Origin of the sequence: Pseudomonas sp. PKS (assembly GCF_051913525.1) — a bacterium.
Lineage (GTDB): Bacteria > Pseudomonadota > Gammaproteobacteria > Pseudomonadales > Pseudomonadaceae > Aquipseudomonas > Aquipseudomonas guariconensis_D.
This window is the reverse complement of sequence record NZ_JBEGDO010000015.1, coordinates 1-112,555: the sequence shown is the minus strand read 5'-3', so window position 1 is coordinate 112,555 and position 112,555 is coordinate 1. Positions and strand designations below refer to the sequence as shown.

General features: G+C 63.2%; 104 protein-coding genes, 1 tRNA gene and 2 pseudogenes (1 of these 107 cut by a window edge). 68 read left to right on the top strand and 39 right to left on the bottom strand.

Annotation, left to right across the window (positions count from 1 at the left end; translation table 11 throughout):
- Positions 1-234: the 5' portion of a LysR family transcriptional regulator gene (locus ABOA88_RS16440; protein WP_196168867.1), read on the bottom strand. Its footprint begins 657 nt before the window's first position; 234 of the gene's 891 nt are visible here — the first part of the coding sequence; the start codon lies at positions 232-234; the stop codon falls past the left edge of the window.
- A 175-nt stretch (positions 235-409) separates the two neighbouring features.
- Here ABOA88_RS16440 and moaB point away from each other — a divergent pair, with 175 nt between their 5' ends.
- Entirely contained in the window at positions 410-949 is a 540-nt protein-coding gene (gene moaB / locus ABOA88_RS16435; protein ID WP_196168868.1) for a molybdenum cofactor biosynthesis protein B, read from the top strand.
- 109 nt (positions 950-1,058) lie between these two features.
- On the opposite strand, the gene ABOA88_RS16430 is transcribed toward moaB, so the two are convergent.
- Both ABOA88_RS16430 and moaA read right to left on the bottom strand, forming a co-directional pair.
- Positions 1,059-1,958, bottom strand: a complete 900-nt coding sequence (locus ABOA88_RS16430; RefSeq protein WP_196168869.1) for a bestrophin family protein — start codon at positions 1,956-1,958, stop codon at positions 1,059-1,061.
- Between the two features lie 20 nt (positions 1,959-1,978).
- Positions 1,979-2,983 (bottom strand): GTP 3',8-cyclase MoaA, encoded by a 1,005-nt coding sequence (moaA, locus tag ABOA88_RS16425; protein WP_196168870.1) that lies wholly within the window; start codon positions 2,981-2,983, stop codon positions 1,979-1,981.
- A gap of 275 nt (positions 2,984-3,258) precedes the next feature.
- Between moaA and ABOA88_RS16420 the strand changes: the two genes are divergently transcribed.
- Positions 3,259-5,589, top strand: coding sequence for an FdhF/YdeP family oxidoreductase (locus ABOA88_RS16420; RefSeq protein ID WP_367851791.1), 2,331 nt, complete (start codon positions 3,259-3,261; stop codon positions 5,587-5,589).
- Positions 5,590-5,755: 166 nt separating this feature from the next.
- Here ABOA88_RS16420 and ABOA88_RS16415 read toward each other — a convergent pair whose 3' ends face one another.
- The gene (locus tag ABOA88_RS16415; protein WP_043215826.1) at positions 5,756-6,214 is read right to left on the bottom strand and encodes an Lrp/AsnC family transcriptional regulator; all 459 of its coding nucleotides are present in this window, start codon (positions 6,212-6,214) and stop codon (positions 5,756-5,758) included.
- Positions 6,215-6,370: 156 nt separating this feature from the next.
- On the opposite strand from ABOA88_RS16415, the gene ABOA88_RS16410 reads away from it, so the two are divergent.
- Positions 6,371-7,555, top strand: coding sequence for a trans-sulfuration enzyme family protein (locus ABOA88_RS16410; protein WP_196168872.1), 1,185 nt, complete (start codon positions 6,371-6,373; stop codon positions 7,553-7,555).
- A 114-nt stretch (positions 7,556-7,669) separates the two neighbouring features.
- On the opposite strand, the gene ABOA88_RS16405 is transcribed toward ABOA88_RS16410, so the two are convergent.
- Positions 7,670-7,903, bottom strand: a complete 234-nt coding sequence (locus ABOA88_RS16405; RefSeq protein WP_043215824.1) for a YdcH family protein — start codon at positions 7,901-7,903, stop codon at positions 7,670-7,672.
- A gap of 118 nt (positions 7,904-8,021) precedes the next feature.
- Here ABOA88_RS16405 and ABOA88_RS16400 point away from each other — a divergent pair, with 118 nt between their 5' ends.
- The 5 genes from ABOA88_RS16400 to ABOA88_RS16380 all read left to right on the top strand — a co-directional run bounded on the left by ABOA88_RS16400 (position 8,022) and on the right by ABOA88_RS16380 (position 12,699).
- Complete coding sequence (locus ABOA88_RS16400) at positions 8,022-8,396, top strand: 5-carboxymethyl-2-hydroxymuconate Delta-isomerase (protein WP_367851792.1); 375 nt, start codon at positions 8,022-8,024, stop codon at positions 8,394-8,396.
- Between the two features lie 148 nt (positions 8,397-8,544).
- Positions 8,545-10,185 carry a phosphoethanolamine transferase gene (locus ABOA88_RS16395; RefSeq protein ID WP_196169146.1) on the top strand — a complete coding sequence of 547 codons (1,641 nt, stop codon included), beginning with the start codon at positions 8,545-8,547 and terminating at the stop codon, positions 10,183-10,185.
- 79 nt (positions 10,186-10,264) lie between these two features.
- A complete protein-coding gene (rnd, locus tag ABOA88_RS16390) occupies positions 10,265-11,395 on the top strand; it encodes a ribonuclease D (protein ID WP_196168874.1) in 1,131 nt (376 codons plus the stop codon).
- Positions 11,395-11,688 carry a YcgL domain-containing protein gene (locus tag ABOA88_RS16385; protein WP_196168875.1) on the top strand — a complete coding sequence of 98 codons (294 nt, stop codon included), beginning with the start codon at positions 11,395-11,397 and terminating at the stop codon, positions 11,686-11,688. The genes rnd and ABOA88_RS16385 overlap by 1 nt, the downstream gene beginning before the upstream one ends.
- Before the next feature lie 78 nt (positions 11,689-11,766).
- Positions 11,767-12,699 carry a D-2-hydroxyacid dehydrogenase gene (locus ABOA88_RS16380; RefSeq protein WP_367851793.1) on the top strand — a complete coding sequence of 311 codons (933 nt, stop codon included), beginning with the start codon at positions 11,767-11,769 and terminating at the stop codon, positions 12,697-12,699.
- Positions 12,700-12,792: 93 nt separating this feature from the next.
- Here ABOA88_RS16380 and ABOA88_RS16375 read toward each other — a convergent pair whose 3' ends face one another.
- The gene (locus tag ABOA88_RS16375) at positions 12,793-13,386 is read right to left on the bottom strand and encodes a nitroreductase family protein (RefSeq protein WP_196168877.1); all 594 of its coding nucleotides are present in this window, start codon (positions 13,384-13,386) and stop codon (positions 12,793-12,795) included.
- Positions 13,387-13,605: 219 nt separating this feature from the next.
- On the opposite strand from ABOA88_RS16375, the gene ABOA88_RS16370 reads away from it, so the two are divergent.
- A complete protein-coding gene (locus ABOA88_RS16370) occupies positions 13,606-14,055 on the top strand; it encodes a YcgN family cysteine cluster protein (RefSeq protein WP_043215470.1) in 450 nt (149 codons plus the stop codon).
- Between the two features lie 50 nt (positions 14,056-14,105).
- Entirely contained in the window at positions 14,106-15,314 is a 1,209-nt protein-coding gene (locus ABOA88_RS16365) for a hypothetical protein (RefSeq protein ID WP_196168879.1), read from the top strand.
- Positions 15,315-15,411: 97 nt separating this feature from the next.
- Here ABOA88_RS16365 and ABOA88_RS16360 read toward each other — a convergent pair whose 3' ends face one another.
- The 3 genes from ABOA88_RS16360 to ABOA88_RS16350 form a co-directional block, all read right to left on the bottom strand.
- Positions 15,412-15,693: a YgaP family membrane protein gene (locus ABOA88_RS16360; RefSeq protein WP_043215502.1), complete on the bottom strand. Its 282-nt coding sequence runs from the start codon at positions 15,691-15,693 to the stop codon at positions 15,412-15,414.
- Between the two features lie 129 nt (positions 15,694-15,822).
- Positions 15,823-16,293 (bottom strand): RNA methyltransferase, encoded by a 471-nt coding sequence (locus ABOA88_RS16355; protein ID WP_043215476.1) that lies wholly within the window; start codon positions 16,291-16,293, stop codon positions 15,823-15,825.
- 69 nt (positions 16,294-16,362) lie between these two features.
- A complete protein-coding gene (locus ABOA88_RS16350; protein WP_043215477.1) occupies positions 16,363-16,734 on the bottom strand; it encodes a YajD family HNH nuclease in 372 nt (123 codons plus the stop codon).
- 133 nt (positions 16,735-16,867) lie between these two features.
- Between ABOA88_RS16350 and ABOA88_RS16345 the strand changes: the two genes are divergently transcribed.
- Positions 16,868-17,146: a hypothetical protein gene (locus tag ABOA88_RS16345; RefSeq protein WP_367851794.1), complete on the top strand. Its 279-nt coding sequence runs from the start codon at positions 16,868-16,870 to the stop codon at positions 17,144-17,146.
- Positions 17,147-17,165: 19 nt separating this feature from the next.
- On the opposite strand, the gene ABOA88_RS16340 is transcribed toward ABOA88_RS16345, so the two are convergent.
- Positions 17,166-19,208: a S9 family peptidase gene (locus tag ABOA88_RS16340; protein WP_367851795.1), complete on the bottom strand. Its 2,043-nt coding sequence runs from the start codon at positions 19,206-19,208 to the stop codon at positions 17,166-17,168.
- Between the two features lie 173 nt (positions 19,209-19,381).
- Here ABOA88_RS16340 and ABOA88_RS16335 point away from each other — a divergent pair, with 173 nt between their 5' ends.
- Genes ABOA88_RS16335 through ABOA88_RS16325 form a run of 3 tightly spaced genes read left to right on the top strand, consistent with a single transcriptional unit; the run spans position 19,382 to position 21,209 of the window.
- Positions 19,382-19,885: an MFS transporter gene (locus tag ABOA88_RS16335; protein WP_196168882.1), complete on the top strand. Its 504-nt coding sequence runs from the start codon at positions 19,382-19,384 to the stop codon at positions 19,883-19,885.
- 16 nt (positions 19,886-19,901) lie between these two features.
- A complete protein-coding gene (locus ABOA88_RS16330; protein ID WP_196168883.1) occupies positions 19,902-20,675 on the top strand; it encodes a class II glutamine amidotransferase in 774 nt (257 codons plus the stop codon).
- A 12-nt stretch (positions 20,676-20,687) separates the two neighbouring features.
- A complete protein-coding gene (locus ABOA88_RS16325) occupies positions 20,688-21,209 on the top strand; it encodes a DUF2937 family protein (protein ID WP_196168884.1) in 522 nt (173 codons plus the stop codon).
- 117 nt (positions 21,210-21,326) lie between these two features.
- Here ABOA88_RS16325 and ABOA88_RS16320 read toward each other — a convergent pair whose 3' ends face one another.
- The gene (locus tag ABOA88_RS16320) at positions 21,327-22,238 is read right to left on the bottom strand and encodes a LysR family transcriptional regulator (protein WP_367851796.1); all 912 of its coding nucleotides are present in this window, start codon (positions 22,236-22,238) and stop codon (positions 21,327-21,329) included.
- A 130-nt stretch (positions 22,239-22,368) separates the two neighbouring features.
- Here ABOA88_RS16320 and ABOA88_RS16315 point away from each other — a divergent pair, with 130 nt between their 5' ends.
- Genes ABOA88_RS16315 through ABOA88_RS16300 form a run of 4 tightly spaced genes read left to right on the top strand, consistent with a single transcriptional unit; the run spans position 22,369 to position 26,047 of the window.
- The gene (locus ABOA88_RS16315; protein ID WP_367851797.1) at positions 22,369-23,652 is read left to right on the top strand and encodes an MFS transporter; all 1,284 of its coding nucleotides are present in this window, start codon (positions 22,369-22,371) and stop codon (positions 23,650-23,652) included.
- Between the two features lie 9 nt (positions 23,653-23,661).
- Complete coding sequence (locus tag ABOA88_RS16310; protein WP_367851798.1) at positions 23,662-24,441, top strand: 5-oxoprolinase subunit PxpA; 780 nt, start codon at positions 23,662-23,664, stop codon at positions 24,439-24,441.
- Entirely contained in the window at positions 24,438-25,133 is a 696-nt protein-coding gene (pxpB, locus tag ABOA88_RS16305; protein WP_196168888.1) for a 5-oxoprolinase subunit PxpB, read from the top strand. Before ABOA88_RS16310 ends, pxpB begins: the two co-directional genes overlap by 4 nt.
- Positions 25,130-26,047 carry a biotin-dependent carboxyltransferase family protein gene (locus ABOA88_RS16300; RefSeq protein ID WP_196168889.1) on the top strand — a complete coding sequence of 306 codons (918 nt, stop codon included), beginning with the start codon at positions 25,130-25,132 and terminating at the stop codon, positions 26,045-26,047. The genes pxpB and ABOA88_RS16300 overlap by 4 nt, the downstream gene beginning before the upstream one ends.
- A gap of 190 nt (positions 26,048-26,237) precedes the next feature.
- On the opposite strand, the gene ABOA88_RS16295 is transcribed toward ABOA88_RS16300, so the two are convergent.
- The 3 genes from ABOA88_RS16295 to ABOA88_RS16285 all read right to left on the bottom strand — a co-directional run bounded on the left by ABOA88_RS16295 (position 26,238) and on the right by ABOA88_RS16285 (position 29,555).
- Positions 26,238-27,416, bottom strand: a complete 1,179-nt coding sequence (locus ABOA88_RS16295) for a vWA domain-containing protein (protein ID WP_367851799.1) — start codon at positions 27,414-27,416, stop codon at positions 26,238-26,240.
- Positions 27,417-27,428: 12 nt separating this feature from the next.
- The gene (locus ABOA88_RS16290; RefSeq protein WP_070093267.1) at positions 27,429-28,274 is read right to left on the bottom strand and encodes an AAA family ATPase; all 846 of its coding nucleotides are present in this window, start codon (positions 28,272-28,274) and stop codon (positions 27,429-27,431) included.
- Positions 28,275-28,481: 207 nt separating this feature from the next.
- On the bottom strand, positions 28,482-29,555 hold the full coding sequence (locus ABOA88_RS16285; protein ID WP_196168891.1) for a DUF748 domain-containing protein: 1,074 nt from the start codon (positions 29,553-29,555) through the stop codon (positions 28,482-28,484).
- A 133-nt stretch (positions 29,556-29,688) separates the two neighbouring features.
- Between ABOA88_RS16285 and cysK the strand changes: the two genes are divergently transcribed.
- From cysK to ABOA88_RS16270, 3 genes are all read left to right on the top strand, one after another.
- Positions 29,689-30,663 carry a cysteine synthase A gene (cysK, locus tag ABOA88_RS16280; RefSeq protein WP_043209279.1) on the top strand — a complete coding sequence of 325 codons (975 nt, stop codon included), beginning with the start codon at positions 29,689-29,691 and terminating at the stop codon, positions 30,661-30,663.
- A gap of 214 nt (positions 30,664-30,877) precedes the next feature.
- Positions 30,878-31,813, top strand: a complete 936-nt coding sequence (locus ABOA88_RS16275; protein ID WP_043209281.1) for an aspartyl/asparaginyl beta-hydroxylase domain-containing protein — start codon at positions 30,878-30,880, stop codon at positions 31,811-31,813.
- 490 nt (positions 31,814-32,303) lie between these two features.
- Positions 32,304-33,185 (top strand): DMT family transporter, encoded by an 882-nt coding sequence (locus ABOA88_RS16270; protein WP_196168892.1) that lies wholly within the window; start codon positions 32,304-32,306, stop codon positions 33,183-33,185.
- A gap of 90 nt (positions 33,186-33,275) precedes the next feature.
- Here ABOA88_RS16270 and ABOA88_RS16265 read toward each other — a convergent pair whose 3' ends face one another.
- Positions 33,276-34,151 carry a DMT family transporter gene (locus ABOA88_RS16265; RefSeq protein ID WP_196168893.1) on the bottom strand — a complete coding sequence of 292 codons (876 nt, stop codon included), beginning with the start codon at positions 34,149-34,151 and terminating at the stop codon, positions 33,276-33,278.
- Positions 34,152-34,368: 217 nt separating this feature from the next.
- On the opposite strand from ABOA88_RS16265, the gene aceK reads away from it, so the two are divergent.
- Positions 34,369-36,084, top strand: coding sequence for a bifunctional isocitrate dehydrogenase kinase/phosphatase (gene aceK / locus ABOA88_RS16260; protein ID WP_367851800.1), 1,716 nt, complete (start codon positions 34,369-34,371; stop codon positions 36,082-36,084).
- An 82-nt stretch (positions 36,085-36,166) separates the two neighbouring features.
- On the opposite strand, the gene ABOA88_RS16255 is transcribed toward aceK, so the two are convergent.
- Positions 36,167-37,027, bottom strand: a complete 861-nt coding sequence (locus ABOA88_RS16255) for a DUF6279 family lipoprotein (protein ID WP_196168895.1) — start codon at positions 37,025-37,027, stop codon at positions 36,167-36,169.
- Between the two features lie 130 nt (positions 37,028-37,157).
- On the opposite strand from ABOA88_RS16255, the gene ABOA88_RS16250 reads away from it, so the two are divergent.
- Positions 37,158-37,994 carry a CvfB family protein gene (locus ABOA88_RS16250; protein ID WP_196168896.1) on the top strand — a complete coding sequence of 279 codons (837 nt, stop codon included), beginning with the start codon at positions 37,158-37,160 and terminating at the stop codon, positions 37,992-37,994.
- Here the strand turns inward: ABOA88_RS16250 and ABOA88_RS16245 are convergent, their stop codons facing one another.
- Entirely contained in the window at positions 37,995-38,375 is a 381-nt protein-coding gene (locus ABOA88_RS16245; protein ID WP_043209291.1) for a hypothetical protein, read from the bottom strand.
- Between the two features lie 286 nt (positions 38,376-38,661).
- On the opposite strand from ABOA88_RS16245, the gene ABOA88_RS16240 reads away from it, so the two are divergent.
- Both ABOA88_RS16240 and def read left to right on the top strand, forming a co-directional pair.
- Positions 38,662-39,615 (top strand): YihY/virulence factor BrkB family protein, encoded by a 954-nt coding sequence (locus tag ABOA88_RS16240; protein WP_196168897.1) that lies wholly within the window; start codon positions 38,662-38,664, stop codon positions 39,613-39,615.
- Complete coding sequence (gene def / locus ABOA88_RS16235; protein WP_367851801.1) at positions 39,612-40,148, top strand: peptide deformylase; 537 nt, start codon at positions 39,612-39,614, stop codon at positions 40,146-40,148. Before ABOA88_RS16240 ends, def begins: the two co-directional genes overlap by 4 nt.
- Here def and ABOA88_RS16230 read toward each other — a convergent pair.
- Complete coding sequence (locus ABOA88_RS16230; protein WP_196169147.1) at positions 40,103-40,552, bottom strand: GNAT family N-acetyltransferase; 450 nt, start codon at positions 40,550-40,552, stop codon at positions 40,103-40,105. The two genes, def and ABOA88_RS16230, sit on opposite strands and share 46 nt — an antisense overlap.
- 239 nt (positions 40,553-40,791) lie before the next feature.
- Here ABOA88_RS16230 and ABOA88_RS16225 point away from each other — a divergent pair, with 239 nt between their 5' ends.
- The 7 genes from ABOA88_RS16225 (at position 40,792) to ABOA88_RS16195 (ending at position 45,506) form a co-directional block, all read left to right on the top strand.
- Positions 40,792-41,049: a DUF2790 domain-containing protein gene (locus tag ABOA88_RS16225; RefSeq protein WP_196164748.1), complete on the top strand. Its 258-nt coding sequence runs from the start codon at positions 40,792-40,794 to the stop codon at positions 41,047-41,049.
- Positions 41,050-41,131: 82 nt separating this feature from the next.
- Positions 41,132-42,088 carry a threonine dehydratase gene (locus ABOA88_RS16220; protein WP_043209302.1) on the top strand — a complete coding sequence of 319 codons (957 nt, stop codon included), beginning with the start codon at positions 41,132-41,134 and terminating at the stop codon, positions 42,086-42,088.
- 98 nt (positions 42,089-42,186) lie between these two features.
- Entirely contained in the window at positions 42,187-42,831 is a 645-nt protein-coding gene (locus tag ABOA88_RS16215; RefSeq protein ID WP_196168899.1) for a LysE family translocator, read from the top strand.
- Between the two features lie 103 nt (positions 42,832-42,934).
- Positions 42,935-43,357, top strand: coding sequence for a YybH family protein (locus tag ABOA88_RS16210; protein WP_196168900.1), 423 nt, complete (start codon positions 42,935-42,937; stop codon positions 43,355-43,357).
- 53 nt (positions 43,358-43,410) lie between these two features.
- On the top strand, positions 43,411-43,755 hold the full coding sequence (locus ABOA88_RS16205; protein WP_367851802.1) for a YciI family protein: 345 nt from the start codon (positions 43,411-43,413) through the stop codon (positions 43,753-43,755).
- Positions 43,756-43,773: 18 nt separating this feature from the next.
- Complete coding sequence (locus ABOA88_RS16200) at positions 43,774-44,265, top strand: SRPBCC family protein (RefSeq protein WP_043209310.1); 492 nt, start codon at positions 43,774-43,776, stop codon at positions 44,263-44,265.
- On the top strand, positions 44,265-45,506 hold the full coding sequence (locus ABOA88_RS16195; RefSeq protein ID WP_196168901.1) for an RNA polymerase sigma factor: 1,242 nt from the start codon (positions 44,265-44,267) through the stop codon (positions 45,504-45,506). The genes ABOA88_RS16200 and ABOA88_RS16195 overlap by 1 nt, the downstream gene beginning before the upstream one ends.
- A 109-nt stretch (positions 45,507-45,615) precedes the next feature.
- Here ABOA88_RS16195 and ABOA88_RS16190 read toward each other — a convergent pair whose 3' ends face one another.
- Both ABOA88_RS16190 and ABOA88_RS16185 read right to left on the bottom strand, forming a co-directional pair.
- Complete coding sequence (locus tag ABOA88_RS16190) at positions 45,616-46,086, bottom strand: MaoC family dehydratase (RefSeq protein ID WP_367851803.1); 471 nt, start codon at positions 46,084-46,086, stop codon at positions 45,616-45,618.
- Positions 46,087-46,122: 36 nt separating this feature from the next.
- Complete coding sequence (locus ABOA88_RS16185) at positions 46,123-47,067, bottom strand: alpha/beta hydrolase (protein WP_196168903.1); 945 nt, start codon at positions 47,065-47,067, stop codon at positions 46,123-46,125.
- 212 nt (positions 47,068-47,279) lie between these two features.
- Here ABOA88_RS16185 and fadD2 point away from each other — a divergent pair, with 212 nt between their 5' ends.
- A complete protein-coding gene (gene fadD2 / locus ABOA88_RS16180; protein ID WP_367851804.1) occupies positions 47,280-48,968 on the top strand; it encodes a long-chain-fatty-acid--CoA ligase FadD2 in 1,689 nt (562 codons plus the stop codon).
- Positions 48,969-49,259: 291 nt separating this feature from the next.
- Positions 49,260-50,957, top strand: coding sequence for a long-chain-fatty-acid--CoA ligase FadD1 (gene fadD1 / locus ABOA88_RS16175; protein ID WP_196168905.1), 1,698 nt, complete (start codon positions 49,260-49,262; stop codon positions 50,955-50,957).
- 78 nt (positions 50,958-51,035) lie between these two features.
- Here the strand turns inward: fadD1 and ABOA88_RS16170 are convergent, their stop codons facing one another.
- Positions 51,036-52,343, bottom strand: a complete 1,308-nt coding sequence (locus ABOA88_RS16170) for an NAD(P)/FAD-dependent oxidoreductase (RefSeq protein WP_196168906.1) — start codon at positions 52,341-52,343, stop codon at positions 51,036-51,038.
- A gap of 26 nt (positions 52,344-52,369) precedes the next feature.
- A complete protein-coding gene (locus ABOA88_RS16165) occupies positions 52,370-53,734 on the bottom strand; it encodes a glutamine synthetase family protein (protein ID WP_367851805.1) in 1,365 nt (454 codons plus the stop codon).
- A 518-nt stretch (positions 53,735-54,252) separates the two neighbouring features.
- On the opposite strand from ABOA88_RS16165, the gene hrpA reads away from it, so the two are divergent.
- Positions 54,253-58,158, top strand: coding sequence for an ATP-dependent RNA helicase HrpA (gene hrpA / locus ABOA88_RS16160; protein ID WP_367851806.1), 3,906 nt, complete (start codon positions 54,253-54,255; stop codon positions 58,156-58,158).
- Between the two features lie 207 nt (positions 58,159-58,365).
- The gene (locus ABOA88_RS16155) at positions 58,366-59,487 is read left to right on the top strand and encodes a beta-ketoacyl-ACP synthase III (RefSeq protein WP_367851807.1); all 1,122 of its coding nucleotides are present in this window, start codon (positions 58,366-58,368) and stop codon (positions 59,485-59,487) included.
- 173 nt (positions 59,488-59,660) lie between these two features.
- Here the strand turns inward: ABOA88_RS16155 and ABOA88_RS16150 are convergent, their stop codons facing one another.
- Entirely contained in the window at positions 59,661-60,905 is a 1,245-nt protein-coding gene (locus ABOA88_RS16150; protein ID WP_196168910.1) for a putative porin, read from the bottom strand.
- Positions 60,906-61,158: 253 nt separating this feature from the next.
- Between ABOA88_RS16150 and ABOA88_RS16145 the strand changes: the two genes are divergently transcribed.
- On the top strand, positions 61,159-62,286 hold the full coding sequence (locus ABOA88_RS16145; RefSeq protein WP_367851808.1) for a GNAT family N-acetyltransferase: 1,128 nt from the start codon (positions 61,159-61,161) through the stop codon (positions 62,284-62,286).
- 59 nt (positions 62,287-62,345) lie between these two features.
- On the opposite strand, the gene ABOA88_RS16140 is transcribed toward ABOA88_RS16145, so the two are convergent.
- The 4 genes from ABOA88_RS16140 to ABOA88_RS16125 form a co-directional block, all read right to left on the bottom strand.
- Entirely contained in the window at positions 62,346-64,178 is a 1,833-nt protein-coding gene (locus ABOA88_RS16140) for an ABC transporter ATP-binding protein (RefSeq protein ID WP_367851809.1), read from the bottom strand.
- Between the two features lie 62 nt (positions 64,179-64,240).
- Complete coding sequence (locus ABOA88_RS16135; RefSeq protein ID WP_196164762.1) at positions 64,241-64,798, bottom strand: peptidylprolyl isomerase; 558 nt, start codon at positions 64,796-64,798, stop codon at positions 64,241-64,243.
- Entirely contained in the window at positions 64,792-65,604 is an 813-nt protein-coding gene (locus ABOA88_RS16130) for an alpha/beta fold hydrolase (RefSeq protein ID WP_196168913.1), read from the bottom strand. The genes ABOA88_RS16135 and ABOA88_RS16130 overlap by 7 nt, the downstream gene beginning before the upstream one ends.
- Before the next feature lie 13 nt (positions 65,605-65,617).
- Positions 65,618-66,541 carry a LysR family transcriptional regulator gene (locus ABOA88_RS16125; RefSeq protein ID WP_043209339.1) on the bottom strand — a complete coding sequence of 308 codons (924 nt, stop codon included), beginning with the start codon at positions 66,539-66,541 and terminating at the stop codon, positions 65,618-65,620.
- A 48-nt stretch (positions 66,542-66,589) separates the two neighbouring features.
- On the opposite strand from ABOA88_RS16125, the gene ABOA88_RS16120 reads away from it, so the two are divergent.
- The 3 genes from ABOA88_RS16120 (at position 66,590) to ABOA88_RS16110 (ending at position 68,684) form a co-directional block, all read left to right on the top strand.
- The gene (locus ABOA88_RS16120) at positions 66,590-66,907 is read left to right on the top strand and encodes a 3-phosphoglycerate kinase (protein WP_196168914.1); all 318 of its coding nucleotides are present in this window, start codon (positions 66,590-66,592) and stop codon (positions 66,905-66,907) included.
- Between the two features lie 110 nt (positions 66,908-67,017).
- Complete coding sequence (locus tag ABOA88_RS16115) at positions 67,018-67,617, top strand: FMN-dependent NADH-azoreductase (RefSeq protein WP_196168915.1); 600 nt, start codon at positions 67,018-67,020, stop codon at positions 67,615-67,617.
- Between the two features lie 197 nt (positions 67,618-67,814).
- A complete protein-coding gene (locus ABOA88_RS16110) occupies positions 67,815-68,684 on the top strand; it encodes a carboxylate/amino acid/amine transporter (RefSeq protein WP_196168916.1) in 870 nt (289 codons plus the stop codon).
- Between the two features lie 48 nt (positions 68,685-68,732).
- On the opposite strand, the gene ABOA88_RS16105 is transcribed toward ABOA88_RS16110, so the two are convergent.
- Positions 68,733-70,025, bottom strand: a complete 1,293-nt coding sequence (locus ABOA88_RS16105; protein WP_196168917.1) for a mechanosensitive ion channel family protein — start codon at positions 70,023-70,025, stop codon at positions 68,733-68,735.
- A gap of 144 nt (positions 70,026-70,169) precedes the next feature.
- Between ABOA88_RS16105 and ABOA88_RS16100 the strand changes: the two genes are divergently transcribed.
- Positions 70,170-71,495, top strand: coding sequence for a DEAD/DEAH box helicase (locus ABOA88_RS16100; protein WP_367851810.1), 1,326 nt, complete (start codon positions 70,170-70,172; stop codon positions 71,493-71,495).
- A gap of 115 nt (positions 71,496-71,610) precedes the next feature.
- On the opposite strand, the gene ABOA88_RS16095 is transcribed toward ABOA88_RS16100, so the two are convergent.
- On the bottom strand, positions 71,611-71,883 hold the full coding sequence (locus ABOA88_RS16095; protein ID WP_196168919.1) for a hypothetical protein: 273 nt from the start codon (positions 71,881-71,883) through the stop codon (positions 71,611-71,613).
- Positions 71,884-72,082: 199 nt separating this feature from the next.
- On the opposite strand from ABOA88_RS16095, the gene ABOA88_RS16090 reads away from it, so the two are divergent.
- Together ABOA88_RS16090 and ABOA88_RS16085 are read left to right on the top strand one after the other, a co-directional pair.
- Positions 72,083-72,475 (top strand): transcriptional regulator, encoded by a 393-nt coding sequence (locus ABOA88_RS16090; RefSeq protein WP_196168920.1) that lies wholly within the window; start codon positions 72,083-72,085, stop codon positions 72,473-72,475.
- A 106-nt stretch (positions 72,476-72,581) separates the two neighbouring features.
- Positions 72,582-73,508: a DMT family transporter gene (locus ABOA88_RS16085; protein WP_196168921.1), complete on the top strand. Its 927-nt coding sequence runs from the start codon at positions 72,582-72,584 to the stop codon at positions 73,506-73,508.
- Between the two features lie 21 nt (positions 73,509-73,529).
- Here the strand turns inward: ABOA88_RS16085 and ABOA88_RS16080 are convergent, their stop codons facing one another.
- Positions 73,530-74,702, bottom strand: a complete 1,173-nt coding sequence (locus tag ABOA88_RS16080; RefSeq protein ID WP_367851811.1) for a YbfB/YjiJ family MFS transporter — start codon at positions 74,700-74,702, stop codon at positions 73,530-73,532.
- 105 nt (positions 74,703-74,807) lie between these two features.
- On the opposite strand from ABOA88_RS16080, the gene ptrR reads away from it, so the two are divergent.
- The gene (gene ptrR, locus ABOA88_RS16075) at positions 74,808-75,701 is read left to right on the top strand and encodes a putrescine utilization regulator PtrR (protein ID WP_367851812.1); all 894 of its coding nucleotides are present in this window, start codon (positions 74,808-74,810) and stop codon (positions 75,699-75,701) included.
- A 125-nt stretch (positions 75,702-75,826) separates the two neighbouring features.
- Positions 75,827-75,955: a PA1414 family protein gene (locus tag ABOA88_RS16070; RefSeq protein ID WP_256543834.1), complete on the top strand. Its 129-nt coding sequence runs from the start codon at positions 75,827-75,829 to the stop codon at positions 75,953-75,955.
- Positions 75,956-76,042: 87 nt separating this feature from the next.
- Here the strand turns inward: ABOA88_RS16070 and ABOA88_RS16065 are convergent, their stop codons facing one another.
- Together ABOA88_RS16065 and speB are read right to left on the bottom strand one after the other, a co-directional pair.
- A complete protein-coding gene (locus tag ABOA88_RS16065; RefSeq protein WP_367851813.1) occupies positions 76,043-77,419 on the bottom strand; it encodes a sodium:solute symporter in 1,377 nt (458 codons plus the stop codon).
- 247 nt (positions 77,420-77,666) lie between these two features.
- Positions 77,667-78,617, bottom strand: coding sequence for an agmatinase (gene speB, locus ABOA88_RS16060; protein ID WP_367851814.1), 951 nt, complete (start codon positions 78,615-78,617; stop codon positions 77,667-77,669).
- Between the two features lie 225 nt (positions 78,618-78,842).
- On the opposite strand from speB, the gene ABOA88_RS16055 reads away from it, so the two are divergent.
- From ABOA88_RS16055 to ABOA88_RS16040, 4 genes and pseudogenes are all read left to right on the top strand, one after another.
- Positions 78,843-79,736 carry a LysR family transcriptional regulator gene (locus ABOA88_RS16055; protein ID WP_196168923.1) on the top strand — a complete coding sequence of 298 codons (894 nt, stop codon included), beginning with the start codon at positions 78,843-78,845 and terminating at the stop codon, positions 79,734-79,736.
- 97 nt (positions 79,737-79,833) lie between these two features.
- Positions 79,834-80,154: pseudogene (locus ABOA88_RS16050) on the top strand (PAS domain-containing protein); the annotation flags it as partial.
- A gap of 303 nt (positions 80,155-80,457) precedes the next feature.
- Positions 80,458-81,438: pseudogene (locus ABOA88_RS16045) on the top strand (methyl-accepting chemotaxis protein); the annotation flags it as partial.
- Between the two features lie 76 nt (positions 81,439-81,514).
- On the top strand, positions 81,515-82,108 hold the full coding sequence (locus tag ABOA88_RS16040; RefSeq protein WP_196168925.1) for a tRNA-uridine aminocarboxypropyltransferase: 594 nt from the start codon (positions 81,515-81,517) through the stop codon (positions 82,106-82,108).
- A 6-nt stretch (positions 82,109-82,114) separates the two neighbouring features.
- Here the strand turns inward: ABOA88_RS16040 and ABOA88_RS16035 are convergent, their stop codons facing one another.
- The gene (locus ABOA88_RS16035) at positions 82,115-82,999 is read right to left on the bottom strand and encodes a LysR substrate-binding domain-containing protein (protein ID WP_367851815.1); all 885 of its coding nucleotides are present in this window, start codon (positions 82,997-82,999) and stop codon (positions 82,115-82,117) included.
- Positions 83,000-83,150: 151 nt separating this feature from the next.
- Between ABOA88_RS16035 and ydiJ the strand changes: the two genes are divergently transcribed.
- Complete coding sequence (gene ydiJ, locus ABOA88_RS16030) at positions 83,151-86,171, top strand: D-2-hydroxyglutarate dehydrogenase YdiJ (protein WP_367851816.1); 3,021 nt, start codon at positions 83,151-83,153, stop codon at positions 86,169-86,171.
- Positions 86,172-86,276: 105 nt separating this feature from the next.
- Here the strand turns inward: ydiJ and ABOA88_RS16025 are convergent, their stop codons facing one another.
- The 5 genes from ABOA88_RS16025 to phhA all read right to left on the bottom strand — a co-directional run bounded on the left by ABOA88_RS16025 (position 86,277) and on the right by phhA (position 90,315).
- On the bottom strand, positions 86,277-87,476 hold the full coding sequence (locus tag ABOA88_RS16025) for an MFS transporter (RefSeq protein WP_196168928.1): 1,200 nt from the start codon (positions 87,474-87,476) through the stop codon (positions 86,277-86,279).
- Between the two features lie 102 nt (positions 87,477-87,578).
- The gene (locus ABOA88_RS16020) at positions 87,579-87,707 is read right to left on the bottom strand and encodes a hypothetical protein (protein ID WP_268866950.1); all 129 of its coding nucleotides are present in this window, start codon (positions 87,705-87,707) and stop codon (positions 87,579-87,581) included.
- A gap of 230 nt (positions 87,708-87,937) precedes the next feature.
- Positions 87,938-89,134 (bottom strand): amino acid aminotransferase, encoded by a 1,197-nt coding sequence (locus tag ABOA88_RS16015; protein WP_367851817.1) that lies wholly within the window; start codon positions 89,132-89,134, stop codon positions 87,938-87,940.
- Positions 89,131-89,487, bottom strand: a complete 357-nt coding sequence (locus ABOA88_RS16010) for a 4a-hydroxytetrahydrobiopterin dehydratase (protein ID WP_028691075.1) — start codon at positions 89,485-89,487, stop codon at positions 89,131-89,133. Before ABOA88_RS16010 ends, ABOA88_RS16015 begins: the two co-directional genes overlap by 4 nt.
- 39 nt (positions 89,488-89,526) lie before the next feature.
- Complete coding sequence (gene phhA / locus ABOA88_RS16005) at positions 89,527-90,315, bottom strand: phenylalanine 4-monooxygenase (protein WP_196168930.1); 789 nt, start codon at positions 90,313-90,315, stop codon at positions 89,527-89,529.
- Between the two features lie 257 nt (positions 90,316-90,572).
- On the opposite strand from phhA, the gene ABOA88_RS16000 reads away from it, so the two are divergent.
- Positions 90,573-92,132: a sigma-54-dependent transcriptional regulator gene (locus ABOA88_RS16000; protein ID WP_070093217.1), complete on the top strand. Its 1,560-nt coding sequence runs from the start codon at positions 90,573-90,575 to the stop codon at positions 92,130-92,132.
- Positions 92,133-92,228: 96 nt separating this feature from the next.
- Here ABOA88_RS16000 and ABOA88_RS15995 read toward each other — a convergent pair whose 3' ends face one another.
- Complete coding sequence (locus tag ABOA88_RS15995) at positions 92,229-92,486, bottom strand: DUF2790 domain-containing protein (RefSeq protein ID WP_043209383.1); 258 nt, start codon at positions 92,484-92,486, stop codon at positions 92,229-92,231.
- Positions 92,487-92,902: 416 nt separating this feature from the next.
- On the opposite strand from ABOA88_RS15995, the gene acs reads away from it, so the two are divergent.
- The 17 genes from acs (at position 92,903) to ABOA88_RS15910 (ending at position 112,395) form a co-directional block, all read left to right on the top strand.
- Positions 92,903-94,864, top strand: coding sequence for an acetate--CoA ligase (gene acs, locus ABOA88_RS15990; RefSeq protein WP_367851818.1), 1,962 nt, complete (start codon positions 92,903-92,905; stop codon positions 94,862-94,864).
- 524 nt (positions 94,865-95,388) lie between these two features.
- Entirely contained in the window at positions 95,389-96,174 is a 786-nt protein-coding gene (locus ABOA88_RS15985; RefSeq protein ID WP_043209388.1) for an ABC transporter substrate-binding protein, read from the top strand.
- Between the two features lie 90 nt (positions 96,175-96,264).
- The gene (locus ABOA88_RS15980; RefSeq protein ID WP_043209390.1) at positions 96,265-96,954 is read left to right on the top strand and encodes an ABC transporter permease; all 690 of its coding nucleotides are present in this window, start codon (positions 96,265-96,267) and stop codon (positions 96,952-96,954) included.
- Positions 96,951-97,649 carry an ABC transporter permease gene (locus tag ABOA88_RS15975; protein ID WP_043209392.1) on the top strand — a complete coding sequence of 233 codons (699 nt, stop codon included), beginning with the start codon at positions 96,951-96,953 and terminating at the stop codon, positions 97,647-97,649. Before ABOA88_RS15980 ends, ABOA88_RS15975 begins: the two co-directional genes overlap by 4 nt.
- Before the next feature lie 22 nt (positions 97,650-97,671).
- On the top strand, positions 97,672-98,436 hold the full coding sequence (locus ABOA88_RS15970; protein ID WP_043209394.1) for an ABC transporter ATP-binding protein: 765 nt from the start codon (positions 97,672-97,674) through the stop codon (positions 98,434-98,436).
- Positions 98,437-98,535: 99 nt separating this feature from the next.
- On the top strand, positions 98,536-99,516 hold the full coding sequence (gene argR, locus ABOA88_RS15965) for a transcriptional regulator ArgR (RefSeq protein WP_196168932.1): 981 nt from the start codon (positions 98,536-98,538) through the stop codon (positions 99,514-99,516).
- Positions 99,517-99,843: 327 nt separating this feature from the next.
- Complete coding sequence (locus tag ABOA88_RS15960; RefSeq protein WP_196168933.1) at positions 99,844-101,064, top strand: aspartate aminotransferase family protein; 1,221 nt, start codon at positions 99,844-99,846, stop codon at positions 101,062-101,064.
- Positions 101,065-101,212: 148 nt separating this feature from the next.
- The gene (gene aruF, locus ABOA88_RS15955) at positions 101,213-102,232 is read left to right on the top strand and encodes an arginine/ornithine succinyltransferase subunit alpha (RefSeq protein ID WP_043209401.1); all 1,020 of its coding nucleotides are present in this window, start codon (positions 101,213-101,215) and stop codon (positions 102,230-102,232) included.
- Between the two features lie 81 nt (positions 102,233-102,313).
- Positions 102,314-103,339 (top strand): arginine N-succinyltransferase, encoded by a 1,026-nt coding sequence (gene astA / locus ABOA88_RS15950; RefSeq protein ID WP_043209403.1) that lies wholly within the window; start codon positions 102,314-102,316, stop codon positions 103,337-103,339.
- Positions 103,340-104,803, top strand: a complete 1,464-nt coding sequence (gene astD / locus ABOA88_RS15945; protein WP_196168935.1) for a succinylglutamate-semialdehyde dehydrogenase — start codon at positions 103,340-103,342, stop codon at positions 104,801-104,803.
- A 23-nt stretch (positions 104,804-104,826) separates the two neighbouring features.
- Positions 104,827-106,176: an N-succinylarginine dihydrolase gene (gene astB / locus ABOA88_RS15940; RefSeq protein WP_196168936.1), complete on the top strand. Its 1,350-nt coding sequence runs from the start codon at positions 104,827-104,829 to the stop codon at positions 106,174-106,176.
- A 13-nt stretch (positions 106,177-106,189) separates the two neighbouring features.
- A complete protein-coding gene (locus tag ABOA88_RS15935) occupies positions 106,190-106,477 on the top strand; it encodes a topoisomerase II (protein ID WP_070092494.1) in 288 nt (95 codons plus the stop codon).
- Between the two features lie 11 nt (positions 106,478-106,488).
- The gene (astE, locus tag ABOA88_RS15930) at positions 106,489-107,496 is read left to right on the top strand and encodes a succinylglutamate desuccinylase (RefSeq protein WP_196168937.1); all 1,008 of its coding nucleotides are present in this window, start codon (positions 106,489-106,491) and stop codon (positions 107,494-107,496) included.
- Positions 107,497-107,928: 432 nt separating this feature from the next.
- Positions 107,929-110,553: an alanine--tRNA ligase gene (gene alaS, locus ABOA88_RS15925; RefSeq protein WP_196168938.1), complete on the top strand. Its 2,625-nt coding sequence runs from the start codon at positions 107,929-107,931 to the stop codon at positions 110,551-110,553.
- An 86-nt stretch (positions 110,554-110,639) separates the two neighbouring features.
- Entirely contained in the window at positions 110,640-111,875 is a 1,236-nt protein-coding gene (locus tag ABOA88_RS15920) for an aspartate kinase (RefSeq protein ID WP_043209416.1), read from the top strand.
- 168 nt (positions 111,876-112,043) lie between these two features.
- Positions 112,044-112,232: a carbon storage regulator CsrA gene (gene csrA / locus ABOA88_RS15915; protein WP_043209419.1), complete on the top strand. Its 189-nt coding sequence runs from the start codon at positions 112,044-112,046 to the stop codon at positions 112,230-112,232.
- Between the two features lie 72 nt (positions 112,233-112,304).
- Positions 112,305-112,395: transfer RNA gene (locus tag ABOA88_RS15910), tRNA-Ser, on the top strand.
- The last annotated feature ends 160 nt before the right edge of the window (positions 112,396-112,555 follow it).

Below are 112,555 nucleotides of genomic sequence, written 5' to 3'. Positions count from 1 at the left end.
CAGGCCGTCGTGAGCGGCGAGCAGGGTGCGGGCCCAGGCCAGGATGCGCTCGCCGGCTTCAGTGAAGCCCTCGAAGCGCTGGCCACGCTTGACCAGCACCAGGTCCAGTTCGTCCTCTAGATTGCGCAGGCGCATGGACAAGGTCGGCTGGGTGATGTGGCACAACGCGGCGGCCTGACCGAAGTGTCGGGTCTGGTCGAGGGCGATGAGGAATTTGAGCTGTTTGATGTCCATGGCGCGGCCTGGCGGGCAAAGAGTCGATTGCGCGACCTTAACCAAGTCTGCCGTGGCTGGCCATTGTTTCGTGATGATAGAGCCGGTTGATGGTTTGGTTCGTCATATCGATTGGACGCCGTCCAAGGGTTGGCCCTAGCGTGGTGTGACCATGCCCCATGCAGAGGAACCCAAGGTGAGTGTGAAACCGGATGCGGTGTTCGTACCGCTCAATGTCGCCGTGCTGACTGTCAGCGATACCCGCACCTTCGATAACGACACCTCGGGCGAGCTGCTCGCCACCCGAGCGGTGGAAGTCGGTCATCGCCTGGCGGCGCGTGCGCTGCTCAAGGACGACCTTTACAAGATCCGCGCCCAGGTCGCCCAATGGATCGCCGATGAACAGGTGCAGGTGGTGATGATCACCGGCGGCACGGGGTTCACCGGTCGTGACAGCACACCCGAGGCAGTGGAGTGTCTGCTCGACAAGCGTATCGATGGCTTCGGCGAGCTGTTCCGGGCGCTGTCGATCCTCGATATCGGCACCTCGACCGTACAGAGCCGGGCCCTGGCCGGGCTGGCCAACGGCACCTTGGTCTGCTGCTTGCCGGGCTCGACCGGCGCCTGTCGCACGGCCTGGGAAGGCATTCTGGTGGAGCAACTGGATGCGCGGCATCGGCCATGCAATTTCGTCCCGCACCTCAAGGCGGTGGGGGCCTGCGAAAGCCGCGGCTAGACAAGCGGTTGGCAGGCACCTGTGGGAGCGGATTTACCCGCGAATGCGCTAGTAAGCCCACTGATGTGTTCGCGGATAAACCCGCACCGACAGGCCGCGCGGCGCTTGTTCAGCTCAGCACATGATCGACCGGCATCAACGCCGGCGGCAGTGGCTCGTGTCCCAGGGCGCAGAGCACGTCGCGCTCGACGGTGCGTACCAGGGCGTCGGTCGGCAGGTCGTTTTCGTCGCGCCCGAACGGGTCTTCCAGCTCGTTGCCGATGGCGTCAAGGCCGAAGAAGGTGTAGCTGATGATGGTGGTGAACGCCGGGGCCAGCCAGCCCAGGGGTTCGGCCAGGGCGAAGGGCAGCAGCAGGCAGAAGATGTAGCTGGTGCGGTGCAACAGCAAGGTGTAGGGAAAGGGCATTGGCGTGCTCTTGATCCGCTCGCAAGTCGCCTGCACCTGCGACATCCCCACCAGGCGCTGTTCCAGCAGGGTGTAACGCCATTCGCTGATCTGCTTGTCTTCGGCCAGGCGCGAGCATTGCTCGCCGATCTCGCGCAGGATGGCGTCGCAAGGGTTGCACGAGCCTGCGCGGGGGGCCTCGGCCAGCCAGGGGCCAGCAGCCTGCAGTTCATCTTCGTTGCGCAAGCGCGCATTCAGGGCGTGGGCAAAACCACACAGCCCGCGAAGCAGCCGCGCGCGCAGGTGCGCGTCGTTGATCACCTGGCTTTCGCGGATGAACGAGCGCGCTTCGATGATCAGTTGCCCCCAGGCTTTGCGGCCCTCCCACCAACGGTCATAACAGACGTTGTTGCGAAAGCTCATGAAGATCGACAGCGACAACCCCAACAGCGTGAACGGCGTGGCGCTGACGGGGTAGAAGAATGCAGGGAAGTGGTGTTCGATCATCACGATCAGTGCAGCCAGCACGGTCACCATCAGGCAGCGCAGGGCGATGCGCTTGACGATCGATCCCTTGAGGGTGAACAGCACACGCAGTAGATCGGGGCGGGGATGGACGATCATGGAGTTCCAGAGGCGGCCGGTCAGCCGCCGGTCATGTTCATGAAGCGCAGGATCTGCACCTCGCCGCCGACTTCGAAGTGATGGCGGTAGGGCTTGAGCTGCATGGCGTCGCGAATGGCCCGTTCCAGGCGCTCGGCGTCGCCTGGGTGGGCGCGCAGGATCTGCTTGAGGTCCATCGAGTGCTCGTTGCCCAGGCACAGCAGCAGGCGGCCCTCGACGGTGAGGCGCACGCGGTTGCAGGTGGCGCAGAAGTTGTGACTGTGGGGCGAGATGAAGCCGACCCGGGTCTGCGGCGCTTCGGCCAGACGCCAGTAACGGGCCGGGCCCTGGGACGATTCGGCCGACTCGACCAGGGTGAAATGCTCGGCGATGCGTGCGCGCACATCATCGCTGGAGCAGTAGGACTCGCCGCGCTCATGCTCATTGATCACACCCAGGGGCATTTCCTCAATGAAGGAGATGTCCAGTTCCCGATCGACGGCAAAGCGCACCAAGTCGACGATTTCATGGTCATTGCGGCCTTTGAGCACCACGCAATTGAGCTTGGTGCGCTGGAAACCGGCGCTGCGCGCGGCGTCGATGCCGGCGATCACCTGGTTCAAGTCGCCCGTGCGGGTCAGGCTGCGGAAACGCTCGGCATCGAGGCTGTCGAGGCTGATGTTCAGGCGTGATACACCGGCATCGAACAGCGGCTGGGCCAGGCGGCCCAATTGCGAGCCGTTGCTGGTCAGGCACAGCTCGCGCAGACCAGGCAGCGCGGCGATACGTGCGCACAGCTCGACGATGCCCTGGCGTACCAGGGGCTCGCCACCGGTCAGACGGATCTTGCGGGTCCCCAGGGCGACGAAACGTTCGGCCACCTGGTACAGCTCCTCAAGGCTGAGGATCTGCTGGCGTGGCAGGAACTGCATGTCTTCGGCCATGCAGTAGACGCAACGGAAGTCGCAGCGGTCGGTCACCGACATCCGCAGATAGTCGATGCGCCGATTGAATCCGTCGATCAGTGCCCGGGTGTTTTCTTCCACGATCGTGCTCTGCAGGTTAGGTGAAGCGGCGGGTCGCCGCAGACACGTTTCAAGCTATAACCTGTACGCACCTCCGTCAAATTGCTTTGCCCGACTAATCGATCAGTCTCCTCTATCATGGCTGCAGGCCACGAAATACGCGGCCTGTGGGCCTTGATCGAAACCGTTTATCACGCTGTCAGGCATATCGATTGGACGCGTTGGGGTCGCTCTTCATAGGCTGAAAAAAAGCCGGAGATTTACTGCCGGTGCATTTTCAAGCGCCCGAGGACCCCATGAGCGAAGACAACCACATCAGGGATTACAACGGCCCCGCCGCCGGCTGGGGTGCGCTCAAGAGTGTGACCAAGGCCTGGCTGGGCAGCGAGAACGCCTTCAAGAACCTGCGCATGATGCTCAAGACCAACCAGAACGGCGGCTTCGACTGCCCCGGTTGTGCCTGGGGCGAGTCGCCGGAAAGCGACATGGTCAAGTTCTGTGAGAACGGCGCCAAGGCGGTCAACTGGGAGGCCACCGGGCGTTCGGTGGATCCGGCGTTCTTCGCCAAGTACAGCGTCAGCGCCCTGGCCGAGCAGAGCGACTATTGGCTTGAGTACCAGGGCCGACTGACCCACCCCATGCGCTACGACGCGGCCACTGACCATTATGTGGAAACCTCCTGGGAGGAGGCTTTCGCCTTGGTTGCCCGGCACCTCAACGCTTTGGAGTCGCCCGACCAGGCCGAGTTCTACACCTCGGGCCGGGCCAGCAACGAGGCGGCATTTCTGTACCAACTGTTCGTGCGCGCCTTTGGCACCAACAACTTCCCGGATTGCTCGAACATGTGCCACGAAGCCAGTGGCGTGGGCATGTCCAGCACCTTGGGGGTAGGCAAGGGCACCGTGGTGTTCCATGACCTGGAGGACGCCGACGCGATCTTCGTCATCGGCCAGAACCCCGGCACCAACCACCCGCGCATGCTCGAACCGCTGCGCGAAGCGGTCAAGCGCGGTGCCCAGGTGGTGTGCTTCAACCCGCTCAAGGAGCGTGGCCTGGAGCGTTTCCAGCATCCGCAGCACCCCTTCGAGATGCTCAGCAACGGCTCGGAGCCGACCAACACCGCGTACTTCCGCCCGGCATTGGGCGGCGACATGGCGGTGATGCGCGGCATTGCCAAGTTCCTGCTGCTGTGGGAACGCGAGGCCCAGGCCAAGGGCGAGCCGGCCGTCTTCGACCACGCCTTCATCGCCGAGCATACCGATGGCCTGGAGGCCTATCTGGCAGCGGTGGACGCGACCTCCTGGGAGCACATCGTCGAACAGTCCGGCCTGAGCCTGGTCGAGATCGAGCTGGCCGCGCGTATGTACCGCAAGGCCGAGCGGGTGATCATGTGCTGGGCCATGGGCGTGACCCAGCACCGCCACTCGGTGCCGACTGTGCAGGAGATCGTCAACCTGCAACTGCTGCGCGGTAATGTCGGCAAGCCCGGCGCGGGCCTGTCGCCGGTACGCGGCCACAGCAACGTGCAGGGTGACCGCACCATGGGCATCGACGAGAAGCCCCCGGCCCGCTTGCTCGATGCCCTGGAAAAACGCTTCCAGTTCAAGGTCCCCCGCGAGCATGGCGATAACGCCGTGCTGGCGATCAAGGCCATGGAAGAGGGGCGCGCCAAGGTGTTCATCGGCTTGGGTGGCAACTTCGCCCAGGCCACGCCCGATACACCGCGCACCCATGCGGCGATGCGCAACTGCGAACTGACGGTGCACATCTCCACCAAGCTCAACCGCTCGCACCTGGTGACTGGCCGTGATGCGTTGATCCTGCCGTGCCTGGGCCGCACCGAGATCGACCTGCAGGCCGAAGGCCCGCAAGGCGTCACCGTGGAGGACACCTTCAGCATGGTGCATATCTCCCACGGCCAGCTCAAACCCCGCTCGCCGCACCTGCGTTCGGAGCCGGCAATCGTTGCCGGCATGGCCAAGGCGACCCTGGGCAATCATCCGATCGATTGGGAATGGGTGATCGGCGACTATGGGCGCATCCGCGAACTGATTGCCGATGTGATCCCAGGCTTTACCGATTTCAACGCGCGTCTGGCGCAGCCGGGTGGTTTCCACCTGGGCAACGCGGCCGCCGATCGTACGTGGAACACGGCGACCGGCAAGGCCCAGTTCACCCCCAGTGAATTGCCTGAACAACTGGTCAACGCCAAGGTTCTGGCCCGCGGCGACAAGCCGGACCTGATCCTGCAGACCCTGCGCTCGCACGATCAGTACAACACGACACTGTATGGTCTGGACGACCGCTACCGGGGCGTGTTCGGCCTGCGCGAGGTGGTGTTCGCCAACGAGGCTGACATCCGCCGCCTGGGCTTCGAGCCCGACGAGCAGGTGGACATGGTGTCGCTGTGGGAAGATGGTCGTGAGCGGCGCGTATCGGGCTTTCGTCTGGTGGCCTACGACCTGCCCGAGGGCCAGGCGGCGGCCTACTACCCGGAGACCAATCCGCTGGTGCCGCTGGACAGCTACGGCGAGGGGACCTACACCCCGACGTCGAAGTTCGTGGCGATCAAGCTGGAAAAGGCACGTCCCGGGAATCGGATCGAGGCGTCTCTGGTCAAGGTTTAAATCTCTTGTATTGCAGCGTTGACTGCTCCGACGCTTTCGCGGGTAAACCCGCACCCACAGGCTCACCGCAAGCCGTGGACTGCTTCCCGGGAGTTGGACGTCAATCCAACCCTTGGGGCAGTCCACCTTGTGGGAGCGGGTTTTCCTGCGAAAGGGCCACCACGCTCTAGCGGTGCACCGGATACGCCGTGGTGTACTTCATCTGCTCCATGGCAAAGCTCGAGGTGATGTTCGAAAGGCCATCGGTGCTGGTGATCAGCTTCTTGTAGAAGCGGTCATACGCGGCGATATCGCCCACCACTACCCGCAGCATGTAGTCCCAGTCGCCGGACATGCGATACACCTCCATCACTTCCTCGAACCCGGTCACGACCCTGGCGAATTGCTCGAGCCAGGCGCTGTCGTGACGCTGGGTCTTGAGCTGGACGAACACGGTCAGTCCCAGGCCCAGCTTTTCGGGGTCGAGCAGGGCGACGCGGCCGCGGATGAAACCCTCGTCCTCCAGGCGCTTGACCCGCTTCCAGCAGGGCGTTGTCGAGAGATTGACGGCTTCGGCCAGGTCCTTGAGGGAGATGGAAGCATCGCGCTGGAGCAAGGTGAGGATGTGTTGATCGAAACTGTCCATACCGTTATTGGGCGCACGTTGAGAAAAAGTTTCTCGAGATTAGCGCGCTTGAAGAATCACGAGAATAGCCAGATAGCCCAGGCAGCAGATTCATCCCTCGCTCGGCGACGGGCAGCGGATATGCCATAGTGGCGCCTTCCTCCTTCATCATCGTCAATGGACCCGACCATGTCCGACAACAAGCCGCGCAATTTCGCCACCCGCACCATTCACGCCGGCGAGCAGACCAGCGTCGCCGACAACGCCATCTTCCCGGCCATCGTCACCACCAGCTCGTTCATCAAGCGCGGCCTGGATGACCACCCCGAATACGCCTACAGCCGGGTCAGCAACCCGACCCGCCATGCCTATGAAACCTGCGTCGCCGCCCTGGAAGAGGGCGTGGGCGCGGTCGCCACCGCTTCGGGTGTCGGCGCCACGGCCACCGTGCTGGAGCTGCTGTCCAAGGACGCCCATGTCGTGGTGATGAACGGCGTGTACGGCGGTACCTTCCGCCTGCTGGAGGACTATCGCAGCCGCACCTCGGGCCTGACCACCACCTATGTCGATCTCAACGACTTGGACGCCGTCGCCGCCGCCATCCGCCCCGAGACCCAACTGATCTGGATCGAGTCGCCAACCAACCCCTTGCTGCACCTGGTGGACATCCAGGCAGTGTGCACGCTGGCCCGCGAGCGCGGCATCCTCACCTGCATCGACAATACCTTCTGCTCGCCCTGGAACCAGCGACCGATCACCCTGGGGGTCGATCTGGTGATGCACTCGGCGAGCAAGTACATCGGCGGTCACTCCGACCTGATCGGCGGTGTGGTGGTGGCGGCCAACGATGAGCTGCTCAAGCGCCTGCGCCGGATCAGCATGGCCGTGGGCGCGATCCAGGGGCCGTTCGACTGCTACCTGGCCTTGCGTGGGCTCAAGACCCTCGACGTGCGCATGGAGCGCCAGTGCGCCAACGCCCTGCGCGTGGCCCAGTTCCTGGAAGGGCATCCGCAGGTCGAGCAGGTGTATTACCCGCAGCTCGAAAGCCATCCGCAGCATGAGCTGTGCAAGCGCCAGATGCGCGGCGGCGGCGCGGTGGTGGCGATGAAGATCAAGGGCGACCGCGCCGCGGTCAATCGCCTGGTAGAAGCGCTGTCGATCTTCGTGCTGGCCGATTCGCTGGGGGGCGTGGAGAGCATGATCAACCACTCCTGGACCATGTCGCACAACTCCCTGAGCCCTGAGCAGAAGGGGCAGATGGGGATCAGCGAGAACCTGCTGCGCCTGTCGGTGGGTATCGAAGACTACCGCGACCTGATCGAGGATCTGGAGACCGGTCTCAAGGCGTCGGCCGGGGCGTAACGGCAGCCGCTTGCGTCGCATGTCTGGGCGCTTTCGCGGGTGAACCCGCTCCCACTGGCTTTTGCTGAGCCTGTGGGAGCGGGTTCACCCGCGAATGGTTTTGAAGGGGGAATGTTATCTGGCGGGATGAACGATCCGTTCGATCTTGTCCTTGATCAACAGCCGCTCCTTGCGCAAGCGATTGACCGCGTCGTCAGCGGTACCGTTGCCTTCGGCGGCCACCACTTCCTTGTCCTTGGCGTTGTACTCCTTGTGCAGTTGATGGAGCGTCTGGTCCTTGTCGATCAGCGCCTGGAAATCGTCAGCGGAAATGTGCAGGTCAGCGAGCAGATCATGCGGGACTGGCATTTCTTCACCTCGGGTCAGGGGTTGGCAAAAAGTCCTGAACCTTGAGGATAGTCGCCTTTGCCCTGTTGCGGGACTGGAGTAGGCTGTGGCACTCCCGCCCTGACCTGGAACCCGCGCCATGCCTCACCTGAACCTGGAATACAGCGACAACCTGGCCGATCTGAACGTCGATCTGCTGCTGATGCGCCTGAACCACACCCTGGTGGGCAGCGGCCAGTTCGCCGACGAGTTGGACATCAAGAGTCGCGCCCAGGCTTTTTCCGACTACCGGGTAGGCACCGCGCCAGTCGAGCGCGCCTTTGCCCACGTGCGCCTGGCGATCCTCAGCGGGCGTTCGCCTGAGGTGAAAAAGCAGTTGTCCGCCAGTCTGCTGGCGGTGCTGCAGGAGGCGATTGCCGCCAGGGAAGGGCTGGATATCCAGCTGTGCGTGGAGGTGCTGGACATCGACCGCGAGTCGTATGCCAAGCGCCGCCTGTGCGCCCAGGAAACATGAAATTCTTTTAATCTTGTAACGATGCCAACCAACCCTTTGTTGGCGTCTTTTTCACGAAATGTTGATGGCGCGCTTTCTAAAGTTCGGACCACCTTCCCGGTGCCCTGCCAGGTGCATGGGCCGATCTTAATTCTCGACTGCGAACATCATCTTGAACGTAAAAACACTGCGGGCCGAATGGGTCACGTTGCTGGCCAGTCTTTACCTGTTGATCGGGTTCAATACCGCGCTCTGGGAGCACCTGGAAACCGTCGTGCCGCCCGGCATGGTGGGGATGTGGCTGTTATTGGCCTTCGCCGTGATGATGTTTTTCGCGTTCAACCTGCTGCTGACCCTGGTGGCGTTCCGGTATGTGCTCAAGCCCCTGTTGATCGTGTTGTTCATGAGTGGCGCGGGCGTTGCCTATTTCATGAACCAGTACGGAGTGCTGATCGATACGGGCATGTTCCGCAATATGGCCGAGACCAACGTGGCCGAAGTTCGTGACTTGCTGTCGATCAAGTTCGCCCTTTACATAGGCCTGCTCGGCGTCCTGCCGTCGGTGCTGCTGTGGAAAGCCAGGATTGCCTATCGGCCCTGGTATCGCGAGCTGCTGGGCAAGCTGGTGGTCAGCGGTGCCTGCGTGGCGGCCCTGGGCTCGGTGGCGCTGCTCAACTATCAGGGGCTGTCTTCGCTGTTTCGCAACCACCATGAAATCCGCTTGATGCTCACTCCGAGCAACATCGTCGGGGCCTCGTTCGGCTATGTGAGCGAGCGCCTGGGCAGTGCTGCGCGGCCGTTCCAGCACTACGGCGAGGACGCCAAGCGCGACACCAGTGCCTGGCAGCGCCACGAACGCAAGTCGCTGACCGTGCTGGTGGTGGGGGAGAGCGCCCGGGCCGAGAACTTCGGGGTGCTGGGTTATGGGCGCGACACCACGCCACGCCTGAGCCAGGAGCAAGGCTTGCTGGCCTTCAGCGATGTGCATTCGTGCGGCACCGAAACCGCCGTGTCGGTGCCGTGCATGTTCTCCGGCATGCCGCGCAAGGACTACGACGCTCGCGTGGCCAAGAACCGCGAAGGGCTCCTGGACATCCTCCAGCGCGCCGGCCTTAGCGTGCAGTGGCGCGACAACCAGTCCGGGTGCAAGGGCACCTGCGACCGGGTGCAGGTCGTCGATGTCAGCAACCTCAAGGACCCCAAGCTCTGCGCCGACGGTGAGTGCCATGACGAGATCCTCCTGCAGGGCCTCGGCGATCTGCTGGACAATCTGAGCCAGGACACTGTGCTGGTGCTGCACCAGATGGGCAGCCATGGCCCGGACTACTACAAGCGCTACCCGGCCAGCGCCGAGCGTTTCACCCCGGTGTGCCAGAGCAACGCCCTCAACCAGTGCGACCAGCAAGCCATCGTCAACAGCTATGACAACACCCTGGCTTACACTGATCAGGTGCTGGGCTCGCTGATCGATCTTCTGCGCAGCCGTCAGGACAAGGTCGACACCGCGATGATCTACCTGTCCGACCATGGCGAGTCGCTGGGCGAATACAACCTTTACCTGCACGGCACGCCCTACATGTTGGCGCCTGAGCAACAGCGCCATGTGCCGCTGTTGGTGTGGTTCTCCGACAGCTACCGCCAGGACTTCGCCCTCGACACCGACTGCCTGGGCCGTCTGCGCGACGCACCGCTGAGCCAGGACAATCTGTTCCATTCGATGCTCGGCCTGTTGCAGGTGCGCACCGAGGTCTACCAGCAATCGATGGATATGTTCGCCAGCTGCCGGCCGTGGATGACCGCCGACCGTTGATCAAACCAAGGATGGCGCAGGTTTCACCCCCAATGCCCGCGCCGTATATACTGCGCGCCATTATTTGTGGGAGAGCCTCGTGGGCATCGAAATACACTGGATACGAGATGACCAGACCCTGGCCGAACACTGCCGGGCCTGGCGCGAGCTGCCCTTCGTGGCGCTCGACACCGAGTTCATGCGGGTCGACACGTTCTATCCCAAGGCCGGCCTGATCCAGGTCGGTGAAGGCAACCGGGCCTTTCTGATCGACCCCTTGCTGATCCGCGACTGGCAACCGCTGGCCGAGCTGCTCGAGGACAACGGCGTGGTCAAGGTGCTGCACGCCTGCAGCGAAGACCTGGAAGTGCTCCTGCGCCTGACCGGCAAGCTGCCGCAACCGCTGTTCGATACCCAACTGGCCGCCGGCTACCTGAACATCGGCTTCTCCATGGGTTACTCGCGCCTGGTGCAAGAGGTCCTGGGCATCGAGCTGCCCAAGGGCGAAACCCGTTCGGACTGGCTGCAGCGGCCATTGTCCGAAACCCAGGTCAGCTACGCTGCCGAAGACGCCGTGCACTTGGCCGAGCTGTTCAGTGCCCTGCGTCCGCGCTTGTCTGACGACAAGTACGCCTGGGTACTGGAAGACGGCGCCGAGCTGGTCGCCCAGTTGCGCCGCGAAGTCGAGCCAGAATCGCTTTACCGCGATGTGAAGCTCGCCTGGAAACTGGCCCCGCAGCAACTGGCGGTGCTGCGCGAGCTGTGTGCCTGGCGCGAGCGTGAGGCCCGCAGCCGCGACTTGCCGCGCAACCGTGTGCTGCGTGAGCACTCGCTGTGGCCGATGGCCAAGAGCCAGCCGGACAACCTGTCGGCACTGGCCCGAATCGACGACATGCACCCACGCACCATCCGCCAAGACGGCGAGTTCCTGCTGGGCCTGATCAAGCGTGCGGCGAGCCTACCGGCCGAACAATGGCCGCAAGCCCTGCCCGAGCCGCTGCCGATCGAGGCCTCCGGCATCCTCAAGCGCCTGCGCGCGGTCGGCCAGGCCGAAGGCGAGCGTCTGGGCATCGCCCCGGAGCTGATGCTGCGCAAGAAAACCCTCGAAGCCTTGCTCAAGAGCGGCTTCCCCAACGGCCCCTATCAACTGCCCGATTCGCTGCGCGGCTGGCGCCGCGAGCGCATGGGCCAGGCCCTGCTGGACAGCCTGGCAGGCGCCGGAGAATCCTGATGAAACGTATCTGTTCGATCTACAAGAGCCCCCGCAAGAACGAAATGTACCTCTATGTGCTCAAGGCCGAGGGTCTGGAGCGAGTGCCCGAGGCCCTGCTGCCCTTCTTCGGCACCCCGGTGCATGCCTTCGACCTGGTGTTGACCCCCGAGCGCAAGCTGGCGCGTGAGGACATCACCAAGGTCCTGGAGAACCTCGACAACCAGGGTTACCACCTGCAGATGCCGCCGCCCGAGGACGACTACATCGAGCACCTGCCCGAAGAGCTGCTGCGCCGCAACGACCCTGCCTGATCCCGGCCCGGTCCCCATCGTTCGTCAAGCGGCCCGCCTGCCGGGTCGCTTTCGCTGTTTGCCAAGGTTGTCTTCTACATGCGCGTTCTGATCGCTGAACAGGATCATGCCAACTATGCCCGCCTGCTGGGCGAGGCGGCGCCAGAGCTGGATATCGTGACCAGCGGCGATTCCGCCGAATTATCGCGTCTGGCGCCTGACTGCCCGGTATGGCTGGGCCAGCCCGACCTGCTCGCCAGCCTGCTGCGCCAAGGGCATGGGCCCCGGTGGATACAGTCCACGTGGGCCGGCATCACGCCGCTGCTGGCCAAAGGGCTGCCGCGTGATTATCGCCTGACCCGTGCGGTCGGTATCTTCGGCCAGGTGATGGCCGAATACATGCTCACCTACATGCTGATTCATGAACGCGACGTGCTGGCGCGTCTGGTCAGCCAGGTCGAGCGCCGTTGGGATGATCGCCCGGGGCGCTCCCTGGAAGGGCGTCGGGTGCTCGTGGTGGGCACAGGCGATATCGGCCAGCGGGTCGCCGAGTTTCTCGTGCCGTTCGGCGTGACCTTGTATGGCATTGCCAGCAGCGCCCGCGAGCAGGCGCCCTTCGTCGAGGTGGCCGGGCTCGAGGACTTGCCGCGCATGGTGGCGCAGGCCGACTACGTGCTCAATCTGCTGCCGGACACGCCGGCGACGCAGGATCTCTACGATGCAGCGCTGTTCAGGTGCTTCAAGCCCAGCGCTCTGTTCATCAATGCCGGACGCGGCGTGGCAGTGGTCGATGCCGACCTGGTGGAGGCCTTGAAGCAGGGCCACTTGGCTGGGGCAGTGATCGATGTCTGCCGGCAGGAGCCGTTGCCTCAGCGGCATCCATTCTGGACGGCCTGGGGCCTGCTGTTGACCGGGCACAGCTCGGCGCCCACCTCGCCAGTGGCGATGGTGCGGTTGTTTGTCGAGAACATGCAGGCGTACCAGGCGGGGCAGGCGTTGCGCGGAGAAGTGGATTTCCAGCGCGGGTACTGAGTCGGTCGCAGTTTGCGGGTGAACCCGCTCTTGCAGAGACTGCACGGTCTCTTGCAGGAGCGGGTTCATCCGCGCATCAGGGCCGGGACAGCCTCAGAGGCTGAAGTCACCCTCGGCCGCCAGCTCGCTCAGCGGACGGCGTGGGCTTGGTTCTTCACGCGCTTGCAGGGCTTCGGCCAGGCTGGCCTTGTCGCCGAGCTTGCCGATCGCCACCATCGCGTGCAGGGCATAGCCTTCGGGGATCTTCAGTTCCTTGCGAGCCAGCTCTTGGTCGAAACCGGCCATGCCATGGGTGTGCCAGCCGCTGATGCTGGCTTGCAGCGCCAGGTGGCCCCAGGCGGAACCGGTGTCGAAGGTGTGCCACAGGGCCGGTTTTTCCTCGCTGGAGCCAGGGGCGGCGAAGGTGGTCTTGGACATCACCAGCACCAGCGCCGAGGCCTGTTGCGCCCAGCTGCGGTTGAACTCGTTGAGGATGCCCAGGTAGCGCTCCCAATTCGCCGTGTCGCGGCGGGCATACAGGAAGCGCCAAGGTTGGGAATTGTAGGCCGAAGGCGCCCAGCGCGCGGCCTCCAGGAAACTCAGCAGGGTCTGCTCGCTGATCGGCTCGGCGGTGAACGCCCGTGGCGACCAGCGGTTGATGAACTGCTCATTGATGGCATAGTCGGCGATGCGTGGGTTGGCGCTCATGCGTGCTCCTGCAAATGGACGGGAAAGCGCGCACGCTACTGCGTCTGATCGGCACTGACAAGCGGTCTGGCTTTGGTTCGGGACAGGCTCTAGACTGGCGCCGCCATGGCGGCAGCTGCGCGTTTCAAGCTGCAAGCCACAAGAAAAGCCGTTTACGCCCGCTCTTGCTTGAAGCGTGTTGCTTGAAGCATGCCGCTGGCCCAAGCAGGAACACGTGTGATGATCGCCGATACCGCGCCCTTCTGGCGGCGCAAGACCCTTGAGCAACTCGACCCGCAAGAATGGGAGTCGCTGTGCGATGGCTGCGGCCTGTGCTGCCTGCAGAAGCTCGAGGACGAGGACGACAACAGCGTCTACTACACGCGCATCGCCTGCAAACTGCTGGACCTCACCACCTGTCAGTGCAGCGACTACCCGAACCGCTTCGCCCAGGTGCCTGACTGCATCCAGCTCACCCCGGGCAAGGCCGATCAGTTCAAGTGGTTGCCCACCACCTGCGGCTATCGCCTGGTCAGCGAAGGCAAGGACTTGCCTGCCTGGCATCACCTGGTCTGCGGGGATCGCAACCAAGTGCATGAACAGCGTATTTCCCAGTCTGGGCGCATGCTCAGCGAGCACGACGTCGACGAGGACGACTGGGAAGACCACCTCATCTTTCGCGCCGGTTGATCACGTCGCGCCTTTTTTGTCTTTCGCTTTTGGGAACAAGGAGTTTCTGCATGCGCTGCCATTTGTTGTGGGTTCTGGGCCTTTTGGCCTGCACGCCGGCCTGGGCCAAGAAGGTCGACCTGGATTACCAGGTGCGTCTGCTGCCGGCGAGCGGGCAGGCCGAGGTACACCTGACCCTTGCCGATGGCAGTGTGGTGCGCAGCCTGGACTTCGCCCTGGGCAAGCACAGCGCGTACAGCGATTTTCACGCCGATGGCCAGTGGCAGGTGCAGGGCGAGCGGGGGATCTGGCGCCCAGCCTCGGGCAAGACCCAGCTCAGCTACCGCGTGCAGCTCAACCAGAAACCACGGGGCGGCGCCTATGAAAGCCGCATCACGCCGCACTGGGCGTTGTTCCGCGGGGACCAGCTGGTGCCACCGGCACGCCTGGACCAGCAGGACGGCACCGAGCTGGTGGCCCGCTTGGTGTTCGAGTTGCCGACAGGCTGGAAGAGCGTAGAAACCGCCTGGCCCCGCATCGGCAAGCAGACGTTTCGCATCGACGATGTCTCGCGCCTGTTCGACCGCCCGACCGGCTGGATGCTCGCTGGCAACCTCGGCAGTCGCCGGGCGCGGTTGGGCGAGACGGAGGTCACCGTGGCCGCGCCGCAAGGCCAGGGTTTACGCCGGATGGACACACTGACGTTGTTGACTTTCGTCTGGCCGCAGGTGCAGGCCGTGTTCCCGCGCAATCCGCCCAAACTGCTGTTGGTGGGGGCGCGGGATGAGATGTGGCGCGGGGCGCTGGCCGGGCGCAATTCCATCTATCTGCACAGCAACCGACCATTGATCGGTGAGAGCGGCGCCAGCCCTTTGATGCGTGAGTTGGTTCAGGTATTCGCCCAGATCAACGACCGCGAGGGCAGCGACTGGCTCGGCGAAAGCCTGGCGGACTACTACGCCACCGAGCTGTTGCGCCGGGCTGGGGGGCTCAGTGATAACCGTTACGAGGCCTGGCAGGCGCGCCTGCACAAGCAGGCGGCCAAGGTCACCCGCCTGAGAGGGGAAAAGGCCGATACCGCCCAGGTCGCCCGCGGTGTCCTGCTGCTCCAGGCCCTGGACCGGGAGATTCGCCTACACACCCAGAACAAACGCTCGCTGGACGATGTCACCCGCGCGTTGATGCGCCTGTCCAGTGTCAGCACGGCAGAGTTCATCCAGCTCAGCGAGAGCGTGCTCGGACGATCTTCCGAAGTGCTGGACAGCAAGGTTCTGCGCTGAAGTTCCGAGGGTTTGTCCGCGGGTAAGCCCGCTCCACAGATGTTTCGATGTTCCCACTGTGAGGCGACTTTACCCGCGAATGCGCCGCGCACGCGGCTCAGCCTTTGGCCTTGAGCGCCTTCAACTGCTCCGCACTGCGTTCGATATCATCGCGCAGGCGCAGATACTCCGCCCTGTGACGCTGCCACCACGCCTTGGTCGAGCAGTGTCCGCTGATGCCGCGGGCCAAGGCCATGCCGCCCACCACGATCTGCAGCAGCCCGAGCGCACCGCCGTGGCGCAGCCCCTTGCCGATCATCAGCGCGCCGCCCGCCAGGGAGCTGGCACGCTCCCAGCCGTGGACATTGTGGGTATGCACAAGCAAAGGGGTATCACGCATGGCTTGGTCTCCGTGTGGGGTGTATGCAACTGACCCGCTACGGCTGCTGGCCGTTCAGTCCGATTGCCACGCGGAACCTGTTCGAAAGGGTTTAACTGCGAGCAGACATTGCTTCTGCAAGGGCGGCGTTCATTTGAACTTGGGCCCCGAGCGGGTATTGAGCCCCTTGGCCATCCGGTCGTACAGCACCACGTTCACCGTTGCCGCCAGGTTCATGCAGCCCTCGGTGGGGATGTAGATGGTTTCCTCGCACCAGGCCCGTACATCGGCGCTCAGGCTGCCGTCTTCGGGGCCGAAGATGTAGAGGGCGCGGTCGGGATGGGTGTATTCGGGCAGGGGGCGGGCGCCTTCGACCAGTTCCACGGCCACCGGTGTGCAGCCCAGGGGGATGATGCGCTGCAGATCGTCGATACCGATCAGCGGGATGTCGTAGTGCACGCGTTTGGTGTCGGTGACGAAGTCGCGGGCGCGCTCATAGCGTTTGCCGGTGTAGAACACCGAATTGACGCCGTAGCAACCTGCTGCGCGCATCACCGAACCTACGTTCTCTGCCGACTTGGGATTGAACAGGCCGATGCAGCTGTACCGTTTGTTTGCCACGTGCCGGGGTCCTTCGCAAAAAAGCGCGATTATACGGGCTCGCCGGCGGCAGCGGAGGCGATTCGACGATCAGTCTTTCTTGAGCAGGCTCGCAAGGCCGGCGAAGGGGTTGTGGGTCGCCTTGGCGATGCTCGGGGTGCTGGTGGAGCCTTCGCTGAAATACTGCTGGTCGGTGTAGCGCGAGTGCTCGTTGTCGTGGCAGTACAGGCACAGCAGCTCCCAGTTCGAACCATCCTGGGGGTTATTGTCGTGGTTGTGGTCGCGGTGGTGCACGGTCAGCTCGCTCAGGCGCTTGCCGGAGAACTCGCGGGCGCAGCGGCCGCAGACGTGCGGGTACATCTTCAGGGCCTTGTCGCGGTAGCCCATTTCCTTGTCGCGCTTGGCGTCGGCGAGGATGCGGTCGAGGCGGGCAGTGGCGGCGGAAGTAGAGGCCGAGCTCATGGGTATTACCTTTCTTGTATTCAGGCGGATGACGGTTATACCGTTGAGTCTAGCGCGCCTGCGCTGTCCTCGGACAGGCGAAAACGCAGGAATGGGCATAGCCTGTAGGTAGGTTCCAGACAGGAGGTTGCTGATGTTTCCTGCGATCCTCGCCGTATTGATCCTTGCTCTTGCGCCGTCGGCTGAGGCTGCGGGCCAGTCCACGCCGCGGATCATCACGCCCGTGCCGGGGGCGCCGGGCACGCCGACGCCGACGCCTTACCCGCAGATCACCCCCAGCACGCCCCCCAAGGCTGGCGACAACCAGCCTGGTGCGCCGCTGCTGCCGCCGATGCCGCTGCCCGGGCCGCGCAAGGACCAGCCTGTGCCAGGGCTACAGCCGGAGCCGCCCAAGGCGCCGATCAAGAATTAGCGGCTGCATGAAATGTGGTTTACACCACCCTCAGCTCGTTGAGCACGAAGGCGTACTCCAGCGCCACATCGCGCAGCCCTTGGTAACGGCCGCTCATGCCGCCGTGGCCGGCGCCCATTTCGGTCTTGAGCAGCAGCAGGTTGTCGTCGGTCTTGCAGGTGCGCAGGCGTGCCACCCACTTGGCCGCCTCCCAGTACTGCACGCGGCTGTCGTTGTAGCCGGCGACCACCAGCATGGCCGGGTAGGCCTGGGCCTTGAGGTTCTCGTAGGGGGCGTAGGCCTTGATCCGCTGGTACACGTCCGGCTCTTGCGGATTGCCCCATTCGTCGTACTCGGTGACGGTCAGCGGCAGCTCTGGGTCGAGCATGGTGTTGAGCACATCGACGAACGGCACCTCGGCAATGGCGCAACGGAACAGCTCCGGGCGCTGGTTGAGCACCGCACCTATCAGCAGGCCACCGGCGCTGCCGCCGCTGATGGCCAGGTGCGCGCGGTCGGTCACGCCTTCGGCGATCAGGTGTTCGGCGCAGGCGATGAAGTCATCGAAGCTGTTTTGCTTGTGTTCCTGCTTGCCAGCCCGGTACCAGGCCTCGCCCAGCTCGCCGCCCCCACGCACATGGGCGATGGCGAAGGCCACACCCCGTTGCAACAGGCTCAGACGGGCATGGGAGAACCAAGGGTCGAGGCTTTCGCCATAGGCACCATAGCCGTAGAGGTAGAGCGGCACGCATTTGCCCAGATCGTCACGGCGGCGCACCAGGCTGATCGGTACCCGGGTACCGTCCTTGGCCACCGCCCACAGGCGCTGGCTGACGTAGTCGTCGGCGTCGAACTCACCCAGTACCGGCGTCTGCTTGAGCACGGCCTGGGCGCCGCTGGCCAAGTCCAGCTGGCGCACTTGGGCCGGCCGGTTGAGCGCTTCGTAGCGCAGGCGTACGCGGGGGCTGACGAACTCCAGGCTGTCTTGCAAGTACAGGCTATAGGCGGCATCCGGCAGCTCGACGCGGTAGGGCGGCAGGTCGCGCGGGTGCACTTCGATGATTGGCAGGCCGCCTTCGCGCAGGCTCAAAGTCAGCGCGCTGGCATTGAGGCTCAGGCCTTCGAGCATGATGTCGTCACGGTGCGGGACCAGCACTTGCCACTGGTCGCGGGTTGGCACCTGCTCGGCCGGGGCATGGTATAGGGCGAAGTTGATACCGTCCTGGTTGCTACGGATGAACCAGCGCCACTGGCCGTCGAGTTGGCCGTGGTCGGGGTAGTACTCGTGATCCTCGACCCGTGGCGCCAGGCAGGTAAATGCGGCCTGTGGGGTCGCAGCATCCAGTACCCAGGCTTCACTGGTGGTCTTGCTGTTGAGCAGCAGCACCAACTTGCGCTCGGAGCTGGTGCGGTAGCAATGCAGGAAGAACCGCCCATCGGCTTCCTCGAACACGCTCTGGGCGGTGTCTTCACCGAGGGTGTGACGGCGCAGGCGCCACGGGCGATGGGTGTCGTCCAGCTCGGCGAAGAACAGCGTGCGGCTGTCGTTGGCCCAGGTCATGCTGCCGTCGCAGTCCTCGAAGGGCAGGGTGGTGACCGCGCCGCTGGTCAGGTCCTTGACGTACAGGGTGTAGATTTCGTCGCCGCTGGTATCCAGGCTGTAGGCCAGCAGGCGATGGTCGGGGCTGACGTTGAAGGAGCCCAGTGCGAGGAAGCCGCCAGCGGCCAGCACATTGGGGTCGAGCAGCAGTTCTTCGCGGCTTTCATCGACGGTATTGCTGTCGTCCGTTGGGCGCGGGCAGCGGTAGTGGCGCGGGTATTCATCGCCTGCGGTGGTGCGGGTGTAGTAGAGGTACGGGCCCCAGGGGGAGGGCAGCGACAGGTCGGTTTCCAGGATACGGCCCTTGATCTCCTCGAACAGCTGATCGCGCAAAGGAGCCTGGTCGGCCAGGCAGGCCTGCTGGTAGGCATTCTCCGCGTTCAGGTAGGCCAACACTTGGGGGGTGTCGCGCTGTTGCAGCCAAGCGTAGGGGTCGGGGGCGTTGTCGGCGTGTGCAATGGGCGGCTGGGGCATGTTGGGCATTGGCAGTCTCATGGCAAGGGGCGGGCTGCATGGGCCTGTTCGCGGGTAAACCTGCTCCCTACTGGTCAGCCGCATGCCTACGGACTTGTGGAAGCGGGATTGCCCGCGAAGAGGGCGGCGCGGTCCAAAAGTGTTTATCATAGGCGTCTCTTTACCTGGCTTGCACGAACACCATGACCGAGAACGACTATACGCTCGCCTGGGGCCTGTACGCCCTTGCCGCCCTGGGCTGCCTGTGGGTGGGTTTCAAGCTCACTGGCTGGATGTGGCGCTGGCTGCGCGAACCGTTGCGGGTGGTCCTGGCGGTGCTGCTGCTGACGCCCACCATCGTTGACCCGGTCAAGGAAAGCTTCGCGCCGGCCATCGCCATCACTGTGCTGGACGTGGCCTTCAAGGTCGGCAACAACGCCTGGCGCGCCGCCTCGGATCTGGCCATGTACGGCTTGATCGCGTTCATCCTGTACGGGGTGTTCGTGGTGGTGCGCTGGCCGCTGGAAAAACGCGCCCGCGAACGCCGAGCCAAGGCCGATGCCGCCGCCAAACGTCAGGCCGCCGAGGATGAGCAGGTGATGGTCGAGGCGCCGGTCGCCGCCGACCGTCGCGACCGCTACCGCGACGACCCGGTGCCGGCAGCACCTGTCGGCACCGGCCGTGGCCGGGTCGAACCACGTCTGTAGGCAGGGGGCATCGAACATGTGCGAACTGCTGGGCATGAGTGCCAATGTCCCCACCGACATCGTCTTCAGTTTCACCGGCCTGATGCAGCGCGGTGGGCGTACCGGCCCGCACCGCGATGGCTGGGGTATCGGTTTCTACGAGGGGCGTGGCCTGCGGGTGTTCCAGGACCCGGCCGCGAGCAGCGAGTCGGAAGTGGCCAATCTGGTGCAGCGTTATCCGATCAAGAGTGAAGTGGTCATCGGCCATATCCGACAGGCCAACGTCGGCAAGGTATGCCTGTCCAATACCCACCCGTTCGTGCGTGAGCTCTGGGGCCGCAACTGGTGCTTCGCGCACAACGGCCAGTTGGGCGATTTCCGTGGCCAGACCACGTTCTATCGCCCAGTGGGGGACACCGACAGTGAAGCGGCTTTCTGCGACTTGCTCAATCGCGTGCGTGAAGCCTTCCCGGAGCCGGTGGAAATCGAAGAGCTGTTGCCGGTGCTGGTCGAAGCCTGTGCCGGCTATCGCGGCCAAGGCGTGTTCAATTGCCTGCTGAGCGACGGCGATTGGTTGTTCTGCTTCTGCTCGACCAAGCTTGTGCACATCACTCGGCGTGCGCCGTTCGGACCGGCGCGGCTCAAGGACTTCGACCTGAATGTCGACTTCCAGGCCGAAACCACCCCCAATGACGTGGTCACGGTGATCGCCACCGAGGCCCTGACCGAAAACGAGACCTGGCACCGTTACGAGCCGGGTCAATGGGCCTTGTGGCGGCATGGCGAGTGCATTGCCCACGGGCAGAGCTAGGGAAGCCATTGCATGTTCAGAGGTTACCTGCGGTTGCTGTTGTTCACTTTCGGCTTGTTGGCCGGTCTCCAGGTTCCGGGGCTGATCAAGGACTACAGCCAGCGCGTCGAGGCGCACCTGTTCGAGTCGCGCGAGGCGCTCTCGGGGTTCGAGGAAACCGCCCAGCGCTTCTTCAAGGGTGACCTGCAAGCCCTCATACGCCATTACCGCAGCAGCGATGACCCGGTGTTCAACAGCGATGCCAACAGCATCGAAAGCCTGCTGATCCGCAACCAGTTGCTGGAGAATGAATGGCAGGCGCTGCAAGGCCCATGGCTGAGCCGAACCTGGCATGTGCTGTTGCAGGCCGATCCGCAACTGCGTGAAGAAACGCTCAACGGCTACAGCTACCAGATCCTGCTGGTGCCCGAGGCGATTGGCTGGGGCTTGGGCGCCGGGTTCGTGCTGGCGCTGGTGGTCGAAAGCTTCTTGCTGGGGCTTGGTTGGGCGGTGCTTGGCGGGCGGCGCAAGGCGGTCAAAGAGAGCTGGCGCTAGGGTCCACTGGGGCTGCTTGGCGGCCTATCGCAGGCTTCGCCGGGCTTGCGTCGCTCTTAAGACTTACGCGGTCCTTGTGGGAGTGGGTTTACCCGCGAAGAAATCACCGCAGTCGGCTCAGACCAGCACGATCCGCTGCTCCCCCGCGTCCTGAGCATAGCGCTCCAGTACCTGCCGGCACAGGCTCACCACTTCTTCCACCAGCTCCACCCCGGTCTGCCAGGCCACCACCAGCTCAAGGCTCGGCGGTGGTTGCAAACCACCCAGCAGCACCAGCTCGCCCCGGGCAAGTTCGGTATCGACCAGCGCCGGAGGCAGGGCGCCGATGCCGAAGCCATCGCGCAGCAGGCGGGTGATGGCCGCCACCGAATTCACGCAGTTCAAACGAGGTGTCTGGGCGCCGGCCGCCTGCAGCAGGCTGAGCACCTCCTGGTGCGGGCGTGAGTTCTTCGAGAAGGTGATGATCCGCTCGCGGGCAAGCTCGGCCAGCGAGGCATAGTCACGCTGCTGGGACGAGCCCGCGGCGACGATCCAGCCCATGGGGTAGCGTGCCAGGTCCAGGCTGCGGATCGACTCCTGGCGCAGCAGGTCGGTCTGTAGGATCACGTCGAGAAAGCCCTTCTGCAGCTGCTCGCGCAGGTTCAGCGCGGTGTCGGCCACCAGCTCGATCTCCACCTGCGGGTAGTGCTCGGTCAGTTCGGCCACCAGGGCACTCATCCAGGTGTGGATCACCGTGTCCATCACGCCGATGCGGATCCGCCCGACCTTGGCCCGGTCAGTGTCCAGCGACTGTTTCATGGCCTTGGCGGTGTCGAGCATGCGCTCGGCATATTCGAGCACCTTGCTGCCCTCCGGTGTCAGGCTGACCCCGCGCGAATCGCGCAGCAACAGCTTCACGCCCAAATCCGCCTCCAGCGCGGCGATGCGGCTGGACACCGAGGCCTGGGTGGTGAAGAGCTTCTCGGCGGTGAGGCGAAAGCTCTTGAGCCGGGCAACCCAGACGAAGGTTTCGAGGAAGCGAAGGTTCATGATCAGTTTTTCTTGTTCCAGACCGGCGGTTTTTATCGTTGGACGCCCGGCGCACGGCCTCTGAACAATGACGCCCAGGCCGCGACGCAACACGTCGCCCATAGAACAATACCAACAAGCCGAGGCAATCATGAACCCAACCGGCGTGCAGCAGGCAGCCCCCCGGCCGTCCAACGGCCCCTTCGCCTGGTACCGCGACATCGACCGTCAGCAACGACGTACCTTCTGGAGCTGCAAGATCGGCTACGGCCTTGATGGCATGGATACCCAGATGCTGAGCTTTGTCATCCCCACGTTGATCCTGATGTGGGGCATCACCACCGCCGAGGCCGGGCTGATCCATACCAGCACCCTGATCGCCTCGGCCCTGGGCGGCTGGATCGCCGGCATTCTCTCCGACCGCATCGGCCGGGTGCGCACCCTGCAACTGACCGTGCTGTGGTTCGCCTTCTTCACCTTCCTGTGCGGCTTCGCCCAGAGCTATGAGCAGTTGCTGATCGCCCGGACCCTGATGGGCTTTGGCTTTGGCGGCGAGTGGACGGCCGGCGCGGTGCTGATCGGTGAGGTCATCCGCGCCCAGGACCGAGGCAAGGCCGTGGGCATGGTGCAGTCCGGCTGGGCCATCGGCTGGGGACTGACGGCGATCCTCTATGCGCTGCTGTTCTCCTTCCTGCCGCCGGAGCAGGCTTGGCGGGCGCTGTTCCTGCTGGGCATCGTGCCCGCAGTGTTCGTGATCTTCGTCCGTCGCCTGGTCAAGGACCCAGAGGTATACCGCCAAGCCAAGGCAGTGGAAAAGTCCCAGGCGCCGTCGCATTTTTATGAAATCTTCGCCCCGGGCATGCTCTGGACCACCCTGCGTGCCTCGCTGCTGACGACCGGCGCCTTGGGCGGTTACTACGCGATCACCTCCTGGCTGCCGACCTTCCTCAAGAACGAGCGTGGCCTGAGCGTGCTGGGCACCGGCGGCTACCTGGCCATGGTCATCGTCGGCTCCTACGTGGGTTATGTGATCAGCGCGTACCTGACTGATCTGCTGGGCCGCAAGAAGAACTTCATCCTGTTCGCCGTCGGCTCGTTCGTCATCGTGCTGCTCTACACCCAGATCCCGGTCAGTGACGGCGTCATGCTGTGGCTGGGCTTTCCGCTGGGGTTCTTCGCCTCGGGCATCTTCAGTGGCATGGGGGCCTTCCTGACCGAGCTGTTCCCCACCCGCATTCGCGGTTCGGGGCAGGGCTTCTGCTACAACGTGGGGCGCGCCATCGCAGCGTTCTTCCCGCTGCTGATCGGGATACTCAGCCAGAAAGTGCCCTTGGGCCTGGGCATTGGTGGTTTTGCCGCGGTGTCCTACGGTGTGGTGATCCTCGCGGCCCTGAGCCTGCCTGAAACACGCGGCAAAGAACTCCAGGCACGGTAAGGTAGGCACATGAACAACCACAAGAGAGTTCGACCGGTGAAACGCCTGCTACTCAATTGCGACATGGGCGAGAGTTTCGGCAGTTGGCGCATGGGCCTGGATGCCGAGGTGATGCCTTACATCGATTGCGCCAACATCGCTTGCGGCTACCACGCAGGCGACCCAGGCACCATGCGCCGCACCGTGGCCCTGGCACTGGAGCACGGCGTGACCATCGGCGCGCACCCGGCCTACCCGGACCTGGTCGGTTTCGGCCGCCGCTCCATGGCGTGCAGCAACGAGGAAATCCGAGACATGCTGCACTACCAGATCGGCGCGCTGGAGGGGATCTGCAAAGTGCTGGGCAGCCGCGTGGCCTACGTCAAACCCCATGGCGCGCTGTACAACGACATGATGGCCGACCCGCTCAAGCTGCGCGCAGTGCTCGAGGCCGTGGCCGCCTATGATGCGGGCCTGCCGGTGATGCTCATGGCCACCGCCGACGACAGCGCCGCACGCGCCCTGGGCGAGGCCATCGGTGTGCCGTTGTGGTTCGAGGCCTTTGCCGACCGGGCCTATACCGCCAGCGGTCACCTGGTGTCCCGGCGCCTGCCCGGCGCGGTGCATCACGACCCGGCCCTGGTGATCGAGCAGGCCTTGCGCCTGGCCCGTGGTGAGGCGCTGGTGGCCGATGACGGCAGCGCCGTGCGTCTGGATGCCGGTACCCTCTGCGTGCATGGCGACAACGACAGCTCCGTGGCGGCCGTGCGGCAGATCCGCCAGGCCCTCGACGCCCTGGTGCAGCCATGAACCCACGCATCGAGGTGGTGGCCATCGACAGCTTGATGGTGCGCCTGTTCGACGTCATCGATGAGGCCAACATGCCGTGGATCCTGGCTGCCAGCCAGCGACTGCGCACGGCCTTCGGGGCGGGGCTGGTGGATCTGGTCCCGTCCTATACCACCGTGATGGTGCAGTTCGAGCAGGCACCGAGGCAGGCACGGGCGCTGATCGACCGGGCACTGGCGGATTTGCAGCCGGATGCGGGCAACGCCGGGCGTCGCCATGAGATCCCGGTCTGGTACCACGCCAGCGTCGGGCCGGAGCTGCCGGTGCTGGCTGCCCGCAGCGGCCTGAGCGAGGCCGAGGTGATCCGCCTTCACAGCGAGCGGGAGTATCCGGTGTTTGCCCTGGGCTTCGCGCCGGGGTTCGGTTTCATGGGCCTGGTGGACGAACGCCTGGCCAGCCCGCGTCTGAGTACCCCGCGCAAGCGCGTGGCAGCGGGTAGCGTGGGCATTGCCGAGCGCCAGACCGCCGCCTACCCGGCGGTCTCGCCAGGCGGCTGGAACCTGATCGGCCGCACCCCGGTGCGCTTGTTCGACCACGCACGTGAGGGCTACAGCCTGCTGCAACCGGGGGATCGGGTGCGTTTCGTGGCGGTGTCTCACAAGCAGTTCATGGCATTGGGTGGCGACGACAGCCCGTTGGAGGCCCAGGCATGACGCGATTGACGATCGAGGCCAGCACCGCGCTGTGTCAGTTGCAGGATGCTGGGCGCTTCGGCGTACGCCACCTGGGCGTGACCCAGGGCGGGGCGCTGGATTGGGTGGCGATGTACTGGGCCAACTGGCTACTGGGCAATGCACTGGGTGCGCCGGTGGTGGAGGTCACGCTGGGGGGCTTCACGCTGGTCGCCGAGGACGATTGTACCTTGGCCCTGGCCGGTGGAGACCTGGATGCGCGTATCGACGATCAGCCCGTCCAGCCCTGGCGCAGCTTGCGTTTGGGCAAGGGCCAGCGCCTGACTCTTCGCCAGCCTCGGCAAGGTGCGCGGGCCTACGTGGCGGCGCCTGGCGGGTTCCAGGCCGAGGCGGTATTGGGCAGTTGCGCGACCGTTGCGCGTGAGGCGCTCGGCGGCCTTGATGGGCGAGGGGGAGCCCTGGCCAAAGGGCAGGTGTTGTCCTTCGCCGAGGGGACGCCGGCCCTGCGTGAGGTGGCGCAGCATTTGCGTCCGACCTACCCGCAAAAGCCCGAACTGGACCTGGTGATGGGCGCCCAGATCGGCGCATTCAGTGGCACCAGCCTGTTCGAGGCGTTCAACCGCGAGTGGACCCTGGACAGCCGCGCCGACCGCATGGGCATGCGCCTGCTCGGGCCGCAGTTGGTCTACCAAGGCGCGCCGATGATCTCGGAGGGTATCCCCCTGGGCGCCGTACAGGTGCCGCCGGACGGGCAGCCCATCGTGCTGCTCAATGACCGGCAGACCATTGGTGGGTATCCGCGGCTTGGAGCGCTGACGCCACTGGCGCTGGCGCAGCTGGCGCAGTGCCTGCCCGGGGCGGTGGTGCGCTTCAGGGCGGTGGTGCAGGATCTGGCCTGGCAGGAGCAGCAGGCTTATCTGCAACGTTGGCGGTGAGGCTGCTGGCCCTATTGCGGGTCAATCGGAGCACCGAACCGCCGCTCCCACAAGGTATGCGTTTAAGCCTGTAGGTGCGGGTTGACCTGCGACGGGTCTAGGCATGGCAGTTGCTCACAGGTGCAGCACAGTCCTCAATGGGTGTGCTGTACCTGTGGGAGCGGGTTCACCCGCGAAAGGGGCGACGCCATTACTTGGACAGGTAACGCATCCCGTCTTCCAACCCCTGCAAGGTCAGCGGGTACATCTTGTCTTCGATCAGTTCGCGCACCAGATGGGTCGAGGCGGTGTAGTCCCAGGCCTGTTTGGGGTACGGATTGATCCAGATGACCTTCCTGAACTTCTCCATGAAACGCTGCATCCACACGTATCCGGCTTCTTCGTTCCAATGCTCCACGCTGCCGCCCGGCTGGGTGATCTCGTAAGGTGCCATGGCCGCATCGCCGACGAATACCACCTTGTAGTCGTCGCCATACTTGTGCAGCAGGTCGAAGGTGGAGAAGCGCTCCGACGTACGGCGCAGGTTGTTCTTCCACACCGATTCGTAGACGAAGTTGTGGAAGTAGTAGTACTCCATGTGCTTGAACTCGGTCTTGCACGCGGAGAACAGTTCCTCGCAGACCTTGACGTGGGCGTCCATGGAGCCGCCGATGTCGAACAGCAACAGCAGCTTGACCGTGTTGCGCCGCTCCGGGCGCATCTGGATGTTCAGCAGCCCCGCATCCCGTGCGGTGTGGTCGATGGTGCCATCGATGTCCAGTTCCTCGGCAGCGCCTTCGCGGGCGAACTTGCGCAGGCGACGCAGGGCCAGCTTGATGTTGCGTGTGCCCAGTTCGACCTGATCGTCGAGGTTCTTGTATTCGCGCTGGTCCCACACCTTGACCGCCTTGCCCTGGCGCTTGCCGGCCTCTCCCACGCGGATGCCTTCGGGGTTGTAGCCGCCGGAGCCGAATGGGCTGGTACCGCCGGTGCCGATCCATTTGTTGCCGCCAGCGTGACGTTCCTTCTGTTCTTCAAGGCGTTTCTTGAATTCCTCGATCAGCTTGTCCAGCCCGCCCAAGGACTGGATTTGCGCACGTTCCTCGTCGCTGAGTGAGCGCTCGAACTCCTTGCGCAGCCAATCATCAGGGATCAGCGCTTCCAGGTGCCGGTCGAGGTTCTCCAGGCCCTTGAAGTAGGCGGAGAAGGCCCGGTCGAACTTGTCGAAATGCCGCTCGTCCTTCACCAGTATGGCTCGCGCCAGGTAATAGAACTCGTCCATGTCGGCGAACACCACCCGCTGCTGCAAGGCATTGAGCAGGTCGAGCAGTTCGCGCACCGACACCGGCACCTTGGCCGCGCGCATTTCGTTGAACAGGTTGAGCAGCATGACCGGCTCCTGTCAGCGGTTGCCGCGCCGGCTCATGAAGGCCAGGCGCTCGAGCAGTTGCACGTCCTGCTCGTTCTTCACCAGGGCGCCGGCCAGCGGCGGAATGGCCTTGGTCGGGTCGCGCTCGCGCAGTACGGCTTCGCCGATGTTGTCGGCCATCAACAGTTTGAGCCAGTCGACCAGCTCGGAGGTAGAAGGCTTTTTCTTGAGGCCCGGCACCTTGCGCACGTCGAAGAATACATCCAGCGCTTCACTGACCAGCGACTGCTTGATGTTGGGGAAGTGCACATCGACGATGCGCTGCAGGGTGTCGCGGTCGGGGAAGGCGATGTAGTGGAAGAAGCAGCGGCGCAGGAAGGCGTCGGGCAGTTCCTTCTCGTTGTTGGAGGTGATGATGATGATCGGACGCTGCTTGGCCTTGATCGTCTCGTCGATCTCGTAGACGTAGAATTCCATCTTGTCGAGTTCCTGCAACAGGTCGTTGGGGAACTCGATGTCGGCCTTGTCGATCTCGTCGATCAGCAGGATCACACGCTCGTCGGCCTCGAAGGCCTCCCAGAGCTTGCCCTTCTTCAGGTAGTTGCGCACGTCGTGGACCTTGTCCACGCCCAGTTGCGAATCGCGCAGGCGGCTGACCGCGTCGTATTCGTAGAGACCCTGGTGGGCCTTGGTGGTGGATTTGATGTGCCAGGTGATCAGGCGGGCGCCGAAGGAGGCGGCGAGCTGTTCGGCGAGCATGGTCTTGCCGGTGCCCGGTTCACCCTTGACCAGCAGCGGGCGCTCCAGGGTGATGGCTGCGTTGACCGCCAGCTTCAGGTCGTCTGTGGCGACGTAGTCGCGGGTGCCTTCGAACTTCATGAACCGATCCTCTGCGGGGTGTCATTCAAGACCCTTTCGCGAGTAAACCCACTCCCACAGGAAGCGCTAACGCCGGCCCTGTGGCAGCGGGTTCACCCGCGAAAGAGGCGATACGTGTTTGTCATTGCCAGCGACTATAACGCGGGCCCAGGCGGGTGAAAACGCAGACCGGTCATTCAGTCTCTGAATGGTGCGTCGCGCCCCGGTTCAGTCGGAATCGGGCGGCGGTTGTTCATAGCGTGCATTGAATGCCTGGATAAAGCCGTTGCGCAGGATCTGCAGGAACGCCTCGAAGGCGCTGATGTTGCGCTGGTGCACGCTGCCGCTCAGCTCTACGCGGGTGGCGAACTGGTTCTTGGGCTGGTTCTTGAGCACGGTTTCGCTGGCGCCGACCAGCGCCTCCCAGATCGAACGGAAGAAGCCTTTGTCCTTGTCTTCCACGTCCTGCTGCCAGTTGAACACATCCACATCCCGCAGCAGAGGCTTGATGTACCCGTGCAGGCGGCCTTTCTCGGCCTGGGCTTCGATCACCAGATCGCCATGGCCTGCATTGAAGTCGAACTTGCCGTAGGCACTGGCAAAATCATTGAGCCGACGCAGCTGGATACCGGTCGCGCGTAGGCGAAACTCGAAATCGTCGAAATCGCTGAACGGGTCGAAGGTGGCACGGCTTTCCACCCGGGCATCGCCCAGCAGGCGCGCTGTGCCGTCGAAGTGGGCATCGCGGCGGCCTTTTTCGTCGCGTACGTTGGTCAGGTTGCGGATGCTCGCGTCCAACTGGGTGGCCTTAAGATCGACAGGCGGTTTGGAGTTGAAGTTGCGAAAGGTCAGGGTGGCGTTTTCGATGCGCACCTCATTGAGGGTGATGGGCAGCAGTTTCTCTAGCTGCTGGCGCCAGTCGGTGCCCTGGCCGGTCTGGGAGTTCTGCTTGTTGCCACCGTCGACGAAATTGAGCTCTGGGTGCACGAAGACGACTTCAGCGACCACAGCATGGTCGTACCACAGCGAACGCCAGCTCACCGAGAGGTCGATCAGCGGTGCCTCGAGAAACGGCACCGGCACCTTGCCGGTGGTCTTGACGATCTTCAACTCGTTGATCTGGTAGGCCCCGCGCCACCAGGCCAGGTCCACATCAGTGATGTGACCGCGGTAGTCGCCCATGTCCGCGAGCCGATCGTTGAGGTAGTCGCGGACCAGGTAGGGCAGGGCCAGGTGCAGGGCCAGCAACAGCGCGACCAGGCTGGCCAGGCCTATCAGCGGCCAACGATAGCGAGCTTTCATCGAGGGCTCTCCGGGGCGGGTTGTCCGGTTGACCGCCTTGGCCCCGGGGGAGTTCGAACGGGCTTTACTGCCCCCCGGGGCAGGCTTACCCTTGAAGCTTTCCCTGCTCCTACAAAGTTCAAGGACTCCTGCCATGAGCCGTATCTACGCAGACAACGCCCACTCCATCGGCAACACGCCGCTGGTGCAGATCAACCGCATCGCCCCGCGTGGTGTGACCATCCTGGCCAAGATCGAAGGGCGCAACCCGGGCTATTCGGTCAAATGCCGGATCGGCGCGAGCATGGTCTGGGACGCCGAGAGCAGTGGCAAGCTCAAGCCGGGCATGACCATCGTCGAGCCCACCTCGGGCAACACCGGCATTGGGCTGGCCTTCGTCGCCGCTGCCCGTGGCTACAAGCTGGTGCTGACGATGCCTGCATCCATGAGCCTGGAGCGGCGCAAGGTCCTCAAGGCGCTGGGGGCCGAGCTGGTGCTGACCGATCCGGCCAAGGGCATGAAGGGCGCGATCGAGAAAGCCAACGAAATCGTCGCCTCCGACCCGGCCAACTACTTCCTGCCGGGCCAGTTCGACAACCCAGCCAACCCGGCGATTCACGAAAAGACCACCGGCCCGGAAATCTGGAACGACACCGATGGCGCGGTAGACGTCCTGGTGGCGGGCGTCGGCACCGGCGGTACCATCACTGGGGTTTCGCGTTACATCAAGCACACCCAAGGCAAGTCGATCCTGTCGGTGGCAGTGGAGCCGGTGGCCTCGCCGCTGATCAGCCAGACCCTGGCGGGTGAAGAGCTCAAGCCAAGCCCGCACAAGATCCAGGGCATCGGCGCCGGTTTCGTGCCGAAGAACCTTGACCTGTCCATCGTCGACCAGGTCGAGACGGTCACCGACGACGAGGCCAAGGCCATGGCCCTGCGTCTGATGCAGGAGGAGGGCATTCTCTGCGGCATCTCCTGTGGCGCGGCGATGGCCGCTGCCGTGCGCCTGGCCGAGAAGCCCGAGATGCAGGGCAAGACCCTGGTGGTGATCCTGCCGGACTCGGGCGAGCGTTACCTGTCGAGCATGCTGTTCAGTGACTTGTTCACCGAGCAGGAGAACCAGCAGTAAAACGCGGCCCTGGCGATACCGGGGCCGTGTGGCGGCCCCGGTTTTCTGCTGCACCGCTGATCCGGAGCAATGCCTGGCAGCACTCTTTGTTGCAAGATCCTGAAAACTGCACTGCGTCCCTGGAGGTTTTTACCGGGGGCAGATGGGTTTATGATGGCCGGATGATTTTGAATGGAGCAGGCCTCAGCCTGGTTTCTTCTCCAAGGAGTGTTGCATGACCTTTTCCTTCGCCGCCAAGGCAGGTGTCCTGCTGGTGTTTTTCTCCAGCGTGCTGTTCGTGCACCTGCGCGGCAAGGCACGTCTTCCCGTGCTGCGCCAGTTCGTCAACCATTCGGCGCTGTTCGCACCTTATAACAGCCTGATGTATCTGTTTTCCGGCGTGCCGTCCAAGCCGTACCTGGATCGTCAACGGTTTCCCGAGCTCGATGTGCTCAAGGACAACTGGGAAGTGATCCGCGAAGAGGCCATGCGTCTGTTCGACGAGGGCTACATCCGCGCCGCGGAAAAGGACAACGACGCAGGCTTCGGCTCGTTCTTCAAGAAGGGCTGGAAGCGCTTCTACCTGAAGTGGTACGACAAGCCGCTGCCCTCGGCCGAAATGCTCTGCCCCAAGACCGTCGAGCTGGTCAGCCGCATCCCCAACGTCAAGGGCGCCATGTTCGCCTTGCTGCCCGGCGGCAGCCATCTGAACCCGCACCGCGACCCGTTTGCCGGCTCCCTGCGTTATCACTTGGGCCTGTCTACTCCGAATTCGGACAACTGCCGCATCTACGTCGATGGCCAGCCCTACGCCTGGCGCGACGGTGAGGACGTGATGTTCGACGAGACCTATGTGCACTGGGTGAAGAACGAGACCGACGTGACCCGCGTGATTCTGTTCTGCGACATCGAGCGCCCGCTCAGCAGCCCATTGATGACCCGCATCAACCGCAAGGTCAGCGCCTTCCTGGGCCGGGCCACTGCGCCGCAGAACACCGATGACGAGCGCGTGGGCGGGATCAACCAGGCCTATGCCTGGAGCAAGCGCTTCAGCAACAAGATCAGCACCCGCGTCAAGCAGTTCAAGCGCGCCAACCCCAAGGCCTACCGCATCCTGCGGCCAGTGCTGGCGGTGGTGGTGGCGTATCTGTTGTACCGTTGGCTGTTCTGATTCACCTGTCATCGCATTCGCCGCTAAACCCGCTCTCACAGGCTCAGCGCAAACCATGAGAGCGGGTTTTTCACTCCCACCGGCTCAACCTGAAACGTGTGGGAGCGGGGTTACCCGCGAAAGGGCCTGATCTGCCAATCCAAATGACAGCTATTGCCCGACCTTGGATTCGCCGTTATATTCCGAAACATTCTCTTCTCCGAAGACCCGATCATGCCTGCCATACCTTCCATCACAGCTGTCGTCCTCGCGCCTGTCGCGGGCGTGGTTGTGCGTGGCAGCCAGCAGCCGGCCATGATCAGTCATTACCCACCACCTGTCAGTGGCGTGGTAGGCGGCGTAGCTCCGCCTCCTTGCGCAGTGGTGCTGGGCTGATCGGCCTCTGGCCGCTTCCCATCACACTCGCAACCTACTGAACACGGTCGGCTACCTCCCTCGCTAACGCGACAGCCTGCCGTTCGGCTCATTTGCCCTATACAGGTGGCAATACATGTCTGTCTTTTCCAAAGCATCCGTGGCCTCGGCGGCCACGACCAGCCTGTTCGTCCTGCTGTGGAGCAGCGGGGCGATCGTCTCCAAGCTCGGGCTGGCCCAGGCCAGCCCCTTTGCCTTCCTCCTGCTACGCTCGGCCCTGGCGCTTGCCGGCCTGCTGCTGGTCAGCCCGCTGCTGGGGTTGCGCTGGCCGCGTGGTCGTGGTGCCGTGCTGCGCGCCCTGGGTACCGGTTGCGTGTTGTTGGGCGCTTACCAGATCTTCTATCTGCTGGCGCTCAACACCCACGTCACCCCTGGCATCATGGCCACGGTCATGGGCGTTCAACCGATCCTCACTGTGGTGCTGATGGAGCGCCAGCGTTCCTGGAGCCGGCTGTTCGGGCTCGGTTTGGGGCTTGGAGGGTTGGTGATGGTGGTCTACCAGGGCCTTAACCTGGGCGGGGTATCCCTGGCTGGGATGCTGTTCGCCCTGCTGGCACTGGCCAGCATGACCTTGGGCTCGATCCTGCAAAAGCGCATCACCGACAACCCCATGGGTACCTTGCCGTTGCAGTACCTGGCCGGCTTTGCCTTGTGCGCAGTGTTCGCGCCATTTCAGCCGCTCCAGGTGCAGTGGAGCGCAAGCTTCATCGGTGCGCTGGCATGGATGGGGCTGGTGGTCTCGCTGTTGGCGACCTTGTTGCTGTATCGCCTGATCGCCCGTGGCAACCTGGTCAATGTCACCAGCCTGTTCTACCTGGTGCCTGCGGTGACTGCCGTGATGGATTATCTGATCTTCGGTAATCGTCTGGCGCCACTCAGCCTGCTGGGGATGGGGTTGATCGTCGTCGGCCTGCTGTTCGTGTTCCGCAAGCCGGCATTGCGTGCGGCTGAAGCCTGATGCACCGAGGGCCGCTTTGCGGCCCTCTTCGCGAACGGGTGTACGCCATTTCCAAGACGCAGGGCCTTGTCCCGCGATAGGGCCATGGCCCTATTTTTTGGCCGGACGTAGCACTAACCACAAGGCCACGCCGATCAGCACTCCGCCATACAGGTGCGCCATCGACAGCGGCTCGTCCAGCAGCCAGGCGCCCCACAGGACGCCGAATACCGGAATCAGGAAGGTCACGGTACTGGCCTTGACCGGTCCGATCTCAGCCAGCAGGCGGAAGTACAGGATGTAGGCGAACGCCGTGCACAGCAGGCCCAGGCCCAGCAACGACAGCCACACAGGCCAACCGCCCCAGCTGGCCGGTGGCTGGGTGAGGGCACTCCAGGCGAACACCGGCGTCAGCAGCAAGGTCGCGCCGAGCATGCTGCCCAAGGCCGACAACCGGCTATCCAGGTCGCTCACCCAACGTCGCGCAAGGAACCCGGCAAAGCCATAGCAGGTGGTCGCAGCCAGACAGGCCATGGCGCCTTGCAACAAGGCAAGATCCAACGCCACCGGGCCCGCACCGCTGAGGATGCCGACGCCGAACAGCCCCAGGAAGATGCCGCACAGCTTGGCCAGGGTCATGGGTTCGCGGAAAAACAGCACGCCGATCAACACACCCATCAGCGGTGTGGTGGCGTTGAAAATGGCTGAGTAGCCGGCGGGTAGTACCTGCGCGGCCACCGAATAGAAGGTGGCCGGGATCCCGGAGTTGATCATCCCCAGTACCAGGCAGGCGCCAAGCTTGCCGTTGAAGTCCCAGCGCACCCGCGCTGCGGCAAGAATGGCGATCAGCCCCAGACACGCGATCGAGACGCGAAAGAACGCTGTCGGTACGGTGCCGAGTTCCGGCGCGATGATGCGCATGAACAGGAAGCTCGCCCCCCAGACAGCGGCAAGGGTCAGCAGGCGGGCAAGGGCGATGGGGCTCACAGCGGTCTCCAGCTATCGGCAAGGGCGCGAGTGTACGCCATCGAATGAGCGCGGTTCTTGTCCTTTCTTGCTGTGTGAATTTGTCCGCGGCCTTTCGTGGGAACCCGCTCCACAGGGTTGTGAGAATCCTGCGGGAGCAGGTTTGCCTGTGAAAAGGGCACGACGAAAGCAGGTGCAACTAAGCTTGCGTGTTGAACCCCCGCATGGAGTCCCTTGCATGTCCCAGTCATGGCCGGCGGCCGAGATCGCCCGGATGATCCTCGATGGTTTCGACGACTACCGCGAACACTTCCGGCGCATCACCCTGGGCGCGCGCGCGCGTTTCGAACAGGCGCTGTGGCAGCAGATCCAGCAGGCTGCGGCGGCACGTATCAATCTCTATGAAGAAAAGGTCGTCGAGGTCAATGGCTGGCTGCGCGATGGCTTTGCCGAGGCGGTACTGTTGGATGTCGAGCAATGGCCGCTGGTGAAGAACGCCTACATCCGTCTGATCGACCCGCGCCTGGACGATGAATTGGCCGAGACCTGGTACAACTCGATCTTCTGCAGCCTGTTCAGCCACGACCTGATCAGCGATGGCTGCATGTTCATCCACACCACCCGGCCGTCGATGCGCGGGCATGAGCGGGCCGCGCAGACCCGTATCTACCAGCCTGACGGCAGCGTTCGGAGCCTGTTGCGCTCGATCTTTGCCGATTACCCGTTCAGTGTGCCCTATGGCGATCTGGACGGGGATGTAGCACGTCTTGAGCAGCAACTGCGCGAATGCTTGCCCGACTGGGTCTGCAAGGATCCCTCCCTGGCCGTCGAGCTGTTCTCGCCGGTGCTCTACCGCAACAAGGGCGCCTACCTGGTGGGGCGACTGTACACGCCGGATGAGCAGTGGCCGCTGGTGATCCCGTTGCTGCACCGCGAGGGCCATGGCATCGAGGCGGATGCGGTGATCACCGACGAGGCCGAGGTGTCGATCATCTTCTCCTTCACCCGCTCGTATTTCATGGTCGATGTGCCGGTGCCGGCGGAGTTCGTCAATTTCCTCAAGCGCATCCTGCCGGGCAAGCACATCGCGGAGCTGTACACCTCGATCGGCTTCTACAAGCACGGCAAGTCGGAGTTCTACCGTGCGTTGATCAACCACTTGGCCAGTACCGAGGATCGCTTCGTCATGGCGCCTGGGGTGCGGGGCATGGTGATGAGCGTGTTCACCCTGACCGGCTTCAACACGGTGTTCAAGATCATCAAGGACCGCTTCTCGCCGTCCAAGACCGTGGACAGGGCCACGGTGATCGACAAGTACCGTCTGGTCAAAAGCGTCGACCGGGTCGGGCGCATGGCCGATACCCAGGAGTTCGCCGATTTCCGCTTCCCCAAGGCCAAGTTCGAAGCACAGTGCCTGGCCGAGCTGCTGGAGGTGGCACCGTCGACTGTCAAGCTTGAAGGCGACACGGTGCTGATCCGTCACTGTTGGACCGAACGGCGCATGACGCCGCTCAATCTTTACCTGGAACAGGCCAGCGAAGCCCAGGTGCTGGAAGCGCTGGAGGACTACGGCCTGGCGATCAAGCAACTGGCGGCGGCGAACATCTTTCCTGGTGACATGCTGCTCAAGAACTTCGGCGTCACCCGTCATGGCCGGGTGGTGTTCTATGACTATGACGAGATCAGCTTCCTGACCGAGGTGAACTTCCGGCATATCCCGCCGCCGCGTTATCCGGAGGACGAGATGTCCGGCGAGCCGTGGTATTCGATCGGGCCCCACGATGTGTTTCCGGAGGAGTTTCCGCCGTTCCTGTTCGCCGACATCGGCCAGCGACGTCTGTTCAGTCGGTTGCATGGCGAGCTGTATGACGCCGATTACTGGAAAGGGCTGCAGGCGACGATTCGTGACGGGAAGGTCATCGACGTGTTTCCGTATCGGCGCAAGGCGCGGTGAGCGTTTGAGGCTGCCTTACAGCCCATCGCAGGCTGTCGCCAGCGCTTACGACTTTATATGGCGGCTGGCGACAGCGAAGGTGCTACCCCTTCATGCACTTGAGTTCGGTGAAGTCGTTGCGCACCTTGCTCAGCCGTTCCTGGAGGTACTGCCGTTGTACCGGGGTGCTCTGCTTCATCAGGTCCACCAGCAGGCTGCGGGCCTGTTGTTCGGAATGCTGGAAGGCAATGCGGTATTCCGGGCTCCACAGGCTTTCCTTGCGTTGCAGCAACTGCGCGATGCGGGGTTCGAAGGCGGGCGTGTCGCGCTGAGCCATGACCAGCACCAGTTGCTGCTGCCAGTGGGCGCGGTTGGCGATCCACTGACGATTCTGGTCACCGAGGGCCTGGGACCAAGTCAGCACGCGCAGGCGTTGAGGCGCGTTGAGTTCGCCCAGCCAGGGTTCGAGGCGCTTTTCCATGCGTTTGGCGCGGTCGCTGATCTGCTTGGGCAGGGGCGTCTCGACATAGTTGGCCTGGCGCTCGCGGATGTCATCAAGAAAGGCCTGGCGCATCTGCGCGACCTGATCGTCGCTCATGCCACGCAATAGCTGGGTGGCGGAGGGGGTGATCGCCTCGGCGACCCGGCCGATGGCCTGGCGCGCCTCGGTGGTGCGCTGCAGTAGTGCCTGGTCGGTGACTTGGTCGGTGGTGACCATCTGGCGGATCTGGTCGAGCCACTCCAGGTAGCCGGGCAGTTGCGTCTTGCAATGCCAGGCCAGGTGCTGCTTGAGACGCTCGTCGAGCCAGGTTTTCTGCTGGCGGTTCATGTTCAGGTAGTCATTCAGGGACCAGGGCACCAGCACGTCGAGGTTGCGGTAGGCCAGGTCGATGCGGCTGCAGGCCGCCACGGCCAGGGTCAGGCACAGGGCGATGAAGAACACGGGGCGTAGGGTGACGGGCATGGGCGAATCCTTGCTGGAGCTTGCAGGCAGTGGACGCAAGGGAGGCTCCGTCGGTTCCTGGGCACGGACGGCCAGGCGGCGAAGGCTGTTCAGGTGTAGAATAGCCGCCTTGTCTTGAGGATCTTCGTAAATGGCTTTGCTTGGGCGTTACAACAGTTTGCAAATCGTGAAATACACGGACTTCGGCCTGTACCTGGATGGCGGTGCGGACGGCGAGATCCTGCTGCCCAAGCGCTACATCCCCAAGGACGTCGACGCCGAGATCGACGACTGGCTCAATGTGTTCATCTACCTCGACAGCGAAGACCAGCTGATCGCCACCACCGAAAAGCCCAAGGTACAGGTCGGTGAGTTCGCCAGCCTCAAGGTCAAGGACATCAACGGCGCGGGCATCTTCCTCGACTGGGGGCTGTCCAAGGACCTGTTGATGCCCTATTCGGAGGAGTCGCGTCCGCTGAAGATCGGCGACTACTGCGTGGTGCACGTCTACCTGGACAAACGTACCCGTCGCATCACCGCCACCGCGCGCCTGGACCGCTACCTCGATCGCACCCCGGTCGACTACCAGGCCGGCCAGCCGGTGGAACTGCTGGTGGCCGGGCAGACGCCCATGGGCTTCAAGGCGATCATCAACAACCGCCACTGGGGCTTGATCCACAAGAACGAGGTGTTCAAGTTCCTGCGTTCGGGCATGCACGAGAAGGGCTACATCAAGGAAGTGCGCCACGACGGCAAGATCGCCCTGAGCCTGCAGCCGGTGGGCAAGGTCCTGGTCGACAGCCTGCCCGAGCAGATCATGGCGCGCCTGGAAGCGGCTGGCGGGATGCTCGAGGTGTGCGACAAGAGCGACCCTGAAGTGATCAGCCGACTGTTCAATGTCAGCAAGGGCAACTTCAAGAAAGCGATCGGCGCCCTCTACAAGCAAGGCCGCATCGTCATCCTTGACGATCGCATCGAACGGGCCTGATCAACCCTGCAGGAAGGGCGTGAAGTCCAGCTGCTCGCCACCGGGGCGGGTGTCACGCAGCAGCGAGTCACGGTCGGCGCTCAGGGCCAGGCTGATGGTCGAGCGCCGCTTGCCCGGATGACGGACTTCCATCTGCTCCTGGTGAGCGCGCAGGAAGTTGGTCGGCACCTTCAGGTGCTGCAGTTCATCGGTCTCGGGGGTGTGCAGCAGCAGGTTGACCCAGTCGGGCTGGCCTTTGCGCAGCAGCGCCGTCGGCACATCGAACCACCACAGGTTGCGTTTGCGGTCCAGGATCGCGAGCAGGGTGTTGTCGCGGTTGAGCACCGGCCGCTCCAGCGCTTGGTTACGGCGGGCGATGGCGGTGGGTTTGTCGAGTTTCATGCAGGTTCCTGCGGGTTGACGCGAGATAAGGCCTGGTATTGTGCGGGGCCGGGTGCAGGCAAACAAGTCTGGTATCAGCGGCCCGGCCTAACAAGAAGGTGCTGACACGTCAGCCCTGATCGCTGGACAAGCCCGCCCCTACAGGCATTTGTAGCTGTTTTCTTTTGTTGGCCTGGCGTTGAGCTGCAACGTGTCTGATGTGGTCTATTAGACTTGCATCATTGAAACGTGCCTGCCCGATTGGCTGGCCTTCACCTGACACGATCCTGCAGCGAAAGGAGACGCTATGTTTTTCCCCAACCTGCGCGGTTTGCCCCTGCACCGCGTGCTGGTGCGCACCGTCCGCGAGTTTCTCGATGACGAGATGTCCACTTATGCGTCGGCGCTGGCCTACCAAATGCTGTTTTCGTTGTTTCCCTTCCTGTTGTTCCTTATTGCCCTGATCGGTTTCCTGCACCTGCCGGACTTCTTCTCCTGGCTGCGCCTGCAGTCGGAGCTGGTGCTGCCGCCCCAGGCCCTGGAGCAGGTCAACCCGGTGATCGACCAGTTGCAGCAGTCCAAGGGGGGGTTGCTCTCGGTGGGTATCGTCATCGCCCTGTGGACGGCCTCGGCCGGTGTGCGCTTGATGATGAGCGCGATGAACGCCGCCTACGACGTACCCGAAGGCCGGCCGGTCTGGAAGCGCATCCCACTGTCGGTGATCTACACCATCGGCATCGCGGGCATGCTCCTGGCTACGGCGGCGCTGATGGTGCTGGGGCCGCAGGTGATGGAGTGGATCGCCGCCCAGGTGGGCATGCAGGAGGTGATCGTCACGGTCTGGACCATCCTGCGCTGGCCGGCGATCATCATCCTGATGATGGTGGCGGTGGCGCTGATCTACTACGTCATGCCCGACGTGAAGCAGGAGTTTCGCTTCATCACCCCAGGCTCGGTATTGGCGGTGGTCGTGTGGATCATTGCTTCGCTGGCATTCGGTTACTATGTGAAGACCTTCGCCGACTACAACGCCATGTACGGCAGCATCGGGGCAATCATCGTCCTGCTGCTGTACTTCTACATTTCTGCCGCCGTACTGCTGCTCGGTGCCGAGATGAACGCGGTGATCGAGCACATGTCGGCCGAAGGCAAGAACCCTGGCGAGAAGGAAGCCGCAGGTCATACCTCCAAGGAGACATTGACCGTGCTCGGCCATGAACATCCTGTCGAGCCCCAGCCGAGTGAGCCGAACCCCCGATGATCCGTGACATCCTCAAGATGGGCGACGAACGCTTGTTGCGCATCGCCCCGCCCGTACCGGCGGACCTGATCGGCAGCGAGCAGTTGCAGGCGCTGATCGACGATATGTTCCAGACCATGCGCCATGTGGGCGGCGTTGGCCTGGCCGCGCCGCAGATCGGCGTCGACCTGCAACTGGTGATCTTCGGCTTCGAGCGCAGCGAGCGCTATCCGGATGCCGAACCCGTCCCCCAGACCATCCTGCTCAACCCGGTGATCACGCCCCTTTCCCCGGAAGTCGAGGATGGCTGGGAGGGCTGTCTGTCGGTCCCGGGGCTGCGCGGTGTGGTGCCGCGCTTCAAGCACATCCGCTACGAGGGCATCGACCCCCAGGGCAATCCAATCAACCGCTTTGCCGACGGTTTCCATGCCCGTGTCGTGCAGCATGAGTGCGATCACTTGATTGGCCGGCTGTACCCGTCGCGCATTCAGGACTTCAGCAAGTTCGGCTATACCGAGGTGCTGTTCCCTGGGCTAGATGCGCGCGAAGATTGATCTCGCACCATCGCCACCAGGCGCTTACTGCGCTGGTAGCGCGCCAGCCGTGAGGCCAGTGCCTCGGGCAGCGTATCTGTCAGGGTGAAGGCCTGGCGCTGGTAGAAGGCCTCCAACTCAGGATGGCAGAACAACCAGGTCGGGCCGCAGGTGGCCTGCAGTGCCGCTTCGATCAACTGCGAGGCGACCTGCTGGCCACGCCACGCTGGCGCAACGAAGAGGCCCGTGAGCCAATGCCCTTGGGCCACGGGGCTCAGGCTCATGCCCGCGACGATACCTCCCGCCCGTGCCACCCACCCTTGGCCATCGCCCGCGGCGCGCATGCGAGAGTCGTGCTGGCGGTAGAAGTGATCGAGCAGCTTGCGTTCAAGGGGCCCCAATGGGCTGCAATGGAGCGGATTCATGGTCATGGGCAACGGTTTTCGTGGAGGCGCTTTTTCGCAGATTGTTGCAGGGTTCGCAAGAGTGATTGTCCTAGTTCGGGGTTCAACTATTTCAGGTGGGGAGTAGACTTTCAGACATCCCCCGGCAGTACGAAGCGGGATCGGTACTTCGTGTCATCTTCGTAGTTGATGACAACTTCTCCGCGCCATTCACGGCATATGAAGTCAATCGAGTTGATTGCTTTTAAGGCCAACCTCTCATGAAAGCTTTACTGATTCTCGCACTGGTCGGTATGTCCTCGTTCGCCTTCGCCGATGAGGTCAAGACCGCCACCACCCAACCTGCAGTCGAGCAGTACGACTATTCCACCAACCTGGATATCAAGCGGGTGATCAGCCTGTCGACCATCCCCAACGTCTGCGAGGTGGTGCCTGCCACCATGACCTACGAAGACCACCAGGGCCAGGTACACACCATCCAGTATCGCGCCATGGGTGAGGGCTGCAGCCAGGGCTGAGACTGTCGATGGACAGATAAGGTTTACCTGGGCATCGGGTCGGGCTTAGGATCGATCTCCCGTTGATGAAGGAATATCGCCCATGTTCGACCTGCCCGCCCTGCGTGAAGCCGCCGATTTCGTCCACCAGCACGTTCCCGCCACGCCGCAGCATGCCTGGCCGCTTTTGGCCGACCGTTTGGGTTGCAAGGTCTGGGTCAAGCACGAAAACCACGCGCCGACCGGTGCCTTCAAGGTTCGTGGCGGGCTGGTCTATGTCCGTTCGCTGTTGGCCAATGGCAAACCACCACGAGGGCTGGTCACCGCCACCCGTGGCAACCATGGCCAGAGCATGGCGCTGGCGGCGCGTCAGGCTGGGGTGCCGCTGGTGATCGTAGTGCCGGAAGGCAACTCGCGAGAAAAGAACGCCGCCATGCGTGCCCTAGGCGCTGAACTGGTGGAGCACGGGGTCGATTTCGACGTGGCCCGGGAAGAGGCCGCCAGGCTTGCCGAGTCGCTGGGCTACGCCATGGTGCCTTCCTTCCATCCGGAGTTGGTGCGCGGCGTGGCCACCTATGCGCTGGAGCTGTTCGACGCTGTAGCAGACCTGGATTGCGTCTATGTGCCGATCGGCATGGGTTCGGGTATTTGTGGTCTGATCCAGGCGCGCAACCTGCTGGGGTTGAAGACCCAGATCGTCGGCGTGGTCTCCAGTGCCGCCGATGCCTATGCCCAGAGCTTCGAGCAGGGGCGCATCGTCACCACCGAGACCGCCGACACCTTCGCCGACGGCATGGCCTGCCGGGTTCCCCACCCCGATGCCTTCGCGCTGGTTCATGAACACGCCGCACGCATCGTGCGCGTCACCGACGATGAAGTCGCCCAGGCCATGCGCCTTTACCACGAAGCCACCCACAACACCGCCGAAGGTGCCGGCGCGGCGGCCCTGGCGGCCTTGATGCAGGAGCGCGCGCGTCAGGCCGGCAAGCGTGTGGCGGTGGTGCTCAGCGGGGCGAACATTGATCGTGAGCGCTATGCGCGGGTGCTGCTCGGTGCTTGAGGATATTCAAGCGAGGTTGCGGGCACGAAAGATCTGAACACGCCATGACGCGCTCAGGCACAATCGCCTTTCCTTGAACCTGCATGACCGAGTCTCCCATGCCCTTTTCGAATGGATTCCTCCTCAGCCTGTCCCTGTGCCTGGACATCGGTGTCGCCAACATCGCCATGATCACCCTGGCCATGCAACGCGGTTTCATGCAAGGCGTGTGGCTGGGGCTAGGGACGTGCGTGGGAGATCTGATCTATGCCGTTGCCGCGCTGGCGGGCATGACCGTGCTGCTGCAGTTCGAAGCGGTGCGCTGGACGTTGTGGCTGGGCGGCTCGGCCCTGCTGGTGTGGTTCGCGCTGAAGATGTTGCTGGCGGCCTGGCGCGGTGGGCATCTGGAGGCCAGTGGGCAGGCAGTGGTGGAGCCGGCCTGGCGCGAATTCTTGCGGGGGATGTTCCTGGCCATGTCTTCGCCCAGTGCCATCCTGTGGTTCGCGGCGGTGGGCGGGGTGCTGATTTCCCGCTCCGGTGCCGGTGGGCCGCTGGAGGCCGGACTGTTCCTGGGAGGCTTCTTTGCGGCCGGAGTGGTGTGGTGCCTGGGCCTGTGCGCTATCGCCAGTCACGGCGGGCGTTTGCTGGGAGATCGTCTGCTGACGTGGTCGTACCTGCTGTCGGCGGCGATCTTCTGTTACTTTGCCGGGTACGTGGTTCTTTCGGGGTACCGTGAGTTCATCCTTGCAAGCCCTGCGCTTTGATTTTTTTCCGTCCTTGTCGATTTCCCCAATCACCATTCGACCAGTCATGAGGGCGCCGAAACTTGAGGCGCCACCCGCTCATGACCGATTGGAGGAATCACCGATGAACACCGCCGAAACCCAACTCAGCCAATTGATTGAACGCTGGATGCAGGCCGTGCGCGAGCGCGATCTGGACGCCATCTGCGCGCCGTACGCTGACGACATCGTCGCCTTCGATGCCATCAACGCATTGCAATTCAAGGGTAAGGCCGCCTACCGGGCGCATTGGGAAATGTGCATGAGCTTCTGCACCGGGCCCATGGTGTTCGAACTGGCGCAACTGACCGTGCATGCCGACGGTGACCTGGGCTTTGCCCATTGGCTCAACCGCTGCGGCCCTTCGGATGACGAGAGCCAATGCGGCTTCATGCGGGCCACCGTAGGCTATCGTCGTAGTGGCGGACAATGGCAGGTCATTCATGAACACTGGTCGGCACCGTTCGACATGCAAACCCAGAAAGCCCTGTTCAACCTCAAGCCTTGAACGACCCTGCCGCTCATCGGCAATCGCACCTTTGCGCAGCATTGGAGACGACCATGAAATACCTGTGCCTGGTCTATTGTGACGAAGGGCTGCTGCACAGCCTGCCCGACAGCCCTGAAGATGCCGAATGCATGGCTTACGCCGAGTCGCTGCAGGGGGTTGGGCGAATGCTCGCGGCCGAGGCGCTCAAACCTGTGCAGACCGCCACCACGGTTCGCGTACGGGGTGGGCGGATGAGCCTGACCGACGGTCCGTTTGCCGAGACCAAGGAGCAATTGGCGGGTTTCTACCTGGTCGATGCGCGCGACCTGAACGAGGCACTGAACATCGCCAAAGGCATTCCGGCGGCGCGAGTCGGTAGCGTCGAAGTACGACCGGTACGTGAGTTGCAACCCTGATAACGGAGAACGACCAGCATGAGCCTTGCACAGCCCGGCCCGCAACAGTCGCCACATGAGTTGTCCATCACACGCTTGATCGACGCCCCTGCGGCCAAGGTGTTTCGCGCCTGGACCGAGCCACAGTGGCTGACGCAGTGGTGGGGACCCCATGGCATGACCACCCCCGAGTGCGAGTTGCAACTCTGGGTGGGCGGGCTGTTCCGGACCTTGATGCGAGCCCCCGATGGTGCCGAGTATCCCAACCAGGGGGTGTTCCTGGAGATCGTCGCGCCACGGCGGTTGGTGTTTACCGATGCCTTCGGGCCGGGCTGGGTGCCTTCGGACAAAGCGTTCATGACGGCCGTGATCACCTTCGATGAGGAACAGGGCAAGACCCGCTACACCGCGCGCGCCTTGCACTGGAACGCCGCCGACTGCCGCGCTCATGAGGAGATGGGGTTCTACCAGGGCTGGGGCGAAAGCCTGGATCGGCTGGTCGAGGTGGTGACCCAGCGGATGCCGGACTGATGCTTGATGCTCAGCAGGTGCGGCGGGAGGTCGAGGCGGTCTATCGGCGGGACTCCCGGCGTATCCTGGCGACCCTGATCCGTCTGCTGGGCGACTTCGATCTCGCCGAAGAGGCCCTGCACGATGCCTTTTTCATTGCCGTCGAGCGTTGGCAACGCGATGGCATCCCGGACAATCCGCGTGCCTGGCTGGTGTCTGCGGGCCGCTTCAAGGCCATCGACGCCTTGCGCAGGCGCGCCCGCTTCGACCGGTCCCAGGCGGATCTGGTCATGTTGCTCGAGGACCAACGGCATGGCCCCGGCGAGGAGGAGGACCTGGTGGATGATCGCCTGCGGCTGATCTTCACCTGTTGCCACCCGGCGCTTTCAGCCGATGCCCAGGTGCCGCTCACCCTGCGTGAAGTCTGCGACCTGACCACCGAGCAGATCGCCCGAGCCTTCCTGCAGAGCCCGGCGACCATCGCCCAGCGCATCGTGCGCGCCAAGGCCAAGATCCGCGATGCGCGCATTCCCTACCAAGTACCGGCACTGGCCGAACTGCCGGAGCGCCTGGAAAGCGTGCTGCGAGTGGTTTACCTGGTCTTCAATGAAGGTTACTCGGCCTCCACGGGTGATGACCTGATACAGCGCGAGTTGTGTGACGAAGCGATCCGGCTTGGACGGCTGCTTGCCCAGTTGCTGCCGGATGCCGAGGTGCTCGGGCTGTTGGCGTTGATGCTGCTGCAGGCCTCGCGATTGCAGGCACGTAGCGATGCGGCGGGGGAGTTGGTGGTGCTGGACCGACAGGACCGCAGCCAGTGGGATCGTGCCCAGATCGCCGAAGGTTGCCAATTGGTGCAGCAGGCACTGCGCAGCCGGCAGTTCGGAGCCTATAGCGTGCAGGCGGCCATTGCCGCGGTACATGCCGAAGCCTCAAGTCCCGAGCAGACCGACTGGCAGGAAATCGTTGGGTTGTACGATGTATTGCAACGGCACTGGCCGTCACCGGTGGTCGAGCTTAACCGGGCGGCGGCATTGGCCAGGCGGGACGGGCCAAGGGCGGGGCTTGTGGCGATCGAGGCGATTCTGCAGCGTGGCGAGCTGCGTGACTATCATCTGGCCCATGCTGCCCGGGCGGAGCTGCACCGTCAGTTGGGGCAGGACGAGCAGGCTCGCACAGCCTGGCAGCAGGCGCTGGCGCTTACCCGGCAGGGGCCGGAGAGGCGGCACATCGAGCGGTGTCTGCGGGAGCTGGATCGCTAGGCGGCGCGGGTGAATCTTTCGCAGGTGAACCCGCGCCCACGGTTTTCAGGGCAGCGCTGGCCTTGTAGGAGCGGGTTCACCCATGAAGGCGTTCTGTCGACGGGCTCGATCAGCTGGCAACGAAGTTCGGCGGGCTGACCAATTCGACGGTCTGCTGCTTGCGTGGAGCCAGGATCTCGGCGACGCCTTCGACCACCAACTCGTCGTTCTGGTTGTACACATTGGTTGCGATGCGCACCTTGAACTTGGGCAGCTTCTCGAGAATCTCCAGGCGCACGGTCAGGGTGTCGCCGATCTTGACCGGCTTCTGGAAGGTCATCTGCTGACCCAGGTAGATGGTGCCTGGGCCTGGCAGGGTGCAGGCAACCGCGGCACTGATCAGCGCACCGCTGAACATGCCATGGGCGATACGCTCGCGGAACATGCTCTTGGCGGCGAATTCGGCATCCAGGTGTACCGGGTTGTGGTCACCGGACATCGCGGCGAACAGCTGGATGTCGCGCTCTTCCACGGACTTTTCATAGCTGGCTTTCTGCCCGACTTTGAGGGCTTCGTAGGGCGTGTTGGTGACCTGGGACATCGGGGCTTCCTTAAGGGGCGGACGAGCAAGTGTACATCATTCACTGCGGGCAGGGCGGCCAAGGGCCAGCGCCTGCTCCAGCCAGCCGAGGATATCGGCGGTGACCTCGTCGCGGTTGGTTTCGTTTAGCACTTCGTGCCGCGCTGCAGGGTACAGGCGCAACTGCACATGGCGGTTGCCGGTCGCGCGCAAGGCGTCGGCCAGATCCTTCAGACGCTTGCCGGCACTGACCGGATCACATTCGCCGCCAAGGACCAGGATCGGCAGGTTCGGGTCGATCTGTGCGAGGTTCTTCGGCTGGCTGATCTGCGCCAGGCCCTGGAGCAGGTCGATCCATAGCTGGTTGCAGCAGCGAAAGCCGCACAGGGGGTCGGCGATGTACTTGTCGACCTCCTCGGCATCGCGGCTGAGCCAGTCGAAGGGCGTGCGGTTGGGCTTGAAGGCTTTGTTGAACGAACCGAAGGACAACCATTCGATCAGTGCGCTCTTGCCCAGGTAGCCCTGGCGCCAGGCTTCCAGGCGTGCGATCAACGCGGCGGTGCGGTAGAGCAGCGGCGGCTGGAAGTTCGAGCCGCTGAGCACTGCGCCTTGAAGGCTGGCGCTGTGGTGCATGAGGTAGGCCTGGGCGATATAGCTGCCCATGCTGTGGCCGAACAAAAACAGCGGCGTGCCGGGAAACTGCTGGCCGATGTGCTGGGCCAGCAAGCCCAGGTCGTTGACCACGGTGTTCCAGCCATGATGGCGGGCGAACAGGCCAAGATTGCCGAGCTCCGCAGTGCGGCCATGGCCGCGCAGGTCGGGGGCGAACAGGGCGAAACCTGCCTCGGTCAGGGCATGCCCCAGGCGCTGGTAGCGACCGGCGTGCTCGGCCATGCCGTGGGCCAGCAGCACCACGGCCTTGACCGGTGTTGTCGGCAGCCACTGATGGACATACAGGCTGCAATGCTCGCTGGCGGGCAGCCAGAAGGCGTCATGGGGCATGGCGAGTCCTTGGCTCATGGGTTGCAGACAGTGTATGCCCAATGGGCCTGATTGCAGGAAGGGCACAAATAAGATTCACAATGTTAATGGCGGCACTTGGCGTATATGCCGTCTCCTGCTTACCTGCTAACGTCGATCCAACGCCTTCTTGCCCGTTCGCGAGCTTGGGCAGGCAGGTCAGGGACAGCGCATGGCAGAGGAACAACAACAAGATGCAAGCCGACTTCTGGAATGACAAACGCCCGGCGGGCGTGCCTTCCACCCTCGAGATCACTGCTTATCAATCGGTCGTCGATGTGTTCGAGCGTTCCTGCAAGCGCTTTGCCGACCGGCCGGCTTTCAGCAACCTGGGCGTGACCCTCAGCTACAGCGACCTCGAGCGCTACAGCGCTGCCTTCACCGCCTGGTTGCAGCAGCACACCGACCTCGTTCCGGGTGATCGCATCGCAGTGCAGATGCCCAACGTCCTGCAATACCCCATTGCCGTGTTCGGCGCGATGCGTGCCGGGCTGATCGTGGTCAACACCAACCCGCTCTACACCGAGCGAGAAATGCGCCACCAATTCAAGGATTCCGGTGCCCGCGCCCTGGTCTACCTGAACATGTTCGGCAAGCGGGTGCAGGAGGTGCTGGGCGACACCGACATCGAGTACCTGATCGAGGCGAAGATGGGCGACCTGCTGCCGGCCGCCAAGGGCTGGCTGGTCAATACCGTGGTCGACAAGGTCAAGAAGATGGTGCCGGCCTACCGGCTGCCCCAGGCCATATCCTTCAAGCAGGTGCTGCGCCAGGGCCGGTCGGGGGTGCCCAAGCCGGTGCCACTGAGCCTCGATGATGTCGCGGTGCTGCAGTACACCGGTGGCACCACGGGGCTGGCCAAGGGCGCTATGCTCACTCATGGGAACCTGGTGGCCAACATGCTGCAAGTGCTGGCCTGTTTCTCCCAGCATGGCCCGGATGGGCAGAAGCTGATCAAGGACGGCCAGGAGGTGATGATCGCACCGCTGCCGCTGTACCACATCTATGCCTTCACGGCGAACTGCATGTGCATGATGGTCACCGGCAACCACAACGTGTTGATCACCAACCCCCGTGATATCCCCGGCTTCATCAAGGAGCTGGGCAAGTGGCGTTTCACCGCCTTGCTTGGCTTGAACACCCTGTTCGTTGCCCTGATGGACCATCCCGGCTTCAAGTCCCTGGACTTTTCCTCGCTCAAGGTCACCAACTCCGGAGGCACGGCTTTGGTCAAGGCCACGGCCGAACGCTGGGAGAGCCTGACGGGCTGTCGCATCGTCGAGGGCTACGGCCTGACCGAGACTTCCCCGGTCGCCAGCACCAACCCTTACGGCGCGCTGGCGCGTCTTGGGACGGTGGGTATCCCGGTGCCGGGCACGGCGTTCAAGGTCATCGATGACGAGGGCAACGAGGTGTCCCTGGGTGAACGGGGCGAGTTGTGCATCAAGGGCCCGCAGGTCATGAAAGGCTACTGGCGCCAACCGGAGGCCACTGCACAGACGCTGGATGCCGACGGTTGGCTCAAGACGGGCGATATCGCCGTGATCGACCCGGACGGTTTCACCCGGATCGTCGATCGCAAGAAGGACATGATCATCGTCTCGGGCTTCAACGTGTACCCCAACGAGATCGAGGAAGTGGTCATGGGCCACCCCAAGGTTGCCAACTGCGCAGCCATCGGTGTGCCCGACGAGCGCTCCGGCGAGGCGGTCAAGCTGTTCGTGGTGCCGCGAGAAGCAGGCTTGAGCGTCGAGGAGCTTAAGGCGTACTGCAAGGCCAACTTCACCGGTTACAAGGTGCCCAAGTACATCGTGTTGCGCGACTCACTGCCCATGACCCCGGTGGGCAAGATTCTGCGCCGTGAGCTGCGGGATATTGCCTGATTTGCCCAAGGCCTTTTCGAACGGCAGGAGAGGGCGGTGTGCAAGTGCTCTATCCTGCCGTTTTCGGCTTGAATTGCGACGTTTTGGATAAATACTCTAAAAATGACCGGTATATTTCTTTGAGTCATTTTTGTGACCGTCTGGGCTGTTTTGGGCTCTAGGCGACCCCTGGCAAAGCTGTTACTCTCGGCGCGCTTTCAGATGATCCGGTTTGCAATGAGCCGTCATCCCATATCAATAATAAACGCGTAATGCGTGACGAATTCGCTGTTGCTGAAGGAGCGGGCTTCCATGATCGAAAATTTTTGGAAGGATAAGTACCCAGCCGGGATAACGGCGCAAATCAATCCTGACGAGTTCCCCAATATCCAGGCGGTGCTCAAGCAATCCTGCCAACGCTTTGCCGACAAACCGGCCTTTAGCAACCTGGGCAAGACCCTCACCTATGGTGAGCTGTACACCCTGTCGGGCGCCTTTGCCGCCTGGCTGCAACAGCATACCGACCTCAAGCCGGGTGATCGGATTGCCGTACAACTGCCCAATGTCCTGCAATACCCCGTGGCCGTGTTCGGTGCCATGCGCGCAGGTTTGATCGTGGTCAACACCAACCCGCTCTACACCGCGCGGGAGATGGAACACCAGTTCAACGACTCCGGCGCCAAGGCCTTGGTGTGCCTGGCCAACATGGCGCACCTGGCCGAGAAGGTGGTGCCAAAGACCCAGGTCAAGCACGTCATCGTCACTGAAGTGGCCGACTTGCTGCCACCGCTCAAGCGCCTGCTGATCAACAGCGTGATCAAGTACGTGAAGAAGATGGTGCCCGCCTACAACCTGCCCGGCGCCGTACGCTTCAACGATGCCCTGGCGCTGGGCAAGGGCGGCGCGGTGACCGAGGCCAACCCGCAACCGAACGACGTCGCGGTGCTGCAGTATACCGGCGGCACCACCGGGGTTGCCAAGGGGGCCATGCTGACCCACCGCAATCTGGTGGCCAACATGCTGCAATGTCGAGCCCTGATGGGGGCGAACTTGCAGGAAGGCTGCGAGATCCTCATCACCCCGCTGCCGCTGTACCACATCTATGCCTTCACCTTCCATTGCATGGCCATGATGCTGATCGGCAACCACAACGTGCTGATCAGCAACCCCCGTGACCTGTCGGCGATGGTCAAGGAACTGGGCAAATGGAAGTTCAGCGGTTTCGTCGGCCTCAATACCCTGTTCGTTGCCCTGTGCAACAACGACGCCTTCCGCGCCCTGGACTTCTCGGCGCTGAAAATCACCCTTTCCGGTGGCATGGCCCTGCAACTGAGCGTGGCCGAGCGCTGGAAGACCGTCACCGGCTGTGCAATCTGCGAAGGCTATGGCATGACCGAGACCAGCCCGGTCGCAGCGGTCAACCCGGCCGAGGCCAACCAGGTCGGGACCATCGGCATCCCGGTGCCTTCGACGCTGTGCAAGGTGATCGACGATAGCGGTCGCGAGCTGGGCCTGGGCGAGGTCGGTGAGCTGTGCGTCAAGGGCCCGCAGGTCATGAAGGGCTACTGGCAGCGCGAAGAGGCCACCGCCGAAATCCTCGACCAGGACGGTTGGCTGAAGACTGGCGATATCGCGGTCATCCAGCCTGATGGCTACATGCGCATCGTCGATCGCAAGAAGGACATGATTCTGGTTTCTGGTTTCAACGTCTATCCGAACGAGCTCGAAGATGTGCTGGCCAGTCTGCCGGGTGTGCTGCAGTGCGCGGCGATCGGTGTGCCGGACGAAAAGTCGGGCGAAGTGATCAAGATGTTCATCGTGGTCAAGCCGGGCATGACCCTGACCAAGGAGCAGGTGATGGAGCACATGCGCGCCAACGTCACCGGCTACAAGGTCCCTCGTCACATCGAGTTCCGCGATGCGCTGCCGACCACCAACGTCGGCAAGATCCTGCGCCGTGAGCTGCGTGATGAAGAGCTCAAGAAGCAGGGCCTGAAGAAAATCGCCTGACGTTGCTCAAGCAGGGCTGCATTGCAGCCCTGCGCGACCAAGGTTCGGATCCTGGGGCTGTAAAGCAGCCCTCAGTGATCAGCGCAGTTTCTCGAGCATCTGGTAGTACCACATCCCCGCCGCCAACAGCGGATTGCCCAGCAAGTCCCCCATCGGCACCTTGATGTGCTTGCACGCCGCGAAGGTGTCGAACTTCTCCAACGTCCCGGTCAGCGCCTCGGCCATGATCTCGCCCATGATGTGGCTGGTGGCGATGCCGTGCCCGGAGTAACCCTGGCAGTACCAGACGTTGTCCGACAGCTTGCCCAACTGCGGAATGCGGTTGACCACGATGCCCATCGCGCAACTCCACTTGAACTCGATCGGCACGCCCTTGAGCGCCGGGAAGGTGCGCTCGATGCAGGGGCGCAGCTCAGCTTCGATGTCCCGCGAATCCTTGCCCGAATAGTTGGCGCCACCGCCGAACAGCAGGCGCTTGTCGGCCGTGAGGCGGTAGTAGTCGAGGACGAAGCGGCAGTCGTACACCGCCAGATCCTGGGGGTTGATCTGGTCGGCCAGCTCACCCAGCGGCGCAGTGGTGACGATGCCGCCCATGGCCGGGAAGATCTTGCCCTTGAGCTGGCGCTTTTCCAGCTTGTGATAGACATCGCCGGCCAGCAGCACCTGGCGCGCCTCGATCCGGCCCCGGGCGGTGACCACCGCCGGGCGCGGCCCATGGACGATCTCCAGTACCTCGGAATTTTCGAACACCAGTGCGCCCAGGCTATGGGCTGCGCGCGCTTCGCCCAGGCACAGGTTGAGCGGATGCAGGTGCAGGTTGCGCCGGTTCTTGAGTGCGCCCAGGTACAGCGGGCTTTGCAGGTGTTCGCTGACCGCATTGCGATCGAGCAGGTGCACCAGGTCGCCCATGCCACGGCGCTGGGCTTCGTCGTAGCTCGCTTGCAGTTCATCCATGTGCGAAGGCTTCATCGCTGCGTGCAGGTGCCCGCGTTTGAGATCGCAGTCGATGCCGTAGCGCGCTACGCGCCGCTCGATGATCTCGTGGCCGCGCCAGCGCAGGTGCCAGATGAAGTCGTCCACGTCTTCACCCAGTCGCTTGCGCATCTGCGTGCGCATGGCTTCGTCGCCCGACAGGCTGCCGGTGACCTGACCGCCGTTGCGTCCGCTGGCGCCCCAACCGATGCGGTTGGTCTCGACAATGGCCACCTTCAGGCCGCGTTCGGCCAGTTCCACGGCGGTGGCGACGCCCGTGAAACCGCCGCCGATGATGGCCACGTCGACCTGCTCGGTGCCCGTCAGGGTGGGGTACTGGGTCGGGTCGTTGAGGGTGGCGGTGTAGTAGGACGGCGCCCGTTGGGCCGGCCCATTGTTCACTGCTGAGTTCATGTTCGTTCCTTACTGTGAATAGGGGCTCAGGCCTGGTGCAGGTACCAGCGCCAGTCCTGTTCGCCGACTTCGGCCATGAACTGGCGATACTCGGCGCGCTTGACCTTCAGGTAGACGCCGAGGAAGGCTTCGCCGAGTGCTTCTCGGGCCCAGCTCGAATGCTCCAGCGCCTCGAGGGCGGTGAGCCATTCGGTGGGCAGGTGTTCGGTGGCCTGGGCGTAACCGTTGCCCTCGATCGGGGCCCCCGGGTCGAGTTGTTCGCGTACCCCTTGATGGGTCGCGGCGAGGATCGCAGCGGCGGCCAGGTAAGGATTGGCGTCGGCGCCGCAAATGCGGTGCTCCACATGCCGGCTGTTGGCAGGCCCGCCCGGCACGCGCAGGCTCACGGTGCGGTTGTCCACCCCCCAGGTGGGCGCCAGCGGCGCATAGCTGTTGGCCTGGAAACGCCGGTAGGAGTTGGCGTTGGGGCAGAACAACAACAGCGACTCGCGCAGGTGGCGCAACATCCCGCCCACCGCCTGACGCAGCAGCGGGGTGCCGGCGGGGTCATCGCTGGCGAACAGGTTGCGGCCCTCGGCGTCGGCCAGGCTCAGGTGCATGTGCATGCCGGTGCCGGCCAGGTGGGCGAAAGGTTTGGCCATGAAGCAGGCCTGCATGCCGTGGGCATGGGCGATGCCCTTGACCAGGCGTTTGTAACGCACGGCCTGGTCCATGGCCTGCAGTGCATCGCCGTGTTCCAGGGTGATTTCCACCTGGCCCGGCGCATATTCGGAGATGGCGGTGCGCGCCGGGATGCCCTGGGCTTTGCAGGCGGCGTACAGGTCGGCGAGAAACGGCTCGATCTGCTCCAGCTCGCGCAAGCCATAGACCTGGGTGGTGCGGGGGCGACCGCCGTCATTGTCCAGCGCCGGTTGCGGGCGCCCCTGGGCGTCGCGCTGCTGGTCGAGCAGGTAGAACTCCAGTTCGCAGGCCATCACCGGGTAATAGCCGTCGGCCTTGAGCGCATCGAGCGTGCGGATCAGCACATGGCGCGGGTCGGCGACGCTGGCAGGTAGCCCTTGGCTGGGGTGCATGCTGACCTGCACGGCGGCGGTCGGCACGCGCCGCCAGGGCAGGCACACCAGGCTGCCTTCCAGAGGGTAGGCGCGGCAATCGATATCGCCGACATCCCAGACCAGGCCGGAGTTTTCCACATCGTCGCCATTTAAGGTCAGGCCCAGAATGGTGCTCGGCAGCGGGCGGCCGCTTTCATAGACGGCCAGCAGTTCGTCCCGGTGCAGCAGCTTGCCGCGGGGCACGCCGTTGGCATCGAGGATGAACAGCTCGAACAATTCGATATCGGGGTTGTCGGCCAAAAAGCGACGGGCTTGCTCGGGGTTGGCAAAATGCATGATGTTCGCTCGCGCCCGCAGGCGCACAGGACCGCCACGGCTAGGCGGCGAGTCGGTCTGAAAATGCCGGCCAAGGTTGGCCAGGGCTGGATCAGTGAGGCGCGAACGAAGTATCCGGTGGGCGAGCGTGGCGGCAGTGCCACAGGGCCCAGAAGGCGAGGATGACATGTACCAGCGGGTTTTCGCCGGCGCGGGCCCGGGCCTTGGGAAGGGTAGGGCGCGCATTGCTCGGAGGGCAGGTCATCAGTGGATACTCACACGGGGCATAAGGTTGATTAAAGCAGTGATTGGCAACCTTCATTCCGTGATTGGCTAAACATTCGTGCTGGCGTCTTCGTGGGTAAACCCGCTCCTGCAGGTACCGGGCAGGATCCAAGCCCTGTGCGATTGCTGTGGGGGCGGGTTTACCCGAAGGGGCCCGCATAGGCAGCAGAGAACCTGCAAATCTGCGACAATCGCCCGACTTTCCGAATGCCGATCATGAAAAAGCAGGCTCACCTGCATCATCAAAAAGCCCCATGACAGACCACGCCATCGATCAACTGCTGAAGAACCTCGACCACGCCATGATTGCCGATCGCCATCGGCTGCGGCGGCAACTGCACGAGCTGCGCAAGCGCCCCGACGAGGCCAAGCTTGCCCAATGGGTGGAGCGGGTCCAGGCGTCTTGTGCCCAGGTTGTCGCGCGCCAGCACAGCGTGCCGAGCATCCGCTACGACGACAGCTTGCCGATCGCCGCCAAGCGCGACGAGATCAAGAAGGCCCTGGCCGAGCACCAGGTTCTGGTGATTGCCGGCGAGACCGGTTCGGGCAAGACCACCCAGTTGCCGAAGATCTGCCTGGAAATGGGCCGCGGTCAGCATGGCCTGATCGCTCATACTCAACCCCGCCGGATCGCCGCGCGCAGCGTCGCGGCGCGGGTGGCCGAGGAAATCGGCACACCGCTGGGCGCTCTGGTGGGCTACCAGGTGCGTTTCGAGGACCAGAGCGACGCGGGCACCCTGGTCAAGCTGATGACCGACGGTATCCTGCTGGCTGAAACCCAGCATGATCGCTTTCTCGAGCGCTACGACACGATCATCGTCGACGAAGCCCACGAGCGCAGCCTGAACATCGACTTCCTGCTCGGCTACCTCAAGACGCTCCTGCACCGTCGCCCGGACTTGAAGCTGATCATCACCTCGGCGACCATCGACCTGGAGCGGTTCTCCAAGCATTTCGATGGTGCGCCGATCATCGAGGTGTCCGGCCGTACCTTCCCGGTGGAAACCTGGTACCGCCCGCTGACCAGCGAACAGGACGAAGAGGGCAACCGGGTCGAGGACGACCTGACCGTCGACCAGGCGATCCTCGCCACCCTCGATGAGCTGGCCCATCACGAACGCAGCGAGGGCAAGGGCCCTGGCGATGTGCTGGTGTTCCTGCCGGGCGAGCGTGAGATCCGCGATGCCGCCGAGATCCTGCGCAAGGCCCAATTGCGCCATACCGAGATCCTGCCGCTGTATGCACGCCTTACCCCGGCCGAGCAGCAGAGGATCTTCCAGCCCCATACCGGGCGTCGGGTGGTGCTGGCCACCAACGTTGCCGAAACCTCGCTGACCGTGCCGGGTATCCGCTATGTGATCGACAGCGGCACCGCGCGCATCAGCCGCTACAGCTACCGCGCCAAGGTCCAGCGCCTGCCGATCGAAGCGGTGTCCCAGGCCAGTGCCAACCAGCGCAAGGGCCGTTGCGGCCGGGTCGAGCCGGGCATCTGCGTGCGTCTGTACAGCGAAGAGGACTTCAACGCACGTCCCGCGTTCACCGACCCGGAGATCCTGCGGACCAACCTGGCCGCGGTGATCCTGCAGATGCTGCACCTGCGTCTGGGTGCCATCGATGCGTTTCCGTTCATCGAGCCGCCGGACGGCAAAGCCATCAGCGACGGTTTCAACCTGTTGCAGGAGCTCTCGGCGGTCAACCGCGAGAACCAGCTGACACCCCTGGGCCGCCAGTTGGCGCGCCTGCCGATCGACCCACGCTTGGGGCGTATGCTGCTCGAAGGCGCTCGCCAGGGCAGCCTGCAGGAGGTGCTCATCGTCGCCAGCGCCCTGTCGGTGCAGGACCCGCGCGAGCGTCCTCCGGAACGCCAGCAGGCCGCCGACCAGGCCCATGCCTTGTGGAAGGATCCTGACTCCGACTTCGCGGCTTTGGTCAACCTGTGGCGCGGGTTCGAGGAACAGCGCCAGGCGCTGACCGCCAACCCGCTGCGCAACTGGTGCCGCAAGCATTTTCTCAATTACCTGCGCCTGCGCGAGTGGCGCGACGCCCATCGCCAGCTGGCGCTGATCTGCCGCGACCTGCAACTGGCGGTCAACAAAGAGCCCGCGGATTTCCCGCGCATGCACAAGGCCATTCTCAGTGGCCTGCTCAGCCAGATCGGCCACAAGACCGCAGAGGGCGACTATCAGGGCGCTCGCCAGCGGCGCTTCTGGATCCACCCGTCCTCGGGCATCGGTCGCAAGCGTCCGCAATGGGTGATGGCTGCCGAGCTTGTGGAAACCACCAAGCTCTATGCGCGCATGGTGGCCAAGATCGAACCGGACTGGATCGAGCCGCTGGCCACGCACCTGGTCAAGAAGAACCATTTCGAGCCGCACTGGGAGAAAAAGCGCGGCCAGGTGGTGGCCTACGAACAGATCACCCTGTACGGGCTGATCCTGGTCGGCCGCCGGCCTGTGCATTTCGGGCCGATCGATCCGGTCGCCTCGCGCGAGCTGTTCATCCGCGAAGGCCTGGTCGGCGGCGAGATCCAGTCGCGGGCCAAGTGCCTGACGGCCAACAAGCGCCTGCTCGAACAGCTTGACGAGCTGGAGGCCAAGGCACGTCGGCGCGACATCCTGGCCGACGAAGAAACGCTCTATGCTTTCTATGAGGCGCGTTTGCCTGCAGAAATCCACCAGACTGCGACCTTCGACAGCTGGTACCGGATGAACAGCCAGAAGGATGCGAACCTGCTGATCATGCGCGAAGAGGACGTGCTGGCCCGTGAGGCCAGCGAGGTTACGGCCGCGCAGTATCCCGACAGCCTTCAGGTAGGCGACCTGCGTCTGCCGCTGACCTACCACTTCGAGCCGGGTCATCCGCGAGACGGCGTCACCGTGCGGGTCCCGGCACCGCTATTGCCGAATCTGCCGGGCGAGCGCTTGGAGTGGCTGGTGCCAGGTCTGCTGGAGGCCAAGTGCGTGGCCTTGGTGCGCAACTTGCCCAAGGCCCTGCGCAAGAACTTCGTGCCGGTGCCGGACTTCGTCAAGGCCGCCCTGGCGCGCATGACATTCGGCGAGGGCGCCTTGCCTCAGTCGTTGGGTCAGGAGCTGTTGCGCATGACGGGCGCTCGGGTGTCCGACGAGGCCTGGGCAGAAGCTGCCGGGCTGGTCGAGGGCCACCTGCGCATGAACATCGAAGTGGTCGATGGCCAGGGTAAGTTCCTCGGCGAAGGTCGTGACCTGGCCGAGCTGACGGCGCGCTTTGCCGCCGCGAGCCAGGCGGCATTGGCCATGCCGCGCAACGACAAAGCCGAGCAACCGGTGCAGGCCAAGGCGTTCTCTCAAGTGGCGCAAACGGCCCAGCAGAAGATCGCCGGCCTGTCGTTAACGGTCTATCCGGCCTTGGTGGAAGAGGCCGGCACCGTGCGTGAAGGGCGATTCTCGACTCAGGCCGAAGCCGAGTTCCAGCATCGCCGTGCCTTGCAGCGGCTGTTGCTGCAACAGTTGGCCGAGCCTGCCAAGTTCCTGCGGAGTAAGCTTCCGGGGCTGACCGAGCTGGGCTTGCTGTACCGCGAGTTGGGGCGTGTCGAGGCGTTGGTGGAGGACATTCTGCTGGCCAGCCTGGACAGCTGCATCCTCGAAGGCGAGGCGCCGCTGCCGCGAGACGGCGCTGCCCTGGCCGGCCTTGCCGAGCGTAAGCGTGGCAGTTGGGCCGAGCATGCCGAACGCTTGGCCCGCCAGACCCTGGAGGTGCTCAAGCTGTGGCACGGCTTGCAGAAGCGCTTCAAGGGCAAGATCGACCTGAGTCAGGCAGTGGCCCTGAACGACATCAAGCAACAACTGGCCAACCTGGTCTATCCGGGCTTTGTCCGCGAAACACCGGCAGCGTGGTTCAAGGAGTTGCCGCGTTACCTCAAGGCGGTGGAACTTCGTCTGGAGAAGCTTGGCGCCCAAGTGCAGAAGGACCGTGTCTGGAGTGGCGAGCTGGCCAATCTGTGGGCGCAATACAAGGCTCGGGCCGACAAGCATGCCCAGGAGGGCAAGCGTGACGAGCAACTGACCGTGTACCGCTGGTGGCTGGAGGAATACCGGGTGTCGTTGTTTGCCCAGCAGTTGGGTACCAAGGTACCGGTTTCCGACAAGCGATTGAGCAAACAGTGGGGGCAGGTGGAAGCCTAAACCCCGGGAAATGTGGCAAACTTGTGGGAATTTGGGCCGCTGTGCGACCCATCGCGGGACGCGCCCGCACCCGCAGGTTTTGTGGGTGCAGGTTCGCTCCGTGACCGAGGGGCAAACCCTCGCCTACAAATTGGCACTAAAGTGCCATTATGTTGCCCTTTTCCGGCCGGCGCCGTGTGGTGGTGGCCTTTGACCAGAGGAACGACCGTGCATAACGTCGTGATCAGCGGCACCGGCCTGTACACCCCGGCCCAGAGCATTTCCAACGAAGAACTGGTGGCGTCCTTCAATACGTGGGCCCAGCAGTTCAATCAAGACAACGCAGTCGCCATCGAGCGCGGCGAGGTCGAAGCGGCACCGCTGTCCGATGCGGCCTTCATCGAGAAGGCTTCTGGCATCAAGAGCCGTTTCGTCATGGACAAGGCCGGTATCCTCGATCCGCAGCGCATGAAGCCGCGCCTGCCGGAGCGCTCCAACGACGAGCCGTCGATCCTCTGCGAGATGGCCGTGGCGGCTGCTCGCCAGGCTCTGGAGCGCGCCGGCCGTACGGCGGCCGATGTCGATGGGGTAATCGTCGCCTGCTCCAACCTCCAGCGCCCGTACCCGGCCATTTCCATCGAGGTGCAGCAGGCCCTGGGCATCCAGGGCTTTGCCTTCGACATGAACGTGGCCTGCTCCTCGGCCACCTTCGGCATCCAGACCGCCGCCAACAGCGTGCAATTGGGCCAGGCGCGGGCGGTGCTGATGGTCAACCCGGAGATCTGCACCGGCCACCTGAATTTCCGCGACCGCGACAGCCACTTCATCTTCGGCGACGCAGCGACTGCGGTGCTGATCGAGCGTGCCGACCAAGCCACCTCCAAGCATCAATTCGACATTGTCAGCACCAAGCTGCTGACCCAGTTCTCCAACAACATCCGTAACAACTTCGGCTTCCTCAACCGCGCGGCGGAGGAGGGCATCGGGGCGCCGGACAAACTGTTCGTCCAGGAAGGCCGCAAGGTGTTCCGCGAAGTGTGCCCGATGGTCGCCGAACTGATCGGCCAGCACTTGGGCGAAAACGGTTTGCAGCCCACCGATGTCAAGCGCTTCTGGCTGCACCAGGCGAACCTGAGCATGAACCACCTGATCGTCAAGAAGCTGGTTGGCCGCGATGTGGCCGAGGAAGATGCGCCGGTGATCCTGGATCGCTATGCCAATACCAGCTCGGCAGGTTCGGTGATTGCCTTCCACCTGTACCAGGATGATCTGCCCAAGGGGGCGCTGGGTGTGCTGAGTTCGTTTGGCGCAGGCTATTCGATCGGTAGTGTGATCCTGCGCAAGCGCTGATCCCTGCGTAGGTCTTTTCGCGGGTAAACCCGCTCCCACCCGCACAGCGCCGCCTTTGACGGGCAGTGTCGTATCGGTGGGAGCGGGTTTATCCGTGAATGGCCTATAAAAAAAGCGGAAAGCGCCGGATGGGGTCGGCACTTTCCGCCTGAACAACGCAAGGGAACTTGCGGTTAGAACTTGGCTTCCAGGTCGACCTGCAGGGTGTCGACGTCGGCATTGCTGTTCGGCAACTGGGACAGGTCGGTCTTGGCCATCAAGTAGGCCGCGCCCAAGGAGAAGTTCTTGTCGATTTCGTAACCGACCTTGAACTTGTGGCCACGGGAACCGGTGTAGCCGGCACCGAAGTCGGAGTCGGTGAAGGCGCTGACCACCGCGTTACGCTGCACGTCGCGGTAGTTGTAATCCAGGCTCCAGGCGCCGAGCTTGGTCTTCAGGCCGGCCAGCCAGGCCTTGTCTTCGCCGTCGGTGCTTTCGGTGTTCTTCACGTACTGGCCATAGGCGGACAGCGGGATTGCGAAACCGGTGAAGTCGACCTGACCGAAGCCTTCCACCAGGTTGAACTCGTTGGTGGTGTTGCCGAAGGCCTGCAGTGGGGCTGCGTCCTTGTCATTGTCATAGCCGTAGATGCTGGTGCCCACGGTGACCTTGACGGTGTCGGCGGCATTGAAGCGGGCGCCCAACTGGCCGTGGTACAGCTGCGCGTCGTGCTTGAACTGCACGCCGTCGCCGTCAACGTTGTCCTTGAGGGTGTAGTGACCAGCGCTGCCGAACAGCTCGGCGGCTCCCAGGTTGGTTTTGTAGGTAGCGGCCACGCCTTCAGGGTTGATGTCGCTGTCCCAGATGATGTCGCCCATGCTCACCCACGGCTGCATCATCTTGCCGCCGATCAGGTGCAGGTTCGGCACGGCAGTGGGGTGCCAGTCGAGGTAGGCCAGGTCGACCCACAGCGATTTCTTCTCGAAGTATTTGTCCAGGCTCTGGTTGGTGGAGCGGGCATCGGCGCTGCTGCCGGTGGCCACGCGCACGCCAGCATCGACTTGCGGGTTGATCTCGCTGTAGAAGCCCACACGGGCACGGACGCGCTCGCGGTCCTGGTTGGGGCTGTTGAGGTTGGGGTTGTCGACGTTGACGTCTTCGTAGCGCAGGCGCACGTCGCCTTTGATCTGGGTCTTGGCGGCCCAGGCCACTTTCTGTTCGAAGGAGCTCAGGCGCTCGGACTGGGCTTTCTGCTCTGCCTTTTCCTTGGTTTCCTTGGCCAGATCGGCCTGCAGTTCGTTGTACTGCGCCTGGTTGATCGAGCCGTTGGCGCGGAGCATTTCGAGCAGCTTGGCGTCGACTGCAGCACTGGCCGGAGCACTCAGTGCCAGCATCATGCCGGTGAGGCTGACTCCGGTAAGTGTAGAAACAAGACGCATAAGGTTCTCCCTGTTGGAAAAAAGTGGGGAGGCTTTGGCGCCCACCCCCAAGTTGGCATGTCTTCGGAAAGGGCCTGAATAGACAGGCTGCTGGGGTTCCGAAAAACAGGCGCAAGTATTGCGAGGGGGAATGACAGAATAATGTCTATTTGGTGGCACTGCGGTTAAGTGCGTGGGATCCAAGTGCCCCTGCATTTGAGTGCGGGGGCCCACATCCGGGATACTGGCCATCTCTTTGCAGCGAGTCGAAATCGTGACCAGCCTGTACAGCCTTGCTCATTTGCACGACCTGCCGGCGGCAACCTGGGACGCCTTGGTCCCCGAGGGCCAGCCGTTCCTGCGCCATGCCTTTCTCAGCGCTCTGGAAGACAGCGACAGCGTTGCTCCTGCCACGGGCTGGGCCGCCGAGCACTTGGTGCTGGAGCGTGAAGGACAGGTGCGCGCGGTATTGCCGGCGTATCGCAAATGGCATTCGTTCGGGGAATACGTGTTCGACCAGGGATGGGCCGATGCCTGCGAGCGTGCACGCATTCCCTACTATCCCAAGCTGCTCGGCGCGGTGCCCTTCAGCCCCGTGAGCGGCCCACGCCTGCTGGCGGCAGACTGCGCCGATGGCCTGTTGTTGCTTCAGGCCATCCCTGAGTATCTGGTCAAGGGAGAGCTCTCAGGCGCTCATATCAACTTCACCGACCGTGCCCTGGATGAGCAGATCGCCGAGGTGCCGGGCTGGATGGAGCGCCTGGGCTGCCAGTTTCATTGGCACAATCGTGGCTATCGGGACTTCCAGGATTTCCTCGACACCCTCAGCTCACGCAAGCGCAAGCAGATGCGCAAGGAGCGTGAGCAAGTGGCGGGGCAGGGGATCGACTTCCACTGGTACCGTGGCGATGAGCTGAGCCAGGTGCAATGGGACTTCGTCTACTTGTGCTATGCCAACACCTACGCGGTGCGCCGTCGTACGCCCTATCTGACCCGCCACTTCTTCAGCCTGCTGGCAGAGCGCATGCCCGAGGCCGTGCGCGTGGTCATCGCGCGCCAGCAAGGGCGGGATGTGGCCATGGCCTTGAGCCTGGTCGGTGGCGACAGCCTCTTCGGCCGGTATTGGGGCTGCCTGGCTGAGTTCGACCGCCTGCATTTCGAGACCTGTTTCTACCAGGGCATGGACTTCGCCATCAGCGAAGGGATGCAGCGGTTCGATGCCGGGGCCCAGGGGGAGCACAAGCTGATTCGCGGGTTTGAGCCGGTGCTGACGCGTTCCTGGCATTACCTGTTGCATCCGGGGTTGCGTCGGGCGGTCGAGGATTTTCTCGAGCAGGAGCGGGCAGGGGTGAAGGCCTATGCCGAAGAGGCGTGGGGGATGTTGCCTTATCGCAAGGATTGAGCGCCGCCGCCTGGCCCTTTGTTCGCGGGTAAACCCGCGAACGGGCGCAGTTGCGGCGATCAATCCACCCCGACGAACCCTCCGGTCTGGTGGTGCCATAGCCGCGCATACAGCCCATGCTGGGCCAGCAGCTCGGCATGGGTGCCGCTTTCGACGATGTGCCCTTTGTCCAGTACCACTAACCGGTCCATGCGTGCGATGGTGGACAGGCGGTGGGCGATGGCGATCACCGTCTTGCCCTGCATCAGGGTTTCCAGGCTCTCCTGGATCGCCGCCTCGACCTCCGAGTCCAGCGCCGAGGTGGCCTCGTCCATGATCAGGATGGGCGCATTCTTGAGCAGTACCCGGGCAATGGCGATCCGTTGCCGCTGCCCGCCCGAAAGCTTGACCCCACGCTCGCCGACATGGGCATCGAAGCCGGTGCGCCCCTGGGCATCTGAGAGTTGTGGGATGAACTCATCGGCCCGGGCCCGACGCACGGCCTCCCAGACCTGCGCTTCGCTGGCGTCCGGACGGCCATACAGCAGGTTGTCGCGGATCGAGCGATGCAGCAGCGAGGTGTCCTGGGTGATCATGCCGATCTGGGCGCGCAGGCTGGCCTGGTTGACCTCGGCGATGTTCTGGTCATCGATGGTGATTCGCCCGCCCTGCACGTCGTACAGGCGCAGCAGCAGGTTGACCAGGGTCGACTTGCCCGCCCCGGACGGGCCGATCAGGCCGATCTTCTCGCCGGGGCGAATGTCCAGGTTCAGCCCGTCGATGACTTTGCTGCCCTTGCCATAGTGGAAGCTCACGTCATCGAAATGCACGGCGCCACGGCTGACCTTCAGTGCAGGGGCATTGGGCTTGTCGGTGACGCTGACCGGCTGGGCGATGGTCTGCAGGCCGTCCTGGACCATGCCGATGTTCTCGAAGATGCCGTTGACCACCCACATGATCCAGCCGGACATGTTGATGATGCGGATCACCAGGCCCGTGGCCAGGGCAATGGCACCGACGGTGATCAACGACTGGCTCCACAACCACAGGGCAAGGCCTGTAGTGCCCACCACCAGAAGCCCGTTCAGGCCGGTGATGACGACGTCCATGCTGGTGACGACCCGTGCGGCCAGCTGGGTTTTCTCGGTCTGTTCGCTGATCGCCTCGCGGGCATACTGTTGCTCGTAGTCGGTATGGGCGAACAGTTTGAGGGTGGCGATGTTGGTGTAGCCGTCGACGATCCGCCCCATCAGCTTGGAGCGGGCGTCGGAGGAAATCACCGAGCGCTCCTTGACCCGCGGAACGAAGTAATAGAGCGCGCCGATGTAGCAGACGATCCAGGTCAGCAGCGGCAGCATCAGGCGCCAGTCGGCCTCGGCGAACAGCACCAGCGAGCTGATTGCATAGATCAGCACGTGCCACAGGGCATCGACGGCCTGGACGGCAGAGTCGCGCAGGGAGTTGCCGGTCTGCATGATGCGCTGGGCGATACGCCCGGCGAAGTCGCTCTGGAAGAAATTCAGGCTCTGCTTGAGCACATAGGTGTGGTTCTGCCAGCGGATCAAGCTGGTCATGCCCGGGCTGATGGTCTGGTGCACCAGCAGGTCGTGTAGGCCGAAGAACACCGGCCGCAACACCAGGACCACCACCAGCATCCAGACCAGCTCGCCGCTGTGCAGGCTGAAGAATTCACTGCCCGGGGTAGCCTGGGCCAGGTCGATGATCCGGCTCAGGTAGCTGAACATGGCCACTTCGATCAGCGCGGCCACCAGGCCTACGATCAGCAGGGCGACGAAGCTGGGCCAGACCTGGCGCAGGTAATAGAGATAGAACGGCCAGACCTGGCTTGGCGGTGCTTCGCTCGGCGCCTCGCGAAAGATGTCGATCAGTTGCTCGAAACGGCGGTACAGCATGATGGGCACACTCCTGTTCCATCCGACCCTGAGGCGGTTTCACGTCCTTGTGAGACCTTCGGTCAGTCGATGCGTTTGGCGGACTTGATGTACACAGGGTCCGCCGGCACGTCACGCATGCCTTGTTTGATGGTGGTGGGCGAATTGACGATCTGGTCGACCACTTCCATGCCTTTGGTCACCTTGCCGAACACGGCGTAGCCACGGTCACGGCCTGGATTGAGGAAGTCGTTGTCGGCCACGTTGATGAAGAACTGGCTGGTGGCCGAGTTCGGGTCCGAGGTGCGGGCCATGGCGAGGGTACCGCGGGTGTTGGCCAGGCCATTGCTGGCTTCGTTGCGGATCGGGTCGCGGGTCGGCTTTTGCACCATCCGGTCGGTGAAGCCGCCGCCCTGGGCCATGAAGCCCGGGATCACGCGGTGGAAGATGGTGTTGTTGTAGAAGCCGCTGTCGACGTACTCGAGGAAGTTCTTCGTGCTGATCGGCGCCTTCTCGGCATTGAGCTCGATTTCGACCTGGCCGAAGCTGGTGTCCAGCAGGACGTGAGGGGTCTTGTCGGAGGCCATGACGCTGGTGGCGAAGGCGACCGAACAGGCGGTGAGCAGAAGTTTTTTCAGCATGGGCTCAAAGATCCTTGAGGGGTGGAGGCGGCTGCGAGGAAACGCAGCAGGGTCTGGTTGAAGACCTCGGGTTGGTCCAGGGGCGTAGCGTGCCGCGAATCCTCGATGACCGCCAGTGTTGCCTGGGGCATCAGGGCGACATAGCGCTCCTTCAGTTGTATCGGGGTGTAATCATGGTCGGCGGCGATCACCAGGGTGGGACAGTGGATCTGCCCGATGCGTTCCTGCACCCCCCAGTCGACGATGGCATCGAAACTCTTGAGGTAGGCGCGCTTGTCGTTGCGTGCCCAGCGCTGGGCCATCTTGTGGCGCAGCTCGGTTTGTTCAGGCTTGGGAAACAGGCGTTCGGCCAGGCCCTTGCCGACGGTTTCGACGCTCAGGATGCGGGCCAGGCTCCAGCGCTTGATCCACCAGATCCAGTGGGCGACGGAGTTGCGCCTGACCTCAGGTGCGCTGTTGACGATGCACAGGCTGCGTAGCCAGGCGGGGTGGTCGACGGCGAACTGGAAACCCACCATGCCCCCCATCGATAGGCCGACGAAGTGCACGGGGCCGGTGTGCAGGTGCTCCAGCAGCGCCAGCAGGTCAGCGCTGAAGGTAGAGATCTGGTAGCCGTCACGGGGTTTGTCGGAGCGCCCGTGGCCGCGGATGTCCATGAGTATCACCCGGTAGTTTCGGCTGAGTGCCGGGACCTGCAGCTCCCAGTCCTGGCAGCTTGAACCCAGTCCGTGCAACAGCACCAGTGGTTCGCCCTGGCCGTATTCCTCGTAATGCAGCGTGCATCCTTCGTGTTCGAAATAGGCCATGGGCGCGGTCCTCTCAGGCTTGCGGGGGGGCTGCGAAGGGCACGTCCAGTGGCGCTGTGTCGAAGTTGCGCAGCAGCTCGATGAGGATCTGCGTGGCCGGACCCAAGGTCTTGTCCTTGTTCGAATAAAGGTAGAACAGTGGATGACGGCTGCCACCCTGATCCAGCGGCAAAGGCTTGAGCACGCCCTCTTGCAGCTCGCGTTCGATCATGTGCCGTGGTAGCCAGGCAAATCCCAGGCCACTGCTGACGAAGGTGGCGGCGGTGCCCAGGCTGCCGACGGTCCAGCGTTGCTCGGCGCCGAGCCAGCCGACATCCCGGGGCTGGGCGCGACCGGAGTCGCGGATAACCACTTGCAGTTGGCTTTCCAGGTCCTGGAAGGTGATTTCCCGCCCCAGGCGATGCAGGCTGTGATCGGGGTGGGCAACGGCGATGAATTCCACCGAACTGAGCTCGGCGCCCAGGTAGCCGCCAATGCTGTAGCTGCTGATGGCCAGGTCCGCGATTCCCTCGTGCAGGACTTCCTCGACGCCCGACAGCACCTCCTCGCGCAGGCGCACGCGGCAACCCCGGCTCTGCGGCATGAAGGCGCTCAGGGCGCGGACCAGGCGGGCGCTGGGGTAGGCGGCGTCGACCACCACGCGCACCTCGGCTTCCCAGCCTTGCTCCATGTGGTGGGCGAGGTCCTCGAGCTGGCTGGCCTGCTTGACCAGGTGGCGCGAGCGGCGCAGCAGCACGTTGCCGGCTTCGGTCAGTACCGCCTTGCGGCCATCGATGCGCAGCAGTGGTACGCCCAGTTGCTCCTGCATGCGCGCGACCGTGTAGCTCACCGACGATTGCGAGCGGTGCAGGGCCTCGGCGGCCTGGGCGAATCCGCCATGGTCGACCACTGCCTGGAGAGTTCGCCACTGATCCAGGGTTACGCGTGGCGCTTTCATCTTCGGCTCCTGTTGTCCTAAGCTGCGCTCTGTCAAGGAGAGCGCCCTATGAAGAAATGTTGTGCGGCATTGCTGATGTGCCTGCCCCTCGGGGCGATGGCCTATTACCCCATCGACGTCGAGAAGGACGTGGACGGGGTCAAGCTCGACTACACCACCTACGACACCGCGCGCAGTATCGGCTCGATCACCCTGAACAACTATGGGCAGGTCCCGGCGGCGTGCAAGGTGACCTTCCGCAATGGACCCGAAGCGCCGCGGGTGCGACGGGTGAACGTGCCGGCGGGCAAGAGCCGCGATGTCACGGCCACCTTTAACCGGGAGATCATCAAGCTGCGCATTGCATTGAGCTGCAAAGCTGAATGAACTGATTAATCGATATATTGAACCCACTTTTTACGCTTTTTTATCGATAGGTCAAGTCTTAATCTCACCTCCATCGAATCGCATCCCCTTGTTTGCCGATGGAGGCTCCCATGTCCCGCGTACTGATCATCGAAAGCAGCGCCCGCCAGCAGGATTCCGTTTCCCGTCAATTGACCCGCGACTTCATCCAGCAGTGGCAGGCCGCTCATCCGAGCGACGTGATCAGCGTGCGTGACCTGGCCGTCAGCCCGGTGCCGCACCTGGACGCCGACTTGCTCGGTGGCTGGATGAAGCCGCAGGAGCAGCGCTCGCCAGCCGAATTGGAGGCCCTGGCCCGTTCCAACGAGCTGACTGACGAACTGCTGGCCGCTGACGTGCTGGTCATGGCAGCGCCCATGTACAACTTCACTATCCCCAGCACGCTGAAGGCTTGGCTGGACCATGTACTGCGTGCCGGCATCACCTTCAAGTACACCCCGACCGGCCCGCAGGGCCTGCTGACCGGCAAGCGCGCCATTGTCCTGACTGCCCGTGGCGGCATTCATGCCGGTGCCAGCACCGACCACCAGGAACCGTACCTGCGCCAGGTCATGGCCTTCATCGGCATTCACGACGTGGACTTCATTCACGCCGAAGGCCTGAACATGAGCAGCGACTTCCACGAAAAGGGCCTGAACCAGGCCAAGGCCAAACTGGCGGCGGTGGCCTGACCCGCAACGCATTCCCAACCCCCTGACACCTGTCGCTCCTTTGGGTGTATCCGCCCGGCCATGTGATGGCCGGGCTTTTTTTTGCCGCGTCATCCGAGGCCACTGCCTTGTGTTCCTAGCGCTAGCCGAAGCCCTGATGGTTGAACGACGGCAGGCCAACCGGCTAAGGTCGCCGCCTTGATTCACGAGAGGCAATCATGGGCTATCTGATAATCGTCGCGCTGATCCAGGCGTTCTCCTTCAACCTGATCGGGGTCTACCTGGCCGGCAACGTGGACAGCTACTTCGCGGTGCTAGCGCGGGTGGTGCTGGCGCTGCTGGTGTTCCTGCCACTGACTCGCTGGCGCCAGGTGGAGCCGCGCTTCATGCGTGCGATGCTGTTGATCGGGGCGCTGCAGTACGGCATCACCTATGTCTGCCTGTACCTGAGCTTCCGCGTGCTGACGGTGCCGGAAGTGCTGTTGTTCACCATCCTCACGCCGCTGCATGTGACCTTGATCGAAGATGCGCTCAACCGCCGCTTCAACGCTTGGGCCTTGCTGGCTGCGCTGGTGGCGGTGGCCGGTGCCGCGGTGATCCGCTTCGACAGCATCAGTGGCGAGTTCTTCATGGGCTTTTTGTTGCTGCAGTTGGCCAACTTCACCTATGCCGCTGGCCAGGTGCTCTATCGCCACCTGGTCGCCCGGCATCCCAGCGATCTGCCGCACTACCGGCGCTTTGGCTACTTCTACCTCGGGGCGTTGATCGTCGTGCTGCCGGCCTTCGTGTTGTTCGGCAACGCCCAGCACCTGCCGCGCACCGATGTGCAATGGCTGGTGTTGTTGTTCCTCGGTTTGTTCCCGACCGCCTTGGGGCTGTACTGGTGGAACAAGGGGGCGTGCCTGGTCAGTGGCGGCACACTGGCGGTGATGAACAATCTGCATGTGCCCGTGGGCTTGCTGCTCAACTTGCTGATCTGGAATCAGGACGAGCCGCTGGGGCGGCTGTTCATTGGCGGGGCGGTGATTCTGGCGTCGGTCTGGATGAGCCGGCTGGGTCTGCAGCGCCCGGCAACAGCATCTGGCTGACAGTGTCCGGGCTCGTTGGGGCCGCAGCGCGGCCCCGTTCTGCAGGCTTCAAGCCTCGGTGAGCTCACTCATCCGCTGTACGGAATGGGGCCTGCCAGCAAGGCCCACTCGCATGTCGTTGCCGCTTGGCTGCTGGTACAGACTCAGGCCGAACTCCGGCAACACGGCCAGCAGGTAGTCGAAGATATCGCCCTGGATCCGCTCGTACTCGCCCCAGGCAGTGGTGCGCGTAAAGCAGTAGATCTCCAGCGGCACGCCCTCGGCGGTGGCCTGCATCTGGCGGACCATGCAGGTCATGCCTTGCTGCACGTCGGGGTGATTCTGCAGATAGGCCAGGGCGAAGGCGCGGAAGGTGCCGATATTGGTCAGCTGGCGACGGTTGGCCGACAGTGCGGCCACCGGCCCGAGGGACTCGTTCCAGGTGCTCAACTCTTTGCGCTTGTGCGCCAGGTAGTCACCCAGCAGGCGGACCTGGCCCAGGCGCTGCTCCTCCTCCGGGGTGAGGAAGCGTACGCCCGCAGCGTCTATGAACAGGCTGCGCTTGATGCGGCGCCCACCCGATTGCTGCATGCCGCGCCAGTTGCGGAAGGACTCGCTCATCAATCGCCAGGTGGGGATGGAGACGATGGTCTTGTCGAAGTTCTGCACCTTGACCGTGTGCAGGGTGATGTCCACCACGTCACCATCGGCGCCCACCTGAGGCATCTCGATCCAGTCTCCGACGTGGAGCATATCGTTGCTCGTCAGCTGCACGCTGGCGACGAACGACAGCAGCGTGTCCTTGTACACCAACAGCAGCACCGCCGACATGGCACCAAGGCCGGACAGCAGCAACAGCGGCGAACGGTCGATGAGGGTGGCGACGATGACGATGGAGGCGAAGATCCACAGCATCATCTTGGCCAGTTGCACGTAGCCCTTGATGGAACGGGTGCGGGCGTGCTCGGTTCGGGCGTAGATGTCCAGCAGGGCATCGAGCAGGCAGGAGACGGCCATGGTCATGAACAGCAGGGTGAAGGCCAGGGCGACGTTGCCGAGGAAATGCTGGGCGGTGTCGCCCAGCTCCGGCACCAGCTTGAGGCCGAACTGGATCACCAGCGAGGGGGTGGTTTGGGCCAGGCGGTGGAAGACCTTGTTGTGACGAAGGTCATCGAGCCACTTGAGCGGTTGCTGCCGGGCGAGCAGTCGGCTGGCGTGCAGCATCAGAAAGCGCGCGAGGCGGCCGATGATCAGGGAAATCAACAGCAGCACCGTCAGGCCTAGGGCCGCATGCAGCATGGGGTGTTGATCGAGGGTGCCCCAGAGGTCCAGGGCGTCGTTCCAGAGTCGTTGTATATCCATGAGGGTAATAGCAGGGTCTGTGTTGCGAAAACGAGGCCCATTAGAGCGCGGATCGACAACAAGTTGCCAAAAGAAATTCGGCGCCAGCGATGGAAAACGTTACCCTATGCAACTGAATTTCCAGCGACTGCCCGAGGTACATCCGTGTTTTCCCAATTCGCCCTGCACGAACGCCTGCTCAAAGCTGTGGCCGAGCTGAACTTTGTCGAGCCGACTCCGGTGCAGGCAGCGGCCATTCCCTTGGCCCTGCAAGGGCGTGACCTGCGGGTGACCGCGCAGACCGGCAGCGGCAAGACCGCCGCCTTCGTGCTGCCATTGCTCAATCGCTTGGTCGATCTGCGCGAGCGCCGCGTCGAGATCCGCGCGCTGATTCTGCTGCCGACCCGTGAGCTGGCCCAGCAGACCCTCAAGGAAGTGCAGCGGTTCTCCCAGTTCACCTACGTCAAGTCGGGCCTGGTCACCGGTGGCGAGGACTTCAAGGAGCAGGCCGCGCTGTTGCGCAAGGTCCCAGACGTACTGATCGGTACCCCGGGGCGTCTACTGGAACACCTCAACGCCGGCAACCTGGACCTGTCCCATGTCCAGGTGCTGGTGCTGGACGAGGCCGACCGCATGCTCGACATGGGCTTTGCCGAGGACATGGAGCGCCTGTGCAAAGAATGCGAAAACCGTGAGCAGACCCTGCTGTTCTCCGCCACTACCGGTGGCGCAGCCTTGCGCGACATCATCGGCAAGGTGCTCAAGGATCCGGAGCACCTGATGCTCAACAGCGTCTCGCAGCTCTCCGAGGGCACCCGCCAGCAGATCATCACCGCCGATCACGACCAGCACAAAGAGCAGATCGTCCAGTGGCTGCTGGCCAACGAGACCTACCAGAAGGCGATCATCTTCACCAACACCCGCGCCCTGGCCGACCGGATCTACGGTCACCTGGTGGCCAAGGACGTGAAGGCCTTCGTGTTGCACGGCGAGAAGGACCAGAAGGACCGCAAGCTGGCGATCGACCGCTTCAAGCAAGGCGGTTCCAAGGTCCTGGTGGCGACCGACGTGGCCGCGCGCGGCCTGGACATCGATGGTCTGGACCTGGTGATCAACTTCGACATGCCGCGCAGTGGCGACGAGTATGTACACCGCATCGGTCGTACTGGGCGCGCAGGTGCCGAGGGCCTGGCGATCTCGCTGATCTGCCACAACGACTGGAACCTGATGTCGAGCATCGAGCGCTACCTCAAGCAGCAGTTCGAGCGCCGGGTCATCAAGGAAGTCAAAGGCACCTACAGCGGGCCGAAGAAGGTCAAGGCCTCGGGCAAGGCTGCCGGTACCAAGAAGAAAAAGATCGAGAAGAAGGCGGGCGATAAGAAAGGCGCAACCGCCAAGCGCAAGCCGACCGCCAAGCCCAAGACCAAGGCGCCTTTGGCCAGCGCCGATGGCATGGCCCCGCTCAAGAAGCGCGCACCGAAGGCAGAGTAAGCTCATCGGGGCCGCTGCGCGGCCCTTCGCCGGTAAACCCGCTCCCAACGGTTGAGCTGATTCTCAGCTGCGGGAGCGGGTTTACCGCGAAAGGGCCTGGAGCACGCCACAGCGGCTAGTCTGCCTTTTTCTCTGCAGCTTTGAGCTCCTGGATTCGCTTGTCGATCAGCTGGCACTTGTCCGGCAGGTCCTTGCTGGCCGTGCCCAGATCCATCCCCTGCAACTCCTCGTTGATTTCCTTGGCCTTCTGCGGATTCTGCTCCGTCAACTGGGTGACCAGCCCGGCCAACTCCTCGCGTTTCTGAGTCGCTTCTTCCGGTGTGCAGGCCCAGCCGGGCAGGGCGTAGAGCAGTGCACTCGCGCACATGATGGGCAGTAAGCGTTTCATCCTTTTTCTCCGGAGTGGGGTGTACGCGGTTGAAAGACGGGAACTCTGGAAGTTCAGCGAAATGGGATGGGTGGCATTGCCTCTGGACAGTGCGCTGTATGTCCCACTGGCGTTAGCCATCAGAATTAGCCGGAACACCCACCAACCCTTACCGGTCCCATGCTGTGTACCCCACACGTTCACCGCGGGAGGCCACCACATGAGCACCTACGACTGGGACCTGATCGAACGTTTGTTGCATGAAGTGCAGAACAGCGCGGGCCACAGCTTCACGCCACGTCCCTATGCCGAGCAGCATGCGGCTGCCCTGGCCGCCGCCGGTCAGCCGGTGGGCGATCTGGATCATCTCAAGACGCGGGCCTGCGAGTACGAGAAGATCCTCTTCGAGCGCGGTTACATCGAAAGCCGTCCGGAGGAGAATGGCGGTAACGGCGAGAATTTCGTCCTCACCGAGCGGGGTTCGCGCCTGCTCAGCCTGATCGACAGCAGCATTCCGGGGTTCGAGCATCCGCGCCAGGTGCTGGACGAACAGGACGACGCTCTGGACGAGGCGACCTTCGAGCAGGTGGCCACCCAGGCACAAATCGCTTGAGGTCGTTTTGAGACTGGCATGGGCACCCCGGCAAACCCGATAATCGGTACTCAGTTGCCAGAGACAGGACCTCGCCCATGCCATCGATAGACCACGGGGGCCGCCCATGAGCACGGCCCGCAAGAACCCGGATGCTTTTGCGTTGCAGGTGATGTTGGGCCTGTGCCTGATCTGGGGCAGCCAGCAGGTGATGATCAAATGGGCCGCCAGCGATATAGCGCCGGTGATGCAGGCGGCGCTGCGTTCCGGTATCGCCGCGGTGCTGGTGGGGCTGCTGGTCTGCTGGCGGGGCGGCTGGTCCATGGTGGGCAGCACCTGGCGGGCGGGCTTGTTGGCCGGCGCCTTGTTTGGCCTGGAGTTCCTGTTCATCGCCGAGGGGCTGAAGCTGACATCGGCGGCGCACATGTCGGTGTTTCTCTACACCGCCCCAGTGTTCACGGCCCTGGGGTTGCATTTCACGTTGCCAAGCGAGCGCCTGCGGCTGCTGCAGTGGCTGGGCATCCTGTTGGCTTTCGCCGGGATCGCCACGGCGTTTGCCGGCGGAATGTCGCTGAGCCAACTGGATGGGCGCATGTTGCTCGGTGACGCCTTGGGCGTGCTGGCGGGCCTGGCCTGGGGCGCGACCACCGTGGTGGTGCGTGGATCGCGACTGTCGGAAGCCCCGGCCGACCTGACTCTGTTCTATCAGTTGCTGGTGGGCTTTGTCGGGTTGCTGCTGATTGCTCTGGTCAGTGGCCAGATCGGCAGGGTTGCGTTCACGCCGGTAGCCGTTGGCAGCGTGCTGTTCCAGGCGGTGGTGGTGTCCTTCATCAGTTACCTGACCTGGTTCTGGTTGCTGCGCAAGTACCTGGCGTCCAATCTGGCGGTGTTTTCCTTCATTACGCCGCTGTTCGGCGTGACCTTTGGCGTGCTGTTGCTGGGTGAGCCCTTGAGCCTGAACTTCGTGTTGGGCGCATTGATGGTCTTGGGCGGAGTCATCCTGGTCAGCGCCGAACCCTGGGTGCGTCAGCAGTTGCGCAGACTCGTGGGCTGATCGCGCGAATTCGATCGGACCTCAAGAACTGGCGCAGGCCCTGGCCGTGCTGACCTGCGGGGCGCTGATGCCGGTCAGCGCCAACACACCGGCCAGCCCCAGCCCGCCTGCGGCGAGTATCAAGGCAGGCTGCAACCCGCCCCAGTAGTGAGTGCTCACTGCTGCCAGCAGCGGGCCGCTGAGCTGCCCCAACGCGAAACAGGCGGTCAACAGGCCGGCATTACGTTGGGTCGCATGGGGCGCCACCTCCCGCGAGCGTTGCATCACCAACTGCATACACGCCAGGAAGGGTGCGCCACACAGCAGCACGCCCAAGGCCAGGCCAAGACCATCGCCCAGCAAGCATGCCAGTACACCCAGGCCCTGCAACCACAAGGTCGCGCTCAGCCAGGCGGATGTCCGGGCGGGGCGCCTCAGACTGACCAGCACCACGCCCAACGCTGCCGCCAGGCCGAACGCCGGCCAGAACAGATCGGCCGTCCAGTGCCCCTGAAATTGATGGCTGGCCATCTGTGACAGAAAGGTCGCTGGCAGGATGTAGCCGATGCCATACAGGGCGTAGATCACGCCCAGCCGCCCAATCCCATTGGTGCGCACAGTAGCGCTGTCGGTCGTGCCCGACGGCACGTTCGTGGCTTGCGGCCGCGGCAGCCAGGGCAATACGGCCAACAGCATGACCAGCGCCGCCACCGCATAGATCAGCCACAGGGCCGCCGAACCCAGGCCCAGCAGGTGTGCGCCCAGGGCCAGCAGGCCGGTTACGGCAATACCCACGCCTGGCCCGGCGAATACCAGTGCGCCGAGGCGAGGACGGCCGTAGGTGGTGGCCACTTGCTGACTGAGGCTGGTGATCATCACCAACACCCAGGCGCTGGCCACCCCTGTGCCGAAGCGCAGCAGCATATGGCCCCAGAAGCCATCGGCAGTCCAGGAGGCGAGGGTCAGCAATACGCATAGCCAGAGGCCGGCCTGCAGACGCAGGCGCACTTGGCCCGGCTGACGGGCGAACATGCCGTCGACCGCGCCGAGAAAGTAGCCCAGGTAGTTGGCTGCTGCGACCAGGCCGCCTGCGGTCAGGTCGAGCTGACCTTCGGCAATCAGGCGTGGCAGTTGCGGGGTGAGGGCGAAGCGGCCGATACCCATGGCCATCATCAAGGCCATGGCGCTGGCCAGCAGTTGTACGAACGGGGACATGGCGGCGTCTCCTGCCAGACGAAAGTGATGGGGGCAGGTTAGGGAGGATTTACTTTCAATAAAATTGAATAATGATGATAAAGTTGTTCTGTTTTGGAGAATGTAATGGAGTTCAGCCAACTGCGTATCTTCCAGGCCGTAGCCGAGGAAGGATCGGTCACGCGTGCCGCCGAGCGCTTGCACCGGGTGCCCTCTAACCTGTCGACGCGTCTGCGTCAGTTGGAAGAGCAACTGGGGGTGGAACTGTTCGTGCGTGAGCGCCAGCGTTTGCAGTTGTCTCCGGCAGGCAAGGTCCTGCTGGACTACGCCAATCGTCTGTCGACCCTGCGCGATGAGGCGGTCGCTGCGGTGCGGGGCGGCCAACCGGCTGGCGACTTCGTCCTCGGTACCATGTACAGCACCGCGGCGACGCATTTGCCGCCATTGCTGGCGCGTTATCACCAAACCTACCCGGCGGTGAACCTGCAGGTGCAAGCCGCGCCCAGTGGTGAATTGCTGGAGGGGTTGCTGGCCCACCGGTTGGACGCAGCGCTGGTGGACGGTCCGCTGAGCCTAGCCGGGCTCGATGGCGTGCCGTTGTGCGAGGAGGTGCTGGTGCTGATCACCCGCCCGGAACATCCGCCAGTTCTCAGCGCGCGGGACGTCGCGGGGCGTGCAGTGTTCACTTTCCGGCAGGGCTGCTCCTACCGCATGCGCTTGGAGGCCTGGTATGCCCATGACCACACCCCCATGGGGCGGGTGATGGAGATCGAGTCATACCAGAGCATGCTGGCGTGCGTGATCGCAGGGGCAGGGGTGGCCTTGATGGCCCAGTCCATGCTCGACACCCTGCCTGGGCGCGACCAGGTGCAGGCGCATCGTTTGCAGGCGCCGTTCGATCATGCGGTCACCTGGCTGATGTGGCGCCAGGGTATGCTGGGGGCCAATCTGCAGGCGTGGATCGATGTGCAACAAGGGGAAACAATTGACCGGCGGTCGGCGCATGCCATTTCCCCTTGATCCGCGTCAAACTCGCCTCTATCTGTAGGATCAGAGGCATGCGCGATGTAGGACATCGGGCTATGATCTGTATGAAGCATCGAAGGACTGAATCGCCGTGAGGTTGACCCGTTAAGGGGGCATTTATGAACAATCGAATGTACAACTGGCTCCATGACCTTGCCGTCGCCCTGGGCTTGCTCCCACCTCCGCTGCAACCGGTGCCGATTCCTACCGACGAAGAGCAGCGCAAGCGCCAACCGCGTCGCCGCTGAAACGAAAAGGCCGCCGCATCTGACGATGCCGCGGCCTTTCTTTTTCCTTGCCTGGCGCCTGTCGGGGCGCCAAGCGTTCGTTTTACATCACGCCAGGTTGACGATTGCCACAGGGCGGCGCGACAGCAGGCTGACCACCACGAAGCTCACCAAGCCGATCGCCAGGCTGTAGTAGATCGGCGAGTTGGCATCCAGACCGTCCTTGAACATGAAGAACAGTGCGGTGGCGAAGCCCAGCGCCATGCTGGTGATGGCGCCTGCGGTGGTGGCGCGCTTCCAGAAGATCGCCCCGATCAGCGGAATCAACATGCCGCCGACCAGCAGGTTGTAGGCCAGGGTCAGGGCGCTGATCACATCGTTCACCGCCAGGGCGATGCCCAGTACCACCAGACCGGTGAGGAGGGTGAACAGGCGGTTGACGCCCAGGCTCGATTGCTTGCCGCCACGCAGCTTAGGCAGCAGGTCTTCGGTCAGGGTGGTCGAGGCCGCCAACAGGCCTGCGCTGGCGGTGGACATCATCGCTGCGAGGGCTGCGGCCATCAGCAGGCCACGGACGCCTTCGGGCAGTTGGCCCTTGATCATTTCGGCGAAGGCATTGTTCGGGTTGGCCAGGTCAGGCAGCAGCACGTGGGCAGCCATACCGATCAGGGCGCATGCCAGGCCGTACAGGACGCAGTAGATACCGGCGACGGTACCGGCGCGCTGGCAGACCTTCTCGTCACGGGCGGTGAACACCCGCTGCCAGATATCCTGGCCGATCAGGATGCCGAAGAAGTAGATCAGGAAGTAAGTGATGATGGTGTCCCAGCCGATGGTGGTCCAGCTGAAGCTGGCCGCCGGCAGCTTGGCTACCAGGGTGTCCCAGCCACCGGCCTTGTACAGGCAGATCGGCAGCAGAATGAACATCAGGCCCACGGTCTTGATGATGAACTGGACGATGTCGGTCAACGTCAGCGACCACATGCCGCCGATGGTCGAGTACACCACCACGCCACCGCCGAACAGCAGGGCCATCCAGAACGGTACATCCAGCAGTACTTGCAGCACGGTGCCCATGGCCAGGGTCGAAGTGACCGCGATCATCAGGGCATAGGCGAGCATGATCGCTGCGCTGGCCTGACGGGCCATTGGATTGTAGCGGCGTTCCAGAACCTGGGTGACGGTGAAGATCTTCAGGCGCAGCAGGGGTTTGGCGAGGAACAGGTTCAGGGCGATGATCCCCAGACCCAGTGCCGCGCACAGCCAGAAGCCGGAGATGCCGTGGACGTAGCCCAGGCGCACGGTGCCGACGGTGGAGGCGCCGCCCAGCACGGTGGTGGCCATGGTGCCCATGTACAGGGTAGGGCCAAGGTTGCGCCCTGCCACCAGGTAGTCTTCATGGGTTTTCGCGCGTCGCATGCCATACCAGCCGAGGCCGAGCATGCCTGCGGCATAGATCAGTACAACGAAGATGTCCAAGGCCATTGGGGGTCTCCCGATTATCTTTATTATGGCGAGATCGACCGTCCGGGCTGTTCATGGCGCCCAGCGGTCTTGTCTTGTGTTGACGGGCCTCAATGGCCCTTCCTAATGGCTCCTGCCGCAGGTATTGCGTTCACGTCCCTTGTCGGTGCGGGCTGGTCCTGCGATCACGGTCGCGGGGACTGCATGGCCGGTCATGCCATCGTCATCGCAAGGCAGCCTGCGCCTACAAAGGTGTGTGACTACTCGCTCAGCGGCGTACCACGCCCGGCAGTACGCAGAGCATCTCGAACAGCAGGTTCGCGCCGAGCAGCGAGGTGTTGCCGGTGGTGTCGTAGGGCGGCGAGACTTCGACCAGGTCGCAGCCGATCAGGTCCAGGCCGTGGCAGCCACGGATGATCTCCATCGCCTGGATGGTGGTCAGGCCACCGATTTCCGGGGTGCCGGTGCCAGGAGCCCAGGCTGGGTCGATGCCGTCGATGTCGAACGACAGGTACACCGGACCGCCACCGACCTTTTCACGTACTTCGGCCATCAGCGGCTCCAGCGACTTGTGCCAGCACTCTTCGGCCTGCACGACGCGGAAACCTTGGCGACGGCTCCAGTTGAAGTCATCGGCGGTATAGCCCTGGGCGCGCAGGCCGATCTGCACCACGCGGTCGCAGTCGAGCAGGCCTTCTTCCACGGCGCGGCGGAAGGTGGTGCCGTGGGCGATCTTCTCACCGAACATATGATCGTTGACGTCGGCGTGGGCGTCGATATGCACCAGGCCGATCTTGCCGTGCTTTTTGTGCAGCGCACGCAGGATCGGCAGCGTGATGGTGTGGTCGCCACCGAGGGTCAGGGGGATGATGTTGTGCTTGAGGATCTCGTCGTAGGCTTCTTCGATGATGCGCACGGCGTCGAGCAGGTTGAAGGTGTTGATCGCCACGTCACCGATGTCGGCGACCGACAGCGAATCGAACGGAGCGGCCCCGGTCGCCATGTTGTACGGGCGAATCATCACCGACTCGGCGCGGATCTGACGCGGACCGAAACGAGTGCCCGAGCGCAGCGAAGTGCCGATGTCCAGCGGTACGCCAATGAACGCGGCGTCCAGGCCTTCGGCGCTTTGCAGGTGGGGGAGACGGAGCATGGTGGCGATGCCGCCGAAACGCGGCATTTCGTTGCCGCCCAGTGGTTGGTGGAGAATCTTTTCCACGGTGGGCCTCATCAGTCGGTCGATTGTTCTGTTTGTTCGAACCTGTGCCGCAGCGTGCCAGGCAGGCAAGGAGACGCCGGCGGGCAGGGACATTGGGACCCAGTCTGCGCAAGGTAGTGGGCAGGAGGAATCGCTACAGACAAATACTTACTTCAGGATTTTCTAAACTAACCGTTCGCAGCGGGTTAGACTCTGCTGATTTCCACCCTGCGGAACCGTTGCACCATGGCTTCTTCACTGCCCGACCTGAAACTGCTGCGTATCTTCGTCAGCGTGGTACGCCACCAGGGCTTCGCCAATGCCCAGCGCGAACTGAACCTCTCCACATCGGCCATCAGCACCTACATGAGCCAGTTGGAGAGCGCCCTAGGGATTGTCCTGTGTCACCGTGGCCGGGGCGGTTTCAGCCTGACCAGCAAAGGCGAGTTGTTCCACCAGGAGACCTTGCGCCTGCTGGCTGAACTCGATGGCTTCGAGCAATACGCCGCGGCGCTCAAGGGCGAGCTGCGCGGTACCCTCAATCTCGGAGTGATCGACTCCACCGTGGGTGACCGCGCCCTGCCGCTGGCCGAGGCCATCGGGGCCTATAGCCAGGAGCATCCGGCGGTGCATCTGCACCTGTCGGTCTCCAGCCCCTATGAGTTGCAACTGGGGGTACAGGACAACCGCCTGGACCTGGCCATTGGCGCGTTTTCATCGCGCATGAGTGGCCTGGTGTACCAGCCGCTGTACCGGGAACAGCATTGGCTGTATTGCAGCAGCCGACACTCCTTGTTCGGCGAACGGCGGGTGCCGGAAGAAGTGATCACCCAACAACGCATGGTCGGGCGGGGCTACTGGAGCCAGGCGGAGCTGGCGCGCCATGGTTTCAAGCACAGCGCGGCGACGGTGGAGAGCATGGAGGCCCAGTTGATCCTGATCCTCTCCGGCGCCTACATCGGTTATCTGCCCGAGCACTATGCCCAGGCCTGGGTCGACAAGGGGGACCTGCGCGTCCTGTCGCCGGCCACCTTTGGCTATCAGGCGCCGTTTTCCTTGATCATCCGCCGTGGGCGCAGCCGCGAGCCCTTGATCCAGACCTTCCGCGACCTGCTCAAGTCGCAACTGAATGTCAGTTAAAAAACGTCGCTTTTAGAACATTGCGTCAGGCTGTGTAAATTTCCTGCGAGGCATGCGACTGGAGTGATGGCGTTCTGCTAAATATCTATTTGCTTTGATGAAATTTCCCATCATCTTACAAAGCAAGGACTGCCAGATGCGCATGAATTTGCCCGTCACAGAGCAAGAAAGAACCTTCCCGTCCGACCAGCGGCTCATCTCCACCACCGACCTGAACAGCCGCATCACCTATTGCAATGACGCGTTCGTGACCATCAGCGGTTTTACCTACGACGAACTGGTGGGGCAGCCGCACAATCTGGTGCGACACCCCGACATGCCACCGTCGGTGTTTGGTCACATGTGGGAAACCATCAAGCAGGGCAAACCTTGGATGGGAGTGGTCAAGAACCGCGCCAAGAACGGTGATTTCTATTGGGTCAGCGCCTACGTGACGGCCATCTATGAAAATGGCCGGATCAGCGGCTACGAGTCGGTACGTTCGGTCCCGACCCGTGACCAGATTCGTCGTGCCGAGGCGCTTTATGCGCGTTTGCGGGGTGGACGCTCGGCAGTATCTTGGGCCGCACGCCTCGGGGCTGGGCTGCAACATGGCTTGCCGTTGATTGGCGCAGGCCTCGCGTCGGCGGCCGCTTATCTCTGGCTACCGCAGTACGCGGCGCTGGGCGTGCTGATGGCCAGTATGCTGGGGGCTTGGTACTGGATCGAACACCGGCAGAACCAGGCCATTCGCCGGACCTTGGCCGAGCATCCCAAGGCGTTCACCAGCCCGCTGGTGGCCCTGACCTACAGCGACAATCCCGGCCTGCAAGGGCAGTTGGACCTGGCCATCATCAGCGAAGAGGCTCGCCTGCAGACGGCCCTGACCCGTCTGGTGGATGCCGGGGTCGGGGTCAAGTCGCGGGCAGCGGAGTCGGCCGGTTTGTCCGATGCCCAGGCGCAGATGCTCGATCGCCAGCGCAGCGAGACCGACCAGTCGGCCACCGCCATCGCACAGATGGCCGCAACCATCCAGCAGGTTACCCACAACGTGCAGAGCACTGCTCACGCTGCCAGCGATGCCGATCATCTGGCCCAGCAAGGCAGTGAGCTGGCGCAACAGAGCCTCAAGGCCATGGGCAGCATGAGCGATGCGGTCAACGACATCGGGCAGGCGGTCAATGCGCTGGCCGAGCAGACCCAGTCGATCGGCAGCGTGGTGGATGTGATCACCTCCATTGCCGAGCAGACCAACCTGCTGGCGCTCAACGCGGCGATCGAGGCCGCGCGGGCGGGCGAGCAGGGGCGCGGGTTCGCGGTCGTCGCCGATGAAGTACGCTCCCTGGCCCAGCGCACCCGTGCCTCAACCGACGAAATCCATCACATCATCGCCTCGCTGCGTTCGGGCGCCGAGCGGGCGGTCACCACCGCCAACCGCGGCGAGCAGATTTCCCGAGACAGCGTGCACAGCGTCGAGGCGGTCCAGGAGGCGTTGTCCGGTATCGTCCAGGCGGTCAGCCGTATCACTGGCATGAGCCAGCAGATGGCGACCGCCTCGGAGCAGCAGAGCCATGTCGCCGAGGACATCAACCAGCAGATCGTGCGTATCGCCCACCTGTGCGACGAGAGCGCCGGGCAGGCCAAACAGGGTGCTCAGATCAGCCAGGACCTCGAGCGCATGGCCGAGTACCTGCACAGCCTGGCCGAACGATTCAATCGCTGAAGATTCACCTCTCCCACAGGGATGTGGGGGCTTTTCCGAGCGGCTGTGGCACACTGCGCCGGGTAAGGAGAAGCCGATGTCCAGACCCCGCTGCGAACGCTGCCAGCGTCCGCTCGATCACTGCCTTTGCCCATTGATTCCCTGTCTCGACAGCAGGACCCGCGTGGTCCTGCTGCAGCATCCCAGCGAAGTGTCCCATGCTTTGAACACCGCACGCCTGGCCGCGCTTGGCCTGGTGAACGCAGAACTGCGGGTGGGCGAGGTGTTCGATGACCTGCAGGCGCTGCTCGCCACGCCCGGGTACCGGCCGGTGCTGTTGTTCCCAGGGGAGCAGGCGCAGGTGCTGTCGGCTTACGAGGTCGGAGACGAGATGCCGTTGCTGTTGATCGTGCCCGATGGCACTTGGCGCAAGGCACGCAAGCTGCTGTATCTCAATCCGCTGCTCGAAGCGTTGCCACGGGTGACCCTGGGCCAGGTACCGCCTTCACGCTACCGGTTGCGCAAGGCGCCGGAGCCGGGCGCCTTGTCGACCATCGAGGCCGTGGTCGAAGCCTTGAATGCCCTGGAGGGGGCAGGGCGTTTCGACGCGCTGTGCCGGCCTTTCGATGCCTTGATCGAAGGGCAGATCAAGGCCATGGGGCGGGAGACGTTCGAGCGCAATCACAGCTAGGGGCGATCAGATCTGCTCCAGCAACCACCCCCGGAACGCCCGCAGCGAGGGCAGTGCCTCGTTGCGCGGTGGATAGATCAGGTAATAGCTGCGCTGGCTGGCAAAGGCGCCCCCGGCGCTGACCAGCTCACCGCTGGCCAATTCTTCCTCCACCAGGATCCGCGGTACCAGGCCGATGCCGATGCCGGCTCGTACGGCCTGGATCAGATGTGAGGTCAGCTCGAAGCTTGGCCCCAGGCGCATGCTGCGGTGGGGCAGGCCATGGTGGGAGAACCACTCGCCCCACGCATGCGGGTTGTTGGCGACGTTGAGCAGCACCTGTTCGCTGATGCGCACCGGGTCCCAGCCCCGGACATCGTCTGCAGCCGTTGGCGGCAGGATGACCACCAGCTCCTCGGCATGCAGCCGGTGGCAGATCAGCCCCGGCAAGTCGTGGGTGGCGACACCGATGGCGGCGTCGATTTCGCTGGTGTCGAAGTTGATCGCTTCGATCCGTGAATGGATGTGCACCAGCATCCCGGGGTGCGCGGTGTAGAAGGCATGCAGGCGCGGCAGCAGCCATTTGGAGCCGAAGGTCGGCAACGTGGCCAGGCGCAAGGTGCCGACGCCCGACTGGTAGGCCAGGGCCTGCAAGGTGGCGCTGCGGATGCGCCCCAGGGCTTCGCTGAGTTCCCGTTGATACAGGCGGCCCACGTCGGTCAGCTGGACCTGGCGCCCTTCGCGGCGAAACAGCGTCAAGCCGAGCTGTTGCTCCAGCGCCTGCACCTGTCGGCTGACCGCGCTCTGGGTCAGGGACAGTTCGGCAGCGGCGCGGGTGTAGCTTTCATGCCGGGCGGCGGCCTCGAAGGCCAGCAGCAACGACATCGATGGGGTCAAGTGGCGGTAATTCATTCGCAAAACTCATCGATAGCGGCAGGAATATCCGTTTGCCCTTGTCTGGAAACTACAGGAACATTGGCACATTCGTCATCCCTGCACAGTCCATCCATGCCGGAGTGACAGGATTTCCGTGAATTTGCCTATATCAAGAGGCCATCCTTCGATGATCGCCCAGCTGTCGACCCGTGCGCCTGCCGCCCACTACCCAGAATTCCTCGAAGCGCTGCGCAACAGCGGCTTCCGTGGCCAGATCAGCGCCGACTACGGTACCCGTACCGTGCTCGCCACGGACAACTCCATCTATCAGCGCCTGCCCCAGGCGGCGGTGTTCCCGATGGACGCCGACGATGTCGCCCGGGTTGCCACCTTGATGGCCGAGCCACGGTTCCGCCAGATCAAGCTGACCCCGCGTGGTGGCGGCACCGGTACCAACGGCCAGTCGCTCACCGACGGCATCGTTGTCGACCTGTCGCGGCACATGAACAAGATCCTTGAGATCAACGTCGAGGAGCGTTGGGTCCGGGTCCAGGCCGGCACCGTCAAGGACCAGCTCAACGCTGCGCTCAAACCCCATGGGCTGTTCTTCGCCCCGGAGTTGTCCACCTCCAACCGTGCCACCGTCGGTGGCATGATCAACACAGACGCCAGCGGCCAAGGCAGCTGCACCTATGGCAAGACCCGCGACCACGTGCTTGAACTGCACAGCATCCTGCTCGGCGGTGAGCACCTGCACAGCCTGCCGATTGACGATGCCGCGCTGGAGCAGGCCTGCGCTGCGCCCGGCCGGGTCGGTGAGGTGTACCGCATGGCCCGGGAGATCCAGCAAACCCAGGGCGAGCTGATCGAGAGCACTTTCCCCAAGCTAAACCGCTGCCTGACCGGCTACGACCTGGCGCACCTGCGCGACGAACAGGGCCGTTTCAACCTCAACAGCGTGCTGTGCGGCGCCGAGGGCTCGCTGGGCTATGTGGTCGAGGCCAAGCTCAACGTGCTGCCGATTCCGAAGTACGCTGTGCTGGTGAACGTGCGCTACACCAGCTTCATGGACGCCCTGCGCGATGCCAACGCGCTGATGGCGCACAAGCCATTGTCGATCGAGACCGTCGATTCCAAGGTACTGATGCTGGCGATGCAGGACATCGTCTGGCACAGCGTCGCCGAATACTTCCCGGCCGACCCCGAGCGTCCGACCCTGGGCATCAACCTGGTCGAGTTCTGCGGTGACGAGCCGGCCGAGGTCAACGCTCGGGTCGAGGCATTCATCACTCACCTTAAGGCCGATACCAGCGTCGAGCGCCTGGGCCACACCTTGGCTGAAGGCGCCGAGGCGGTGACCAAGGTCTACACCATGCGCAAGCGCTCGGTGGGCTTGCTGGGCAACGTCGAGGGCGAGGTTCGTCCGCAGCCGTTCGTCGAAGACACTGCGGTACCGCCGGAGCAACTTGCCGACTACATCGCTGATTTCCGTGCACTGCTCGATGGTTATGGCCTGGCCTACGGCATGTTTGGCCACGTCGACGCCGGCGTGCTCCACGTGCGCCCGGCCCTGGACATGAAGGATCCGGCCCAGGCAGCGCTGGTCAAGCCGATCTCCGATGCAGTCGCCGCGTTGACCCAACGCTATGGCGGCCTGCTGTGGGGCGAGCACGGCAAGGGCCTGCGCTCGGAATACGTGCCCGAATACTTCGGCGAACTGTATCCGGCGCTACAACGCCTCAAGGGCGCTTTCGACCCGCATAACCAGCTCAACCCAGGCAAGATCTGCACCCCACCGGACAGCAGCGAAGGCCTGACCCCGGTTGATGGCGTGACCCTGCGCGGCGACCTGGACCGTACCATCGACGAGCGTGTCTGGCAGAGCTTTGGCAGCGCGGTGCACTGCAACGGTAACGGCGCCTGCTACAACTACGACCCCAACGACGCCATGTGCCCTTCCTGGAAGGCCACCCGGGAGCGTCAGCATTCGCCCAAGGGCCGCGCTTCGCTGATTCGCGAATGGCTGCGTTTGCAGGGTGAGGCGGATATCGATGTGCTCGCTGCCGCACGTGGCAAGGTGTCCTGGCTCAAGGGTTTGCCGGCACGCCTGCGCAATGCCCGCGCCCGTCAGCAGGGGCAGGAGGATTTCTCCCACGAGGTCTATGACGCCATGGCTGGCTGCCTGGCGTGTAAATCCTGTGCGGGACAGTGCCCGATCAAAGTCAACGTGCCGGACTTCCGCTCGCGCTTCCTCGAGCTGTACCACGGCCGTTACCAGCGCCCGCTGCGCGACTACCTGATCGGTTCGCTGGAGTTCACCATCCCGTATCTGGCTCACGCGCCTGGCCTGTACAACGCCGTGATGGGCTCCAAATGGGTGAGCAAGCTATTGGCCGACAAGGTCGGCATGGTCGACAGCCCATTGATCAGTCGCTTCAACTTCCAGTCGACCTTGACCCGCTGCCGCGTCGGTGTGGCGAGCGTGCCGGCTCTGCGCGAGCTGACCCCAGCCCAGCGCGAGCGCGCCATCGTGCTGGTTCAGGATGCCTTTACCCGTTACTTCGAGACGCCATTGTTGGCGGCCTTCATCGAGCTGGCGCACCGTCTGGGCCATCGGGTGTTCCTGGCGCCTTACAGCGCCAATGGCAAGCCGCTGCACGTGCAGGGCTTCTTGGGGGCCTTCGCCAAGGCGGCGATCCGCAATGCCACCCAGCTCAAGGCGCTGGCCGAATGCGGTGTACCGCTGGTAGGCCTGGACCCGGCCATGACCCTGGTGTATCGCCAGGAGTACCAGAAGGTCGATGGCCTGGAGGGCTGCCCGAAGGTACTACTGCCCCAGGAGTGGCTGATGGACGTGCTTCCGGAGCAGGCTGCCGTCGACGCTGGCAGCTTCCGCCTGATGGCCCACTGCACCGAGAAGACCAATGTGCCGGCCAGCACCCGGCAGTGGGAACAGGTGTTCGCGCGCCTGGGCCTGAAGCTGGTCACTGAGGCTACCGGTTGCTGCGGCATGTCCGGCACCTATGGCCACGAGGCGCGTAACCAGCAGACCTCGCGGACCATCTTCGAGCAGTCCTGGGCCACCAAGCTGGACAAGGAAGGAGAGCCATTGGCCACGGGGTATTCGTGCCGCAGCCAGGTCAAGCGCATGACCGAGCGCCAGATGCGCCATCCACTGGAAGTGGTGTTGCAGTACGCGCAGCGTTAGTCGTTCTGCCCTCTTCGCAGGTAACCCCGCTCCCACAAGGATCATCGCCAACCCTTGTGGGGGCGGGTTTACCCGCGAAGAAGCGGATCAGACAGCGCAGGGCTCTCAGGTTTCGTCAGCGCGCTGGCGCAGGCGTTGTGCCTGGCGGTACAGATAGAGACTCAATACCAGTCCGCAAGCCGCCGCGCCGGCGGCGAACAGAAAGATCGAAGCAAAGCCGAAGCCCGCCGCCACCGCGCCCACCAAGGGGCCGGTGATACCCAGCGACAGGTCGATGAACAGCGAATAGGCGCCCACCGCAGCCCCGCGGTTGGCGGCCGACACTTGATTGACCGCCTCCACGCCCAGCGCCGGAAACACCAGCGAAAAACCGAAGCCACTGAGGGCGGCGCCCGCCAGGGCCAGCTCCGCACTGGTCGCCTGCCATAGCATCAACAGGCCAAGGGATTCGACGGCCAGGCAGGCAATGGCCACGCGGAATCCGCCGATACGATTGATCAAGTGGCCGAACAACAAGCGGGCACCGATGAAGCAGGCACCGAACACGCTCAGGCACAGCGCTGCGTTGTTCCAGTCGCGGCTGGCGTAGTAGAGCGTGATGAAGGTGGCGATGGTGCCAAAACCGATCGAGCCCAGGGCGAGCCCCGACCCATGCGGGAAGACCTTGCCCAGGACCCGCAGGAACGGCAGTCGCACACCTGCGACGATCGGCGCGGCGCGCTTGGGCCAGGCCAGTAGAAGGCCGATGATCCCCAGCAGCATGATGCTGGTGCCCATGCTCCACAGCCCCAGGCTTTTCACCATCAGCACCCCGAGCGGTGCGCCGACGGCCAGCGCGCCGTAGCTGGCGATGCCGTTCCAGGAAATCACCTTGGCGGTGTGCTCGGCACCGACCCGGCCGATGCCCCAGCCGATGGCGCCTGAGCCGACCAGGCTTTCTGCGCTGCCCAACACCAGACGGCCAATGAGCAGGCACGCCAGGCTCAGCCAGGGCAGGTGGGTGAAGAAGCTGCTGGCCAGCATCAGCACGCCGCTCAGACCACAGCCGAGCAGCCCGTACATCACGGCCTTCTTGCTGCCGAGATTGTCGATGATGCGCCCGGCATAGGGGCGGCTGAGCAGGGTGGCCAGGTACTGCACGCTGATCACCAGCCCCGCGACAATCGCACTGAAGCCCAGGTCGTTGTGCACATAGCCAGGCAGCACGGCCAAGGGAATGCCGATGTTCAGGTAGCCGATAAAGGTGAAAAGGACGATGGAAACAACTTGCAGGGTGACCGCAAGGGGACGCGGTGAGTCGGGCATGGAGGTCTTTGGTGGGTAGAGGGTTCTGGACGGTGTGAAAACGCGATGACGGGCAAGTTCCCGCGAGTCAGCCGTTTTCACACAGTCGGGGGGATGCGCGATTTATTCCTGGTCAGCGCTGGATTGATCGTCGCCATCCTGTTCGACGGCAGGCGTCGGTTCGGTGTGGGCGGCAACGGTTAGCTCTTCGGGGTTCAGGCTTGGGAAGGGAAGATTCGGGATTTCATGCATCTCGTCGTTCCTCGCAAGTGTGAGTGAAAAGACTGCGCCAGGCGCGTGTGTGGCTTCGAAAAGCTGGGGCAGGATACAGGAGTCCGGATGACAGTTTGAGTTTTTCCGCCCTGCGGCGCGGTTTTGCGGGCGGCTATCGGACAATCCGGGAAGCTTTTTCGCAGGGTAAGCCCGCTACTGCACAGGCCTCGTGCAAGCCTTTGCAGAGCGGTCTACCCGCGAATCGGCACTTACCGGCAGACGTCGGCGATGGCAGCTGCCAGTTGTTCCAGTCGCTGCGCATCGGCCCCGGCGATGTTCGCCCGGCCTGTGCCGACCATGTACACGCTGTGCTTTTCACGCAGCAGGCGGACCTGCTCCGGGTTCAGCCCGGTGTAGGAGAACATCCCGCGTTGCGCGGCGATGTGGGCGAAGCGTTCGGCCAGGCCGTGGGGGGCCAAGGCCTTGACCAGTCCCTCGCGCAGTTCGGCGGTGCGCTGGCGCATGGCGTTCACCTCTTCGACCCAGAGGGCCTTGAGGGCCGGATCGCCGAGGATCTGCGCGACCACCGCGGCGCCATGGTCCGGGGGGGTGGACCACAGGTTGCGGGCCAGCAGCGCCAGTTGGCTGCGCACATCCAGGAGCTTTTCAGCGTCATGGCTGCAGACCAGCAGGGCGCCGGTCCGATCGCGGTACAGGCCGAAGTTCTTCGAACAACTACTGGTGATCAGCAGTTCCGGCAATTGCGCGGCGAACAGGCGAACCGCCCAGGCGTCTTCTTCCAGACCATCACCGAAACCTTGGTAGGCAAAGTCGATCAGCGGCAGCAGGTTGCGCTTGCGCACGACCTCGAGCACGGCGCGCCAATCGTCCTGGCTCAGGTCGAAACCGGTGGGGTTGTGGCAGCAGGCGTGCAGCAGCACAACGTCGCCTTCCGGGGCCTGTGCCAGAGCGGCCAGCATGCCGGCGACATCCAGGCGGTTGTCCGCACCCACGTAGGGATAATGGGACACCTTCAGCTTGGCGCCGGCAAAGATGGTCTCGTGGATCGGCCAGGTGGGATCGCTGAGCCAGATGCCACGGCCCGGCAGGCAATGGGCGATGAACTCCGCCGCCAGGCGCAGGGCGCCGGTGCCGCCAGGCGTCTGGGTGGCGCCGGCACGGTGGCTGTCGAGCAGCGGCGAGGCGCTGCCCAGGACCAGTTCGCTGACCAGGCGGCCGAACTCGGCATCGCCGTGGCCGCCCACGTAGCTCTTGGTGCCTTGACGCTCCACCAGGCGCTGCTCGGCCTGCTTGACCGCCGCGGGAATCGGGGTCAGGCCCTGGGCGTCCTTGAACACGCCCACGCCCAGGTCGAACTTGGCCGGGTTGGTGTCGCGGGCGTAGGCCTCCATCAGCCCGAGGATCGGGTCGCCGGGGACCCGGCCAATGGCCGCGAAATGCATCACTTGCGCCCTTCGGCGGTCTTGGCGACTTCGTCGGTGCGGGCGCACATGATGAAGTCGTTGCGGTGCAGGCCCTTGATCGAGTGGCTCCACCAGGTAACGGTGACCTTGCCCCACTCGGTCAGCAGACCAGGGTGGTGGCCTTCGGCTTCGGCGATTTCACCGATGGCGTTGGTAAAGGCCAGGGCGTGCTTGAAGTTCTTGAACAGGAAGACACGCTCCAGCTCCATGTGGCCGTCGCGCACTTCAATGTTCCAGTCCGGGATCTCACGGATCAGTTCGGCCAGTTCTTCGTCGGTGACTTTAGGGGCGTCGGCGCGGCAGGCTTCGCAATGGGCTTGGTTCAAGGCATTCATGGGTGTTTTTCCGATTTGAGTTGTTATCGACAAGGCAGCTCAGGCAGCCGCCTTGGGTGGAAACTTCGGCGCGTGCAGGCCCAGCTTCATGGCTTGGTGGACCATGCCCATGATGTCTTCGTGGGCCAGGTCGAACAGGCGCTTGAGGTTGGGCAGGACAAAGTACAGCGGCTGCAGGATATCGATGCGATAGGGCGTGCGCATGGCTTCGATCGGATCGAACGCCTGGTGCTCCGGCTCGCCGGACAGGCTGTAGACGGTTTCCTTGGGCGAGGAGAGGATGCCGCCGCCGTAGATCTTGCGACCTTGGGCAGTCTCCATCAGGCCGAACTCGATGGTCATCCAGTACAGGCGGGCCAGGTAGACGCGTTCTTCCTTGGTCGCCGCCAGGCCCAGCTTGCCGTAGGTATGGGTGAACTCGGCGAACCAGGGGTTGGTCAGCAGCGGGCAATGGCCGAAGATTTCATGGAAGATGTCCGGCTCCTGCAGGTAGTCCAGCTCTTCAGGGGTACGGATGAACGTGGCCACCGGGAAGCGTTTGCTGGCCAGCAGCTCGAAGAAGGTCTGGAAAGGGATCAACGCAGGGACGCGGGCGACTTGCCAGCCGGTGGTGGCGCCCAGGACCTTGTTGATTTCGCCCAGTTGCGGGATGCGGTCGTAGGGCAGCTTGAGCTGCTCGATGCCGTCGAGGTATTCCTGGCAGGCGCGGCCTTCGATCACTTTCATCTGGCGGGTGATCAGGGTGTTCCACACCGCGTGTTCCTGTTGCGGGTAGTCGATAAAACCATGCGCATCGGGCTCGCGTGCCACGTATTGCGTCTGTTTCATGTGGCTCTCCTGGTGAGGGCTTTCTTGTTATGTGCAGGACATACCTTAAGGAATATCCCCTTGCCTGAGCCTTTGCACGGGGTGTGGCGCGAGGGTGGGTCGATTCGGCACGTTGTTTCTGTAACGATAATTTTACAAAAAGGCCGGGATGCCGGAAAATCACAGGCATCGAGCTGGCCTTAGCTGGGTTTTTGTCAGCTTATCTTTACGACTTTTCCACGCGTCGCTGAAATTTCTGCGCGCCTCGGGGCTTTTCCATGCGTATCAAAGTGCATTGCCAGAACCGCATCGGCATCCTGCGGGACATCCTCAACCTGTTGGTGGAATACGGCATCAACGTGTTGCGCGGGGAGGTTGGCGGCGATCACGGCAATGCCATCTACCTGCACTGCCCGAACCTGATCAACCTGCAGTTCCAGGCGCTGCGGCCCAAGTTCGAGTCGATCGCCGGTGTGTTCGGGGTCAAGCGCGTAGGCCTGATGCCCAGCGAGCGCCGGCACATGGAGCTCAACGCCTTGCTCGGTGCGCTGGATTTCCCGGTGTTGTCGATCGACATGGGTGGCAGCATCGTCGCGGCCAACCGCAGCGCCGCCCAGTTGCTGGGGGTGCGGGTCGACGAGGTGCCGGGGCTGCCGCTGGCGCGCTATGTCGAGGACTTCGACCTACCGGAACTGGTGCGGGCCAACAAGTCGCGGATCAACGGCTTGCGCATCAAGGTCAAGGGTGATGTGTTCCTCGCCGATATCGCGCCGCTGCAATCGGAGCACGACGACAGCGAGGCGCTGGCGGGTGCGGTGCTGACCCTGCACCGGGCAGATCGTATCGGTGAGCGCATCTACAACGTGCGCAAGCAGGAGTTGCGCGGCTTCGACAGTATCTTCCAGAGCTCTCGAGTGATGGCCGCAGTGGTGCGCGAGGCGCGGCGCATGGCACCTCTGGATGCGCCGTTGCTGATCGAAGGCGAAACCGGCACCGGCAAGGAGCTGTTGGCGCGTGCCTGTCACCTGGCCAGCCCACGCGGCCAGGCGCCGCTGATGGCACTCAATTGCGCAGGCCTTCCGGAGTCGATGGCTGAGACCGAGCTGTTCGGCTATGGCCCGGGCGCTTTCGAAGGCGCCCGGGCCGAAGGCAAGCTGGGGCTGCTGGAGCTGACCGCCGGTGGCACGTTGTTCCTCGATGGGGTGGGGGAGATGAGCCCGCGCCTGCAGGTCAAGCTGCTGCGGTTCCTGCAGGATGGCTGCTTCCGCCGGGTGGGCAGTGACGAAGAGGTGTATCTCGATGTGAGGGTCATTTGCGCCACCCAGGTCGATCTCTCGGAGTTGTGCGCCCGGGGCGAGTTCCGCCAGGACCTGTATCACCGCCTCAATGTGTTGTCGCTGCACATCCCGCCGCTGCGCGAGTGCATGGATGGCCTGGACGGGCTGGTACAGCATTTTCTCGATCAGGCCAGTCGGCAGATTGGCTGTCCGATGCCGCGTCTGGCGCCAGCGGCGATGGACAAGCTCAGCCAGTATCACTGGCCAGGCAACGTGCGCCAGTTGGAGAACGTGCTGTTCCAGGCGGTGTCGTTGTGCGAGGGCGGGGTAGTGAAGGGCGAGCATATTCGCCTGCCGGACTATGGAGCGCGGCAACCGTTGGGTGAGTTTTCGTTGGAAGGGGATCTTGCGCAAATTGTCGGACGATTTGAAAAGGCCGTACTGGAATCCTTGATGACGGAATATTCCAGTAGTCGAGCGTTGGGTAAACGTCTGGGGGTTTCACATACGACAATAGCCAATAAGTTGCGCGATTATTCGCTCAACAAATCGGCGGAATGAAGTGAGAGAGATGAATTGCTCGGAAACTGAGTAAAGACAACTTTTGACACCGCGCGCCTCGGGATGTTCGAGGCGCAGCAGGCGTTACTGCCAATATCAGCCGTTGGAGCAGCCGTTGCCCATCACGCGGTACTCGAGGATGTGCTTCTGCCCTTGGGAATCCTCATAGGTCATGCGGGCTGGAACCACTTCACAGACGTTCGGGACTTCGCTCATAGAGAGCACGCGGGCGATGTCCAGATGCTGCGAGTAACTGTACTGCTCAACCGGAATCTGCTCGACATCCTTTGCAACTTCGTCGGCCATCGCCGCGCTGCAAAGACCGCCAAGTACCAATGCCAGTAACGCTTTCATTTTCAATTTACCTGTTTTAGGTCGTGAGGGGGCACGCGGCGCTTTTGGCGCCGCGAGTACAGCCAGGTCTTAACTATCGGATCAAGAGAGGGATCAACTTGCCTTCGTGGGGGCTGTTACTTGAGTTAATCGCCTTGCCGTTGTTGGCGAGATGAATTTTATGGCGGGGCAGTGCACTGAAACAGATGGTCTTTTGATAAAGTTTTTTTGCCTTTTGACAGAATCTGTAACAATCCCCTGAATCGGCCCCTCGGTTTTTTTCTTCACCACCCTGTGAGTGCTGGGGTAGAGCGGTTGTGTAAGTTTTTGTAGGGAATTCAGCGTTTCGCTACTACCAACGTCGAATGGCTTTTCGCGCTCTGGTACAGTTACAAACGATTCCATACAAAAACAACTATTACACCGAGGTAAAACAGATGAGTGCGGCTCCCCTGTATCCCGTTCGTCCCGAGGTTGCGGCCAATACCCTGACCGACGAGGCCACCTACAAGGCCATGTACCAGCAGTCGGTGATCAACCCGGACGGCTTCTGGCGCGAGCAGGCCCAGCGCCTGGACTGGATCAAGCCCTTCACCAAGGTCAAGCAGACCTCCTTCGACGATCACCATGTCGACATCAAGTGGTTCGCTGATGGCACTCTGAACGTTTCCTACAACTGCCTCGACCGTCATCTGGCCGAGCGCGGCGACCAGGTCGCCATCATTTGGGAAGGCGACGACCCGGCTGACAGCCGTAACATCACCTATCGCGAATTGCACGAGCAGGTCTGCAAGTTCGCCAACGCTCTGCGTGGTCAGGACGTGCACCGCGGCGACGTGGTGACTATCTATATGCCGATGATCCCTGAAGCCGTGGTGGCCATGCTGGCCTGTGCGCGCATCGGCGCGATCCACTCGGTGGTGTTCGGTGGCTTCTCGCCCGAGGCGCTGGCCGGGCGCATCATCGACTGCCGCTCGAAGATCGTCATCACCGCCGACGAGGGTGTACGCGGTGGCCGTCGTACCCCGCTCAAGGCCAACGTCGACCTGGCCCTGACCAACCCTGAAACCAGCAGCGTGCAAAAGATCATCGTGTGCAAGCGCACTGGCGGCGACATCGCCTGGCACCAGCACCGCGACATCTGGTACGAGGACTTGATGAAGGTCGCCTCCAGCCACTGCGCGCCGAAGGAAATGGGCGCCGAGGAGCCGCTGTTCATCCTTTATACCTCCGGTTCAACCGGCAAGCCCAAGGGTGTGCTGCACACCACCGGTGGTTACCTGGTGTACGCCGCACTGACCCATGAGCGGGTGTTCGACTACCGCCCGGGCGAGGTCTACTGGTGCACCGCCGACGTGGGTTGGGTGACCGGGCACAGCTACATCGTCTACGGCCCGCTGGCCAACGGTGCGACCACGCTGTTGTTCGAGGGCGTGCCGAACTACCCGGACATCACCCGCGTGTCGAAGATCATCGACAAGCACAAGGTCAACATTCTCTACACCGCACCGACCGCTATTCGCGCCATGATGGCCGAAGGGCAGGCCGCGGTGGCCGGTGCCGACGGCTCCAGCCTGCGCCTGCTGGGTTCGGTGGGCGAGCCGATCAACCCTGAAGCCTGGAACTGGTACTACCAGACTGTGGGCAAGGAGCGTTGCCCGATCGTCGACACCTGGTGGCAGACCGAGACCGGGGGCATCCTGATCAGCCCGCTGCCGGGCGCCACGGGCCTGAAGCCCGGCTCGGCAACCCGTCCGTTCTTCGGCGTGGTGCCGGCGCTGGTGGACAACCTGGGTAACCTGATCGAGGGCGCTGCCGAGGGCAACCTGGTGATCCTCGACTCCTGGCCGGGTCAGTCGCGTTCGTTGTATGGCGACCACGACCGCTTCGTCGACACCTACTTCAAGACCTTTCGCGGTATGTATTTCACCGGTGACGGTGCCCGCCGCGATGAGGATGGCTACTACTGGATCACCGGCCGGGTCGACGACGTGCTCAACGTCTCCGGCCACCGCATGGGTACGGCCGAGATCGAAAGCGCCATGGTGGCGCACGCCAAGGTCGCCGAGGCTGCGGTGGTGGGCGTGCCACACGACATCAAGGGGCAGGGTATCTATGTGTACGTGACCCTCAATGCTGGCGAGCAGCCGAGCGAGGCGCTGCGTCTGGAGCTTAAGAACTGGGTGCGCAAGGAGATCGGCCCGATCGCTTCGCCGGACGTGATCCAGTGGGCGCCGGGGCTGCCCAAGACCCGCTCGGGCAAAATCATGCGGCGCATCCTGCGCAAGATCGCCACGGGTGAGTACGATGCGTTGGGGGATATCTCGACGCTGGCCGATCCTGGGGTGGTGCAGCATCTGATCGACACCCACAAGTCGATGGCGTTGGCGTCGGCGTGATGGTTGTGGGGCGCTTCGCGCCCCTTTCGCTCGCGTTTTTCGAAACAACGAAACCCCGCTCGGGCAACCGGCGGGGTTTTTGCTTTACTGAGGGATGTTACCCGACATTCATCGGTAACCTTTCCTGTCACCGGATTCGCACAAAAGCGGGGCGACTCGAAACAGTTAGATACCATTGTGGTGCTGCGCGACTGGCTTTTCTTGCAAGTCGGCACGCTGGACTTGCCGGACTACAAGGCTTTGCCAATAATAGGCCCGCTTATTGCTTGGCTTATAGGTTATTTTTCTTTTGCTCTTGCATATTTGGCGGGAGCTGTCAATATCGCCCGCCGCGGTTCAAGGCGCTTCTGTAAGTAGTTGTCGCTTTGAAGAAATATCGGTCACCGGGCTGTCGTTAAAATGCCACTCACTCGCTCGTGGTCTGCGACCTTGGTCGATACCCCCGCGGCTCGCGTTGTACCCATTCGCATGTCGGGCAGTCGTTACACCTGCCTTGTATTGCCCTGTACCGATGGAGTTACCTGATGAAGAAGCTCGCACTGCTTGGCGCCCTGGCGCTGTCCGTGTTGTCCCTGGTATCGCAGGCCGATGAGAAACCGTTGAAGATCGGTATCGAGGCTGCCTACCCACCCTTCGCCTTCAAGCAACCCGACGGCAGCATCGCCGGTTTCGACTACGACATCGGCAACGCCCTGTGCGAAGAGATGAAAGCCAAGTGCACCTGGGTCGAGCAAGAGTTCGACGGCCTGATTCCCGCACTGAAAGTGCGCAAGATCGACGCCATTCTCTCGTCCATGTCGATCACCGAAGACCGCAAGAAGTCGGTCGACTTCACCAAGCGCTACTACCTGACCCCGGCTCGCCTGGTCATGAAGGACGGCACCCAGGTCAGCGAAGACCTGCATGAACTGAGCGGCAAGAAGATCGGCGTGCAGCGTGGCTCGATCCATGACCGCTTCGCCAAGGAAGTCCTGGCGCCCAAAGGGGCCACCGTCGTGCCTTATGGCACCCAGAACGAAATCTACCTCGACGTCGCCGCCGGTCGCCTGGACGGCACCGTTGCCGACGCCACCCTGCTCGAGGACGGCTTCCTCAAGACTGACGCCGGCAAGGGCTTCGCCTTCGTCGGTCCATCGTTCACCGACGTGAAGTACTTCGGTGACGGCGTCGGCATCGCCGTGCGCAAGGGCGACAACGCCAATCGTGAGCGCATCAATGCCGCGATCGATGCGATCCGCAAGAACGGCAAGTACAAGGCAATCGAAGCCAAGTACTTCAACTTCGACATCTACGGGCCTGAAGCTCAGTAAGACGTCGGGTTTCACCTGTGCAATGGTGCAAACAGCAGAGGCTCTGAGGTTTGCACCATTTTTCATTCCAAGTCCCGAGGAATCCCAATCATGTTGAAAGGCTACGGGGCAGTCATCCTCGATGGGGCATGGCTGACGCTACAGCTCGCCCTGTCGTCGATGGCCCTGGCCATCGTGCTTGGCCTGATCGGCGTGGCGCTGCGTTTGTCGCCAGTGCGCTGGTTGGCCTGGCTGGGCGATATGTACGCCACGGTGATCCGTGGCATTCCAGACCTGGTGCTGATCCTGCTGATCTTCTATGGCGGTCAGGATCTGATCAACCGCATTGCGCCGCTGGTCGGCTATGAAGACTACATCGACCTCAATCCGTTGGTGGCCGGCGTGGGCACCTTGGGCTTCATTTTCGGTGCATACCTTTCGGAAACCTTCCGCGGCGCCTTCTTGGGTATTCCCAAGGGGCAGGCTGAGGCGGGCATGGCCTATGGCATGAGCGGGATGCAGGTTTTCTTCCGCATCATGGTGCCGCAGATGATCCGTCTGGCGATCCCGGGCTTCACCAACAACTGGCTGGTGCTGACCAAGGCCACGGCGCTGATCTCGGTGGTCGGCCTGCAGGACATGATGTTCAAGGCGAAACAGGCGGCCGACGCCACGCGCGAGCCTTTTACCTTCTTCCTGGCAGTGGCGGCACTGTACCTGGTGCTCACCAGTATCTCGCTGCTGGCCCTGAAGTACCTCGAGCGACGCTATTCGGTGGGCGTAAAGGTGGCTGAACTATGATCTTCGACTACAACGTCATCTGGGAGGCCATGCCCCTTTACCTGGGCGGCCTGCTGACCACCTTGAAGCTGTTGGCGCTGTCGCTGTTCTTCGGCTTGCTGACGGCCATTCCCCTGGGTCTGATGCGCGTCTCCAAGCAGCCGCTGGTGAGCCTGGTCGCCTGGCTCTATACCTATGTGATCCGTGGCACGCCGATGCTCGTGCAACTGTTCCTGATCTACTACGGCCTGGCGCAGTTCGAAGCCGTGCGCGAAAGCTTCCTTTGGCCGTGGCTGTCGAGTGCGACCTTCTGTGCGTGCCTGGCCTTTGCGATCAACACCAGCGCCTATACGGCCGAGATCATCGCTGGCAGTCTGCGGGCCACCCCGCACGGTGAGATCGAAGCGGCCAAGGCCATGGGCATGTCGCGCATGATGATGTACCGCCGCATCCTGCTGCCGTCGGCCCTGCGCCGGGCGCTGCCGCAGTACAGCAACGAGGTGATCATGATGCTTCAGACCACCAGCCTGGCCTCGATCGTCACCCTGATCGACATCACGGGCGCGGCACGTACCGTCAATGCCCAGTACTACCTGCCTTTCGAGGCCTACATCACGGCGGGTGTGTTCTACCTGTGCCTGACCTTCATCCTGGTGCGCCTGTTCAAGATGGCCGAACGCCGCTGGCTCAGCTACCTGGCGCCACGCAAGCACTGATCGCTCTGTGAGAACCGACAGCATGTACAAACTTCAAGTCCAAGACCTGCACAAGCGCTACGGCAGCCACGAAGTGCTCAAGGGCATTTCGCTCGAAGCCAAGGCGGGCGACGTGATCAGCATCATCGGCTCCAGTGGTTCGGGCAAGTCGACCTTCCTGCGCTGCATCAACCTGCTCGAGCAGCCGCACGCCGGGAAGATCCTGCTCAACAACGAAGAGCTCAAGCTGGTCCCTGGCAAGGATGGCGCGCTCAAGGCTGCCGACCCCAAGCAGTTGCAGCGCATGCGTTCGCGCTTGTCGATGGTGTTCCAGCACTTCAACCTCTGGTCGCACATGACGGCGCTGGAGAACGTGATCGAGGCCCCTGTGCATGTGCTGGGCGTGAGCCGCAAGCAAGCGCTGGAAAAGGCCGAGCACTACCTGAACAAGGTGGGCGTGGCCCATCGCAAGGATGCCTTCCCCGGGCACATGTCCGGTGGTGAGCAGCAGCGGGTCGCGATCGCCCGGGCTCTGGCCATGGAGCCTGAGGTGATGCTGTTCGACGAGCCGACCTCGGCCCTCGACCCGGAGCTGGTGGGCGATGTGCTCAAGGTCATGCAGTCGCTGGCTCAGGAAGGCCGCACCATGGTCGTGGTGACTCATGAAATGGGCTTCGCCCGTGAGGTGTCCAACCAGTTGGTGTTCCTGCACAAGGGCTTGGTGGAAGAGCGCGGCAACCCGCGTGAAGTGCTGGTCAATCCGCAGTCGGAGCGACTCAAGCAGTTTCTTTCCGGCAGCCTGAAGTAAAGGCTGCGCCTTGCACCAGAATAGGGCATGCTGCGCAGCGAAGCGCAGCCTGACCCGGCGCCACAGACACGAACGATCCCAGGTTTCGGACCACGCCCTATGACCACCCAGCGAATCGGATTTCTCATCTGGCCCAGTACCCGGCCGCTGACCCTGGCGCTGGCCGAGGAAGTGCTGCAGGTCGCCCAGCGGGTGCATCCGGATGTGTCCTACGAGTTGGTGTTTCTCCAGGCTGACGCAGCGCCCGAAGGGGCCTGGCGCTTGCCGGGCGAGCCTTGGAACGGTCGTCTGGAGGGCTGTCAGAAGCTCTTTCTTCTGGCGGATGAGCCGCCAGCGGCGGTGGGCTCGGCCCTGTCGTCGGCGCTCAAGCAACTGGCGCGCAGCGGTTGCCTGATCGGTGGTCTGTCTGCCGGCGTGTACCCGCTGGCGGGGCTGGGTCTGCTCGATGGTTACCGCGCCGCAGTGCACTGGCGCTGGCAGGATGACTTTGCCGAGCGCTTTCCCAAGGTCATCGCCACCAGTCACCTGTTCGACTGGGACCGTGATCGCCTGACCGCTTGTGGTGGCATGGCAGTCACCGACCTGCTGCTGGCGGTGCTGGCGCGTGATCACGGCGCCGAGCTTGCGGGGGCGGTGTCCGAAGAGCTGGTGGTCGAGCGCATCCGTGAGGGGGGCGAGCGCCAACGTATTCCGCTGCAGAATCGCCTGGGCTCCAGCCATCCGAAGCTCACCCAGGCGGTGCTGTTGATGGAGGCCAATATCGAAGAGCCGCTGACCACCGACGAAATCGCCCAGCACGTGTGCGTGTCCCGTCGGCAGCTCGAGCGAATCTTCAAGCAGTACCTCAATCGCGTGCCCAGCCAGTATTACCTGGAGCTACGCCTGAACAAGGCGCGGCAGATGCTGATGCAAACCAGCAAGTCGATCATCCAGATCGGGTTGTCGTGCGGGTTTTCCTCCGGGCCGCATTTCTCCAGTGCCTACCGCAACTTCTTTGGGGCCACGCCGCGCGAAGACCGCAATCAGCGGCGCAGCGCCAGCCCGTTCGAGCTCAGTTCGGCGCCTGCCGAAAAGGGCTGATTCCTGGTCGTTCGAGTCGGCCTTTTCGTAGGTGAGCCCACGTCTGCAGGTATCCGTCGGCTTTGATGTCCGGCGCGGCCTGTGGGGCGGGCTCGCCCGCGAAAAGGCCGCCGCTCTTCTTGTGTGAACACCCGTTCACCCATCCCTTTCTCTCCCGTACACTGCGCGATTGCGACAGTGTTTGTCGCATTGCCGAAAACCTGCCTGAAACAGGGTTTTGCGCTGTAACAAGTTGTCGCCTGGCAGCAAGGACAGGCGCCGATCAGTCCTTACAATCCCCCCATCGCTCGCCACTTCCAGGCCAGCGTTCCTCTTCAGGAGACTCAGATGTCCGTTGAGCAAGCCCCGGTGCAACGTGCCGATTTCGACCAGGTCATGGTTCCCAACTATTCTCCGGCGGCCTTCATTCCTGTGCGAGGCGAGGGCTCCCGAGTCTGGGACCAGTCGGGTCGCGAACTGATCGACTTCGCCGGCGGCATCGCCGTGAACGCCCTGGGTCATTGCCACCCGGCGCTGGTCAAGGCCCTGACCGAGCAGGCCAATACCCTGTGGCATGTGTCCAACGTCTTCACCAACGAGCCGGCCCTGCGCCTGGCCCACAAGCTGGTGGACGCGACCTTCGCCGAGCGTGCCTTCTTCTGCAACTCTGGCGCCGAGGCCAACGAGGCCGCCTTCAAGCTGGCCCGTCGCGTGGCCCATGACCGCTTCGGTCCGGAGAAGCACGAGATCATCGCCACCGTGAACAGTTTCCACGGTCGCACCCTCTTTACCGTCAGTGTCGGTGGCCAGCCCAAGTACTCCGATGGCTTCGGTCCGAAGATCACCGGTATCAGCCATGTGCCGTACAACGACCTCGAAGCGCTGAAAGCCCAGATTTCCGACAAGACCTGCGCTGTCGTGATCGAGCCGATCCAGGGCGAAAGTGGTGTGGTTCCCGCTGACAAGGCCTACCTGGAAGGCGCGCGCAAGCTGTGCGACGAACACAACGCGCTGCTGATCTTCGACGAAGTGCAGACCGGCGTGGGCCGTACCGGCTCGCTGTATGCCTACCAGCACTATGGCGTGACCCCGGACATCCTCACCAGCGCCAAGAGCCTGGGCGGCGGTTTCCCGATTGGCGCCATGCTGACCACCACCGACCTTGCCAAGCACCTGGCCGTCGGCACCCACGGCACCACCTATGGCGGTAACCCGCTGGCCTGCGCCGTGGCCTGCGCCGTGCTCGACGTGGTCAACACGCCTGAGACGCTGGCCGGCATCAAGGCCAAGCACGAGCGCTTCAAGTCTCGCCTGGAGAAGATCGGCCAGCAGTCCGGCCTGTTCACCCAGGTGCGTGGCGTCGGCCTGCTGATCGGTTGCGTGCTCAGCGATGCCTGGAAAGGCAAGGCCAAGGACATCCTCAATGCCGCCGAGAAAGAAGGCGTGATGGTCCTGCAAGCCGGCCCGGACGTGGTGCGCTTCGCCCCGAGCCTGGTGGTGGAAGATGCCGACATCGACGAAGGTCTGGTGCGCTTCGAGCGTGCCGTGGCCAAGCTGACCCAGGGCTGATTGCCCGCGGTCACCTTCGCCGGCCCTGACTGCGGTCGGGGCTGGCGATACCCGAATTTCTGCGCGGGCGCCCGCTTTCCAATGAAGTAGCGCGCCCGTTGTTTTTCCGTGCCGATGCGTCGGCCTGTTTTCCCAAAGGAGTGACACCATGCTGGTGATGCGCCCCGCGCAAATGGCGGATCTGAACGAAGTGCAGCGCATGGCTGCCGACAGCCCCATTGGTGTCACCTCGCTGCCCGACGACGCCGGTCGCCTGGGCGACAAGATCGCCGCCTCGGAAACGTCCTTTGCCGCCGAAGTGAGCTTCAACGGCGAAGAAAGCTACTTCTTCGTGCTCGAAGACAACGAAACCGGCAAGCTCGTCGGCTGCTCGGCGATCGTCGCCTCGGCGGGCTACTCCGAGCCGTTCTACAGCTTTCGTAACGAGACCTTTGTGCACGCCTCGCGTGAGCTGAAGATCCACAACAAGATCCACGTCCTGTCGTTGTGCCACGACCTGACCGGCAACAGCCTGTTGACCAGCTTCTACGTGCTGCCGGAGCTGGTGAACAGCGCCTTCGCCGAACTCAACTCTCGTGGTCGTCTGTTGTTCATGGCTTCGCATCCGGAGCGCTTTGCCGATTCGGTGGTCACCGAGATCGTCGGCTACAGCGACGAGCAGGGGGAGTCGCCGTTCTGGGACGCCATCGGTCGCAACTTCTTCGACCTCAACTACGCCGACGCCGAGCGCCTGTGTGGCCTGAAGAGCCGCACGTTCCTCGCCGAGCTGATGCCTCATTACCCGATCTACGTGCCGCTGCTGGCCGACGAGGCCCAAGAGGCCATGGGCCAGGTCCATCCCCGGGCGCAGATCACCTTCGACATCCTCATGCGCGAAGGCTTCGAGACCGAGCACTACATCGACATCTTCGACGGTGGCCCGACGTTGCACGCGCGCACCTCGGGCATCCGCTCGATCGCCCAGAGCCGGGTGGTGCCGGTAAAGCTCGACGACAGCCCGATCAAGGGCGGGCGCGCCTACCTGGTCTGCAACGGCCAGTTGCAGGATTACCGCGCCGTGCTGCTGGAGCTGGACTGGGTACCGGGCAAACCGGTCAGCCTGAGCCACGAAGCAGCCGATGCCCTGGGGGTCGGTGAGGGCGGCAGCGTCCGCCTGGTCGCCGTCTAAGCCTGCGCCCGGCCCGCCCGTGTCGGGGCGCCGGTTCAGAGAGATTCGCGGTAGGCACGAGCCGCCGCACAAGGAGATAGCATGATCGTTCGTCCCGTACGCAGCAGCGACTTACCCGCGCTGATCGAATTGGCACGCAGCACCGGCACCGGCCTGACCACCTTGCCGGCCAACGAAGGTCGTCTCGGTCACCGTGTCGGCTGGGCCGAGAAGAGCTTCCGTGGTGAGGCCGAGCGCGCTGATACCGACTACCTGTTCGTGCTGGAGAACGACGAAGGCCTGGTGGTCGGCATCTGCGCCATCGCCGGCGCCGTGGGTCTGCGCGAGCCCTGGTACAACTACCGGGTCGGCCTGACTGTCAGCGCCTCCCAGGAGCTGAAGATCTACCGCGAGATCCCAACCCTGTTCCTGGCCAACGACCTGACGGGCAACTCCGAGCTGTGCTCGCTGTTCCTGCGGGGCGACTACCGCAGTGGCCTCAATGGCCGCCTGTTGTCCAAGGCGCGCATGCTGTTCATCGCCGAGTTCCCAGAGCTGTTCGGCAACAAGATCATCGCCGAGATGCGTGGCATGTCCGACGAGAACGGTCGTTCGCCATTCTGGGAGAGCCTGGGCCGGCACTTCTTCAAGATGGAGTTCAGCCAGGCCGACTACCTCACCGGAGTGGGCAACAAGTCCTTCATCGCCGAGCTGATGCCCAAGTTCCCGCTGTATACCTGCTTCCTGTCGGAGGCGGCGCGCAACATCATCGGTCGCGTGCACCCCGACACCGAGCCTGCGCTGGCCATGCTCAAGCGCGAAGGCTTCAGCTACCAGGGCTATGTCGACATCTTCGACGCCGGCCCTGCGATCGAATGCGAAACCTCGAAGATCCGCGCCGTGCGCGAAAGCCAGACGCTGGTGCTGGCGGTCGGCACGCCAGGCGACGATGCGACCCCTTACCTGATTCATAACCGCAAGCGCGAGGACTGCCGCATCACCGCGGCGCCGGCACGCCTGGCGGCCGGCACCTTGGTGGTCGATCCACAGACCGCCAAGCGCCTGCGCCTGGGGGCCGGCGACAGTGTGCGCGCCGTGACGCTGTCCGCCAGCCGGGAGGCCAACTAAATGACGACCCACTACATTGCCGGCCAATGGCAGGCCGGGCAGGGCCAGGCCTTGCAATCGCTCAACCCAGTTACCCAGGCGGTAGTTTGGGAAGGGCAGGGTGCCGATGAGGCCCAAGTACAAGCGGCCGTACAGGCGGCGCGCCAGGCGTTTCCAGCTTGGGCTCAGTTGAGCCTGGATGCGCGCATCGGTGTGCTGGAAGCCTTTGCCGAAAAGCTCAAGGCCAATGGTGACGCCCTGGCCCGCTGCATCGGTGAGGAAACGGGCAAACCTCTGTGGGAATCGGCAACCGAAGTCACCAGCATGGTCAACAAAGTGGCCATCTCGGTGCAGAGCTACCGTGAGCGCACGGGCGAAAAGAGCGGGCCACTGGCCGACGCCACCGCCGTGCTGCGACACAAACCCCACGGCGTAGTGGCGGTGTTCGGCCCTTACAACTTCCCTGGCCACCTGCCCAACGGCCACATCGTCCCGGCCTTGCTGGCGGGCAATTGCGTGGTGTTCAAGCCCAGTGAGCTGACGCCCAAGGTGGCCGAGCTGACCGTCAAGTGCTGGATCGAGGCGGGGCTGCCGGCAGGCGTGCTCAACCTGGTTCAAGGCGCCCGTGAGACAGGTGTCGCGCTGGCCGCCAATCCCGGTATCGATGGTCTGTTCTTCACGGGCTCCAGTCGTACCGGCAACCTGTTGCACCAGCAGTTCGCCGGCCGTCCGGACAAGATCCTCGCCCTGGAGATGGGGGGCAACAACCCGTTGGTGGTGGACGAGGTCCAGGATCTGGACGCTGCGGTCTACACCATCATCCAGTCTGCCTTCATTTCCGCCGGCCAGCGCTGCACCTGCGCTCGCCGCCTGCTGGTGCCGCAAGGCGCCTGGGGTGATGCGCTGCTGGCGCGGCTGGTCGAGGTCAGCCGTGCCATCAGTGTCGGTGCGTTCGACCAGCAGCCGGCGCCGTTCATGGGGTCGGTGATTTCGCTGCAGGCCGCCCGCGCACTGCTGGATGCCCAGGCTGAGTTGCTGGGTAAAGGGGCCGTGGCGCTGCTGGAGATGACCCAGCCACAGGCCGGCGCTGCCTTGCTGACACCCGGCATCATCGACGTCACCGCTGTGACCGGCCGCCCGGACGAAGAATTCTTCGGTCCGCTGCTGCAAGTGATCCGCTACAGCGACTTCGATGCCGCGATCGACGAGGCCAACAACACCCAGTACGGCCTGGCCGCAGGGCTGCTGTCCGACTCCCGGGCGCGCTACCAGTACTTCTGGCTGCGCAGCCGCGCCGGCATCGTCAACTGGAACAAACAACTGACCGGCGCCGCCAGCAGCGCGCCGTTCGGTGGCGTCGGGGCCAGCGGCAACCACCGCGCCAGCGCCTACTATGCGGCTGATTATTGCGCCTACCCAGTGGCTTCGCTGGAGACCGCGAGCCTCACTCTGCCGGCGACCCTGACGCCGGGCGTCACCCTATAACAACAGGTCTCGGAGCCTAGCCGATGAAATCCTACGAAGTGAATTTTGATGGCCTGGTGGGGCCTACCCACAACTATGGCGGCCTGTCCTACGGCAACGTGGCTTCGCAGAGCAACAGCCAGCAGCAGTCCAACCCGCGTGAAGCGGCGCGCCAAGGCCTGGCGAAGATGAAGGCACTGGCCGACATGGGCTTCAAGCAAGGCGTGCTGGCCCCGCAAGAGCGTCCTGACGTTGCGGCCCTGCGTCGCCTGGGCTTCACCGGCAGCGACGCCGAGGTGATCCGCCGCGCGGCGCAGGAGGCCATGCCCCTGCTGGTGGCCAGTTGCTCGGCCTCGAGCATGTGGGTGGCCAACGCCGCCACTGTCAGCCCTAGCGCCGACACCGCCGATGGCCGCGTGCATTTCACCGCTGCCAACCTGAACTGCAAGTACCACCGCAGTATCGAGCATCCCACCACCAGCCGTGTGCTGGGCGCCATGTTCGCGGACAAAAAGCACTTCGCCCACCACCAGGCCCTGCCGGCAGTCGCCCAATTCGGTGACGAAGGTGCGGCCAACCACACGCGCTTCTGCCGTGCCTATGGCGAGCCGGGCGTGGAATTCTTCGTCTACGGGCGCAGTGCCTTCGACAGTCGTTATCCGGCGCCGCAGAAGTACCCGGCGCGCCAGACCCTGGAAGCGTCCCAGGCCGTGGCGCGGCTGCACGGGCTCGCCGACGACGGTGTGGTCTACGCTCAACAGAACCCGGCGGTGATCGATCAGGGTGTGTTCCACAACGATGTGATTTCGGTAGGAAATGGCGAGGTGCTGTTCTACCACGAGGACGCCTTCCTCGAGACCGACACGGTGCTTGGCCAACTGCAGGCTAAACTGGCCAGCAAGGGCGGCAACTTCCAGGCGATCCGTGTGCCGCGGGCCGCGGTGACGGTGGAAGACGCGGTGCGCTCCTACCTGTTCAACAGCCAGTTGCTCAGCCGCGATGATGGCTCCATGTTGCTGGTGGTGCCGGAAGAGTGCCGTAACAACGAGCGGGTATGGTCCTACCTGGGGCAGTTGACCAGCCAGGGTGGCCCGGTGAAGGAGGTCAAGGTGTTCGACCTCAAGCAGAGCATGCAGAACGGCGGTGGCCCGGCTTGCCTGCGTCTGCGGGTCGCGTTGAAGGACAACGAACTGGCGGCGGTCAATCCAGGCGTTATCATGACCGCGCCGCTGTACGACACCTTGGTCCAGTGGGTCGACAAGCACTACCGCGATCGCTTGGGCGAAGCAGACTTGGCCGACCCGCAATTGCTGGACGAATGCCGTACGGCACTGGATGAACTGACCCAGATCCTGAAACTGGGTTCGGTCTATCCGTTCCAACGCCAACCTTGAGAGAGAACTTGCAATGTCCGATGCCCTGCGGCTGATCCTTGAAGACAACGATGGTACCCAGCTGGAAACCTCCTGCACTCGCTTTGCCGTGGTCTGGCAAGGCAAGGAAGTCTGGATCCAGCAGGATGGTCGCGGCCAGCTGCTGATCGGCGTCGACGTGGAGGAAGGCGATGCCGAATACGCCAACCTGCTGCTGCGCCCCATGGCTACCAACCTGGTCAGCCTGCAGCTGGAAATGGAACCGGCTGAAGTCGGTGACGACGACCACGTGCATGGCCCGGATTGCGGTCACCATCACTAAGGAAATGCCCTATGCTCGCCCTCGGAAAACTGCTTGACCTGACCCTGGCCGACCATGAACCGGCCGAGAAAACGCAAGTGACGGTCGAGGGCGTGCGTTTGCGCTGGCTGGGGGAGGGCGCCCTCGAGGTGCGCCCGCCCGAAGGCAAGGACAACGGCCTGGATCTGCTGTTGTCGGCGGGTATCCACGGCAACGAAACCGCACCCATCGAGTTGCTCGACGAGTTGCTTCATGGCGTGGCCCGTGGCGAGATCAAGCCGCGGGCGCGCGTACTGTTCCTGTTCGGCAATCCCGAGGCGATCCGCAAGGGCGAGCGCTATGTCGAGCAGGACATCAATCGGCTGTTCAATGGTCGCCACGAGCTGTCCAGTGGCGCCGAAGCCTTGCGCGCGGCGGAGCTGGAGCAGTTCGCCCGGGTATTCTTCAGTCAACCGGGGCGTACCCGCCTGCATTACGATCTGCACACGGCGATCCGGGGTTCCAAGATCGAGCAATTCGCCCTGTACCCCTACAAGGAAGGCCGCCGCCATTCTCGTCGTGAGCTGGCCCGGTTGAACGCTGCGGGCATGGAGGCTGTGTTGTTGCAGAACAAATCCTCCATCACCTTCAGTGCGTTTACTTACGAGCAACTGGAGGCTGAGGCCTTCACTCTGGAGTTGGGCAAGGCGCGACCTTTCGGCCATAACCAGCAGGTCAACCTCGACCGGCTGCAGGCGCGGTTACTGCAGGTCATCGAGGGCAACGAGCCTGAGGGCGAAGAGAGCCTTGATGGCTTGCAGCTGTTCAGCGTCGCCCGCGAGATCATCAAGCACAGCGACAACTTCCATCTGCACCTGCCCGCTGACATCGAGAACTTCTCCGAGCTCAGCAAGGGCTATCTGCTGGCTGAGGACCTGGCCGAAATGCGCTGGGTGGTCGAGGAGGAGGGAGCGCGCATCATTTTCCCGAACCCCAAGGTCAGGAATGGGCTGCGCGCTGGCATCTTGATCGTGCCTGCGTTGGCCGGTGAGCTCGGCTGACGCGTTCACAGACTCTCGAGCTTCCAGGCCTGACGCGTCCGTGCCGTCCTCTGGCCAGGCCCATGTCCAGATACTGAACCTTGCCCAAGGCCAAGAGCGGCGGCAGGGAGGGAAGGCGGTCGCTGGAGGGAAGATGCTAAGGAGGTGAGGAGCCCGATCCTGGCCCCTGATCGCTGATAAAAACCTTTTCATTCACCGTCTGTTCCATTTTCCCTTCCCTTGGGCGGTAATGGGCTTGCCAGTGGCGAAAGGCTGCATTTAGCATCCGGCCATGTCATTTTCGTTTGCAGGCGCCTTAAAAGCCGTCCAAACGACGCTTTCTATCGCATAAACACACTGCACCTTGCTTGCAGGACCGATATAATGCGGCCCTTTGCCGTCGTTTCGTCGACGTGTTTGCCCCCTAGGGCCGCCGTTTCCGTGGAAGAACCTATGAAAAGCGCCGAAATCCGTGAAGCCTTCCTTCGCTTCTTCGAAGAGCAGGGACATACCCGAGTCGCCTCCAGTTCGCTGATCCCGAACAACGACCCGACTCTGCTGTTCACCAACGCAGGCATGAACCAGTTCAAGGACTGCTTCCTGGGTGCGGAGAAGCGCGCCTACACCCGTGCCGTGAGCAGCCAGAAGTGCGTACGCGCCGGCGGCAAGCACAACGACCTGGAAAACGTCGGTTATACCGCTCGTCACCACACGTTCTTCGAAATGCTGGGCAATTTCAGCTTCGGTGACTACTTCAAGCGCGACGCCATTACCTTCGCCTGGACCTTCCTGACCTCCGACAAGTGGCTGAACCTGCCGAAGGAAAAGCTCTGGGTCACCGTCTACGCCAGCGACGACGAAGCCTACGACATCTGGACCAAGGAAGTCGGCGTGCCGGCCGAGCGCATGGTTCGCATCGGTGACAACAAGGGGGCTCCTTACGCTTCCGACAACTTCTGGACCATGGGCGACACCGGCCCATGCGGTCCATGCACCGAGATCTTCTACGACCACGGCCCGGACATCTGGGGCGGCCCACCCGGCTCGCCAGAAGAGGACGGCGACCGCTACATCGAGATCTGGAACAACGTCTTCATGCAGTTCAACCGCACCGCCGATGGCGTCCTGCACCCGCTGCCGGCCCCGTCGGTCGACACCGGCATGGGCCTGGAGCGCATCAGTGCGGTCATGCAGCACGTGCACTCGAACTACGAGATCGACCTGTTCCGCAGCCTGCTGGCCGCCGCGGCCAAGGCCATCGGTTGCAGCAACGACGATCAGCCTTCGCTGAAAGTCGTCGCCGACCACATCCGTTCCTGCGGCTTCCTGATCGCCGATGGCGTACTGCCGTCCAACGAGGGCCGCGGCTATGTGCTGCGCCGCATCATCCGTCGTGCATGCCGTCACGGTAACAAGCTCGGCGCCAAGGGCAGCTTCTTCTACCAGATCGTCGCGGCCCTGGTGGCCGAGATGGGCGAAGCCTTCCCTGAGCTCAAAGCCCAGCAGGCACACATCGAGCGCGTCCTCAAGACCGAGGAAGAGCAGTTCGCCAAGACCCTGGAGCAGGGCCTGCGCATCCTCGAACAGGACCTGGCCCAGCTCAAGGGCGATGTAGTGCCGGGTGACGTGGTGTTCAAGCTGTACGACACCTACGGCTTCCCCATGGACCTCACCGCCGACATCGCCCGCGAGCGCGAGCTGACCATCGACGAAGCCGGCTTCGAGCGCGAGATGGAGGCCCAGCGCGAGCGTGCCCGTTCTGCCAGTGCCTTCGGCATGGACTACAACAGCCTGGTGAAGGTTGACGTAGCCACCGACTTCCTCGGCTACAGCGCCACCGAAGGCAAGGGCAAGGTCGTTGCCCTGTACAAGGATGGTCAGTCCGTCGAGCGACTGGGCGAAGGCGAGCAGGGCGTCGTGATCCTGGATCGCACCCCGTTCTACGCCGAGTCCGGCGGCCAGGTGGGTGACACCGGTTACTTGCAGGCCGGCGGCATGCGTTTCGATGTGCGTGACACCACCAAGACCGGTGGCGCCTTCCTGCACCACGGCGTTGTCGCCAATGGCGCGCTGAGCGTGGGGGCCGAGGTCGAGGCGCAGGTCGATGCCGACGTGCAGCACGCCACCTCGCTGAACCACTCCGCCACTCACCTGCTGCACGAAGCGCTGCGCCAGGTGTTGGGCGAGCATGTCCAGCAGAAGGGTTCGTTGGTCGACAGCCAGCGTCTGCGTTTCGACTTCAGCCACTTCGAGGCGGTGAAGCCTGAGCAGATCAAGGCGCTGGAAGACATCGTCAACCGCGAAGTGCGCAAGAATACTCCGGTGGAAACCGAGATCACCGACATCGAAACCGCCAAGCGCAAGGGCGCCATGGCCCTGTTCGGTGAGAAGTATGGCGACACCGTGCGCGTACTGACCATGGGCGGGGATTTCTCGGTGGAGCTGTGCGGTGGTATCCACGCCAAGCGCACCGGTGATATCAGCCTGTTCAAGATCATCAGCGAAGGCGGCGTGGCCTCTGGCGTGCGTCGTATCGAAGCGATCACCGGCGCCGCCGCGCTGGCTTACCTGAACACTGCCGAAGAGCAGGTCAAGGAGGCCGCGCAGCTGGTCAAGGGCAATCGTGACAACCTGATCGACAAGCTGTCGGCTGTGCTCGAGCGCAACCGTCAGTTGGAAAAGCAGCTCGAGCAGCTGCAGGCCAAGGCCGCCAGCGCCGCCGGGGACGATCTCTCCAACGCGGCCGTTGAGGTCAAGGGCGCCAAGGTTCTCGCCGCACGCCTGGATGGGCAGGACGGCAAGGCCCTGTTGGCCCTGGTCGATCAGTTGAAGAACAAGCTCGGCCACGCAGTGATCCTGCTGGGCAGCGAGCATGAGGGCAAGGTCGTGCTGGTGGCCGGCGTGACCAAGGACCTCTCCAGCCAACTCAAGGCTGGTGACCTGATGAAACAGGCCGCTGCGAAAGTCGGTGGCAAGGGCGGTGGCCGTCCGGACATGGCCCAGGGTGGTGGCGTCGACGTCGCCGCGCTGGACGATGCCCTGGCCCTGGCCGTGCCGTTCGCCGAGCAGGGGCTTTGAGATGACCGAGGCCCACTGTCTAGTAGTGGGCCTTGGCGTGATGGATTGTTTATTGGGTGCCCATCGTGGGCTGAGGCAGCTTTGAAATGGCGTTGATCGTACAGAAATTTGGCGGCACCTCTGTCGGTTCCATCGAGCGGATCGAGCAGGTTGCCGACAAGGTCAAGAAATTCCGCGACCAAGGCACCGACCTGGTGGTAGTGCTGTCGGCCATGAGCGGAGAAACCAATCGCCTGATCGACCTGGCCAAGCAGATTACCGATCATCCCGTCCCGCGAGAGCTGGATGTGATCGTATCGACTGGCGAACAGGTGACTATTGCCCTGTTGACCATGGCCCTGATCAAGCGTGGCGTGCCGGCAGTGTCCTACACCGGCAACCAGGTGCGAATCCTCACCGATAGTGCGCACAACAAGGCGCGCATCCTGCAGATCGACGACCAGAAAATTCGCGCCGACCTCAAGGCCGGTCGCGTGGTCGTGGTGGCAGGTTTCCAGGGTGTCGACGAGCACGGCAATATCACCACCCTCGGTCGTGGTGGCTCCGATACCACCGGCGTGGCCCTGGCGGCAGCGCTCAAGGCCGACGAGTGCCAGATCTACACCGATGTCGATGGTGTCTACACCACTGACCCGCGCGTGGTGCCACAGGCACAGCGCCTGGAGAAGATCACCTTCGAGGAGATGCTGGAAATGGCCAGCCTCGGCTCCAAGGTGCTGCAGATCCGCTCGGTCGAGTTCGCAGGCAAGTACAACGTTCCGCTGCGCGTGCTGCACAGCTTCAAGGAGGGTCCGGGTACCCTCATTACCATTGATGAAGAGGAATCCATGGAACAGCCGATCATTTCCGGTATCGCCTTCAACCGTGATGAAGCCAAGCTGACCATTCGCGGCGTGCCGGATACCCCGGGCGTTGCCTTCAAGATCCTCGGTCCGATCAGCGCGGCGAACATCGAAGTCGACATGATCGTGCAGAACGTCTCGCACGATAACACCACCGACTTCACCTTCACCGTGCACCGCAACGAGTACGAGAAGGCGCATAGCGTGCTGGAGAACACCGCCCGTGAAATCGGCGCGCGTGAAGTGATCGGCGACACCAACATCGCCAAGGTTTCCATCGTCGGCGTCGGCATGCGCTCCCACGCGGGTGTCGCCAGCCGCATGTTCGAAGCCCTGGCCAAGGAGAGCATCAACATCCAGATGATCTCCACCTCCGAGATCAAAGTCTCGGTCGTCATCGAAGAGAAGTATCTGGAGCTGGCTGTTCGCGCGCTGCACACCGCGTTCGAACTTGATGCTCCTGCCCGACAGGGCGAGTAAGACGCTGCCTGGAGGGGCGCGGCTTGCCGCGCCCTTCGCGTTTCTGGCTGTTGCGCAGGTACCTGTCCTGCCTCGCGCGATGGCTCACCTGGGCCTGCTGCTGTTCCCGGCCTCGGCCCAGCCCATTACAGACTGTTGCCCCTGATTGAATTGCGTGAGGAGAAAGTTATGTTGATTCTGACTCGTCGGTGCGCCGAGAGCCTGATCATTGGAGACGGTGAGATCACCGTGACGGTCCTGGGTGTCAAAGGCAACCAGGTGCGTATCGGTGTGAGCGCCCCTAAAGAAGTGGCCGTTCACCGCGAAGAAATCTACCTGCGGATCAAGAAAGAGAAGGACGAAGAACCAACCCTTTAATTTTTATCGATTTTTTTTCAAAAAAGGGTTTGCAAACGGGGAAGGGTCTGGTTATTATACGCCCCGTGTTGCGGTGAGGTGGCCGAGTGGCCGAAGGCGCTCCCCTGCTAAGGGAGTATACCTCATAAGGGTATCGGGGGTTCGAATCCCCCCTTCACCGCCATTTTTCGTGTAGGGCGCTGTAATTGGCCGGATCACTTAAGTCGTTGAAATTAAACGAAAAAGTGCTTGGCAAAACGATTTGGCGAACTATAATGCGCGGCAAGACACGGACTCATAGCTCAGCTGGATAGAGTACTCGGCTACGAACCGAGCGGTCGGAG

Excerpts from the sequence above, each read along its gene's own strand:
- ABOA88_RS16070 (WP_256543834.1), top strand. The coding sequence starts at position 75,827 with ATGAACAATCGAATGTACAACTGGCTCCATGACCTTGCCGTCGCCCTG.
- ABOA88_RS15980 (WP_043209390.1), top strand. The coding sequence starts at position 96,265 with ATGTTGAAAGGCTACGGGGCAGTCATCCTCGATGGGGCATGGCTGACG.
- ABOA88_RS16000 (WP_070093217.1), top strand. The coding sequence starts at position 90,573 with ATGCGTATCAAAGTGCATTGCCAGAACCGCATCGGCATCCTGCGGGAC.
- ptrR (WP_367851812.1), top strand. The coding sequence starts at position 74,808 with ATGGAGTTCAGCCAACTGCGTATCTTCCAGGCCGTAGCCGAGGAAGGA.
- ABOA88_RS16270 (WP_196168892.1), top strand. The coding sequence starts at position 32,304 with ATGTCTGTCTTTTCCAAAGCATCCGTGGCCTCGGCGGCCACGACCAGC.
- ABOA88_RS16215 (WP_196168899.1), top strand. The coding sequence starts at position 42,187 with ATGCCCTTTTCGAATGGATTCCTCCTCAGCCTGTCCCTGTGCCTGGAC.
- ABOA88_RS16165 (WP_367851805.1), bottom strand. The coding sequence starts at position 53,734 with ATGCATTTTGCCAACCCCGAGCAAGCCCGTCGCTTTTTGGCCGACAAC.
- ABOA88_RS16130 (WP_196168913.1), bottom strand. The coding sequence starts at position 65,604 with ATGGCCTATTTCGAACACGAAGGATGCACGCTGCATTACGAGGAATAC.
- ABOA88_RS16345 (WP_367851794.1), top strand. The coding sequence starts at position 16,868 with ATGTTTCCTGCGATCCTCGCCGTATTGATCCTTGCTCTTGCGCCGTCG.
- ABOA88_RS16290 (WP_070093267.1), bottom strand. The coding sequence starts at position 28,274 with ATGAAGTTCGAAGGCACCCGCGACTACGTCGCCACAGACGACCTGAAG.
- ABOA88_RS16275 (WP_043209281.1), top strand. The coding sequence starts at position 30,878 with ATGACCTTTTCCTTCGCCGCCAAGGCAGGTGTCCTGCTGGTGTTTTTC.
- ABOA88_RS16255 (WP_196168895.1), bottom strand. The coding sequence starts at position 37,027 with ATGCCCGTCACCCTACGCCCCGTGTTCTTCATCGCCCTGTGCCTGACC.
- ABOA88_RS15960 (WP_196168933.1), top strand. The coding sequence starts at position 99,844 with ATGTCCGTTGAGCAAGCCCCGGTGCAACGTGCCGATTTCGACCAGGTC.
- ABOA88_RS16225 (WP_196164748.1), top strand. The coding sequence starts at position 40,792 with ATGAAAGCTTTACTGATTCTCGCACTGGTCGGTATGTCCTCGTTCGCC.
- phhA (WP_196168930.1), bottom strand. The coding sequence starts at position 90,315 with ATGAAACAGACGCAATACGTGGCACGCGAGCCCGATGCGCATGGTTTT.
- ABOA88_RS16120 (WP_196168914.1), top strand. The coding sequence starts at position 66,590 with ATGAAGAAATGTTGTGCGGCATTGCTGATGTGCCTGCCCCTCGGGGCG.
- ABOA88_RS15995 (WP_043209383.1), bottom strand. The coding sequence starts at position 92,486 with ATGAAAGCGTTACTGGCATTGGTACTTGGCGGTCTTTGCAGCGCGGCG.
- ABOA88_RS16405 (WP_043215824.1), bottom strand. The coding sequence starts at position 7,903 with ATGCCAGTCCCGCATGATCTGCTCGCTGACCTGCACATTTCCGCTGAC.
- ABOA88_RS16240 (WP_196168897.1), top strand. The coding sequence starts at position 38,662 with ATGTTTTTCCCCAACCTGCGCGGTTTGCCCCTGCACCGCGTGCTGGTG.
- ABOA88_RS16370 (WP_043215470.1), top strand. The coding sequence starts at position 13,606 with ATGATCGCCGATACCGCGCCCTTCTGGCGGCGCAAGACCCTTGAGCAA.
- ABOA88_RS16140 (WP_367851809.1), bottom strand. The coding sequence starts at position 64,178 with ATGCTGTACCGCCGTTTCGAGCAACTGATCGACATCTTTCGCGAGGCG.
- ABOA88_RS16295 (WP_367851799.1), bottom strand. The coding sequence starts at position 27,416 with ATGCTGCTCAACCTGTTCAACGAAATGCGCGCGGCCAAGGTGCCGGTG.
- ABOA88_RS16250 (WP_196168896.1), top strand. The coding sequence starts at position 37,158 with ATGGCTTTGCTTGGGCGTTACAACAGTTTGCAAATCGTGAAATACACG.
- ABOA88_RS16230 (WP_196169147.1), bottom strand. The coding sequence starts at position 40,552 with ATGAATCCGCTCCATTGCAGCCCATTGGGGCCCCTTGAACGCAAGCTG.
- ABOA88_RS16385 (WP_196168875.1), top strand. The coding sequence starts at position 11,395 with ATGAAACGTATCTGTTCGATCTACAAGAGCCCCCGCAAGAACGAAATG.
- ABOA88_RS16335 (WP_196168882.1), top strand. The coding sequence starts at position 19,382 with ATGACCGAGAACGACTATACGCTCGCCTGGGGCCTGTACGCCCTTGCC.
- astB (WP_196168936.1), top strand. The coding sequence starts at position 104,827 with ATGAAATCCTACGAAGTGAATTTTGATGGCCTGGTGGGGCCTACCCAC.
- ABOA88_RS16285 (WP_196168891.1), bottom strand. The coding sequence starts at position 29,555 with ATGAAAGCTCGCTATCGTTGGCCGCTGATAGGCCTGGCCAGCCTGGTC.
- ABOA88_RS15935 (WP_070092494.1), top strand. The coding sequence starts at position 106,190 with ATGTCCGATGCCCTGCGGCTGATCCTTGAAGACAACGATGGTACCCAG.
- ABOA88_RS16430 (WP_196168869.1), bottom strand. The coding sequence starts at position 1,958 with ATGATCGTCCATCCCCGCCCCGATCTACTGCGTGTGCTGTTCACCCTC.
- ABOA88_RS16115 (WP_196168915.1), top strand. The coding sequence starts at position 67,018 with ATGTCCCGCGTACTGATCATCGAAAGCAGCGCCCGCCAGCAGGATTCC.
- argR (WP_196168932.1), top strand. The coding sequence starts at position 98,536 with ATGACCACCCAGCGAATCGGATTTCTCATCTGGCCCAGTACCCGGCCG.
- ABOA88_RS16040 (WP_196168925.1), top strand. The coding sequence starts at position 81,515 with ATGTCCAGACCCCGCTGCGAACGCTGCCAGCGTCCGCTCGATCACTGC.
- ABOA88_RS16410 (WP_196168872.1), top strand. The coding sequence starts at position 6,371 with ATGGACCCGACCATGTCCGACAACAAGCCGCGCAATTTCGCCACCCGC.
- ABOA88_RS16110 (WP_196168916.1), top strand. The coding sequence starts at position 67,815 with ATGGGCTATCTGATAATCGTCGCGCTGATCCAGGCGTTCTCCTTCAAC.
- fadD2 (WP_367851804.1), top strand. The coding sequence starts at position 47,280 with ATGCAAGCCGACTTCTGGAATGACAAACGCCCGGCGGGCGTGCCTTCC.
- ydiJ (WP_367851816.1), top strand. The coding sequence starts at position 83,151 with ATGATCGCCCAGCTGTCGACCCGTGCGCCTGCCGCCCACTACCCAGAA.
- ABOA88_RS16150 (WP_196168910.1), bottom strand. The coding sequence starts at position 60,905 with ATGCGTCTTGTTTCTACACTTACCGGAGTCAGCCTCACCGGCATGATG.
- ABOA88_RS16170 (WP_196168906.1), bottom strand. The coding sequence starts at position 52,343 with ATGAACTCAGCAGTGAACAATGGGCCGGCCCAACGGGCGCCGTCCTAC.
- acs (WP_367851818.1), top strand. The coding sequence starts at position 92,903 with ATGAGTGCGGCTCCCCTGTATCCCGTTCGTCCCGAGGTTGCGGCCAAT.
- ABOA88_RS16340 (WP_367851795.1), bottom strand. The coding sequence starts at position 19,208 with ATGCCCAACATGCCCCAGCCGCCCATTGCACACGCCGACAACGCCCCC.
- ABOA88_RS16245 (WP_043209291.1), bottom strand. The coding sequence starts at position 38,375 with ATGAAACTCGACAAACCCACCGCCATCGCCCGCCGTAACCAAGCGCTG.
- ABOA88_RS16010 (WP_028691075.1), bottom strand. The coding sequence starts at position 89,487 with ATGAATGCCTTGAACCAAGCCCATTGCGAAGCCTGCCGCGCCGACGCC.
- ABOA88_RS16415 (WP_043215826.1), bottom strand. The coding sequence starts at position 6,214 with ATGGACAGTTTCGATCAACACATCCTCACCTTGCTCCAGCGCGATGCT.
- csrA (WP_043209419.1), top strand. The coding sequence starts at position 112,044 with ATGTTGATTCTGACTCGTCGGTGCGCCGAGAGCCTGATCATTGGAGAC.
- hrpA (WP_367851806.1), top strand. The coding sequence starts at position 54,253 with ATGACAGACCACGCCATCGATCAACTGCTGAAGAACCTCGACCACGCC.
- ABOA88_RS16090 (WP_196168920.1), top strand. The coding sequence starts at position 72,083 with ATGAGCACCTACGACTGGGACCTGATCGAACGTTTGTTGCATGAAGTG.
- ABOA88_RS16080 (WP_367851811.1), bottom strand. The coding sequence starts at position 74,702 with ATGTCCCCGTTCGTACAACTGCTGGCCAGCGCCATGGCCTTGATGATG.
- ABOA88_RS16375 (WP_196168877.1), bottom strand. The coding sequence starts at position 13,386 with ATGAGCGCCAACCCACGCATCGCCGACTATGCCATCAATGAGCAGTTC.
- alaS (WP_196168938.1), top strand. The coding sequence starts at position 107,929 with ATGAAAAGCGCCGAAATCCGTGAAGCCTTCCTTCGCTTCTTCGAAGAG.
- ABOA88_RS16380 (WP_367851793.1), top strand. The coding sequence starts at position 11,767 with ATGCGCGTTCTGATCGCTGAACAGGATCATGCCAACTATGCCCGCCTG.
- ABOA88_RS16135 (WP_196164762.1), bottom strand. The coding sequence starts at position 64,798 with ATGCTGAAAAAACTTCTGCTCACCGCCTGTTCGGTCGCCTTCGCCACC.
- ABOA88_RS15920 (WP_043209416.1), top strand. The coding sequence starts at position 110,640 with ATGGCGTTGATCGTACAGAAATTTGGCGGCACCTCTGTCGGTTCCATC.
- pxpB (WP_196168888.1), top strand. The coding sequence starts at position 24,438 with ATGAACCCACGCATCGAGGTGGTGGCCATCGACAGCTTGATGGTGCGC.
- ABOA88_RS16310 (WP_367851798.1), top strand. The coding sequence starts at position 23,662 with ATGAACAACCACAAGAGAGTTCGACCGGTGAAACGCCTGCTACTCAAT.
- astE (WP_196168937.1), top strand. The coding sequence starts at position 106,489 with ATGCTCGCCCTCGGAAAACTGCTTGACCTGACCCTGGCCGACCATGAA.
- ABOA88_RS16320 (WP_367851796.1), bottom strand. The coding sequence starts at position 22,238 with ATGAACCTTCGCTTCCTCGAAACCTTCGTCTGGGTTGCCCGGCTCAAG.
- astA (WP_043209403.1), top strand. The coding sequence starts at position 102,314 with ATGATCGTTCGTCCCGTACGCAGCAGCGACTTACCCGCGCTGATCGAA.
- ABOA88_RS16360 (WP_043215502.1), bottom strand. The coding sequence starts at position 15,693 with ATGCGTGATACCCCTTTGCTTGTGCATACCCACAATGTCCACGGCTGG.
- ABOA88_RS16125 (WP_043209339.1), bottom strand. The coding sequence starts at position 66,541 with ATGAAAGCGCCACGCGTAACCCTGGATCAGTGGCGAACTCTCCAGGCA.
- astD (WP_196168935.1), top strand. The coding sequence starts at position 103,340 with ATGACGACCCACTACATTGCCGGCCAATGGCAGGCCGGGCAGGGCCAG.
- ABOA88_RS16205 (WP_367851802.1), top strand. The coding sequence starts at position 43,411 with ATGAAATACCTGTGCCTGGTCTATTGTGACGAAGGGCTGCTGCACAGC.
- ABOA88_RS16400 (WP_367851792.1), top strand. The coding sequence starts at position 8,022 with ATGCCTCACCTGAACCTGGAATACAGCGACAACCTGGCCGATCTGAAC.
- ABOA88_RS16035 (WP_367851815.1), bottom strand. The coding sequence starts at position 82,999 with ATGAATTACCGCCACTTGACCCCATCGATGTCGTTGCTGCTGGCCTTC.
- ABOA88_RS16325 (WP_196168884.1), top strand. The coding sequence starts at position 20,688 with ATGTTCAGAGGTTACCTGCGGTTGCTGTTGTTCACTTTCGGCTTGTTG.
- aruF (WP_043209401.1), top strand. The coding sequence starts at position 101,213 with ATGCTGGTGATGCGCCCCGCGCAAATGGCGGATCTGAACGAAGTGCAG.
- aceK (WP_367851800.1), top strand. The coding sequence starts at position 34,369 with ATGTCCCAGTCATGGCCGGCGGCCGAGATCGCCCGGATGATCCTCGAT.
- ABOA88_RS16195 (WP_196168901.1), top strand. The coding sequence starts at position 44,265 with ATGCTTGATGCTCAGCAGGTGCGGCGGGAGGTCGAGGCGGTCTATCGG.
- ABOA88_RS16420 (WP_367851791.1), top strand. The coding sequence starts at position 3,259 with ATGAGCGAAGACAACCACATCAGGGATTACAACGGCCCCGCCGCCGGC.
- ABOA88_RS16220 (WP_043209302.1), top strand. The coding sequence starts at position 41,132 with ATGTTCGACCTGCCCGCCCTGCGTGAAGCCGCCGATTTCGTCCACCAG.
- cysK (WP_043209279.1), top strand. The coding sequence starts at position 29,689 with ATGAGCCGTATCTACGCAGACAACGCCCACTCCATCGGCAACACGCCG.
- ABOA88_RS16330 (WP_196168883.1), top strand. The coding sequence starts at position 19,902 with ATGTGCGAACTGCTGGGCATGAGTGCCAATGTCCCCACCGACATCGTC.
- ABOA88_RS16200 (WP_043209310.1), top strand. The coding sequence starts at position 43,774 with ATGAGCCTTGCACAGCCCGGCCCGCAACAGTCGCCACATGAGTTGTCC.
- fadD1 (WP_196168905.1), top strand. The coding sequence starts at position 49,260 with ATGATCGAAAATTTTTGGAAGGATAAGTACCCAGCCGGGATAACGGCG.
- ABOA88_RS15970 (WP_043209394.1), top strand. The coding sequence starts at position 97,672 with ATGTACAAACTTCAAGTCCAAGACCTGCACAAGCGCTACGGCAGCCAC.
- ABOA88_RS16315 (WP_367851797.1), top strand. The coding sequence starts at position 22,369 with ATGAACCCAACCGGCGTGCAGCAGGCAGCCCCCCGGCCGTCCAACGGC.
- ABOA88_RS16065 (WP_367851813.1), bottom strand. The coding sequence starts at position 77,419 with ATGGCCTTGGACATCTTCGTTGTACTGATCTATGCCGCAGGCATGCTC.
- ABOA88_RS16095 (WP_196168919.1), bottom strand. The coding sequence starts at position 71,883 with ATGAAACGCTTACTGCCCATCATGTGCGCGAGTGCACTGCTCTACGCC.
- ABOA88_RS16105 (WP_196168917.1), bottom strand. The coding sequence starts at position 70,025 with ATGGATATACAACGACTCTGGAACGACGCCCTGGACCTCTGGGGCACC.
- def (WP_367851801.1), top strand. The coding sequence starts at position 39,612 with ATGATCCGTGACATCCTCAAGATGGGCGACGAACGCTTGTTGCGCATC.
- ABOA88_RS15985 (WP_043209388.1), top strand. The coding sequence starts at position 95,389 with ATGAAGAAGCTCGCACTGCTTGGCGCCCTGGCGCTGTCCGTGTTGTCC.
- ABOA88_RS16020 (WP_268866950.1), bottom strand. The coding sequence starts at position 87,707 with ATGCATGAAATCCCGAATCTTCCCTTCCCAAGCCTGAACCCCGAAGAG.
- ABOA88_RS16085 (WP_196168921.1), top strand. The coding sequence starts at position 72,582 with ATGAGCACGGCCCGCAAGAACCCGGATGCTTTTGCGTTGCAGGTGATG.
- ABOA88_RS16025 (WP_196168928.1), bottom strand. The coding sequence starts at position 87,476 with ATGCCCGACTCACCGCGTCCCCTTGCGGTCACCCTGCAAGTTGTTTCC.
- ABOA88_RS16300 (WP_196168889.1), top strand. The coding sequence starts at position 25,130 with ATGACGCGATTGACGATCGAGGCCAGCACCGCGCTGTGTCAGTTGCAG.
- ABOA88_RS15975 (WP_043209392.1), top strand. The coding sequence starts at position 96,951 with ATGATCTTCGACTACAACGTCATCTGGGAGGCCATGCCCCTTTACCTG.
- ABOA88_RS16185 (WP_196168903.1), bottom strand. The coding sequence starts at position 47,067 with ATGCCCCATGACGCCTTCTGGCTGCCCGCCAGCGAGCATTGCAGCCTG.
- ABOA88_RS16365 (WP_196168879.1), top strand. The coding sequence starts at position 14,106 with ATGCGCTGCCATTTGTTGTGGGTTCTGGGCCTTTTGGCCTGCACGCCG.
- ABOA88_RS16055 (WP_196168923.1), top strand. The coding sequence starts at position 78,843 with ATGGCTTCTTCACTGCCCGACCTGAAACTGCTGCGTATCTTCGTCAGC.
- ABOA88_RS16210 (WP_196168900.1), top strand. The coding sequence starts at position 42,935 with ATGAACACCGCCGAAACCCAACTCAGCCAATTGATTGAACGCTGGATG.
- ABOA88_RS16350 (WP_043215477.1), bottom strand. The coding sequence starts at position 16,734 with ATGAGCTCGGCCTCTACTTCCGCCGCCACTGCCCGCCTCGACCGCATC.
- ABOA88_RS16190 (WP_367851803.1), bottom strand. The coding sequence starts at position 46,086 with ATGTCCCAGGTCACCAACACGCCCTACGAAGCCCTCAAAGTCGGGCAG.